104 protein-coding genes and 2 tRNA genes (2 of these 106 cut by a window edge) are annotated in these 114541 nt (G+C 71.1%); 70 read left to right on the top strand and 36 right to left on the bottom strand.

Annotated features, from left to right (window positions below):
• Window positions 1-169 carry the 5' portion of an ABC transporter substrate-binding protein gene (locus tag ABD932_RS26440; RefSeq protein WP_345016002.1) on the bottom strand. It extends 1652 nt beyond the left edge of the window, so only the first 169 of its 1821 coding nucleotides appear in the window; the start codon lies at window positions 167-169; the stop codon falls past the left edge of the window.
• A 357-nt stretch (window positions 170-526) separates the two neighbouring features.
• Between ABD932_RS26440 and ABD932_RS26445 the strand changes: the two genes are divergently transcribed.
• The 6 genes from ABD932_RS26445 to ABD932_RS26470 all read left to right on the top strand — a co-directional run bounded on the left by ABD932_RS26445 (window position 527) and on the right by ABD932_RS26470 (window position 6805).
• Entirely contained in the window at window positions 527-2152 is a 1626-nt protein-coding gene (locus ABD932_RS26445) for a peptide ABC transporter substrate-binding protein (RefSeq protein ID WP_345016003.1), read from the top strand.
• A 7-nt stretch (window positions 2153-2159) separates the two neighbouring features.
• On the top strand, window positions 2160-3083 hold the full coding sequence (locus ABD932_RS26450; RefSeq protein ID WP_345016004.1) for an ABC transporter permease: 924 nt from the start codon (window positions 2160-2162) through the stop codon (window positions 3081-3083).
• Window positions 3076-4095, top strand: coding sequence for an ABC transporter permease (locus ABD932_RS26455; protein WP_345016005.1), 1020 nt, complete (start codon window positions 3076-3078; stop codon window positions 4093-4095). The genes ABD932_RS26450 and ABD932_RS26455 overlap by 8 nt, the downstream gene beginning before the upstream one ends.
• A gap of 167 nt (window positions 4096-4262) precedes the next feature.
• On the top strand, window positions 4263-5237 hold the full coding sequence (locus ABD932_RS26460) for an ABC transporter ATP-binding protein (protein WP_345016006.1): 975 nt from the start codon (window positions 4263-4265) through the stop codon (window positions 5235-5237).
• Window positions 5230-6300 (top strand): ABC transporter ATP-binding protein, encoded by a 1071-nt coding sequence (locus tag ABD932_RS26465; protein ID WP_345016007.1) that lies wholly within the window; start codon window positions 5230-5232, stop codon window positions 6298-6300. The genes ABD932_RS26460 and ABD932_RS26465 overlap by 8 nt, the downstream gene beginning before the upstream one ends.
• A 154-nt stretch (window positions 6301-6454) precedes the next feature.
• On the top strand, window positions 6455-6805 hold the full coding sequence (locus tag ABD932_RS26470; RefSeq protein ID WP_345016008.1) for a hypothetical protein: 351 nt from the start codon (window positions 6455-6457) through the stop codon (window positions 6803-6805).
• 13 nt (window positions 6806-6818) lie between these two features.
• Here ABD932_RS26470 and ABD932_RS26475 read toward each other — a convergent pair whose 3' ends face one another.
• Window positions 6819-8936, bottom strand: a complete 2118-nt coding sequence (locus ABD932_RS26475; RefSeq protein WP_345016009.1) for a S9 family peptidase — start codon at window positions 8934-8936, stop codon at window positions 6819-6821.
• Window positions 8937-9113: 177 nt separating this feature from the next.
• On the opposite strand from ABD932_RS26475, the gene ABD932_RS26480 reads away from it, so the two are divergent.
• From ABD932_RS26480 to ABD932_RS26515, 8 genes are all read left to right on the top strand, one after another.
• A complete protein-coding gene (locus tag ABD932_RS26480; RefSeq protein ID WP_030048865.1) occupies window positions 9114-9308 on the top strand; it encodes a hypothetical protein in 195 nt (64 codons plus the stop codon).
• A gap of 51 nt (window positions 9309-9359) precedes the next feature.
• Window positions 9360-10268, top strand: coding sequence for an N-acetyl-1-D-myo-inositol-2-amino-2-deoxy-alpha-D-glucopyranoside deacetylase (gene mshB / locus ABD932_RS26485; RefSeq protein WP_345016010.1), 909 nt, complete (start codon window positions 9360-9362; stop codon window positions 10266-10268).
• Window positions 10265-10672, top strand: a complete 408-nt coding sequence (locus tag ABD932_RS26490; RefSeq protein ID WP_345016011.1) for a DUF6113 family protein — start codon at window positions 10265-10267, stop codon at window positions 10670-10672. The genes mshB and ABD932_RS26490 overlap by 4 nt, the downstream gene beginning before the upstream one ends.
• Window positions 10673-10828: 156 nt before the next feature.
• Window positions 10829-13342, top strand: a complete 2514-nt coding sequence (locus tag ABD932_RS26495; protein WP_425587515.1) for a hypothetical protein — start codon at window positions 10829-10831, stop codon at window positions 13340-13342.
• Between the two features lie 133 nt (window positions 13343-13475).
• Window positions 13476-14387, top strand: a complete 912-nt coding sequence (locus ABD932_RS26500) for an ABC transporter ATP-binding protein (RefSeq protein ID WP_345016013.1) — start codon at window positions 13476-13478, stop codon at window positions 14385-14387.
• Window positions 14384-15124, top strand: a complete 741-nt coding sequence (locus ABD932_RS26505; RefSeq protein WP_345016014.1) for an ABC transporter permease — start codon at window positions 14384-14386, stop codon at window positions 15122-15124. The genes ABD932_RS26500 and ABD932_RS26505 overlap by 4 nt, the downstream gene beginning before the upstream one ends.
• On the top strand, window positions 15121-16284 hold the full coding sequence (locus ABD932_RS26510; RefSeq protein ID WP_345016015.1) for a sensor histidine kinase: 1164 nt from the start codon (window positions 15121-15123) through the stop codon (window positions 16282-16284). Before ABD932_RS26505 ends, ABD932_RS26510 begins: the two co-directional genes overlap by 4 nt.
• A complete protein-coding gene (locus ABD932_RS26515) occupies window positions 16281-16895 on the top strand; it encodes a response regulator transcription factor (RefSeq protein WP_345016016.1) in 615 nt (204 codons plus the stop codon). The genes ABD932_RS26510 and ABD932_RS26515 overlap by 4 nt, the downstream gene beginning before the upstream one ends.
• Before the next feature lie 115 nt (window positions 16896-17010).
• Here ABD932_RS26515 and ABD932_RS26520 read toward each other — a convergent pair whose 3' ends face one another.
• Together ABD932_RS26520 and ABD932_RS26525 are read right to left on the bottom strand one after the other, a co-directional pair.
• Complete coding sequence (locus tag ABD932_RS26520; protein WP_345016017.1) at window positions 17011-17862, bottom strand: transglutaminase family protein; 852 nt, start codon at window positions 17860-17862, stop codon at window positions 17011-17013.
• A gap of 32 nt (window positions 17863-17894) precedes the next feature.
• Window positions 17895-18917 carry a GNAT family N-acetyltransferase gene (locus ABD932_RS26525; protein ID WP_345016018.1) on the bottom strand — a complete coding sequence of 341 codons (1023 nt, stop codon included), beginning with the start codon at window positions 18915-18917 and terminating at the stop codon, window positions 17895-17897.
• A gap of 140 nt (window positions 18918-19057) precedes the next feature.
• Between ABD932_RS26525 and fdxA the strand changes: the two genes are divergently transcribed.
• Both fdxA and ABD932_RS26535 read left to right on the top strand, forming a co-directional pair.
• Entirely contained in the window at window positions 19058-19378 is a 321-nt protein-coding gene (gene fdxA, locus ABD932_RS26530) for a ferredoxin (protein WP_093831697.1), read from the top strand.
• Between the two features lie 148 nt (window positions 19379-19526).
• Window positions 19527-20621, top strand: coding sequence for a bifunctional succinyldiaminopimelate transaminase/glutamate-prephenate aminotransferase (locus ABD932_RS26535; RefSeq protein WP_345016019.1), 1095 nt, complete (start codon window positions 19527-19529; stop codon window positions 20619-20621).
• A gap of 833 nt (window positions 20622-21454) precedes the next feature.
• On the opposite strand, the gene ABD932_RS26540 is transcribed toward ABD932_RS26535, so the two are convergent.
• Window positions 21455-21931, bottom strand: a complete 477-nt coding sequence (locus ABD932_RS26540; RefSeq protein ID WP_345016020.1) for an ATP-binding protein — start codon at window positions 21929-21931, stop codon at window positions 21455-21457.
• A 346-nt stretch (window positions 21932-22277) separates the two neighbouring features.
• A complete protein-coding gene (locus ABD932_RS26545) occupies window positions 22278-23255 on the bottom strand; it encodes a VldE C-terminal domain-containing protein (protein WP_345016021.1) in 978 nt (325 codons plus the stop codon).
• Between the two features lie 104 nt (window positions 23256-23359).
• Here ABD932_RS26545 and dapE point away from each other — a divergent pair, with 104 nt between their 5' ends.
• Both dapE and ABD932_RS26555 read left to right on the top strand, forming a co-directional pair.
• Complete coding sequence (dapE, locus tag ABD932_RS26550; protein ID WP_345016022.1) at window positions 23360-24439, top strand: succinyl-diaminopimelate desuccinylase; 1080 nt, start codon at window positions 23360-23362, stop codon at window positions 24437-24439.
• A gap of 138 nt (window positions 24440-24577) precedes the next feature.
• Window positions 24578-25336, top strand: coding sequence for an LOG family protein (locus ABD932_RS26555; protein WP_345016023.1), 759 nt, complete (start codon window positions 24578-24580; stop codon window positions 25334-25336).
• Window positions 25337-25495: 159 nt separating this feature from the next.
• On the opposite strand, the gene folP is transcribed toward ABD932_RS26555, so the two are convergent.
• A complete protein-coding gene (gene folP / locus ABD932_RS26560) occupies window positions 25496-26356 on the bottom strand; it encodes a dihydropteroate synthase (protein WP_345016024.1) in 861 nt (286 codons plus the stop codon).
• Window positions 26357-26501: 145 nt separating this feature from the next.
• Between folP and ABD932_RS26565 the strand changes: the two genes are divergently transcribed.
• The gene (locus tag ABD932_RS26565; protein WP_345016025.1) at window positions 26502-26855 is read left to right on the top strand and encodes a DivIVA domain-containing protein; all 354 of its coding nucleotides are present in this window, start codon (window positions 26502-26504) and stop codon (window positions 26853-26855) included.
• Window positions 26852-27439, top strand: a complete 588-nt coding sequence (locus ABD932_RS26570; RefSeq protein WP_345016026.1) for a DNA-3-methyladenine glycosylase I — start codon at window positions 26852-26854, stop codon at window positions 27437-27439. The genes ABD932_RS26565 and ABD932_RS26570 overlap by 4 nt, the downstream gene beginning before the upstream one ends.
• 21 nt (window positions 27440-27460) lie before the next feature.
• On the opposite strand, the gene chcB is transcribed toward ABD932_RS26570, so the two are convergent.
• Window positions 27461-28264, bottom strand: a complete 804-nt coding sequence (gene chcB / locus ABD932_RS26575; RefSeq protein ID WP_345016027.1) for a 2-cyclohexenylcarbonyl CoA isomerase — start codon at window positions 28262-28264, stop codon at window positions 27461-27463.
• A 66-nt stretch (window positions 28265-28330) separates the two neighbouring features.
• On the opposite strand from chcB, the gene ABD932_RS26580 reads away from it, so the two are divergent.
• Together ABD932_RS26580 and ABD932_RS26585 are read left to right on the top strand one after the other, a co-directional pair.
• The gene (locus ABD932_RS26580; protein ID WP_345016028.1) at window positions 28331-28495 is read left to right on the top strand and encodes a hypothetical protein; all 165 of its coding nucleotides are present in this window, start codon (window positions 28331-28333) and stop codon (window positions 28493-28495) included.
• 146 nt (window positions 28496-28641) lie between these two features.
• Window positions 28642-28809 carry a DUF3117 domain-containing protein gene (locus ABD932_RS26585; protein WP_003966491.1) on the top strand — a complete coding sequence of 56 codons (168 nt, stop codon included), beginning with the start codon at window positions 28642-28644 and terminating at the stop codon, window positions 28807-28809.
• Between the two features lie 81 nt (window positions 28810-28890).
• On the opposite strand, the gene ABD932_RS26590 is transcribed toward ABD932_RS26585, so the two are convergent.
• Window positions 28891-29589 (bottom strand): O-methyltransferase, encoded by a 699-nt coding sequence (locus ABD932_RS26590; RefSeq protein ID WP_308400797.1) that lies wholly within the window; start codon window positions 29587-29589, stop codon window positions 28891-28893.
• 235 nt (window positions 29590-29824) lie between these two features.
• Between ABD932_RS26590 and sigE the strand changes: the two genes are divergently transcribed.
• The 5 genes from sigE (at window position 29825) to ABD932_RS26615 (ending at window position 35733) form a co-directional block, all read left to right on the top strand.
• Window positions 29825-30523 carry an RNA polymerase sigma factor SigE gene (gene sigE / locus ABD932_RS26595; RefSeq protein WP_093906778.1) on the top strand — a complete coding sequence of 233 codons (699 nt, stop codon included), beginning with the start codon at window positions 29825-29827 and terminating at the stop codon, window positions 30521-30523.
• Window positions 30520-31500, top strand: coding sequence for an anti-sigma factor family protein (locus ABD932_RS26600; protein ID WP_345016029.1), 981 nt, complete (start codon window positions 30520-30522; stop codon window positions 31498-31500). Before sigE ends, ABD932_RS26600 begins: the two co-directional genes overlap by 4 nt.
• A 370-nt stretch (window positions 31501-31870) precedes the next feature.
• A complete protein-coding gene (locus tag ABD932_RS26605; RefSeq protein ID WP_345016030.1) occupies window positions 31871-34105 on the top strand; it encodes a S1C family serine protease in 2235 nt (744 codons plus the stop codon).
• A 273-nt stretch (window positions 34106-34378) separates the two neighbouring features.
• Window positions 34379-34813 (top strand): sec-independent translocase, encoded by a 435-nt coding sequence (locus tag ABD932_RS26610; protein ID WP_345016031.1) that lies wholly within the window; start codon window positions 34379-34381, stop codon window positions 34811-34813.
• 251 nt (window positions 34814-35064) lie between these two features.
• Window positions 35065-35733 (top strand): hypothetical protein, encoded by a 669-nt coding sequence (locus ABD932_RS26615; RefSeq protein ID WP_250088801.1) that lies wholly within the window; start codon window positions 35065-35067, stop codon window positions 35731-35733.
• A gap of 78 nt (window positions 35734-35811) precedes the next feature.
• Here ABD932_RS26615 and ABD932_RS26620 read toward each other — a convergent pair whose 3' ends face one another.
• From ABD932_RS26620 to ABD932_RS26630, 3 genes are read right to left on the bottom strand one after another with little or no spacing between them, the layout of a single operon-like run.
• Window positions 35812-36945: an Mrp/NBP35 family ATP-binding protein gene (locus ABD932_RS26620; protein WP_345016032.1), complete on the bottom strand. Its 1134-nt coding sequence runs from the start codon at window positions 36943-36945 to the stop codon at window positions 35812-35814.
• Window positions 36946-36988: 43 nt separating this feature from the next.
• Window positions 36989-37585 (bottom strand): DUF1003 domain-containing protein, encoded by a 597-nt coding sequence (locus ABD932_RS26625; RefSeq protein ID WP_345016033.1) that lies wholly within the window; start codon window positions 37583-37585, stop codon window positions 36989-36991.
• Window positions 37575-38867: a magnesium transporter MgtE N-terminal domain-containing protein gene (locus ABD932_RS26630; protein WP_345016034.1), complete on the bottom strand. Its 1293-nt coding sequence runs from the start codon at window positions 38865-38867 to the stop codon at window positions 37575-37577. Before ABD932_RS26630 ends, ABD932_RS26625 begins: the two co-directional genes overlap by 11 nt.
• Window positions 38868-39088: 221 nt before the next feature.
• Between ABD932_RS26630 and ABD932_RS26635 the strand changes: the two genes are divergently transcribed.
• On the top strand, window positions 39089-39841 hold the full coding sequence (locus ABD932_RS26635) for a hypothetical protein (protein WP_345016035.1): 753 nt from the start codon (window positions 39089-39091) through the stop codon (window positions 39839-39841).
• A gap of 19 nt (window positions 39842-39860) precedes the next feature.
• On the opposite strand, the gene ABD932_RS26640 is transcribed toward ABD932_RS26635, so the two are convergent.
• Together ABD932_RS26640 and ABD932_RS26645 are read right to left on the bottom strand one after the other, a co-directional pair.
• Window positions 39861-40373: a hypothetical protein gene (locus ABD932_RS26640; RefSeq protein WP_345016036.1), complete on the bottom strand. Its 513-nt coding sequence runs from the start codon at window positions 40371-40373 to the stop codon at window positions 39861-39863.
• Between the two features lie 23 nt (window positions 40374-40396).
• Window positions 40397-41512 (bottom strand): magnesium and cobalt transport protein CorA, encoded by a 1116-nt coding sequence (locus ABD932_RS26645; protein WP_126394887.1) that lies wholly within the window; start codon window positions 41510-41512, stop codon window positions 40397-40399.
• Between the two features lie 507 nt (window positions 41513-42019).
• Between ABD932_RS26645 and ABD932_RS26650 the strand changes: the two genes are divergently transcribed.
• Complete coding sequence (locus ABD932_RS26650; RefSeq protein WP_345016037.1) at window positions 42020-42604, top strand: suppressor of fused domain protein; 585 nt, start codon at window positions 42020-42022, stop codon at window positions 42602-42604.
• 30 nt (window positions 42605-42634) lie between these two features.
• Here ABD932_RS26650 and ABD932_RS26655 read toward each other — a convergent pair whose 3' ends face one another.
• On the bottom strand, window positions 42635-43861 hold the full coding sequence (locus ABD932_RS26655) for an MFS transporter (RefSeq protein ID WP_345016038.1): 1227 nt from the start codon (window positions 43859-43861) through the stop codon (window positions 42635-42637).
• Between the two features lie 160 nt (window positions 43862-44021).
• Here ABD932_RS26655 and ABD932_RS26660 point away from each other — a divergent pair, with 160 nt between their 5' ends.
• The 3 genes from ABD932_RS26660 (at window position 44022) to ABD932_RS26670 (ending at window position 46409) form a co-directional block, all read left to right on the top strand.
• Window positions 44022-44663: a DUF6758 family protein gene (locus tag ABD932_RS26660; RefSeq protein WP_126394893.1), complete on the top strand. Its 642-nt coding sequence runs from the start codon at window positions 44022-44024 to the stop codon at window positions 44661-44663.
• A 119-nt stretch (window positions 44664-44782) separates the two neighbouring features.
• A complete protein-coding gene (locus ABD932_RS26665; protein WP_345016039.1) occupies window positions 44783-45640 on the top strand; it encodes a PHP domain-containing protein in 858 nt (285 codons plus the stop codon).
• A gap of 163 nt (window positions 45641-45803) precedes the next feature.
• Window positions 45804-46409, top strand: a complete 606-nt coding sequence (locus ABD932_RS26670) for a MarC family protein (RefSeq protein WP_345016040.1) — start codon at window positions 45804-45806, stop codon at window positions 46407-46409.
• A gap of 76 nt (window positions 46410-46485) precedes the next feature.
• Here the strand turns inward: ABD932_RS26670 and ABD932_RS26675 are convergent, their stop codons facing one another.
• Entirely contained in the window at window positions 46486-46638 is a 153-nt protein-coding gene (locus tag ABD932_RS26675; RefSeq protein WP_107049884.1) for a hypothetical protein, read from the bottom strand.
• Between the two features lie 219 nt (window positions 46639-46857).
• On the opposite strand from ABD932_RS26675, the gene ABD932_RS26680 reads away from it, so the two are divergent.
• Window positions 46858-47754: an NYN domain-containing protein gene (locus ABD932_RS26680; protein ID WP_345016041.1), complete on the top strand. Its 897-nt coding sequence runs from the start codon at window positions 46858-46860 to the stop codon at window positions 47752-47754.
• Here the strand turns inward: ABD932_RS26680 and ABD932_RS26685 are convergent.
• Together ABD932_RS26685 and ABD932_RS26690 are read right to left on the bottom strand one after the other, a co-directional pair.
• Window positions 47751-48656, bottom strand: a complete 906-nt coding sequence (locus ABD932_RS26685) for an alpha/beta fold hydrolase (RefSeq protein WP_345016042.1) — start codon at window positions 48654-48656, stop codon at window positions 47751-47753. The two genes, ABD932_RS26680 and ABD932_RS26685, sit on opposite strands and share 4 nt — an antisense overlap.
• A 112-nt stretch (window positions 48657-48768) precedes the next feature.
• The gene (locus ABD932_RS26690) at window positions 48769-51312 is read right to left on the bottom strand and encodes a DEAD/DEAH box helicase (RefSeq protein WP_345016043.1); all 2544 of its coding nucleotides are present in this window, start codon (window positions 51310-51312) and stop codon (window positions 48769-48771) included.
• Between the two features lie 484 nt (window positions 51313-51796).
• On the opposite strand from ABD932_RS26690, the gene ABD932_RS26695 reads away from it, so the two are divergent.
• Entirely contained in the window at window positions 51797-52552 is a 756-nt protein-coding gene (locus ABD932_RS26695; RefSeq protein ID WP_284059689.1) for a ferritin-like fold-containing protein, read from the top strand.
• Window positions 52553-52704: 152 nt separating this feature from the next.
• Here the strand turns inward: ABD932_RS26695 and ABD932_RS26700 are convergent, their stop codons facing one another.
• From ABD932_RS26700 to ABD932_RS26715, 4 genes are all read right to left on the bottom strand, one after another.
• A complete protein-coding gene (locus ABD932_RS26700; RefSeq protein ID WP_345016045.1) occupies window positions 52705-52974 on the bottom strand; it encodes a hypothetical protein in 270 nt (89 codons plus the stop codon).
• A 208-nt stretch (window positions 52975-53182) separates the two neighbouring features.
• The gene (locus ABD932_RS26705) at window positions 53183-53410 is read right to left on the bottom strand and encodes a DUF3107 domain-containing protein (protein WP_062711803.1); all 228 of its coding nucleotides are present in this window, start codon (window positions 53408-53410) and stop codon (window positions 53183-53185) included.
• A 166-nt stretch (window positions 53411-53576) separates the two neighbouring features.
• Window positions 53577-54218, bottom strand: a complete 642-nt coding sequence (locus ABD932_RS26710; protein ID WP_126394903.1) for a TetR/AcrR family transcriptional regulator — start codon at window positions 54216-54218, stop codon at window positions 53577-53579.
• 199 nt (window positions 54219-54417) lie between these two features.
• Window positions 54418-54642, bottom strand: coding sequence for a hypothetical protein (locus ABD932_RS26715; protein WP_345016046.1), 225 nt, complete (start codon window positions 54640-54642; stop codon window positions 54418-54420).
• A 239-nt stretch (window positions 54643-54881) separates the two neighbouring features.
• On the opposite strand from ABD932_RS26715, the gene ABD932_RS26720 reads away from it, so the two are divergent.
• The 12 genes from ABD932_RS26720 (at window position 54882) to moeZ (ending at window position 70048) form a co-directional block, all read left to right on the top strand.
• Entirely contained in the window at window positions 54882-55922 is a 1041-nt protein-coding gene (locus ABD932_RS26720; protein WP_345016047.1) for an alpha/beta fold hydrolase, read from the top strand.
• Between the two features lie 8 nt (window positions 55923-55930).
• Window positions 55931-57685, top strand: a complete 1755-nt coding sequence (locus ABD932_RS26725; protein WP_345016048.1) for a DUF3152 domain-containing protein — start codon at window positions 55931-55933, stop codon at window positions 57683-57685.
• Between the two features lie 56 nt (window positions 57686-57741).
• Window positions 57742-57834 carry an Ms4533A family Cys-rich leader peptide gene (locus ABD932_RS26730; protein ID WP_345016049.1) on the top strand — a complete coding sequence of 31 codons (93 nt, stop codon included), beginning with the start codon at window positions 57742-57744 and terminating at the stop codon, window positions 57832-57834.
• A 194-nt stretch (window positions 57835-58028) separates the two neighbouring features.
• Window positions 58029-59747: an ABC transporter substrate-binding protein gene (locus ABD932_RS26735; protein ID WP_345016050.1), complete on the top strand. Its 1719-nt coding sequence runs from the start codon at window positions 58029-58031 to the stop codon at window positions 59745-59747.
• A gap of 4 nt (window positions 59748-59751) precedes the next feature.
• Window positions 59752-60738, top strand: coding sequence for an ABC transporter permease (locus ABD932_RS26740; RefSeq protein WP_345016051.1), 987 nt, complete (start codon window positions 59752-59754; stop codon window positions 60736-60738).
• On the top strand, window positions 60735-61733 hold the full coding sequence (locus tag ABD932_RS26745) for an ABC transporter permease (RefSeq protein ID WP_345016052.1): 999 nt from the start codon (window positions 60735-60737) through the stop codon (window positions 61731-61733). Before ABD932_RS26740 ends, ABD932_RS26745 begins: the two co-directional genes overlap by 4 nt.
• A complete protein-coding gene (locus tag ABD932_RS26750; protein WP_345016053.1) occupies window positions 61730-63331 on the top strand; it encodes a dipeptide ABC transporter ATP-binding protein in 1602 nt (533 codons plus the stop codon). Before ABD932_RS26745 ends, ABD932_RS26750 begins: the two co-directional genes overlap by 4 nt.
• A 212-nt stretch (window positions 63332-63543) precedes the next feature.
• A complete protein-coding gene (locus ABD932_RS26755; protein ID WP_345016054.1) occupies window positions 63544-65262 on the top strand; it encodes a DUF3492 domain-containing protein in 1719 nt (572 codons plus the stop codon).
• 497 nt (window positions 65263-65759) lie between these two features.
• Window positions 65760-66809 (top strand): hypothetical protein, encoded by a 1050-nt coding sequence (locus tag ABD932_RS26760; protein ID WP_425587516.1) that lies wholly within the window; start codon window positions 65760-65762, stop codon window positions 66807-66809.
• Window positions 66810-67037: 228 nt separating this feature from the next.
• Window positions 67038-68033 (top strand): NAD-dependent epimerase/dehydratase family protein, encoded by a 996-nt coding sequence (locus ABD932_RS26765; protein WP_345016056.1) that lies wholly within the window; start codon window positions 67038-67040, stop codon window positions 68031-68033.
• Window positions 68021-68806 (top strand): spherulation-specific family 4 protein, encoded by a 786-nt coding sequence (locus tag ABD932_RS26770; RefSeq protein ID WP_345016057.1) that lies wholly within the window; start codon window positions 68021-68023, stop codon window positions 68804-68806. The genes ABD932_RS26765 and ABD932_RS26770 overlap by 13 nt, the downstream gene beginning before the upstream one ends.
• A gap of 63 nt (window positions 68807-68869) precedes the next feature.
• Window positions 68870-70048 carry an adenylyltransferase/sulfurtransferase MoeZ gene (gene moeZ, locus ABD932_RS26775; protein ID WP_345016058.1) on the top strand — a complete coding sequence of 393 codons (1179 nt, stop codon included), beginning with the start codon at window positions 68870-68872 and terminating at the stop codon, window positions 70046-70048.
• An 86-nt stretch (window positions 70049-70134) separates the two neighbouring features.
• On the opposite strand, the gene ABD932_RS26780 is transcribed toward moeZ, so the two are convergent.
• From ABD932_RS26780 to ABD932_RS26790, 3 genes are all read right to left on the bottom strand, one after another.
• The gene (locus ABD932_RS26780) at window positions 70135-71682 is read right to left on the bottom strand and encodes an alpha/beta hydrolase (protein ID WP_345016059.1); all 1548 of its coding nucleotides are present in this window, start codon (window positions 71680-71682) and stop codon (window positions 70135-70137) included.
• 135 nt (window positions 71683-71817) lie between these two features.
• The gene (locus tag ABD932_RS26785) at window positions 71818-73365 is read right to left on the bottom strand and encodes an alpha/beta hydrolase (RefSeq protein WP_345016060.1); all 1548 of its coding nucleotides are present in this window, start codon (window positions 73363-73365) and stop codon (window positions 71818-71820) included.
• Window positions 73366-73537: 172 nt separating this feature from the next.
• Entirely contained in the window at window positions 73538-76366 is a 2829-nt protein-coding gene (locus ABD932_RS26790; protein ID WP_345016061.1) for a lysylphosphatidylglycerol synthase domain-containing protein, read from the bottom strand.
• Between the two features lie 186 nt (window positions 76367-76552).
• Between ABD932_RS26790 and ABD932_RS26795 the strand changes: the two genes are divergently transcribed.
• The 7 genes from ABD932_RS26795 to ABD932_RS26825 all read left to right on the top strand — a co-directional run bounded on the left by ABD932_RS26795 (window position 76553) and on the right by ABD932_RS26825 (window position 87632).
• Window positions 76553-76960, top strand: coding sequence for an MGMT family protein (locus ABD932_RS26795; protein ID WP_345016062.1), 408 nt, complete (start codon window positions 76553-76555; stop codon window positions 76958-76960).
• A gap of 311 nt (window positions 76961-77271) precedes the next feature.
• Entirely contained in the window at window positions 77272-80736 is a 3465-nt protein-coding gene (locus tag ABD932_RS26800) for an ATP-dependent helicase (protein WP_345016064.1), read from the top strand.
• Between the two features lie 162 nt (window positions 80737-80898).
• The gene (locus ABD932_RS26805; protein WP_345016066.1) at window positions 80899-84474 is read left to right on the top strand and encodes an ATP-dependent helicase; all 3576 of its coding nucleotides are present in this window, start codon (window positions 80899-80901) and stop codon (window positions 84472-84474) included.
• 10 nt (window positions 84475-84484) lie between these two features.
• The gene (locus ABD932_RS26810) at window positions 84485-85888 is read left to right on the top strand and encodes a dipeptidase (protein ID WP_345016068.1); all 1404 of its coding nucleotides are present in this window, start codon (window positions 84485-84487) and stop codon (window positions 85886-85888) included.
• Between the two features lie 156 nt (window positions 85889-86044).
• Window positions 86045-86986, top strand: a complete 942-nt coding sequence (gene nudC, locus ABD932_RS26815) for an NAD(+) diphosphatase (RefSeq protein ID WP_345016070.1) — start codon at window positions 86045-86047, stop codon at window positions 86984-86986.
• A gap of 10 nt (window positions 86987-86996) precedes the next feature.
• The gene (locus ABD932_RS26820; RefSeq protein ID WP_345016072.1) at window positions 86997-87302 is read left to right on the top strand and encodes a class I SAM-dependent methyltransferase; all 306 of its coding nucleotides are present in this window, start codon (window positions 86997-86999) and stop codon (window positions 87300-87302) included.
• Between the two features lie 18 nt (window positions 87303-87320).
• Window positions 87321-87632: a hypothetical protein gene (locus ABD932_RS26825; RefSeq protein WP_345016074.1), complete on the top strand. Its 312-nt coding sequence runs from the start codon at window positions 87321-87323 to the stop codon at window positions 87630-87632.
• A 39-nt stretch (window positions 87633-87671) separates the two neighbouring features.
• On the opposite strand, the gene ABD932_RS26830 is transcribed toward ABD932_RS26825, so the two are convergent.
• Window positions 87672-87914 carry a mycoredoxin gene (locus ABD932_RS26830; RefSeq protein WP_053851715.1) on the bottom strand — a complete coding sequence of 81 codons (243 nt, stop codon included), beginning with the start codon at window positions 87912-87914 and terminating at the stop codon, window positions 87672-87674.
• 184 nt (window positions 87915-88098) lie between these two features.
• On the opposite strand from ABD932_RS26830, the gene ABD932_RS26835 reads away from it, so the two are divergent.
• The 5 genes from ABD932_RS26835 (at window position 88099) to ABD932_RS26855 (ending at window position 91991) form a co-directional block, all read left to right on the top strand.
• Complete coding sequence (locus tag ABD932_RS26835) at window positions 88099-90297, top strand: ATP-dependent DNA helicase UvrD2 (RefSeq protein ID WP_345016077.1); 2199 nt, start codon at window positions 88099-88101, stop codon at window positions 90295-90297.
• Between the two features lie 165 nt (window positions 90298-90462).
• Complete coding sequence (locus ABD932_RS26840; RefSeq protein WP_175647588.1) at window positions 90463-90783, top strand: hypothetical protein; 321 nt, start codon at window positions 90463-90465, stop codon at window positions 90781-90783.
• 174 nt (window positions 90784-90957) lie between these two features.
• Complete coding sequence (locus tag ABD932_RS26845) at window positions 90958-91326, top strand: WhiB family transcriptional regulator (protein WP_126394927.1); 369 nt, start codon at window positions 90958-90960, stop codon at window positions 91324-91326.
• Complete coding sequence (locus ABD932_RS26850; RefSeq protein WP_250088758.1) at window positions 91323-91646, top strand: hypothetical protein; 324 nt, start codon at window positions 91323-91325, stop codon at window positions 91644-91646. The genes ABD932_RS26845 and ABD932_RS26850 overlap by 4 nt, the downstream gene beginning before the upstream one ends.
• A gap of 135 nt (window positions 91647-91781) precedes the next feature.
• Window positions 91782-91991, top strand: a complete 210-nt coding sequence (locus ABD932_RS26855; protein ID WP_345016081.1) for a hypothetical protein — start codon at window positions 91782-91784, stop codon at window positions 91989-91991.
• A 6-nt stretch (window positions 91992-91997) separates the two neighbouring features.
• Here the strand turns inward: ABD932_RS26855 and ABD932_RS26860 are convergent, their stop codons facing one another.
• Both ABD932_RS26860 and ABD932_RS26865 read right to left on the bottom strand, forming a co-directional pair.
• Window positions 91998-93368 carry an ABC1 kinase family protein gene (locus ABD932_RS26860; protein WP_345016083.1) on the bottom strand — a complete coding sequence of 457 codons (1371 nt, stop codon included), beginning with the start codon at window positions 93366-93368 and terminating at the stop codon, window positions 91998-92000.
• Entirely contained in the window at window positions 93361-94581 is a 1221-nt protein-coding gene (locus ABD932_RS26865; RefSeq protein WP_345016425.1) for a TOMM precursor leader peptide-binding protein, read from the bottom strand. Before ABD932_RS26865 ends, ABD932_RS26860 begins: the two co-directional genes overlap by 8 nt.
• Before the next feature lie 351 nt (window positions 94582-94932).
• Between ABD932_RS26865 and ABD932_RS26870 the strand changes: the two genes are divergently transcribed.
• The 4 genes from ABD932_RS26870 (at window position 94933) to ABD932_RS26885 (ending at window position 98923) form a co-directional block, all read left to right on the top strand.
• Window positions 94933-95529: a M48 metallopeptidase family protein gene (locus ABD932_RS26870; RefSeq protein ID WP_345016085.1), complete on the top strand. Its 597-nt coding sequence runs from the start codon at window positions 94933-94935 to the stop codon at window positions 95527-95529.
• A 186-nt stretch (window positions 95530-95715) separates the two neighbouring features.
• Entirely contained in the window at window positions 95716-97455 is a 1740-nt protein-coding gene (locus ABD932_RS26875; protein ID WP_345016087.1) for a TerD family protein, read from the top strand.
• 13 nt (window positions 97456-97468) lie between these two features.
• On the top strand, window positions 97469-98149 hold the full coding sequence (locus ABD932_RS26880; RefSeq protein ID WP_345016089.1) for an AIM24 family protein: 681 nt from the start codon (window positions 97469-97471) through the stop codon (window positions 98147-98149).
• An 18-nt stretch (window positions 98150-98167) separates the two neighbouring features.
• Window positions 98168-98923: an AIM24 family protein gene (locus ABD932_RS26885; RefSeq protein WP_345016091.1), complete on the top strand. Its 756-nt coding sequence runs from the start codon at window positions 98168-98170 to the stop codon at window positions 98921-98923.
• 103 nt (window positions 98924-99026) lie between these two features.
• Here ABD932_RS26885 and ABD932_RS26890 read toward each other — a convergent pair whose 3' ends face one another.
• Both ABD932_RS26890 and ABD932_RS26895 read right to left on the bottom strand, forming a co-directional pair.
• Window positions 99027-99548, bottom strand: coding sequence for an NUDIX hydrolase (locus ABD932_RS26890; RefSeq protein ID WP_345016093.1), 522 nt, complete (start codon window positions 99546-99548; stop codon window positions 99027-99029).
• Window positions 99545-100993 carry a zinc-dependent metalloprotease gene (locus ABD932_RS26895; protein ID WP_345016095.1) on the bottom strand — a complete coding sequence of 483 codons (1449 nt, stop codon included), beginning with the start codon at window positions 100991-100993 and terminating at the stop codon, window positions 99545-99547. The genes ABD932_RS26890 and ABD932_RS26895 overlap by 4 nt, the downstream gene beginning before the upstream one ends.
• A gap of 192 nt (window positions 100994-101185) precedes the next feature.
• Here ABD932_RS26895 and ABD932_RS26900 point away from each other — a divergent pair, with 192 nt between their 5' ends.
• The 4 genes from ABD932_RS26900 to ABD932_RS26915 all read left to right on the top strand — a co-directional run bounded on the left by ABD932_RS26900 (window position 101186) and on the right by ABD932_RS26915 (window position 104468).
• On the top strand, window positions 101186-102298 hold the full coding sequence (locus ABD932_RS26900) for an SDR family oxidoreductase (RefSeq protein WP_345016097.1): 1113 nt from the start codon (window positions 101186-101188) through the stop codon (window positions 102296-102298).
• Window positions 102299-102451: 153 nt separating this feature from the next.
• Window positions 102452-102910: a molybdenum cofactor biosynthesis protein MoaE gene (locus ABD932_RS26905; RefSeq protein ID WP_345016099.1), complete on the top strand. Its 459-nt coding sequence runs from the start codon at window positions 102452-102454 to the stop codon at window positions 102908-102910.
• 185 nt (window positions 102911-103095) lie between these two features.
• On the top strand, window positions 103096-103263 hold the full coding sequence (locus ABD932_RS26910; protein WP_175647589.1) for a hypothetical protein: 168 nt from the start codon (window positions 103096-103098) through the stop codon (window positions 103261-103263).
• A 107-nt stretch (window positions 103264-103370) separates the two neighbouring features.
• On the top strand, window positions 103371-104468 hold the full coding sequence (locus ABD932_RS26915; RefSeq protein WP_345016101.1) for a YlbL family protein: 1098 nt from the start codon (window positions 103371-103373) through the stop codon (window positions 104466-104468).
• 92 nt (window positions 104469-104560) lie between these two features.
• On the opposite strand, the gene ABD932_RS26920 is transcribed toward ABD932_RS26915, so the two are convergent.
• Window positions 104561-105103, bottom strand: coding sequence for a PPA1309 family protein (locus ABD932_RS26920; protein ID WP_345016103.1), 543 nt, complete (start codon window positions 105101-105103; stop codon window positions 104561-104563).
• Between the two features lie 164 nt (window positions 105104-105267).
• On the opposite strand from ABD932_RS26920, the gene ABD932_RS26925 reads away from it, so the two are divergent.
• The 4 genes from ABD932_RS26925 to ABD932_RS26940 all read left to right on the top strand — a co-directional run bounded on the left by ABD932_RS26925 (window position 105268) and on the right by ABD932_RS26940 (window position 110653).
• A complete protein-coding gene (locus ABD932_RS26925; protein WP_345016427.1) occupies window positions 105268-108231 on the top strand; it encodes a UPF0182 family membrane protein in 2964 nt (987 codons plus the stop codon).
• Between the two features lie 57 nt (window positions 108232-108288).
• A tRNA-Met gene (locus ABD932_RS26930) sits at window positions 108289-108362 on the top strand.
• A 228-nt stretch (window positions 108363-108590) separates the two neighbouring features.
• A complete protein-coding gene (locus ABD932_RS26935; protein WP_345016105.1) occupies window positions 108591-110510 on the top strand; it encodes a tetratricopeptide repeat protein in 1920 nt (639 codons plus the stop codon).
• 69 nt (window positions 110511-110579) lie between these two features.
• Window positions 110580-110653 (top strand) — tRNA-Met (locus ABD932_RS26940).
• 91 nt (window positions 110654-110744) lie between these two features.
• On the opposite strand, the gene ABD932_RS26945 is transcribed toward ABD932_RS26940, so the two are convergent.
• From ABD932_RS26945 to ABD932_RS26965, 5 genes are all read right to left on the bottom strand, one after another.
• Complete coding sequence (locus ABD932_RS26945) at window positions 110745-111890, bottom strand: ABC transporter substrate-binding protein (RefSeq protein ID WP_345016107.1); 1146 nt, start codon at window positions 111888-111890, stop codon at window positions 110745-110747.
• A gap of 17 nt (window positions 111891-111907) precedes the next feature.
• Window positions 111908-112771, bottom strand: a complete 864-nt coding sequence (locus ABD932_RS26950; protein ID WP_345016109.1) for an ABC transporter permease — start codon at window positions 112769-112771, stop codon at window positions 111908-111910.
• Window positions 112768-113595 (bottom strand): ABC transporter ATP-binding protein, encoded by an 828-nt coding sequence (locus tag ABD932_RS26955; RefSeq protein WP_345016111.1) that lies wholly within the window; start codon window positions 113593-113595, stop codon window positions 112768-112770. Before ABD932_RS26955 ends, ABD932_RS26950 begins: the two co-directional genes overlap by 4 nt.
• Window positions 113596-113792: 197 nt before the next feature.
• Window positions 113793-114209, bottom strand: coding sequence for a Fur family transcriptional regulator (locus ABD932_RS26960; protein WP_126394944.1), 417 nt, complete (start codon window positions 114207-114209; stop codon window positions 113793-113795).
• Between the two features lie 172 nt (window positions 114210-114381).
• Window positions 114382-114541, bottom strand: partial view of a CBS domain-containing protein gene (locus tag ABD932_RS26965; protein WP_126394945.1) — the 3' portion only. Its footprint extends 233 nt past the window's final position; only the last 160 of its 393 coding nucleotides appear in the window; the start codon falls outside the window, past its right edge; the stop codon is at window positions 114382-114384.

A 114541-nucleotide genomic window follows, 5' to 3' on the forward strand; every position in this document is an offset into this window, starting at 1 on the left:
CCAGGAAGGGGCTCAGTGAGTCGACACTCTGTGCGACCGCGACGGTGAGGACCTTGTCGCCGTCCGCCGCCACGGCCTGCTGCGGCGCGAGTCCGGCCGACAGCGTCAGGATGGCGGCTCCGGCGGCGAGGAGGCGCCGCGCTCTGCTGTGCTGCTCTTGAGTGCTCATGATCGTGACCTCACGTCATCGCTTGCACAGGGAGGGCTGCTTGGACTGTCAGCGCTTTACTGCGCGCGCCGACGGCGCATGAAACCCCATGTGGCCTGCGGAAACAACGAAGTGATGAGATTGAGACAGCCATTGGTCCACACCGGTGAAGAGCACCAGGTCAGTCCCTGACGGCCCGGCGGGGCGAAGGCGATCGGTGCCGGATACCGTCGCGCCGACCGGGCGGCCGACACTTGCCGCCGAACGAGCTAACGGCACCTCGGATGGGTGCCGTGCACATGCACAGTCCTTCGCGGCTGCCGATATTTGCTGCCAGGGCGCGGCGACATCCAGGCGGCGCAGTCAGGAGGACGCACCATGCGCGGAGCCACGCACGCCGGACGGGCCGCATGCGCGGTGGTGGTCGCACTCGCGGCGACGGCCTGCGGAGGCGGGGGCGGCAGCGCCGCCGACGGCGCCGCGGTGTTCAGCTCCTCGTGGACCGATCCGCAGAACCCGCTGGAACCCGCCAACACCAACGAGGTGCAGGGCGGCAAGGTACTTTCCATGATCTTCCGGGGGCTGAAGCAGTACGACCCGAAGACCGGCGAGGCGAAGGACATGCTCGCCGAGCGGATCGAGACCCCGGACTCGCAGAACTACACGGTCACCCTCAAGGAGGGCTGGACCTTCAGCGACGGCGAGAAGGTCACCGCCAAGTCCTTCGTGGACGCCTGGAACTACGGGGCGAGCCTGAGGAACAACCAGAAGAACGCCTACTTCTTCAGCTACATCCAGGGCTACGACAAGGTCCACCCGGCGAAGGGCGAGCAGAGCGCCGAGACGATGTCCGGGCTGAAGGTGGTCGACGACCGGACCTTCACCGTCCGGCTCAGCCAGAAGTTCTCCAGCTTCCCCGACACCCTCGGCTACAACGCCTTCGTCCCCCTGCCCCGGGCCTTCTTCGACGACCACGCCGGCTGGCTGGCCAAGCCCGTCGGCAACGGCCCGTACGCCGTGGACGCGTACACCAAGGGCTCCGAGATGCGCCTGACGCGATGGGACGCCTACCCGGGCGAGGACGCGGCCCGCAACGGCGGCGTCACCCTCAAGGTCTACACGGACAACAACACGGCCTACACCGACCTGATGGCCGGCAACCTCGACCTCGTCGACGACGTCCCGGCCCAGCAGCTCGGGAACGTCCGCAGCGACCTCGGCGACCGCTACCTCAACACCCCGGCCGGCATCATCCAGACCCTGGCCTTCCCGCACTACGACAAGGACTGGAACAGGCCCGGCTCGGTCAAGGTCCGCAAGGGCCTGTCCCGGGCGATCGACCGCGAGCAGATCACCAAGACCATCTTCCAGGGGACCCGCACCCCCGCCACCGACTGGACCTCACCCGTCCTCGGCGCGGAGGGCGGCTACAAGAAGGGGCTGTGCGGTGAGTGGTGCGAGTACGACGCGGCCGCGGCGAAGAAGCTGATCAAGGAGGGGGGCGGGCTGCCCGGCGGGCAGGTGAAGATCACGTACAACGCGGACACCGGCTCCCACAAGCTGTGGGTGGACGCCGTCTGCAACTCCATCAACAACGCCCTGGACAACGACCGGGCCTGCGTCGGCAACCCGATCGGCACCTTCGCCGACTTCCGGAGCAAGAGCACGACCCAGAAGCTCTCCGGTCCCTTCCGGGCGGGCTGGCAGATGGACTACCCGCTGCCCCAGAACTTCCTCCAGCCGCTCTACTACACCAACGCCTCCTCCAACGACGGCAAGTGGTCCAACGAGGAGTTCGACAAGCTCGTCGACCGGGCGAACGCCGAGACGGACGTCGCCAAGGCGGTCGAGACCTTCCAGCGGGCCGAGGAGGTCGTCCGGGACAACATGGCGGCCATCCCGCTCTGGTACCAGAACGGCAGCGCCGGCTGGTCCGAGCGGCTGTCGAACGTGGCCCTCAACCCGTTCAGCGTCCCCGTCTACGACCAGATCAAGGTCGGCTGAGCCCGCCATGGGGCAGTACGTCGTCCGGCGGCTGCTGCAGATGGTCCCGGTGTTCATCGGGGCCACGCTGCTGATCTTCCTCATGGTGAACGTGATGGGCGACCCCGTCGCGGGTCTGTGCGGCGACCGGCAGTGCGACCCGGCGACGGCCGCCCAGCTGCGGAAGGAGTTCGGCCTCGACAAGCCCGTGTGGCAGCAGTACCTGACCTACATGGGGAACGTCTTCACCGGCGACTTCGGTACGGCGTTCAACGGCCAGGAAGTCACCGAGCTGATGTCGACGGCCTTCCCGGTCACCATCCGCCTGACCATCGTGGCGATCCTCATCCAGGTCGTCGTCGGGGTCACGCTCGGCGTCGTCACCGGCCTGCGCCGCGGCCACCCCGTCGACACGGGTGTCCTGCTCCTCACCCTCGTCGTCATCTCCGTCCCCACCTTCGTCACCGGCCTGCTGCTCCAGCTGCTGCTCGGCGTGGAATGGGGCTGGATCCGGCCCTCCGTCTCCTCGGCGGCCCCCTTCGGCGAGCTGATGATCCCGGGCCTGGTCCTGGCCTCGGTCTCCCTGGCTTACGTCACCCGCCTGACCCGGACCTCCATCGCGGAGAACCGACGCTCCGACTACGTCCGCACGGCCATCGCGAAGGGCCTGCCCAGACACCGAGTGGTGACCCGCCACCTGCTCCGCAACTCCCTCATCCCCGTCGTCACCTTCATCGGCGCCGACATCGGCTTCCTCATGGGCGGGGCGATCGTCACCGAGCGGATCTTCAACATCCACGGCGTCGGCTACCAGCTCTACCAGGGCATCCTGCGCCAGAACACCCAGACCGTCGTCGGCTTCGTGACGGTCCTCGTCCTCGTCTTCCTCCTCTGCAACCTGGTCGTCGACCTCCTGTACGCCGTACTCGACCCGAGGATCCGCTATGCCTGACCAGCCGTTCCCGTCCGAGGGCGCGATCGCCGGCAGCGGTGCGGGCGGCGCGATGGACCTGGCCGCGGGCGAGGCCGCGACCCTCGAACGGCCTCCCTCGGCCCTCTCCGGCGGACCGGAGAGCACCGGCCCGGCAGGGGCAACCCCCTCGGCGGCCTCCGCCGAACGGCCCCGCAGCCTCTGGTCCGACGCCTGGCGCGACCTGCGCCGCAACCCCGTCTTCGTCGTCTCGGCCCTGATCATCCTCTTCCTGCTCTTCATCTCCCTGTGGCCCTCGGCGATCGCCTCCGGCAGCCCCCTCAAGTGCGACCTCGCCAAGGCCCAGCAGGGCTCCGCGCCCGGCCATCCCTTCGGCTACGACGGACAGGGCTGCGACGTCTACACCCGTACGGTCTACGGCGCCCGTACGTCCGTCATGGTCGGCGTCTGCGCCACGCTCGGGGTGGCGGTCCTCGGCTCGGTGCTGGGCGCGCTCGCCGGCTTCTTCGGCGGGCTCTGGGACTCGTTCCTCTCCCGGATCACCGACATCTTCTTCGCCATCCCGGTCGTCCTCGGCGGCCTGGTCCTTCTCTCGGTGGTGACCGGCAACTCCGTCTGGCCGGTCATCGGTTTCATCGTGCTGCTCGGCTGGCCCCAGATCTCCCGCATCGCCCGCGGCGCGGTCATCACGGCCCAACAGAACGACTATGTCCAGGCCGCCCGCGCCCTGGGCGCCTCCAACTCCCGCGTCCTGCTCCGCCACATCGCGCCCAACGCCGTCGCCCCCGTGATCGTGGTCGCCACCATCGCGCTCGGCACGTACATCGCCCTGGAGGCGACCCTGTCCTACCTCGGCGTGGGCCTGAAACCCCCGAGCGTCTCCTGGGGCATCGACATCTCGGCAGCCTCCCCGTACATCCGCAACGCCCCCCACGCCCTGCTGTGGCCCTCCGGAGCCCTGGCCCTCACGGTCCTGGCTTTCATCATGCTCGGCGACGCGGTGCGCGACGCCCTGGATCCGAAGTTGAGGTGAGGGGTTGTGGGGTTTGCGGTGCGAGTGCGGGTGGGCGGGGGAGGGGGCGTCATGGGGAGGCAGTTCCGCCGTGTGCCCGCCGCCCTCGCGGTCGCCGTCTCGGCCTTCATCATCTCGGCGACGCCGTGTGCGACGCCCTCGAAGCGAAGGTGAGGTGAGGTCGCGTCATGTTGCTCGAAGTGCGTGATCTGTACGTGGAGTTCCGGACGCGGGACGGGGTCGCCAAGGCGGTCAACGGGGTCAGTTACGGCGTGGACGCGGGGGAGACGCTGGCGGTGCTCGGGGAGTCCGGGTCCGGGAAGTCGGTGACCGCGCAGGCGGTGATGGGGATTCTTGACGTGCCGCCGGGGCGGATCGCCGGAGGCGAGATCCTCTTCCAGGGGCGGGACCTGCTGAAGCTGAAGGAGGAGGAGCGGCGCAAGGTCCGCGGGGCCGAGATGGCGATGATCTTCCAGGACGCGCTGTCCTCCCTGAACCCGGTGCTGACCGTCGGCGACCAGCTCGGCGAGATGTTCGTCGTGCACCGGGGGATGTCGCGCAAGGACGCCCGCGCGAAGGCCGTCGAGCTGATGGACCGCGTCCGCATCCCGGCCGCCGAGGAGCGCGTCAAGCAGTACCCGCACCAGTTCTCCGGCGGCATGCGCCAACGCATCATGATCGCGATGGCCCTCGCCCTCGAACCGGCCCTCATCATCGCCGACGAGCCCACCACCGCCCTCGACGTCACCGTCCAGGCCCAGGTCATGGATCTGCTGGCGGAGTTGCAGCGCGAGTACGCCATGGGGCTGATCCTCATCACCCACGACCTCGGCGTGGTCGCGGACGTCGCCGACCGGATCGCCGTGATGTACGCGGGCCGCATCGTCGAGTCGGCGCCGGTCCACGACATCTACAAGGCGCCCGCCCACCCCTACACCCGCGGCCTGCTGGACTCCATCCCGCGCCTGGACCAGAAGGGGCAGGAGCTCTACGCCATCAAGGGCCTGCCCCCCAACCTCATGGACATCCCGCAGGGCTGCGCCTTCCACCCCCGCTGCCCGATGGCCCGGGACGTGTGCCGCACCGACGTGCCTCCCCTCAACGAGGTCGACGAAGTACGCGGCAGCGCCTGCCACTTCTGGAGGGAGTGCCTCGATGGCTGAGGAAGCGGAGGCGATCCTGGAGGTCGGCGGACTCGTCAAGCACTACCCGCTCACCCAGGGCGTCCTCTTCAGGAAGGAGGTCGGCTCGGTCAGGGCGGTCGACGGCGTCGACTTCACGCTCCACCGCGGCGAAACCCTCGGCATCGTCGGCGAGTCCGGCTGCGGCAAGTCCACGGTCGCCAGAATGCTGGTCAACCTGGAACGACCGACGGCCGGCGCCATCAAGTACAAGGGCGAGGACATCACCCGGCTGTCCGGCCGCGCCCTGAAGGCCGTACGGCGCAACATCCAGATGGTCTTCCAGGACCCGTACACCTCCCTCAACCCCCGTATGACGGTGGGCGACATCATCGGAGAGCCGTACGAGATCCACCCCGAGGCGGCCCCCAGGGGCGAGAGGCGCAAGAAGGTCCGGGAACTGCTGGACGTGGTCGGCCTCAACCCCGAGCACATCAACCGCTACCCGCACCAGTTCTCCGGCGGCCAGCGCCAACGCATCGGCATCGCAAGGGGGTTGGCCCTGCGCCCGGAGATCATCGTCGCCGACGAACCCGTCTCCGCGCTGGACGTCTCCGTCCAGTCCCAGGTCATCAACCTGATGGACCGCCTGCAGAACGAGTTCGACCTGTCCTACGTCTTCATCGCCCACGACCTGTCGATCGTCCGGCACATCTCCGACCGGGTCGGGGTGATGTACCTCGGACGGATCGTGGAGATCGGCACGGACGCCGAGATCTACGACCACCCCACGCACCCCTACACCCAGGCGCTGCTCTCCGCGGTCCCGGTCCCCGACCCGGAGGCCCGTGCACACCGCGAGCGCATCATCCTCACCGGCGACGTCCCGTCCCCGACGAACATCCCCTCCGGCTGCCGCTTCCGCACCCGCTGCTGGAAGGCCCAGGAACGCTGCGCCCAGGAGGTGCCGGCGCTCGCGGTGCCGCTCCACCTCGGCGATCCGACCGGGCCCGCGGCGCACGACTCGGCCTGCCATTTCGCCGAGGCCGTATCGATCAGGCGCTCCGCGCCGGGGCGGACCGTGCTGCCGGAGCCGACGCCATAGCCGTACAAACACACACGAACCGCGTTAACACGCAGGCAACTTCGCCGACCCGATCCCGATATACGGACGCGTCAGGCTGAACAGCGTACGGCCGTGCGGGTGCCGTAAACGGACCGGGGTGCGCCATGTCACCCCGGTCCGTTGCTGTGCGGCAATGAGTACGGGTACTCAGGACTTCGGCCCGTCCCTGCGTGAGGCTTGGGCCATGGAACGCCGGCCACGTGAACTCGACGGTGTGTTCGCCGTCCTCGTAGGACTCCTCGACGTCCTGCTCTTGATCGTCCTCGGCTACGGCATGATCGTGTCCGGCATCGGCGCGGGCTTCGACGAGTACGCCGACCGGCACGCGGCCGAGGGGCAGCACGACATCGCGGTCCTCACCGGGTGGCTGGCCGGCGGCGGCTTCGCCCTCGCCGCGGTGTCGCGCTACTGGAAGACCGGTGCCGTCCACCTCCTGCTCACCGGTCTCGCCTTCCTGCTCTTCCTCAGCTACCCGAGCAACTGACGGGCCCGTGGATTCAGTTCAGTCCCAGCGACCGCTTCAGGAAGTCCACCTGAAGCAGCAGCAGATTCTCCGCGACCTGCTCCTGCGGGGTCATGTGCGTCACCCCGGACAGCGGCAGCACCTCGTGCGGCCGGCCGGCGGCCAGGAGGGCCGAGGACAGGCGCAGGGCGTGGGCGACGACCACGTTGTCGTCGGCCAGACCGTGCACGATCATCAGCGGGCGGTGCGGCTCGGCGGGAGAGGACAGGCCGTCGTCGGTGACGAGCGAGCTGTTCGCGTACGTCTCCGGCTGCGCGGCCGGGTCGCCCAGGTACCGCTCCGTGTAGTGCGTGTCATACAGGCGCCAGTCCGTGACCGGCGCCCCGGCGATGCCCGCGCGGAAGACGTCCGGGCGGCGCAGTACCGCGAGCCCCGCCAGCCAGCCGCCGTACGACCAGCCGCGGATCGCCACCCGGGACAGGTCGAGGGGGTGGGACTTCGCGAGGTCCTGGAGCGCGTCGACCTGGTCGTCGAGGGACACCGTGAAGTCCCCGTGGACCGCCTTCTCCCAGGCGGGCGAGCGCCCCGGCGTACCGCGCCCGTCCGCGACGACCACGGCGAACCCCTGGTCGGCGAACCACTGCGAGGTCAGGTGGGCGTTGTGCGCGGCGACCACCCGGGCGCCGTGCGGTCCCCCGTAGGGATCCAGCAAAACCGGCAGCGGGGTGTCACCGGCGTAGTCCCGAGGCATAAGCACGGCGCACGGGATGCGGCGTGCGCCCCCTTCGGTGAGGGTCACGCGCGGGGTCAAACCGGGATCTTCGGCATCCGACCGGACCGCTGCGATCCTCTTTCCGTCGCGCAGAACCTGGACCTGAGACCCCGGTCGGCCGAGGGTGTGCGACGCCAGCACCGTCACGCCTCCGGCGCGCACCGCCGCGTGCACGCCGGGCTCCTGCGACACACGCTCCACGCCGAGCTCGTTCACCCGGTACACATGCACTTCGCCGATCTCGGGATCGGCCGCGCCCTCGCCCGCCGACGCCGAGATCAGCACGTCGTCGTCGGAGACGTCCAGCACCGCGCGGACGTGCAACTGCGGTCCCGTCAGCGGGCGTTCCCCCACCGTGAGCACCCGTGCGCCGCCCTCGTCGGCGATGCGCACCAGGTGCCCGGACGGGCTCCAGCAGGGCACGCCGGCGAACAGTTCCAGCCATTGTGGATCTTCGTCGGCGTGCACCATCCGCGTCGCCCCCGTCGCCGGGTCCACGGCCAGGAACAACTGGCTGCGCTGGTCCCGCGCCTGGACCAGGAGCAGCGGCGCACCCCCCGCTGACCAGTGCACTCGTGTCAGATAGGGGTAGCGCGCCCGGTCCCACCCGACCTCCGTGCGGACCCCGTCCAGACCGATCACGAACAGCCGTACGTCCGCGTTCCCGGTCCCCGCCGCCGGGTACGCCACGCGCTGCGGCTCGCTCTCCGGACGCGCCGGATCGGCGATCCACCACCGGCGCACCGGCGTGTCGTCCGCGCGCGCCACGAGCAGCCGGTCCGACTCCGGACCCCACCAGAAGCCCCGGTATCGCCCCATTTCCTCGGCCGCGATGAACTCGGCCAGTCCATAGGTGACCCCGTCCGACTCCGGCTCGGCGAGCGCACGGTCGCCCTCGCCCTCGGCGCCCACCACCCGCAGGGCACCCTGCGCGACGTACGCGATGTGCCGGCCGTCGGGGGAGGGGCGGGGGTCGATCACCGGCCCGGGGACCGGGAGTTCACGTGCCGTGCCGGCCCGCAGCTCCGCCGTGAAAAGCCGCCCTGACAAGGCAAAAGACGCCAACTCGACGGCGTTGTCGGTGGCGTGGGCGACGATGCCGGCGCCGGCCTCACGGCTGCGTTCGCGCCGGGCCCGCTCCTCGGGCGAGAGGTCCTCCGAGGCACCGCCCAGGAGGGCGCGCGGGTCGGCCGCCACGCGCTCCTCGCCGCCCGCCGTGTCGAGGACCCAGAGCGAACTCGCCGGGTCCGTACCGGAGGCGGAGCGCAGGAACGCGACCCGGCTGCCGTCGGGCGCCACCGTGAACGCGCGGGGCGCGCCGAGGGTGAAGCGCTGGGTGCGGGCGTGCCGGCGGGGGAAGGAGACAGGCTCGGTCGTCATGCCCCGACCATATTGGCCAGTGCGCCCCCTTGTGCGGCTGTGCGCCGATCGATGCGCACGCCCGGATAGTTATGATCACAACCGCATAGTGGGTATGAACCTGCTGGCTGCTGCATGGATTTATCTGCCCCCATAAGTCCGACCCCCCGCCCTTGGGATTCTTGGAGGTGAGCCGCCGTGGCACTCTCGATTTCGGCGGTGGTGCTGCTGGCGATCATCGTCTTCCTGCTGATCAAGAAATCAGGACTGAAGGCGGGTCACGCGGTCGTCTGCATGTTGCTCGGGTTCTACCTGGCGTCCTCGACCATCGCTCCCACCATCAGCGAGCTGACGACGAACATCGCGGGCATGATCGGCGGCATCAAGTTCTGATCCGAGCAGCGCCGCGCGCCGCTGTCGGTGCCGCCTCGTAGGGTGGGGTCCATGACGGAACCACCCTCCCCCAGCCTTCGGCCGGGGGGACCCCCATCTCGCTTCGCTCGGCGCCTGCTCCTGGTGCACGCGCACCCGGACGACGAGTCGATCAACAACGGCGCGACCATGGCCAAGTACGCGGCCGAGGGTGCCCGGGTGACCCTGGTCACCTGCACCCTCGGCGAGCACGGCGAGGTCATTCCCCCCGAGCTCCAGCACCTGACCGGCACCGAGCTGGGCGAACACCGTCTGGCCGAGCTCACCGCCGCGATGCGCGAGCTCGGCGTCGAGGACTTCCGTCTCCTCGGCGGCCAGGGCCGCTACGAGGACTCGGGAATGATGGGCATCGCCGACAACGACGACCCGGCCTGCCTCTGGCGGGCGGACGTCGACGACGCGGCCCGGGCCCTCGTCGAGGTGATCCTGGAGGTACGCCCCCAGGTCCTCGTCACCTACGACCCCGACGGCGGGTACGGCCACCCGGACCACATCCAGGCCCACCGCATCGCCACGCGCGCGGCCGAGCTGGCGGCGCAGGCGGGGTGGCAGATCCCCAGGATCTACTGGAACCGCGTCCCGCGCACGGTCGCCGAGGAGGCCTTCGCCCGGCTTCAGGCGGATCTGCCCGGACTGCCCTTCGGTAAGAGCGCCACCGTGGACGACGTACCGGGCGTCGTCGACGACGAGCGGATCACCACGGTGATCGACGGCACCGCGTACGCATCCGCCAAGGCCGCCGCGATGCGCGCGCACGCCACACAGATCGAGGTGGCGCCGGGCGAGCGGTACTTCGCGCTCTCCAACGAACTCGCACAACCCCTCTTCACCACCGAGTACTACGAGTTGGTGCGCGGGGAGAAGGCGGCACGGACGGAGTCCGATCTGTTCGCCGGTGTCGCCCTGGAGGAGGCGTCATGAGCTCGATGCTCGCCCAGCCGCTGAAGCTGAAGCGCCCCTCAGCTCTACGGGTCCTGGCCTACCTCGGGCTCTTCGTGCTCGGCGCAGTGGTCGGGGTGGCCGGGGCGCTCGTGCAGCCCGCCTGGTTCCCGGCCGGTCTGCTCCTCGCGCTCGCGGGCGAGGCCGGGCTCTGTCTCGGCGGCGGCCGTGCGACGGGCAGCCGGGCCGGAGCCGTCGCGCCCGCCGGCGGCTGGATGATCACCGTCATTCTGCTCACCGCCAGCCGCCCCGAAGGAGACTTCGTCTTCGGCACAGGCGCCGCCTCCTACCTCTTCCTGCTCGGAGGTATGGCTGTGGCTGTGATCTGCGCCACCCTTGCCCCGGTGCGGCAACCGGGCGGCGACGGCGTCCGACTTGCCAAGTGACGTACCACTTCTCCACCACGTACTCGTGCGAGTCCCGTGTGGGTTTCCCAGGCGGTCGTGGGATACGCGCCAGAGGTGGCCAGTATGGTGGTGCGCGCCGCCGAGCCGCCCGAAGCAGTGAGGTACGGGCGGCGGAGCCAACCGGGAGAACCTGCCTTGAGTCGTGAAACTGACACTCCGTCCTCCGGGCCCAACGGGCGCGGCGGAGCCGCATACCCCTCCGGCACGCCGCCGTACGGGACCCCCATGGCTTCCGACAACGGTGCTGACGCGGGTCGTTCGGCCACGCAGCCGGAGGAACGTAAGACCGAGACCACGCTGACGACCCGGATCCGGATCAACATCCCCGGATCACGGCCCATTCCGCCGGTCGTCGTGCGCAAGCCCGTGGCCGAGGCCGAGAGCGCCGGGGTCCCTGCCGACCCCGAGCCGCCGGAGCCGTCCGCGCCCACCTCCACGTCCACGGGCACCGTCGAGCCTCCGGCCGAGCCCACGGCACAGCCCGGGGAGAAGACGAGCGACTGGTTCGCGCCCCGCAAGTCCGGGCCGAGCAAGGGCGGTCAGGGCGGCGCGTCCACCAACGGGGCAGGTCTGCCCGGAGGTTCGGGCCCTGGGACCGGTGGCGGTCCCGGTGGCGCGGGTGCCGGGGCTTCCGGCGCCGGTGCGCCCGGTGGCACGCCTGGTGGCGCGCGTCCGGGTGCCGGTCGGCCCGGTGGTGTCGTCGGTTCGATGAGCGTGCCCGGCGGCTCCCGCCCCGGTGGCACGAAGGGCGCGGGTCTCCCCGGCGCGACCGGCGGGCCGGTGGCTCCCGGCCATGGCGGCGGCACCGGTTCCTTCGACGTGACCGAGGCGCTGGCGGCGGCCTCGCCGGGCAACGGCCCCGGCGCCGAGGCGCGCCGTGACGACCTGCCGTACTTCTCGGAGAACGGCGGCCAGAACGGTCAGGGCGGCCCCAAGGGCTCGAACGGCTTCGGCGCCCAGGGTGGCTCGCCCTTCGACTCTTCCGCCGACTTCAGCGCCCCGAACGGCTTCGGCGCCTCGAACGACTTCAACGCCCCGAACGGTTTCGGTGGCTCCGGCGACTTCGACGGGCCGGACTACGGCGGCCCGAACGGCCGCGGCGGCCAGGGCGGCCCGCAGGGTCCCGCGGGCCCGACGACCGGTCCGGTCACCGGCGACGGCCCGGCGGTGCCGCCGATCGCCGGCGGTGGTCCGGGCGGGCCCGGTGGTCCGGGTGGCCCCGGCGGCTCCGGTGCGCCCGGTCGCCCGGGCGGTCCGGGCACCTCCGGTGTCTTCACGGGTCCGGGCCGGTCCGGCGGCCCCGGCAGTGGCTTCGGCGGCGGCCCCGGCGGTCCGAGTGGTCCTGCCGGTCCCGGGGGCCCGGGTGGTCCGGGCGGCCTGGGCGCTTCGGGCATCTCCACCGGCCCCTCCGGTCCCGGCGCCTCTCCGCACGCTCCGGGCCTCGGCCCCGGCGGCGGCATGAGCGACGACACCGCGATCCTCACCCCGCAGAAACCGGCCCCCGAGCCCGGCACCCCGCATTACGGCGGCGTCGCCGACAACGTCTCCGGCCACACCGTCACCAGCGGCATCCCGATCGTCCCCCCGGGCGCCCAGAACGGCGGCCCCTTCGGCCCGGGTACCACCGACGCACCCGCGCCGCACACCCCCCCGAAGCTGCCCGAACCGGACACCTCGGACGCCCCGGCCTCCCGCGCGCCCAAGAAGAAGGGCCGCAACAAGCTGGCCCTCATCGGCGGCGGAGTGATCGTCCTCGCCGGTGGCGTCTACGGTGCCGGCCTGCTGATGGCCCACTCCGACGTGCCCAAGGGTACGACCGTGCTCGGCGTCGACATCGGCGGCGGCACCCGGGACGAAGCGGTCAAGAAGCTCAACGACGCCTTCGACGAGCAGGTCAACAAGCCGTTGAAGCTTTCGGTGGGTGGCAAGACGGTCGAGCTGGAGCCGGACAAGGCCGGGTTGCAGTTCGACATGCAGCAGACGGTCAGCAAGGCCGCGACCAGCGACTACAACCCGATCTCCGTCATCGGCGCGCTCTTCGGCAACCACCGGGTCGTCGACCCGGTCATGCCCACCGACGAGGAGAAGCTGCACGCCGCCCTGGAGGACGTCTCCGGCGGCTCCGGCTCGGTGACCGAGGGCACGGTCAGCTTCAAGTCCGGCAAGGCGGTCGCCGTGTACGGCAAGGCCGGCAAGGGCATCGACGTCGCCCAGTCGACCACGGCCGTCGAGGAGGCGTACCGCACCCAGGTGGAGACGGGCACGTCCGCCGCGGTGCAGGTCCCGACGACCACCCAGCAGCCGACGATCTCGAACGCCGAGGTCGACCGGTTCATGAAGGAGTTCGCCGAGCCGGCGATGGCCACCAAGGTCACGATCCAGACGGACGCCGCGCACAGCATCCCGTTCGGCGCCCTGTCCCTGCCGAAGATCCTCGGCGTCAAGGCCGTCAACGGCAAGCTCGTGGACACGTACGACCTCAAGGCGCTGAAGGAGGCGTACGGCGCCACCTTCGACGGCGTCAAGATCAACGGCGCGAGCGGCAAGCGTGACGTCATTCCGGAGGACGTCGCCTCCGCCCTGCGCGAGGCCCTGCGCGGCAAGACGGCGGCGCAGCGCACCGTCACGATCGACACCAACCCGAGCTAAGCCAGCCGCTCGGACCAGGGGGGCACCCGGCACGCGCCGGGTGCCCCCCTGGTCGTCGTATGACATCTGTCATCCGGCAGTCAGGACTGCCGACACTGCCGGGCCCGGGGTGCCGAGAGCCACTCTGGACCGCATGACAACGACAGCGACCGCGTTCGACCAGGTGAGCAAGGCGTACGGCGACGTCCGGGCCGTGGACGGCCTGAGCCTGACCCTGTACCCGGGGGAGACCGTCGCCCTGCTCGGCCCCAACGGCGCCGGCAAGTCGACCACGCTCGACCTGTTGCTCGGCCTCAAGCAGCCCGACAGCGGGACGGTCCGCGTCTTCGGGACCAGCCCGCGCGAGGCGATCGTCGCCGGGCACGTGGGAGCGATGCTGCAGAGCGGCGGGCTGATGGACGAGGTGACCGTCGGCGAACTGGTGCGGCTGGCCTGCGATCTGCATCCGCGGCCGTACGACGTGTCCGACGTCCTCTCCCGGGCCGGCATCGCGCAGATCGCCGACCGCAGGGTCGACAAGCTCTCCGGGGGCCAGGCGCAGCGCGTCCGCTTCGCCCTCGCGACCGCCGGGGACAGCGGTCTGATCGTCCTGGACGAGCCGACCACCGGTATGGACGTCACCAGCCGCCAGGCCTTCTGGGCCACCATGCGCGAACAGGCCGACCAGGGCCGTACGGTCCTCTTCGCCACGCACTACCTGGAGGAGGCCGACGCCATCGCCGACCGGGTGCTGGTGCTGCACCGGGGCAGGCTGCTGGCCGACGGCACGGCCGCCGAGATCAAGGCGAAGGCGGGGGCACGCAGGATCTCCTTCGACCTGGCCGCCGACGGCCCGATCGACGAGGCGGCGCTGCGAGAGCTGCCCTTCCTGACCTACCTCGACGTGGCAGGCCACACCGTGCGCATCCAGTCCTCCGACGCCGACGCCACCGTCCACGCCCTCTACGGCCTCGGCCTGTACCCCCGCAATCTCGAAGTCGCCGGGCTCGGCCTGGAGCAGGCATTCGTCGCCATCACCGCAGCCGAGGAGGCGCGCCGGTCATGAACGGTCTCATCAGGCTCGAACTCGCCCGCGCCCTGCGCAACCGCAAGTTCCTGTTCTTCTCGGTGGCCTACCCGTCCGTGCTGTTCCTGCTGATCGCGGGCAGCGCCGACGGCACGGCGAAGGTCGACGGCACGGGCCTGACCCTGCCGACCTACATGATGGTCTCGATGGCGTCCTTCGGCGCCCTGACGGCCGTCCTCATGGGCAACAGCGAGCGCATCGCCAAGGAACGGGAGAGCGGCTGGGTACGGCAGCTCAGGCTGACCCCGCTGCCGGGCCGCGGGTATGTGCTGGCCAAGACCGCGAGCGCCGCCGTGGTCAGCCTGCCGTCGATCGTGATCGTCTTCGTCGTCGCCGCGGCCGTGAAGGACGTACGCCTGGACGCCTGGCAGTGGCTCGCCCTCACCGGCGCGATCTGGGCCGGCAGCCTCGTCTTCGCCGCGCTCGGCGTAGCCCTCGGCTATCTCGCGAGCGGGGACGCGGTCCGTCCGATCACGATGATCATCTACTTCGGGCTGTCCATCCTCGGCGGCCTGTGGATGCCGACCACGTCCTTCCCGACCTGGCTGCGGGACATCGCCAAGTGGGTGCCCACGCACGCGTACGCTGCCCTGGGGCAGGCCATCGAGCAGAGCCGGGCCCCGCATGCCCAGGACATCGCCGTCCTCGCCGTCTCCTTCGCCCTGTTCACCGGCGGCGCGGCGTGGCTGTACCGGAAGGACACGCTGAAGGCGTGAGCAGCGTCGGCATCGGGCAGCGCCCGCAGAACCGCAGGCAGAAGGCCGTCAAGTTCCTCTGGGTCGGCATCTGGCTCGCCTACCTGAGCGCGCCGGTCAACGACCTGCTGCACGGCGGGCACAGCGACGGCGTCGTCGTCCTCGGCTGGATCGGCCTGGTCGTCTTCGTCGCCTGGTACCTCGCCCTGATCTTCCGCACCGGACGCGGCGAGACCAACGGCCTGGTGCTCGGCTCGCTGGCGGTCCTGGCCACCCAGTCGTCCGTCCTCGCCCTCACCCTGGGCCGCGAATGGCTGGTGCTGTTCGTGTACGTGGCGATCTCCTCCGGCGCGGCGCTGCCGTTCCGCCTCGCCCGCTGGACGATCCCGGCGGTGTCCGCCCTGCTGACCGGCTGTGCCCTCGCGGTCCCCGGCGGCGCGTCCTTCCTGGCCGGACTGCTCTTCCCGGCCCTCCTCGGCGGCTTCTCCATGACCGGCGTACGCGAACTGGTCCGTACGACCCTAGAGTTGCGCGAGGCTCGCGCCACGGTCGCCCAACTGGCCGCGAACGAGGAGCGGTTGCGCCTGGCCAGGGATCTGCACGACCTGCTCGGTCACTCCCTCTCCCTGATCACCATCAAGAGCGAACTCGCGGGCCGGATGCTGCCCGACCACCCGGACAAGGCGGCCCGGCAGGTCGCCGACATCGAGCAGGTGAGCCGGCAGGCCCTGGTCGACGTGCGCGAGGCGGTCGCAGGCTACCGGCGTCCGCGCCTGCCCGCGGAACTGGCGGGCGCCAGGGTCGCCCTCACGGCGGCCGGAGTGGTGGCCGACCTTCCCGCCGAGCCGGACCTCGCGGGCGTCCCCGAGGACAGCGAGACGGCCCTCGCCTGGGCGCTGCGCGAGGCGGTCACCAACGTCGTCCGCCACAGCGGCGCCCAGCGCTGCACGGTGGAACTGCTGCGCCGCCAGACCCTGGACGGCCCCGTCCTCGAACTCTCCGTCGAGGACAACGGCTCGGGCGACCAGGGCAGCGGCCCCGGCAACGGCCTGACCGGCTTGACGGAACGCCTGGCGACGGCGGGCGGCACCCTGGAGGCGGGCGGGACCCGGCACGGCTTTTGCCTGACCGCCCGCGTCCCGGCGGCCGCGACCTCGGCGGACGTAGGATCCCCGGCATGAGCACGACGATCAGGGTCCTTCTCGCCGAGGACCAGTCGATGGTCCGCGAGGCACTGGCCGCCCTGCTCGGCCTGGAGGACGACATCGAGGTCGTCGCCCAGGTGGCCCGCGGCGACGAGGTCCTGACGGCGGCCCGTGAGCACGCCGTGGACGTGGCGCTCCTCGACATCGAGATGCCGGGCGCGACGGGCATCGAGGCGGCGGCCCTCCTGCACGCGGAGCTGCCGGCCGTGAAGCTGGTCGTCCTCACGACCTTCGGCCGCCCCGGCTACCTCCGCAGCGCGATGGAGTCCGGCGCCGACGCCTTCCTGGTCAAGGACGCCCCGGCGGCCCAACTGGCCCAGGCGGTGCGGAAGGTACTGGCGGGCGAACGGGTCATCGACCCCACGCTCGCGGCAGCGGCTCTGGCGGAGGGCGCCAACCCGCTGACGGACCGCGAGCGAGAGGTACTGCGTGCGGCGGAGGATGGCTCGACCAACGCCGAGCTGGCGGCAGCCCTGCACCTGTCACAGGGAACGGTCCGCAACTACCTGTCGACGGCGATCCAGAAGCTGGCGGTCCGGAACAGGGCGGAGGCGGCACGGATGGCGAGGGAGAAGGGCTGGCTGTAATCGCCGGGCAGGGCAGCGCCCCGTAAGGGGCGCGGGGAACTGCGCGACAAGCCACGACGAACCGGCACTCGCGCAATTACCGAACCTCTTACGGCGATTGGGCGAACCGGCCTTCTCAGTTGAGCATCGCGCGAGCGGCCTGCGCCTGCTCCCGAACCCGCGCCGCGGCAGCCTCATCCACCGCACTGATCAACTCCGCGTACTCCTCCAACTCCACGGCGCCATCGACGAAGTCACCCCGCTGCACCAGCAACTGCGCCCGCTCGAACCGCAACCGAGCCGGATGCGACGGCAACAGCAGCGACAACTCCACCGCCCACAGCGCCACGTCCGTCCGCTCGGGCCGGGTCGCGGCCCACGCCCGGACGTTGTTCAGAATCCGCAGCACCACCTCCAGCGGATCGGCCGGCGTCAGCATCGACGGATGCAACGGCGCCCCCGTGGCCCCCGCCACCAGCAACTCCGCGTCGCCCCCCGTCAAGACCCGCCCCCCGTCGAACGGATCGGCGAGCACCTGATCGTCGGTCGGCCCGAACCCCACCACGAAGTGCCCGGGCAGCGCGACCCCGTACACCGGCGCCCCCGCCCGCCGAGCCACCTCCAGCCACACGACCGACAACAGGATCGGCAACCCACGCCGCCGCCGAAGCACCTCGTGCAGCAACGACGACTCCAGCCGCTGATAGTCCGCGGCGGACCCACGAAACCCGCACCGCTCCCCGAGCAGCTCCCGCAGCGCGAGCGCCCAGGACCGCGGCCCCCCGGGCCGGAACGGCAGCCGCCCGGCCAAGGCGTCCAGCTCCACCTGGGCGGAGTCCATCCCCGCCTCGTCCAGCGCCCCGTCCGCCTCGGCCCCCACCAGCAGACACAGCGTGGACAGATCGGGCCGCTCGGACCGGGCCTCTTCGGCGAACCGCCGCCGCACCTCGGCGGAGCGCTCGGGCGGTGGGGGGTAGGGGGGACGCATAGCTGGCTCGTGCCCTTTCGCGGCGATCGGTACTACCGTCCGGCGCCGGTCGTGTCCGGCGTCTCCGGTTCGCGATAGTGGTGGTACGCGTGATGCGCGGCGAACCCCATCCCGGCGTACAGCCCCCGCGCCCCCGCGTTCTCCGTCTCGACCTGCAGCCACGCCGCCGACGCCCCCTCGTCCAGGGCCTGCCCGGCCAGCGCCGCCATCACCCGGGTGGCCATCCCCTGCCGCCGCAGCGCCGGATCGACCTCCACGGCGGCGAACCCGGCCCACCGCCCGTCCACGACACACCGCCCGATGGCGGCAGGCGCATCGCCGCCCTCACCGGGAACCGTCGCGAACCACACCGACGGCCCGCTCCCCAGCACCTTCAGGGCCACCTCGCTCACCCCCTTGCGCTGATACCGCCCAAGCCAAGCCTCGTCCGCCTCCCGGGACAGCACCACCCCGGCGCCCTCGACCCGGTCGGCGATCGGCGCCAACGCCCCGATCCACATCTCCGCCGACACCTCCCGCACCCACCCGAGCCGCTCCAGCTCCGCGCACAGCAACTCCTGCGTGCCCTCGGCACCGGTCGCGGTCTGGACGTAGGCGGGGAGTCCCCGGTCGCCGTACCAGCGCCGTACGACGTCGAGCGCGTCCGGCAGCGGCAGCCCGGGGTCGCCCAGCGGCAGCGCCGAGTTGGCCCTGCGGGTGAACCCGGACGCGGCCCGCAGCTCCCACTCGCCGAGCCGCTCGCTCTCCACCGGCCGCCACGCGCGCGTGGCGACGTGCGCGAGCTCCTCGTACGAGGCGGCGGGCCCCCGGCGCCGGGCCGGTGCGGCGGGCACCACCTTGCCCGCGACCAGCGACGATTCCGGAATGCGGACGCTCTCGCCACTCTTCCGTGTGATCAGCAGCACACCGTCGTCCCATGATGCGAGAACACCCACCGTGTCGGTGAACTTCTCACCCGAAGCTCCAAGATCGCTCAAGCGCCGTACGGAGACTCGTTTACCCACGTCAGCAGCGGTGATTCGGACCTCGAGGCGCCCGTGTGCAGAGATTTCCACAGGTCAGTTCACCCCTCCTGTTCGGATCATGCCCAAGAACGGAGATACTAGGGGCGGGCATCGACGACGCCGCGCTCCCGCGCGCCAGGCGGCGGAGCCTGAGGAGGCTCGCCAGCGCCCTATCGAGGAGGAACGACAGCGTGACCTACGTCATCGCGCAGCCTTGTGTCGACGTCAAGGACAAGGCGTGCATCGAGGAGTGCCCGGTCGACTGCATCTACGAGGGCTCGCGGTCCTTGTACATCCACCCGGACGAATGCGTCGACTGTGGTGCCTGTGAGCCGGTCTGCCCGGTTGAGGCGATCTTCTACGAGGACGACGTGCCGGAGGAGTGGAAGGACTACTACAAGGCGAACGTCGAGTTCTTCGACGAGCTCGGCTCGCCCGGCGGCGCCAGCAAGCTGGGTCTGATCGAGCGCGACCACCCGTTCGTCGCCGGTCTGCCGCCGCAGGCCGAGTAATCCGCACCGGCGACCCGCACAGCGTGCCGCCTCGGTCCCGTACGGCCTGATCGCGATCCGATCGCCTTGATCGCCGTACGGGACCGAGGCGTTGCCGTATCCGGCACCACCGGCACCACCGGGCAGTACCAGAAAGTGAGCCAGATCCGTGTCCGCAGTCTCCGACCGCCTTCCGACCTTCCCCTGGGACAAGCTGGAGCCGTACAAGAAGACGGCCGCCGCGCACCCGGACGGCATCGTCGACCTCTCCGTCGGCACGCCGGTCGACCCGGTGCCCGAGCTGATCCAGAAGGCCCTGATCGACGCGGCGGACTCCCCGGGCTATCCGACGGTCTGGGGCACCCCGGCACTGCGCGACGCGATCACCGGCTGGGTGGAGCGCCGCCTGGGCGCCCGTGAGGTCACCCACCGCCACGTCCTGCCCATCGTCGGCTCCAAGGAACTGGTCGCCTGGCTCCCCACCCAGCTGGGCCTCGGCCCCGGCGACAAGGTGGCCTACCCGCGGCTGGCCTACCCGACGTACGAGGTGGGCGCGCGCCTGGCCCGCGCGGAGTACGAGGCGTACGACGACCCGACGCGGCTGGACCCGACGAACCTGAAGCTCCTCTGGCTGAACTCCCCGTCCAACCCCACGGGCAAGGTCCTCTCGAAGCAGGAACTGACCCGGACGGTCGCCTGGGCCCGCGAGCACGGCGTCCTGCTCTTCTCCGACGAGTGCTACCTGGAGCTGGGCTGGGAGGCCGACCCGGTCTCGGTCCTGCACCCGGACGTCAACGGTGGCTCGTACGAGGGCATCGTCGCGGTGCACTCCCTGTCGAAGCGCTCGAACCTGGCCGGCTACCGCGCCGCCTTCCTGGCCGGCGACCCGGCCGTCCTCGCTCCCCTCCTGGAGATTCGCAAGCACGGCGGCATGATGACGTCGGCCCCGACCCAGGCGGCGGTGATCGCGGCCCTCGGCGACGACGAACACGTCCGCGTCCAGCGCCACCGCTACGCCTCTCGCCGCAAGGCCCTCCGCGAGGCCCTGGAGCGCCACGGCTTCCGCATCGAACACAGCGAGGCCAGCCTCTACCTCTGGGCCACGAAGGGCGAGTCCTGCTGGACCACGGTCGCCCACCTCGCCGACCTCGGCATCCTGGTCGCCCCCGGCGACTTCTACGGCGAGGCAGGCGCCCAGCACGTACGCGTGGCGTTCACAGCGACGGACGAGAGGGTGGCTGCCGCGGTACGGCGCCTGGCGTAACGCCGACCGCGCGGGGGCGGCGCCCACCCGACAACGACGGCCACCGCCACCGCCGGTGGCCGCGCCGTGGGCCGCCGACGAAGACCGTCGACCGCTGCGGGTGGGCGACCGCGACCGCCACCCGCCACAGGCCACCGGGAGCGGCGGCCACCTGTTGCTGCCGCGGGCTGCTGACCAAGGCTGCCGCCGCAGGCCGCTACCGCTGCCGCCGGTGGCCGTCGACGAAGGCCGCAGGCCCCTGCGGGTGGGCGACCGCGACCGCCACCCGCCGCAGGCCGCCGACCGCGACCGCCGCCGCGGGGCGCCGGGGAAGGGCTGCTACCCGCTGCTGCTGCGGGTTGCCGACCAGGGCTGCCGCCGCAGGTCGCTACTGCTACCGGCCGTTGGCCGTCGACGAAGGCCGCAGGCCCCTGCGGGTGGGCGACCGCGACCGCCACCCGCCGCAGGCCGCCGACCGCGACCGTCGGCCGCCGCCGCGGGGCGCCGGGAAGGGCTGCCACCCGTTACTGCCGCGGGCTGCCGACCAAGGTTGCCGCCGCAGGCCGCCACCGCTACCGGCCGTCACCATCACCGTCACCGCCACTGTCATCGCGGCCGTCAGCCCCACCGGCCCCCGCCACCGCAGGCCCGTCGGCCAGGGCCGCCCACCCCCACCGCTCCCGCTGTGGGCAGTCGTTCCGCAGGGCGGAACGGGTGGGCACAGCCTGCAGCGTCGGGTGCCGTTCGGACACGCCCCGGCCCCTGCCGACGTAGCGACGCGGGCACACAAGAGCCGACGGGGCCCAGGGAACTCCCTGGACCCCGTCGGCGGCTCAAGCCACGCGCAGCGACCGTCAGCCGAGCGGCAGCGCCTCCACCGGCAGCGACCCGGTCTTCGGCACGCCACCCACCGTGGCAGCCCCCGCCGTGTCACCGAGAACGGTCCCGACCGACCCGGCCACGCCACCCGCGGTCTCCTGCGCCGCGGGCGTCGCCTTCTTCGCAACCTTGCTGCCGGCCTTGGTAGCGGTCGGCACGGCCTTCTTCGCGGCCTTGCCGCCGGTCTTGGCCACCTTGCCACTGGCCTTCGTGGCGGTCGGCAGCGCATTGTCGACGGCCGTGTCGACGGCGCCGCCCGCGAGCCCTGTGGCGTTCTGAGCCGCACCGTCGACGACGCTCGTGCTGTCGACAGCGCTCAGCCCGCCGACCTTCGTGGCGTCGGGCAGTTCGGGGGCCGCACTGGCGGAGCCGGCCGCACCGACCCCGGCAGCCGCTCCCGCAGCGACGAGCAGCGCGGCACGGGCGATCCGGCGGGTCAGGGGGAGGGACATGATGCTCCTTCGACGGGTAAGTCGGATGAGAACGATGAAGTGTCCTACTACGCCCGGCAGTTGACCGACTGGCTGTTGATCTCCGGGCTCGGACGCAGTGACTACCGCTCGAAGCCCCCGAAGGTTGCGGCGCCGCAACGTAAAGAGTTGGCAATGCGTCGCATTATCGGCTGCGGATAAAAACGGTCAAAACGCGTACCGCGGGAAAGCCTGCCGAATCCTTACAGCCCTTTGTTCTCAAGGCCTTTGACGGATACGAGGGTGACCGCGCGAAATCCTGCGCACGCCGTCGCCGACCGGCGCCCCGGGTAACCCGTGAGGGTGGGTCCCCGAACGGCTGCGCGTGCTAGTGAGTCGTGACGATCCGGACCGCGTCCAGCCCGCTGCCCGCCCCCGAGGCGCCCCGCCCGGCGATCGCACGCCACTGGCTGTCGGTGTTCCCGGCGGTCCACTCCCGCCCGGCGTACGACACCCGCTGGATGTGCAGATCGGAGGCGTTGGCCACGGCCCAGTGGGCCAGCTGCCACCCGCGCTCGCGGACACCGCGCCCGGCCCCGGAACCCTTGTCGCCGGTCACGGGCAGCAGCACGGTCCGCCCGTCGCTCTCGATCACGGACGGAGTCGGCGTGGGCGTGGCCTTCGCCGCGCCCACCTCCGCGGCGGCCGACTCGAGCGCGTCCTGCCCGAAGTCCCGTACGAGCGCGGCCCGTACGGAGTCCGTACCGTCGGCCGGCGTGCCCCCGGGGAGCCCCTCGCAGGTCAGCGTCGCGGCCGAACGCCCGGTGAGGGCGGCGGCGAGCAGCGTCGCGTCCGGCTCGTGCTTGGCGTACGCCTCCGGAAAGCCGCTGCGCTGGACGCGCTGCGCGGCGACGGTGAGCGGCAGCTCCGTGTAGCCGCGGACCTTGACCAGGTGCTCGTAGAAGATGCCCGCCGAGTAGATCGGGTCCAGGATCTCCCGCTCCGTGCCCCAGCCCTGCGAGGGCCGCTGCTGGAACAGGCCCAGCGAGTCACGGTCGCCGTGGGTGATGTTGCGCAGGCCGGACTCCTGCAGGGCGGTGGCGAGCGCGATCGTCACGGCCCGCTCCGGCAGGCCGCGCCCGGTGCCGACGGCGGCGATGGTCGCGGCGTTCACCGCCTGCTCCGGCGTGAACTCGTACCGCGCGCCGTCGCTCTTGTCCGACACGACCGTGCAGCCCGGCGCTCCCGGGCCTCCGGTGACGTACTGCACCGCGAGATATCCCGCGACGGCGAGCAGGACCACGAAGGCCGCCCCGCGACGCAGGAGGCGGCCACGACGTTTCGGAGAGGCGGACGACTTCGGCACGCCCTACAAGGTAGCCGAGGTTACTGAGGGGTATGGGCCGAGTGGGAAATGAGTGCGGAAAGTGGGCCGACAGCCCCTGGGCGCGGCGGGTTAGGGTCGGCACCATGGCCGACACCTCTCTTGACCTCACGCTGGACGCCGCGCGGCTCACCGCGCAGCTCGTCGACTTCCCCTCCGTCAGCGGCACGGAGAAGCCCCTCGCGGACGCCATCGAGACCGCCCTGAGCGCGCTGCCGCATCTGACGGTCGAGCGGTACGGCAACAACGTCGTGGCGCGGACGAACCTGGGGCGTCCGGAGCGCGTGATCCTCGCCGGCCACATCGACACGGTGCCGATCGCGGACAACGTCCCGTCGAGGCTGGACGAGGACGGCGTCCTGTGGGGCTGCGGCACCTGCGACATGAAGTCGGGCGTGGCGGTCCAGCTCCGCCTCGCGGCGACGGTCCCGGCCCCTAACCGCGACCTGACCTTCGTCTTCTACGACAACGAAGAGGTGACCGCCGACCTCAACGGCCTCAAGCACGTCGCGGAGAACCGTCCGGAGTGGCTGGAGGGCGACTTCGCGGTGCTGCTCGAGCCGTCCGACGGCGAGGTCGAGGGTGGCTGCCAGGGCACGCTGCGGGTCCTCCTCAAGACCACGGGCGAGCGCGCCCACTCCGCGCGCGGCTGGATGGGCTCGAACGCGATCCACGCGGCCGCCCCGATCCTGGCCCGGCTGGCCTCGTACGAACCGCGCTACCCGGTGATCGACGGCCTGGAGTACCGGGAGGGCCTGAACGCGGTCGGTGTCTCGGGTGGCGTGGCCGGCAACGTCATCCCCGACGAGTGCGTCGTGACGGTCAACTTCCGCTACGCCCCGGACCGCACCGAGGAGGAGGCCGTCGCGCACGTCCGCGAGGTCTTCGCCGACTGCGGAGTGGAGGAGTTCGTGGTGGACGACCACAGCGGCGGGGCGCTCCCGGGCCTCTCGCACCCGGCGGCAGCGGCGTTCATGGAGGCCGTCGGCGGCACCCCGCGCCCGAAGTACGGCTGGACGGACGTCTCCCGCTTCTCGTCCCTGGGCATCCCCGCGGTCAACTACGGCCCCGGCAACCCGCACTTGGCGCACAAGCGGGACGAGCGGGTGGAGACGGCGAAGATCCTGGCGGGGGAGGAGCGGCTGCGGGCGTGGCTCACGGCGTAGTGGATGGCCGGCCGGGGGATCGCCGGGACGGCGCTTCACGGCGGTCATGCTCACGTCCCCCGTCCGTAACCCACGTGGATCTACGCTGAGGTGGAACGACCTGCAAGACCCGCAGGCCCCGAAGTGGAGGGAGCGTACATGGCTACCGGTAACCCCGAGGGGAAGAAGCAGCCACCGTCGGAGCAGCGTCTGGGACCGGTCCTGCGCAGGCGGGGCCAGGTGACGGCGAGTACCACCGACCAGCGGCTGCTGGACGCGGGCGGCCCGTCGGACTGGGTCCACACGGACCCCTGGCGAGTCCTGCGCATCCAGTCGGAGTTCATCGAGGGTTTCGGTACCCTCGCCGAACTCCCGGCGGCCATCAGCGTGTTCGGCTCGGCGCGCACACCGGTCGACTCTCCCGAGTACGACGCCGGAGTGCGCCTCGGCCGCGGCCTGGTCGAGGCCGGCTTCGCGGTGATCACCGGCGGTGGCCCCGGCGCCATGGAGGCGGCGAACAAGGGTGCGTGCGAGGCGAAGGGCATCTCGGTCGGCCTCGGCATCGAGCTGCCCTTCGAGCAGGGGCTCAACCCCTACGTCGACATCGGCCTGAACTTCCGGTACTTCTTCGTCCGCAAGATGATGTTCGTCAAGTACGCCCAGGGCTTCGTGGTCCTCCCCGGCGGCCTCGGCACCCTCGACGAACTCTTCGAGGCCCTCACCCTGGTCCAGACCCAGAAGGTCACCCGCTTCCCGATCGTCCTGTTCGGCAGCGAGTACTGGGGCGGCCTGGTCGACTGGCTCAAGAACACCCTGATCGCCCAGGGCAAGGCCTCGGAGAAGGACCTGCTCCTGTTCCACGTGACGGACGACGTGGACGAGGCGGTGGCGTTGGTGTCGAAGGAGGCGGGCCGCTAGCGCGCGGCTTGGTGCATCCAGCCCGTCCGGCGTTTGAGGACAAGGCCCCTTAAGGGCCGAAGCGGGGGTCTGGGGGCGGCAGCCCCCAGGGCAGGGCCGGGGTCGAACAGAGCCCCTGGGGACGGGACGGGTAGGGGCGGCGGGGGCGAGGAAAAGGCGTTACGCCAACCCCCGCCGCGCCACCGCCGGCGCCCGATGCCCAGCGATCGACGCCACCATGTCCAGCACCTGCCGCGTCTCCGCCACCTCGTGCACCCGATACACCTGCGCCCCCAACCACGCCGACACCGCGGTGGTGGCCAGCGTCCCCACCACCCGCTCCTTCACCGGCTTGTCCAGCGTCTCCCCGACAAAGTCCTTGTTCGACAGGGACACCAGCACCGGCCACCCCGTCGACACCATCTCCCCCAACCGCCGAGTCGCCTCAAGACTGTGCCGCGTGTTCTTCCCGAAGTCGTGCCCGGGATCGATCATGATCGACTCCCGGGGGACCCCCAGCGACAACGCCCGCTCGGCCAACCCCACCGTCACCCGCAGAATGTCGGCCATGACGTCGTCGTACGTCACCCGATGCGGCCGGGTCCGCGGCTCCGCACCCCCGGCGTGCGTACACACCAGCCCCACCCCGTACCGCGCGGCGACCTCGGCCAGCCCGGGATCCACCCCACCCCACGCGTCGTTCAGCAGATCCGCCCCGGCCTCGCACACCGCCGCCCCGACATCGGCCCGCCAGGTGTCCACGCTGATCACGACATCCGGAAACCGCCGCCGCACCTCGGCCACGAACCCGACGGTCCGCCGCGCCTCCTCCTCGGCGGTCACCTCGTCCCCCGGCCCGGCCTTGACCCCACCGATGTCGATGATGGCCGCCCCCTCCGCCACGGCCTGCTCCACGCGCGCGAGGGCCGGCTCGTCGCGGAACGTCGCCCCCTGGTCGTAGAAGGAGTCCGGGGTCCGGTTCACGATCGCCATGATCACCGGCTCGTGCGTGCCGAACTCACGCGTGCCCAGCCTGAGCATCCCCTGTGACCTCTCCTAGTACGTGCTGGCAAGTTGCCTGCATACGGCCGCCTGCGACCCTAACTGTCAGAGTCGCATGGCACGATCGGACACTGACACACTCGACCGCACGCATTAACGGACCGTGGGGGCCACAGCGATGGTTATGTTCCTGTTCCTGGTCGTCGCGCTGGCCGTCGTGGTCGCCGCGGTGACGCTCGCCGTGGTGGGCGGCGGCGAGGGCGACGGTCCGCTGCCGGACGCCGCGCCCGAGCGCCTCCAGGACCCGCTGCCGCCGGACCGCCCCGTCAACCGCGCGGACATCGAGAGCCTCCGCTTCCCGCTCGCCGCCCGCGGCTACCGCATGGCCGACGTCGACGACGCCCTCAGCCGCCTCGGCGCCGAGCTCGCCGAGCGCGACGCCCGCATCGCCGACCTGGAGTCCGCACTGGCCGGCGCCCAGGCGGGGCCCGGCGGCCGGGTGCCGATGGACAAGCCCGCCCCGGAGGACCAGCAGTGAGCGACGGCACGGCACTCGCCGGTCCGGACGGCGCCCTGCGGTGCCCCTGGGCCCTGTCCACCCCGGACTACGTGGCGTACCACGACGAGGAGTGGGGCCGCCCGGTCCACGGCGACGACGCGCTCTACGAACGCCTCAGCCTGGAGGCCTTCCAGTCGGGCCTGTCCTGGATCACGATCCTGCGCCGCCGCGAGGGCTTCCGCGCCGCCTTCGCGGGCTTCGAGATCGCCAAGGTCGCGACGTTCACGGACGCCGACAGGGACCGCCTCCTCGCCGACGAGGGCATCATCCGCAACCGCGCCAAGATCGACGCGACCCTGGCCAACGCGCGCGTACTGGCCGAGTGGGCCCCGGGCGACCTGGACGAACTGATCTGGTCCCACGCCCCCGACCCGGCCACCCGCCCGATACCGAAGACCCTGGCGGACGTCCCGGCCGTCACGCCGGAGTCGACGGCGCTGAGCAAGACCCTGAAGAAGAGGGGCCTGCGCTTCGTGGGCCCGACGACGGCGTACGCCCTGATGCAGGCGTGCGGCCTGGTGGACGATCACCTGGAGTCGTGCGTCGCCAGAAGCGCCCCGTGAGGGGCGCCGGGCGCCCCGAGCTCACCGGCCCAAGTACTTCGGCTTCTCCTTGTTGACGAAGGCCTGGACCGCGATCGCGTGATCCTCCGAGGACCCCGCCCGAATCTGCAGCTCGTCCTCCTTCTCCAGGGTCTCGTCCAGCGAGTGCGACAGCCCGAACGCCACCGCCTCCTTGATCGCCCCGTACGCCACCGTCGGCCCCTCGGCCAACGCCCGCGCCACCTTCTCGGCCTCGCTCCGCAGCTCCGCGGAAGGCACCAGCCGGTTGGCGATCCCCAGCTCGTACGCCTCCTGCGCCTTGATGTTCCGCGGGAAAAGCAGCAGGTCAGCGGCGCGCCCAGGCCCCACAACCCGCGGCAGCGTCCACGAGATCCCGGAGTCGGCGGTCAGCGCCACCCCCGCGAACGACGTATTGAAGGCAGCCGTGTCGGCCACGACCCGGTAGTCCGCGGCCAGCGCGAACCCGAAGCCCGCCCCCGCCGCGACCCCGTTCACCCCGGCCACCACCGGCTTCGCCATCCCGGCGAGCGCCCGCACGATCGGGTTGTAGTGCTCCCGCACCGTGCTCATGGTGTTCCGCGACCCGGTCTCCCGGTCCGCGACCAGCAGCCCGATGTGCTCCTTCAGGTCCTGCCCCACACAGAACGCCCGCTCCCCGGCCGCGGTCAGCAGCACGGCCCGTACGGCGTCGTCGCCCGCCGCGGCCTGGGCCGCGTCCCGCAGAGCGACCTTGGCCGCGATGTTCAGCGCGTTCATCGCCTCGGGGCGGTTCAGCGTGATCGTCGCGAGTCCGTCGCTCACCTCGTAGAGCACGGTGTCGACCATGGTGTATCCCCTCCGGCTTTCGCGGCTCGGGCGTACTCGTCAGTACGCACATGTCTGAAGGACAGCATGGCGGAGATCATCGACAACGGCCCTGACCGGACGTGTGACCTGCGTCAAAGAATTCACGACCGGTTCTGTTCGGTCCAGGCGTGTGCGGTGGCGCAGTATCGCAGTCACATCGCCGAATTGAGTGGTTTTGCTCGCGCGCGTTGCCCAAGCGATGCCGACTGATGTTGGTCATCGGGTCCTGAGATGCGGGATAATGGCTTGGAAGCAATGTGTTCGATGCCGGTGTCGCGTGTCTCATGCCAGGCGCGCGTGCCCTCCATGGGGCCGTCGGCTTTGACTATGAGCTGGTTTCAGGAAGGGGAACGAGCATGGCGGCCATGAAGCCGCGGACGGGCGATGGCCCGCTCGAGGTGACCAAGGAGGGGCGGGGCATCGTCATGCGCGTTCCGCTCGAAGGCGGCGGTCGGCTCGTCGTCGAGCTGACCCCTGACGAGGCCGACGCACTGGGCGACGCCCTCAAGAAGGTCGTCGGCTGACGCGGAAGCGACCCTACCCTTTCGGTGGCCCCGGCATCGCACATGGTGCCGGGGTCGCTGTTTGTCCCGGTAGGGTTGCGGTCACCGTTTGACGGCGCACAGCAGGCCGTCCCCGACCGGCAGCAGTGACGGCACCAGCTCCTGGCTCTCGCGCACCGCGCGCAGCAGCTCCCGGATGCGTATGACCTCCGTGGGCTGCGGGCCCGAGTCCACCGTGCGGCCGTTGGCGAAGACGCCCTCGAAGACGACGAGGCCACCCGGACGCAGCAGGCGCAACGATTCAGCGAGATAGTCGAGGAACTCCAGCCGGTCACCGTCACAGAAGACGAGGTCGTAGCCGGCGTCCGCGAGGCGGGGCAGGACGTCCAGGGCGCGGCCCGGGATGAAGCGGGCGCGGTTGCTGGCGAAGCCGGAGGCGCGGAAGGCCTGGCGGGCGAACTGCTGGTGCTCGGGTTCGGGGTCCACCGTGGTCAGCACGCCGTCGGGGCGCATGCCGTGCAGGAGATGGATGCCGGAGACGCCGGTACCGGTGCCGATCTCCGCCACCGCCTTCGCGTCCACCGAGGCGGCCAGCATCCGCAGCGCGGCGCCCGTGCCGGGCGACACCGAGCGCAGTCCCGCCTCACGGGCCCGGTCCCGGGCCCAGCGCAGGACTTCGTCCTCGGCGACGTAGGCGTCGGCGAACGCCCAGCTCGTCTGCCGGTTGCCGGTAATGACCCTCTCCTGTCCCCGTGGTTGCCTGGGCGTGACTGTATCCGTTACGGGCGGGAACCCGCAGATGGGACCGGGCGTTTAGAGGGGTGGGAAGACGAGCGGGGGGACACAGTTGGATCACGATGACGAGCGAGACCGCGAGCAAGTGCTGACGCAGGCCCACCAGCCCTATCAGCCCAGATCAAATTCTCGTAAAACCGCTTATCCGGAGCTAACGGGCGAGGTGGCTATGGTAGGGGCTCCACTGGACACCACCAGAGCCGACAGGGGAGGTGCGGCTGCGCCTGTGGATCGGAGAGGAGTGCTGCGGCGCTTCCTCGGATCGGCGGGCAGGCCGAAATCCGTGAACGACACCGCTGACCACAGCCACGCCGGCGACTTCGCCCAGACCGCGACCTTCTCCACCGACGCGGACGGGCAGGCGTGGACTCCGCCCACCTGGGAGGAGATCGTCAGCACGCACAGCGGACGGGTCTACCGGTTGGCGTACCGCCTCACCGGCAACCAGCACGACGCCGAGGACCTGACCCAAGAGGTCTTCGTCCGCGTCTTCCGCTCCCTGTCGACCTACACGCCGGGCACCTTCGAGGGCTGGCTGCACCGCATCACCACCAACCTCTTCCTGGACATGGTCCGCCGCAAGCAGCGCATCCGCTTCGACGCGCTGGGCGACGACGCGGCCGAGCGGCTGCCCAGCAAGGAGCCCACGCCCCAGCAGGTCTTCAACGACGCGCACTTCGACGCGGACGTCCAGCAGGCCCTCGACACCCTCGCGCCCGAGTTCCGCGCCGCGGTCGTCCTGTGCGACATCGAAGGGCTGTCGTACGAGGAGATCGCCGCGACCCTGGGCGTCAAGCTCGGCACCGTCCGGTCCCGTATCCACCGGGGCCGCTCGCAGCTGCGCAAGGCCCTCGCCCACCGCTCGCCGGAGGCGCGCGCCGAGCGCCGCTCCTTCGTGCCGCGTGTGGCCGCACTGGGGGGAGGGGGCGCGACCGCGTGAGTGGCTCCCGACCCAACCCCGCCGAACGGCTCCTGGCCGAGCAGCACCTTGGCGACCGACTCTCCGCCCTCGTCGACGGAGAGCTCGGTCATGACACGCGCGAGCGCGTCCTGGCCCACCTGGCGACATGCGCCAGGTGCAAGGCCGAGGTCGACGCCCAGCGCCGACTGAAGAACGTCTTCGCGGAGGCGGCCCCGCCGCCTCCCTCCGAGAGTTTCCTCGCCCGTCTTCAGGGTCTCCCCGGGGGAGGTGACCTGGACGGCGGCGGCTCGCCGCTCGGCGGGGGAGGGTTCGGCGGACTGTCCGGACGGCCCGGTCCCACCGGGGTGTTCGGCGTGAAGCGCAGCGACCGCTTCGAGTTCGGATACGTCCCCTCGCGTCCGCACGGCCCCGCGCTCCCCGACTCGTCGGACCGTGGCTTCCGCACCCATCCCGTGAGCCGTCAGGACGCCGACCGCTCCGGGTCCTCCCGGATGCGGTTCGCGTTGGTCGCGGCGGGCGCGGTGTCCCTGGCGGCGATCTCGCTGGGCGGCGTGACCACGAGCGCGCCGACCGACGCGGAGGCGCGCGGCGGCTCGGGCGGCAGCAATGCGACGCCTGCGCGGACGCAGGGCACCGGCGCCGCGACGGCACCCGAGAACCAGCGCCGCCGTGGAGTCGGCCCACTGCTCGCGCAGGGGCAGGGCCAGGGGACGCCGGACACCCCGGCGGCCCCGACCCAGGTGTCGGCCCCCCTCCTGCCTGGGATGCCGGCCCAGCACGCCGACCAGGAGATGCACACCCTGACGGCGCCCGTGGTGGCCGGCGCGGCCGCCATGTCCCCGCTGATACGCCCGCTCAGCGAGACCCCGCCGCTCACCCTGACCTCGTGGTCCAAGGTCTCCGAGATCACGGCGACCCCTGATCTGCTCGCCGCACCCGTCCCCGACGCGACGTCATCCCCCTCCACCTCCGCCTCTCCCGCCACCGGTCGCTGACCCGGCCTCTGCGCAGCGGCCCACGAACCTGATTGAATCCAGGGTGGGCCGCGCCCTGGCCCGAGGTCTGGGCGCGGAGTCGTCGAATCGCGGCCACCGTTGACGCCGCGTGCCGGATGGGGGAGGGAGCACGAGGGCGCCGGTTTCCTGAGGGAACTCGAGCGCGACAGCGCACAGTTGAGTAGGCATTCGGGCGCCGGGACCTTCCCGGTGGCGGCCTGCCGAGGAACCAGGGGTGGGACGCCGGCAGACCGGCGCGGTCGTTGTCGCGGTCCGCGGAGCGACGGCCCATCGGCCGGGTCCCTGCGGATACGGCGAAATGCGAAGCGTCCTACTCGAGCAACGGTCAGCAGCGAGCAGGAAGCAGAGCATGAACGAGGGGAAGCCCGCGAAGGCGAAGTGGTGGAACCGACCTCGGCCGCAGGAGTCGTCGGCCCAGGCGGAGGACACCGCACCGACGCCGGACGGGACGAGCGGGACGGCACCCGGGGGCACACCGGACGCGACCGAGCCCACGGCACCGGGGGGCAGCGGCGAGCGGGGCCTCAGTGGTGTCACGGACGGCGACTTCGAGCTCGCACGGCCCGCTGCACGTGCGGCCGACGACGCGGCTTCGACGGACGGGGACTTCGAGCTTCCCCGCCCTGGTGCCGGTGGCAGTGGTGGTGACGCGGCTTCCGCCGAGGGTGACTTCGAGCTTGCTCGGCCCGGTGCCGGTGGCAGTGGTGGTGACGCGGCTTCCGCCGAGGGTGACTTCGAGCTTGCTCGGCCCGGTGCGGGTGGCAGCGGTGGAGAGGCGGATTCGGCCGAGGGTGACTTCGAGCTGGCGGGGCCGGATGAGGTGTCCGCCGACGGTACGGCCAAGACTCCCGCAGAGCCCGCCGACGCACACCCCAAGCCCCTGCACGACCCCGACCCCTACAGCACCCCGCCCTACGGCGAGCCCGGCCCCTGGGCGCCCGCTCCGCCGGTACAGCACCCGGCGACCACACCCGCACACGGGACGGCCGTACCGATGCCGCCCCCGGCAGTGCACGGCACGCCGGTGCCGTCGGCGGCTCCGGTGCCTGCAGCCGGCGTAACGGTTCCGCCGCCGCACCCGGCCCCCAGCACTCCGCCCCCGCCCCCGGCAGCCGGCGCCCCTGCTCCGGTCCTGCCACCTCCAGCTCCTGGCATCGCGCCCGTCCCCGCACCGGCCCCCGGAATCCCCGCCCAGCCGGCGCCCCCGGCCGCCGACACCGTTGCCCAGCCGACTCCGGCCCAGGTCACTCCGCCGCAGCCGATCCCGCACCAGCCGCCCCCGCCCCAGGCCACCGCACCACAACCCACCCCACCTCCCAACACCCCCACCCAAGCCACCCCCGCACCCCCATACGCCGACCCACCACCCCCCACCACCCCCTGGCAGAACTACGACCCCTGGGCCGCCAACCTCCACCCGGCCGGCCCGCTCCAGCAGAACGGTGCCGCGGTCGCCACCGAGCAGCAGCGGCGTAAGCGGGCCAAGAAGGTGATCCTCGTCGGGATCCTGCTGGTCGCGCTCGTGTCCGGAGGGGTCGGTGGGGTCGTGGGGGCGTATCTCGAGCGCAGCGGTGGTGTGGGGGAGCTGGAGCTGCCGCAGGCCGGGGCCGAGGCCGAGGGGCGGGCGCCGGACAGTGTTGCCGGGATCGCCGCTCGTGCGCTGCCCAGCGTCGTGACGCTGCATGTGAGCGGGAGCGAGGAGCAGGGCACCGGGACCGGGTTCGTGCTCGACGGCCAGGGGCACATCCTCACCAACAACCACGTCGTCGAACCCGCCGGGGAAGACGGCGAGATATCGGTGACCTTCCACAGCGGTGACACCGCCAAGGCCACCGTCGTCGGACGGGACGGCGGCTACGACCTCGCCGTCGTGAAGGTCAGCGGGGTCAGCGGGCTCACCCCCCTGCCGCTCGGCAACTCCGACAACGTCCAGGTCGGCGACCCGGTCGTCGCCATCGGCGCACCGTTCGACCTGGCGGGCACCGTCACCTCCGGCATCATCAGCGCCAAGGAGCGGCCCATCACGGCCGGCGGGGAGAGCGGCGACGGAAGTGACGTGTCCTACGTGGACGCCTTGCAGACCGACGCGCCGATCAACCCCGGCAACTCCGGCGGCCCGCTCCTCGACGCCCGGGCCCGTGTCATCGGCATCAACTCCGCCATTCGTTCCGCCGACAGCGGCTCCGACCTCGACAGCGGCCAGTCCGGCTCCATCGGCCTGGGTTTCGCCATCCCGGTCAACCAGGCCAAGCGTGTCGCCGAGGAGCTGATCAACACCGGTAAGGCCACTCACCCGGTGATCGGCGTCACCCTCGACATGGACTACACGGGCGACGGTGCCCGCGTCGGGGCCAAGGGCAGCGACGGCGGTCCCGCGGTCACCACGGGCGGCGCCGGGGACAAGGCCGGCATCAAGCCGGGCGACGTCATCACCTCGGTCGACGGCCAGCGCGTCCACTCCGGCGAGGAACTGATCGTCAAGACCCGCGCCCACCGCCCCGGTGACCGGCTCGAACTGACCTTGGAGCGCGACGGCAAGGAGATCACGATCTCGCTCACGCTGGGCTCGTCGAGCGGGAACTGAGCGGAGACCGAGCAGGAACAGAGCGGGAACCAAGCAGGAACAGAGCCAGGGCCGAGACTCACAGAAACCTCACAGCGCTTCCCGCGTCACCGCCCCTCAAGGGGCCTGACAAGGCAAACAACCCGGAAAACCCCACGCCCACCCGCATTCGGAGGCCTCGGGACAGTACCGGTCGTAGCGGATCGCCGGGTACCGTGGATCCGGCCCGGACCACGGAAGACCCGCAATCGACCACCGAGGGCCGAGGACCGCGGACATCGCAAGGAGCTTCAGGTGTTCAATGACATAGGACCGCTCGAGCTGGTGACGCTCATCGTCCTCGCCGTGCTCGTCTTCGGTCCGGACAAGCTCCCCAAGCTCATCCAGGACGTCACGCGGACGATCCGCAAGATCCGCGAGTTCTCGGAGGGAGCCAAGCAGGACATCCGGCAGGAACTCGGCCCGGAGTTCAAGGACTTCGAGTTCGAGGACCTCAACCCCAAGACGTTCATCCGCAAGCAGCTGGACAACGACGACCTGGGGCTCAAGGAGATCCGCAACGGCTTCGACCTGAAGAAGGAAATGGCCGAGGTCACCGACTCCGTCCACGGTCGTGACTCGGAGTTGTCGGCGGCCTCCTCGGGCTCCTCCGGCGGCAGCATCGACATGACCAAGAAGCCCGAGAACCCCCGCGACGAGCGCCCGCCGTTCGACGCGGACGCCACCTGAGCCTGACGCACACGGCCGTACGAACACGGGGTCGGAACACCGCTCGTACGTGACGCTTCTCATACTCCGCGCGGGTCGCGCGCGGCCTGAACCCGCCCCCTGTGCGCCCCACGCGCCGGGCGCTTTCCCTGCTGCTCGAAGCGGTGTGGCTATGCTGCCGAGTTGTTGGGCGGGCTGTCCCTGAACGAGTGGCGCCGCCCGAAGGGGGGCGGGCCGGCCGGTCCGTCGAGAACGAGGAGGCGTCCGGGCACATGGAGACGACGAGTCAGACGACGAGTCGGGCAGTCGCGCAGGCACCGGCCGCGGAGAGCGGACAGCAGGTCCCCTCCGCCCGGCGCACGGTCGACGGCTACCTGCTGGCGCCCTTCCCGTGGTACGGCCTCGACGAGGCCTTCACGGGGCCACGCTGGCTGATGCAGGTCGGCACGGCGGCCGACGGGGCCGTGGAACACGGATCGATCGGGCACGGTGACGAGCCCTCCGTGCGGAACGAGGCGTCGGAGGACCGGGAGAGGTTCGCGGTCGTCGTGACCGTCGCGGCGAATCCGTCCCGCAGGAGCGCCGACGGTACGGGGCTGCTGGAGGCGACGTCGGTGTCGTCGGCGGCATGGCTCGCGGGGGTGGGGCTGCTGTCGTTCACGTGGCCGGGGCAGATGGATCACTCGCTGCGTGACGACTGGCTGGACCAGCAGACCGAGACGGCGTGGGCGCTCGCGGACGACCTGGCCGGTCCGGACTGGTCGACGCTCTCCCTGCCGGTGGACGGCGTACCGACGCCCTTCCACTACCGCGAGTCCGAGTTCGGCTGGGTACTGGCCGGCTCGACTCAGGAGGGAGTGCACGTGGGGGCGTACGGGAGAGGCATGAGCGCGTACGGGCTCGGGTTCGCGATGATCAAGGACATCGCGGCCTACGCCTAGTCATCGCCCTGGACCCGGACAGAGGTACGACGATGGGGGCGCCGTCCGTGAGACGGCGCCCCCATCGTCGTACGGGAATCAGAACTTGTTGCGCGGCGTGATGCCCAGCGACATGCCCGACAGGCCACGCTGGCGTCCGCCCAGCTTCCCGGCGATCGCCCGCAGCGCCGAGCCCGCCGGGGAGTCCGGGTCGGTCAGGACCACCGGCTTGCCCTCGTCGCCGCCCTCGCGCAGGCGGACGTCGATGGGGATGCTGCCGAGGACCGGGACGTTCGTGCCGGTCGTGCGGGTCAGGCCGTCGGCGACCACCTGGCCGCCGCCCGTGCCGAAGACGTCGACCATCTCGTCGCAGTGCGGGCAGGGCAGCCCGGACATGTTCTCGACCACGCCGACGATCTTCTGGTGGGTCTGTACGGCGATGGAGCCGGCGCGCTCGGCGACCTCGGCCGCGGCCTGCTGCGGGGTCGTGACGACCAGGATCTCGGCGTTCGGGACCAGCTGGGCGACGGAGATCGCGATGTCGCCGGTGCCGGGCGGGAGGTCCAGGAGGAGGACGTCGAGGTCGCCCCAGTAGACGTCCGCGAGGAACTGCTGGAGGGCGCGGTGGAGCATCGGGCCGCGCCAGACCACCGGGGCGTTGCCGGGCGTGAACATGCCGATGGAGATGACCTTCACGCCGTTCGCGGACGGCGGCATGATCATGTTCTCGACCTGGGTGGGACGCCCGTCCGCGCCCAGCATGCGCGGCACGCTGTGGCCGTAGATGTCGGCGTCGACCACGCCCACCTTGAGGCCGTCGGCCGCCATCGCCGCCGCCAGGTTGACCGTCACCGACGACTTGCCGACGCCGCCCTTGCCGGACGCGACCGCGTACACGCGGGTCAGCGAGCCGGGCTTGGCGAAGGGGACCTCGCGCTCGGCGGTGCCGCCGCGCAGGGCGTTCGCCAGCTCCTTGCGCTGCTCGTCGCTCATGACGTCGAGCGTGACGTCGACGCGGGTGACGCCGTCGACCCCGGAGACCGCGTCCGTCACGCGCTGCGTGATCGTCTCGCGCATGGGGCAGCCGGAGACCGTCAGGTACACGGTGACCGCGACCGCACCGTCCGCACCGATCTCCACCGACTTGACCATCCCGAGTTCCGTGATGGGTCGGTTGATCTCCGGGTCGTTCACCGTCGCCAGTGCTTCGCGCACCGCGTCTTCCGTAGCCATAAGGACGATGGTACGGCGCGGTAGCCATACCCCGGAAAGCCCGTCAGCGGTCGTCTACGTCACGTCCCGCCGACCGTTCTGCCGGGAATACCCCGTGCTCGCGGTGACCGTTCGGCCGTTCCTCCAGCTCCTTCATCAGGTCCTGCAGCTCCGAGCGCATCCAGTCGCGGGTGGCGACCTCGCCGAGCCCGATGCGCAGGGCGGCGATCTCGCGGGTCAGGTACTCGGTGTCCGCGATCGACCGCTCGTTCTGCTTGCGGTCCTGTTCGAGGTTGACCCGGTCGCGGTCGTCCTGCCGGTTCTGCGCGAGCAGGATCAGCGGGGCGGCGTAGGAGGCCTGCAGGGACAGGACCAGGGTGAGGAAGATGAACGGGTACTCGTCCCAGCGCAGGTAGCTCGGTGCGGCGATGTTCCACAGCACCCACACGACGATCACGACCGTCATCCAGACGAGGAACCGCCCGGTGCCGATGAAGCGGGCGACGCGCTCCGAGAGCCGTCCGAAGGCCTCCGGGTCCCATTCGGGCAGGATCCGGCGGCGCGGCGGACGGGGTTGGTCGAGGCGCGGGCGGGGCGTCCGGGTGGCCGCGGTGGCGCCCGACGGCATGCGCTCGCGCGTGCCCTCGCGCTCATGAGCCATGGGCGGCCACCTCCTCGCCGTCGTCCAGGTGGAACTCCGTCTCCCGCCAGTCCTCGGGCAGCATGTGGTCCAGCACGTCGTCCACGGTCACCGCGCCCAGCAGCGAACCGGACTCGTCGACGACGGGCGCCGCGACCATGTCGTACGTCGCGAAGAACCCGGCGACGACCGGCAGCGCGGCGTCCGGCTCCAGCGGTAGCAGGTCGTCCTCGGCGAGCAGTGAGCTGACCAGCGTGTAGGGCGGGTCGCGCAGCAGGCGCTGGAAGTGGACCGTGCCCAGGTACTTGCCGGTGGGGGTCTCGTCGGGCGGGCGGCAGACGTAGACCTGGGCGGCGAGGGCGGGGGTCAGGTCGGGGTTGCGGACGCGGGCGAGGGCGTCGGCGACGGTGGCGTCCGGGCGCAGGATGATCGGCTCGGTGGTCATCAGCCCGCCGGCCGTGTGCTCCTCGTACGCCATGAGACGGCGCATGTCGGCCGCGTCGGCGGGCTCCATCAGGCTCAGCAGCCGCTCCTGGTCGTCCTCCGGGAGCTCGCCGAGCAGGTCGGCCGCGTCGTCCGGGTCCATGGCCTCCAGGACGTCCGCGGCGCGCTCCTCCTTCAGCTTGCCGAGGATCTCGATCTGGTCGTCCTCGGGGAGCTCTTCGAGTACGTCGGCCAGGCGGTCGTCGTCGAGGGCGGCGGCGACCTCGGCGCGGCGCTTGGGGGAGAGGTGGTGCAGGACGTTGGCCAGGTCGGCGGGGCGCAGCTGTTCGAAGGTGGCGAGCAGGCTCTCGGCGCCCTGCCCCTTCTCCTCCAGGGAGAAGCCGGTGACGGCGGACCACTCGACGGTCAGCGACTCTCCCTTGGCGCGGCGCAGAGGGCCGCTCCTGCCGCCCTTGCGCACGAACACCCGGTCGATCTCCCAGTCCCGGCGGGCCGGCCGTTGTTTCACCGACAGATCGAGGACGGTGACCTCCTCGCCGGTCTCGACGAGCGTGACGCGCCGGTCGAGCAGCTCGCCGAAGACCAGGCGCTCGGTGGGGCGCTGCTCGAACCGGCGGACGTTGAGCACGCCGGTGGTGATGACCTGGCCGGACTCGATGCTGGTCACGCGGGTCATGGGGAAGAAGATGCGGCGCCGGGTGGACAGTTCGACGACGAGGCCGAGCAGCCGTGGAGGGCGTCGGGCGACGCGCAGTATGACGACCAGATCACGGACACGGCCCACCTGGTCGCCGTTCGGGTCGAAGGCGGCGATGCCGGCGAGGTGCGAGACGAAGATCCGGGGAGCGCCGGCTGCCATGGCTGAGGCTCCTTCGTGTGCGGGGTGTGCCGTGTTGCTGGTGCGGTTCCGTGGGCAGGCCGCATATCCGAATTGCCCGCTCGGGTGGGCTTCAGGCTAGCCCGTCCGGATCCGATATGCCCTGGTGAGCGGTACGGACGGACTGGCTCCGCTCGGGCTCCGAGGCCCCGGTACGCTGCCGTACGCCGCTCGGGTCCCACAACAGAAAGGCAGCCCCACCTGTGACTGCGATTCCCCAGGGTCGTGCGCGCCGGGCCGCGCTGGTGAGCGCCGTGTGTGCCCTGGTCGTGTCGGGAACGGGACTGACGGGATGCAGTGAGGACCCCGACGAGGGCACCAACGGGGTCGGCAAGCTGCCGCCCGCCGAGATCCAGCGCAAGACCCGCACGGCGGCGGACTCCGCCGAGGCGGTGCGCCTCTCGGGGAGCGTGGTGACCAGTGGGCGCACCTACAAGCTCGACATGCAGCTGAAGGCCGACGGGGCGACGGGGTCGGTGACGGCCCAGGGAGCGACGTTCCAACTGCTGCGGATCGGTCAGCGGCTGTATCTGAAGGCCGACGCCGGCTTCTGGAGCGACGCGGGCGCGGCGAGCGGCGACAAGGGGGACGCCGCGGCCGCGGGCAAGCTGGACGGCAAGTATGTGAAGGTGCCGCAGGGCGACCCGTCGTACAAGAAGTTCAGCGGCTTCACGGAGAAGGACGTACTCCTCGACGGCCTGCTGACCCTCCACGGCACGCTGGCCACTGACGGACACCACGAGCAGGCCGGCACCCGCATCATCCGTATCACCGGCGACAAGGGTTCCGGCGGCACCCTCGACGTCTCCCTGGAGGGCACCCCGTACCCCCTGCGCCTGGTCCGGGCGGGCGGCGCCGGCACCTTGACGTTCTCCTCCTGGGGCAAGGACTTCGCCCTGAAGGAGCCGGCCAAGGACGACACGGTGGACTACGGCAAGCAGCTGCCGACGTCCTAGGCGCCGAGCGGGCCGTCGGCTACTTCCGCTTGCGCCTCTTCATCAGCAGCTTCGGCAGCCCGGCCGGAATCGGCTGCCGGGTCGTCGCCGGCGTCGGCAAGGGCGCCTCGGCCAGATTGCCGTCGGGCAAGGGCGCGGTCGTGCCCGTCGGCTCCAGGCGGACGACCCGGCATTCGCGCGCCCAGCGCTGCGGCATCGCCTCGCCGTCGGGGGCGTTCAGGCGCTTGCCCTTGAGCTCGGCGACCGCGGCCTCCCACTGCTCGGAGCCCGACGGCAGTTCCACGACCTTCGCCGACCACGTGACCAGCCGGCCGCCCTTGTCCTTGCTGCGGACCGTCACCTCGGCCTCGGCCCCGTCGGCCAGCCCCGGCAGCGGCTGCTCGCCCGGACCGTCGCCGATGACACACGCCGCACCCTCGTGCCACACGTGCCACAGCGCGCGGGCCGGGTGACCGGGCCCCTTGACCCAGATGAGGCCGGACTTCTTCGTGGCCTCCTCGACGAGGGCCTGGTCGAGCAGCTCGCTTGTCATGCGCCCAGCCTATCCAGGCACCGTCACAGCCAGCCGTTGCGCTTCAGGGTGCGGTGGATGCCCAGGCAGATGACGCCCGTGATGGCCATGATCACCGGGTAGCCGAACTTCCAGTGCGTCTCCGGCATGTAGTCGAAGTTCATGCCGTACACCCCGCACACCATCGTCGGTACGGCGATGATCGCGGCCCAGGACGTGATCTTGCGCATGTCCTCGTTCTGCGCGACGGACGCCTGCGCGAGGTTGGCCTGGAGGATCGAGTTGAGCAGCTCGTCGAAGCCGATGACCTGCTCCTGGACGCGGGCGAGGTGGTCGGCGACGTCCCGGAAGTACTTCTGGATGTCCGGGTCGATCAGCCGCATCGGCCGCTCGCTGAGCAGCTGCATGGGACGCAGCAGCGGCGACACCGCCCGCTTGAACTCCAGCACCTCGCGCTTGAGTTGGTAGATCCGGCCGGCGTCCGTGCCGCGCGGCGAGCCCTTCCGCCCCGGCGAGAAGACCTCGGTCTCCACCTCGTCGATGTCGTCCTGCAGCGCGTCGGCGACCGCGATGTACCCGTCGACGACGTGGTCGGCGATCGCGTGCAGCACCGCCGAGGGACCCTTGGCGAGCAGCTCGGGGTCGTCCTGCAGCCGGTGCCGCAGCGCCCGCAGCGAGCCCTGGCCGCCGTGCCGGACGGTGATGAAGAAGTCCCGCCCGGTGAAGCACATGACCTCGCCGGTCTCGACGACCTCGCTGCTGGCGGTGAGCTCGTCGTGGTCGACGTAGTGGACGGTCTTGAAGACGGTGAAGAGGGAGTCGTCGTAGCGCTCCAGCTTGGGCCGCTGGTGTGCCTGGACCGCGTCCTCGACGGCCAGCGGGTGCAGCCCGAACTCGCTTGCGATACCGGCGAATTCGGCCTCGGTCGGCTCGTGCAGGCCGATCCAGACGAAGCCGCCGTCCCGGCGCACCTGGCGCATCGCCTCGTGCGGGGTGAGGGGCTTCGGGGTCTCGACCCGGGCGCCGTGCCGGTAGACGGCGCAGTCGACGACGGCCGAGGGCGTCGCGGGGTCGCGGGTGGTGTCGTACGTGCCGTTGTCCTTGCGCAGCGAGACGCGGGACGGGCGGACCACGGCACGCAGGTCGCGGATCATCGACATGAGCAGGCTCCTTCGCAACGGGCAACGAAGCGTGGAGGGCCGCAGCACGGGTGGAACTGCCCGGAATGGGGACGTCCTGACCTCAGGATGTTTGGCACGTCCACAAAGCGGGGAGCACCGCACCGTCGCGGTGATGGGCTTCGTTGCTGGTTCAGATCAGACCGATCAGGCAAAGCGAAACGAAGTGCTCTTCCGTGTGAGGACGCGAGCGTGAAAGGCGGCGGTCAGCCAGAGCCGGAACAGCCGAATCAGCTACATCAGCGGCGGGAAGAGCGAGTGGTACTACCAGGTCGACTTCGATCCATGACAGCCCCACCTCCTCCGGCCGGTCCCTCGTGAGGGACGTTCCATACCCCGTTCGGGGTTCCCCGTAGGGGAGTCAATCTCGGCGTCGGGACTCGATCGCGACGCTTCTGCGTGCTGCCCCGAACACCGGGCAAGAGTATCAGCCGACTGAAGTGTCAAGGCGCTGCTTTGCCCGGTACTGACGAGTTCTATGCTCGGCCCATGGCTGATGTTCTTCCTCTGGTCGAAGCCCGGTTGCGCACCGCGCTGGGCGAACCGGACGCTCGCGCGGCGGTCACCTTCCTCGGTACGGACCGCATCGAGGTGCTCCGTTTCCAGGAGGGCGACATCGTCCGCTACGCCACGCTCGGCATGTCCGCGCAGCCCATGAACGACCCCACCGCGATGGTCGCCGACCCGGTCAAGGGCGCCCGCGCGGAGCTGGTCCTCACGGTCCGCTCGGGTCTGGCCGACACCGACAAGGTGCTCCGCCCGCTCGCCGTACTCGCCGCGTCCCCGCAGGTCGAGGGCGTGATCGTGGCCCCGGGCGCGTCCCTGGACGTGGGCGAGCCGCTGTGGCCCGGCGCCCCGTTCACCTCGGTCCTGGTCGCCGAGCCGGGCGGTCTGGTCGAGGACCTGGAACTCGACGAGCCCCTCGACCCCGTGCACTTCCTGCCGCTGCTCCCCATGACCCCGAACGAGGCCGCCTGGAAGCGCGTGCACGGCGCCCAGGCTCTCCAGGAGCGCTGGCTGACGAACGGGACGGACCTGAGGGATCCCGCCCGCGCGTCCGTCCCGCTGGAGTGAGGAACCTCACCAACCGGTGGCTGAAAAGCGTCAGTTGGCGAACACGGTGACGCTGTCCTCGGTCGCGTGCCTCGTCTCCAGTTCCTCGGCCTCGTCGCTGAGTGCCTTCCGCCGTACGACGACCACGAGCGCGCCCGCCACCGCCGTGACCGCCGCCACCACGAACGGGATGCGCGGACTGCCGGTCCACTCCTGGATCCTCGGCGCGAAGAAGGGCGCGGCCGCCGCCGCGAACCAGCGCACGAAGTTGTAGCCCGCGCTCGCCACGGGGCGCGGCGCGTCCGAGACGCCGAGGGCCAGTTCGGTGTAGACGGTGTTGTTCACGCCGATGAACGCGCCGGACAGGATCGTGCAGACCACGGCGGTGGTGTGATCGCCGTAGCCGAGGACCAGCACGTCCACGGCGAGCAGCACCAGCGAGCCGCCGAGCACCGTCAGCGAACCGAACCGCTTCTGCAGGCGCGGCGCCACGATCACCGAGAACACGGCGAGCAGCACACCCCAGGCGAAGAACACCGCGCCGGACCGGTACGGGCTCATGTCCAGCACGAACGGGGTGAAGGCCAGCACGGTGAAGAACGTGTAGTTGTAGAAGAACGCCGAGACCGCCGCGGACGCGAGGCCGCCGTGGCCGAGCGCCCTGATCGGGTCGAGCAGCGAGGTCTTGCGGGCCGGCCTGGGCTGTTCCTTCAGGAACACCGCGATGCACAGGAAGCCGACGGCCATCAGGAAGGCCGTACCGAAGAACGGGTAGCGCCAGCTGGCGTCGCCGAGCAGCGCGCCCAGCAGCGGCCCGCACGCCATGCCGAGGCCGAGGGCGGACTCGTACAGCAGGATCGCCGCGGCGCTCCCGCCTGCCGCCGCGCCGACGATGACCGCGAGGGCCGTGGAGACGAAGAGCGCGTTGCCGAGCCCCCAGCCCGCCCGGAACCCGACCAGTTCACCGACCGATCCGGACGTGCCCGCGAGTCCGGCGAAGACGACCACGAGAGCGAGGCCGAGCAGCAGGGTCTTGCGGCCGCCGATCCGGCTGGAGACGAAGCCGGTGACCAGCATCGCCACGGCGGTGATGAGGAAGTACGAGGTGAAGAGGAGGGAGACCTGTCCGGCCGTGGCGTTCAGGCCGCTCGCGATGGACGGCAGGATCGGGTCGACGAGTCCGATGCCCATGAAGGCGACGACGGACGCGCCGGCGGTCGCCCACACGGCCTTCGGCTGCCGCAGGATGCCGCCCGCTCCCGCGCCTAGGGGGTCCATGCCGTACTCCGATCTCGAAGGTAGTGGTTGCCGGTTACACATAGTATGTTAGCTAGGCTAATTAATGCAAGCTACATCTATATGGGCTGTGGTGAACGGTTCCGCCCGGACGGGTGATCGTCCTTGACGTGGCGCACGAGGGGTAGGACCGTGGGGCCCTATGAGGGGCGAACCCAGTTGCCCGAAGTGTGGTGGCCGGGTCAGGGCTCCCGGACTCTTCGCCGACACCTGGCAATGCGATGTGCACGGCACCGTGCATCCGGTGCAGCCCGTGATCCCGCCCAGCGTCGAGGCCCTCGGCGTGGTCGTGCATCGCACGCAGGTGCCGGTGTGGATGCCGTGGCCGCTGCCGATCGGCTGGCTGTTCACGGGTGTCGCCAGCGCGGGCGACGACCGCAGCGGCGGGCGCGCGACCGCCGTGGCGTGCTCCGGGCCCGGACCGCTCGGCGGCATGGGCGAGATGATCCTGGTCGCCGAGGAGCTCGGCGTCGGCCTCGGTGCGCGTTACGCGGGCATCGACGGACCGGATCCGGGGCCGTACATGAACGTCGAGAAGCCGCCGCAGGCGAAGGTCCTGGCCGCCGGGCGTCCGACGCCGCTGTGGCACGTGTCGGGTGCGCCCGGCGATCGTGCCGTGTTCGCGGGTGAGGCGCTCGGGATGTGGTTCTGGGCGGTCGTGTGGCCCGAGCAGTCGGGGCTGTTGATGTACGACGAGCTGGTGCTGACGGATCTGCGGGATGCGGGAGCCGAGCTGGATCTGGTGCCCTGCGGGGCGCTTTCGCCGCGCCTGCTGGAACCCTAGGGGCGGGGAGCGCCCCCCGTGTAGGGGGTGCACAGCCGTTTAGGGTGTGACATGGACGTTGAAAATCCGGCTATCCTTGAGCGTCCCCACCCGTACCGTCCCCGACTGGAGTCCGCGTCGTGCGTATCGACCTGCACACCCACTCCACCGCTTCCGACGGCACGGACACCCCGGCCGAGCTGGTGCGCAACGCGGCGGCGGCCGGGCTGGACGTGGTGGCGCTCACCGACCACGACACGACCCGTGGGCACGCCGAGGCGATCGCGGCGCTGCCCGAGGGGCTCACCCTCGTCACCGGCGCCGAGCTGTCCTGTCGTATCGACGGCATCAGCATGCACATGCTGGCCTACCTCTTCGACCCGGAAGAGCCCGCGCTGCTCGCCGAGCGGGAGCTGGTGCGGGACGACCGGGTGCCGCGAGCGCAGGGCATGATCGCCAAGCTCAACGAGCTGGGCGTGCCGGTCACCTGGGAGCAGGTGCTGCGGATCGCCGGCGACGGCTCGGTCGGGCGGCCGCACGTCGCCTCCGCGCTGGTCGAGCTGGGTGTCGTACCGACCGTGGGTGACGCCTTCACCGAGGACTGGCTGGCCGACGGCGGCCGGGCCTACGTGGCGAAGCACGAGACCGACCCCTTCGAGGCGATCCGGCTGGTCAAGGCCGCGGGCGGGGTCACCGTCTTCGCGCATCCGGCCGCGAGCAAGCGGGGCCGTACGGTGCCGGAGTCCGCGATCGCGGAGCTGGCCTCCGCCGGGCTCGACGGCATCGAGGTCGACCACATGGACCACGACCCCGACACGCGTGCGCGGCTGCGCGGGCTCGCGAAGGAGCTCGGGCTGCTGGTCACCGGGTCCAGCGACTACCACGGCAGCCGCAAGACGTGCGTGCTCGGGGAGTACGCGACGGATCCCGAGGTGTACGGGGAGATCACGCGGCGGGCCACCGGGGCGTTTCCCGTCCCGGGGGCCGGCGGGGTCTGAGGTCTCTCGCCCTCACGTCTCTTCTCAGGCACCCGGCGCTGTCGGCTGTGCCCACCCGTTCCGCCCTGCGGAACGTTTGCCCCCAGCGGTAGCGGCACGGTACGGCGCAGCGTTGCCCGCCTGCCACCGCGCGTTCCACTCACTTCGCAAGGCTCCCTTCCTCATGTTCGATCTCGCCGTCTTCGGCTCCCTCTTCCTGACCCTGTTCGTCATCATGGATCCCCCCGGGATCACCCCGATCTTCCTCGCGCTCACCTCCGGCCGGCCGGTCAAGGTGCAGAAGCGGATGGCCTTCCAGGCCGTCTGTGTGGCGGGCGGTGTGATCACGGTCTTCGGGCTTCTCGGCCACCAGATCCTCGACTACCTGCACGTTTCCGTCCCCGCGCTGATGATCGCGGGCGGGCTGCTGCTCCTGCTGATCGCGCTCGACCTGCTCACCGGCAAGACGGACGAGCCGAAGCAGACCAAGGACGTGAACGTCGCCCTCGTACCGCTGGGCATGCCGCTGCTGGCCGGGCCGGGTGCGATCGTGTCCGTCATCCTCGCCGTGCAGAAGGCCGACAGCGTGACCACGCAGGTGTCGGTGTGGTCGGCGATCCTCGCCATCCATGTCGTGCTGTGGCTCGTGATGCGGTACTCGCTGCTGATCATCCGGGTCATCAAGGACGGCGGCGTGGTCCTGGTGACGCGGCTCGCGGGCATGATGCTGTCGGCGATCGCCGTGCAGCAGATCATCAACGGCGTCACGCAGGTCATTCAGGGGAGCTGAGCCCCCGGACGCTGCAAGGGCCCCGTACGGCGTCGTAGCCGTACGGGGCCCTGAAGCTTCTTCGCGGATCCGCGTGTTACGAGGCCGAGGCCTCAGCCGGGCGGATCCACAGCCGCTGACCGATCGAGGCGGCCTGCTGAACGATCCGGTTGACGGAGGCGGCGTCCACGACGGTGCTGTCCACGGGCGTGCCGTCGACCTCGTCGAGTCGCATGATCTCGAAGCGCATGGCTTCTCCCTTCGTCTGGTCATCCTCCCGATGAGCACTGCTGGGGAGAACTACTGGGTTACACAAGTAGTCAACGGGCTGCGTGTTACAAACATTCCCTACGCTAAGGAAATTTTTCGAACGGCTAACTACTGACCGGTAAGTGGTTGCTCGGGGATCAAGGGGGGACTGACCGGGACCGGTTGTGTTCGCAGCGTGACCGCCGGGACAATGGAGGTGATGAACGACGACCTCGCGGCCCTCGCCGCCCGCATCGACCGCACCAACGAGCTGCTGCAACGCATGCTCGCCGAGGTGGCGAAGACGCCCTCGACCCATGCGATCTTCGTCGACGCGGGTTATCTGTACGCCGCCGCGGGGCGGCTGGTCGCCGGGACGGAGGACCGCCGGGCCTTCGATCTGGACGCCGAGGGTCTGATCGAGGCGCTCATCGACCGGGCGCGCACGATCTTCGCGGACAGCAGGCTGCTGCGGGTCTACTGGTACGACGGTGCGCGGCGCCGTATCCACACGGCCGAGCAGCAGTCGATCGCCGAGCTTCCGGATGTGAAGGTGCGGCTGGGCAACCTCAACGCCAACAACCAGCAGAAGGGCGTCGACTCGCTGATCCGGACCGACCTGGAGTCACTGGCCAGGCATCGCGCCATCAGCGACGCGGCGCTGCTCGGCGGGGACGAGGACCTGGTCTCGGCGGTCGAGGCCGCGCAGGGGTACGGCGCGCGGGTGCACCTGTGGGGCATCGAGGCGCCGGAGGGCCGTAACCAGGCCGAGCCCCTGCTCTGGGAGGTCGACAGTCAGCGCACCCTCGACCTCGACTTCTTCAAGCCGTACGTCTCCCGGCGCACCGCCGCCGCGTACGAGGCGGCGGCCGGGGCTCGGCCGACGCGGGAGGACGTGCGGTTCGTCGGCGCGCAGATCGCGGCGAAGTGGCTCGCGGCGCGGGGACGGGAGTCGCTGGTCGAGCTGCTGCCCGGGCACCCGTACCTGCCCGGCTCGGTGGACCAGGACCTGCTGGTGGAGGCGGAGGGCCTGCTGCAGTACTCGCTGCGCGGGCAGGCCGATCTGCGGCGGGCGTTGCGGGACGGGTTCTGGGAGCACCTGCAGGCGCAGTACTAGGCGTTCGCCGGGGGTGTGCCCTCGGCGCCGTCCACGCTGCGCCAGAAGTCGGCGACGGCCTGGGACGTGCGCAGGGGCTGGTCGGCGTTGGGGGAGTGCTCGGCGCCGGGGATGACCGTCCGGCGGGCCTTCAGCCGGGCGGCCATGTCGTCGAGGACCGGCACCGGCCAGGTGTCGTCGCTGGCGCCCGACAGGACGTGGAACGGGAGCGGGAGGGCGGCGAGTTCGTCGACCCGGTCCGGCTCGGTGCACAACTGACGTCCCGTGGCGATGAGTTGCGCGGGCTTCGTGCCGAGCCACCGCCTGCGCAGCAGCTCGGGGCCGCCGATGCCGCGTGCCGGGCCGCCGACCTCCTCCGGCGGCCCCATGGCGCGGATCGCCTCCCAGGTCTCGGTCATGGTCATCACCGCGAGCGCGTCCCGCAGCAGCTTCACGCGCTGCTGCTGGGAGTCGGAGATCTGGGCGGGACCCGATGCCATGAGGGTGAGGGAGCGGAACGGCGCGTGGTCGAGGAGAACGGCCGCGCGGGCGATCTGGCCGCCCAGGGAGTGGCCGAGGAGGTGGAGGGGGGTGTCGTCCATGCCGAGGGCCGCCGCCTGGGCGAGGACGTCCTGGGCCAACTCGCTCCGCGTGTAAGCGGATTCGTCGTCCTGCGGTCCGTCCGACTCGTGCTGCCCGCGTCCGTCGACGGCGACGGTGCGGTAACCGCGCTCCGCTAGCGGCTCGTGCATCAGCGTGAAGTCCTCCTTGCTGCCGGTGAATCCGGGGAGCAGCAGGGCGACGCCTCGGGGTTCGACGCCGGGGGCGGCGGGGTGGTCCACGACGGCGAAGGAGCCGCGAGAGGTCTGCAGGAGGTAGGCGCGGGCGTTCGGGGGCGGCGTGGAGGCGGGTTGGGTGGTCACGGGGGGAGGGTAGCGGGTGGGGCGCGGCCGGGCGCGTGGTGGGCCGCTGCCGGGCCGGGAACGCCGACGGCCCGGCCCCCACGCGATGGGGACCGGGCCGTCGTACGGGAGATCAGCTCTCCGCGGGCTCCGTGGCGGCCGTCGCCTTGCGGGTACGGCGCACCTTGGGCTTCACCTCGGCCGCGCCGTCGGCGGCCTCCACGGTCGCCGCCACCTTGCGGGTACGGCGGCGCGGGGCGGGGGCCTCCGTGGCCGTCGGCTCCTGGGTGGCCTGGGCCGGGATGCCGGCGGCTTCGACGGACGCCGCGGTCTTGCGGGTGCGGCGTGCCTTGGGCTTGGCCTCGGCGGCCTCGGCCGTGTCGACGGCGGCCTCGGCGGCGGCCGTCGCCTTGCGGGTGCGCCGGGGCTTGGCCTCGGCGGCCTCCGGCTCCTGGGCGGTCGCGGCTGCCTTGCGCGTACGGCGCGGCTTCGCCTCCGTGCCCTCGGCCGTGTCCACGACGGCTTCGGCAGGGGCCGCGGCCTTGCGCGTACGGCGCACCTTGGGCGCCGTCTCCACGGCCTCGGCCGTGTCCACGGCAGCCTCCGCGGCGGCGGTCGCCTTGCGCGTGCGGCGTGCCTTCGGCTTGGCCTCGGCGGCCTCCGGCTCCTGTGCCGTCTGGGCCGGGATGTCGGCGGCTTCGACGGACGCCGCGGTCTTGCGGGTGCGGCGTGCCTTGGGCTTGGCCTCGGCGGCCTCGGCCGTGTCGACGGCGGTCTCCGCGGCGGCGGTCGCCTTGCGGGTACGGCGGCGCGGCTTGGACTCCGGCGCCTCCGCGGTCTCCGGAGCCGGCTGTACGGCCTCCGTGGTGCCCTCGGCCGTGGCGACCGCGGCCTCCGCCGTCGTCGTCGCGGCCGTCGCCTTGCGCGTGCGGCGGCGCGGCTTGGTGGCGGGAGCCTCGTCGGACTCCGTGGCCTGCGGGGCCGTGGCAACCTCGGACGCCTGGACGGCCTCCGAGACCTGCACGGACTCCGAGACCTTCGGGGCCTGAGGCTCCGGCGTCGCCGTGGCCTCCGCCGAAGTCGCCGTCGGCTCAGCCGACTTGCGCGTCCTGCGGCGGCGCGGCTTGGCCGCGGTCTCCTCGGGGGCGTCGAGGGACGGGCCCTCGGCCGTCGTGACGGCTGCCTCCGCGGCGTCCTCGGACGTGGCCGTCACGGCCGGGGTCGGCTCCGACGCCCCGCCACGCGTACGGCGACGGCGGCGCGGGGTGCGAGGCGCGGTGACGGACTCGGCCGTCACGGTCTCGGCGGTCTCCTCCGGAGTACCGGAACCGGTGGCGGCAGGCGCCTGCGTCCCGTCCAGCACGGCTCCGCCGCGCGTACGACGGCGGCGACGCGGCGTACGCGCCGGGCGCTCGCGGTCCGAGGAGGACGAACGGGACTCGTCCCGGCCGCCCCGGCCACCGCGACCGCGCGCACCGCGACCGCCGGTCTCGCCGAGGTCCTCCAGCTCCTCCGCCGCCAGCCCGGCGCGCTTACGCTCCGCGCGGGGCAGGACGCCCTTGGTGCCGGCGGGGATGTTCAGTTCCTCGAAGAGGTGCGGGGACGTGGAGTACGTCTCCGGCGGGTCGTTGAAGTTGAGCTCCAGTGCCTTGTTGATCAGCTGCCAGCGCGGGATGTCGTCCCAGTCGACGAGGGTGATCGCGATGCCCTTGGCGCCCGCGCGGCCCGTACGGCCGATGCGGTGCAGGTACGTCTTCTCCTCTTCCGGAGACTGGTAGTTGATGACGTGCGTCACGCCCTCGACGTCGATGCCGCGCGCGGCGACGTCGGTGCAGACGAGGACGTCCACCTTGCCGTTGCGGAAGGCGCGCAGTGCCTGCTCGCGGGCGCCCTGGCCGAGGTCGCCGTGGACCGCGCCGGCGGCGAAGCCGCGCTGCTGGAGCTGGTCGGCGAGGTCTGCCGCGGTGCGCTTCGTCCGGCAGAAGACCATGGCCAGTCCTCGGCCGTCGGCCTGCAGTATGCGCGCGACCATCTCGGGCTTGTCCATGTTGTGCGCGCGGTAGACGAACTGCGCGGTGTTCGCGACCGTCGCGCCCTCGTCGTCCGGCGCGGTGGCGCGGATGTGGGTGGGCTGCGACATGTAGCGGCGGGCGAGGCCGATGACCGCGCCCGGCATGGTCGCCGAGAACAGCATGGTCTGGCGCCGGGCCGGCAGCATGTTGATGATCTTCTCGACGTCGGGCAGGAAGCCCAGGTCGAGCATCTCGTCGGCCTCGTCGAGGACGAGCGCCTTGACGTGCTTGAGGTTGAGCTTCTTCTGGCCCGCGAGGTCCAGCAGTCGGCCCGGGGTGCCGACGATGACGTCGACGCCCTTCTTGAGGGCCTCGACCTGGGGCTCGTAGGCGCGGCCGCCGTAGATGGCGAGGACGCGGACGTTGCGCACCTTGCCCGCGGTCAGCAGGTCGTTGGTGACCTGCGTGCACAGCTCGCGCGTGGGGACGACGACGAGCGCCTGCGGGGCGTCGGTGAGGTCCTCGGGCTTGGCGCGTCCGGCCTCGACGTCGGCGGGGACGGTGACGCGCTCCAGGAGCGGGAGGCCGAAGCCCAGCGTCTTGCCGGTGCCGGTCTTGGCCTGGCCGATGACGTCCGTGCCGGAGAGGGCGACGGGGAGGGTCATCTCCTGGATGGGGAAGGGGTTGACGATGCCGACGGCCTCAAGGGCCTCGGCGGTCTCGGGAAGGATTCCGAGCTCTCGGAAAGTCGTAGTCAGGGTGCTGCCTCTTCTGTGTGCGCGGTGCGAGGCGAGCGCGGGGGTCTTTGACGGACCGTGCCGGGGGACGTCGGCTGCCGTACGGTCGGGCCGTAAGGCACGGGACCACTGCCGACGCTCTAGCGCTCGTACCGCTGAGGGTGTCCCCCTCCGGGCTCCGTACGCAGAGTGCCGTACGGACGGGGAGGGCTGTCGGGTCGGAGCCGATCGGGCCACCGACCGGGCATCCTCATAACGTGCGGCCCGTCGAATACGTCAGAGTACTCAGCGGGCGCATTACCACCATACCCCGGAAACGCGCACATGCGATGGCCGAATTGGTCACGTTGTCGGCGTCACAGTGATTGACCAGGGACTTCCGTGACACGGTGAGCGGGCTATTGTGCGCTTCATGACGACGCCTGACAACACCCCTGACGCCTCTGACACCGCAGACTCCACCGTCGAACACACCGGGGTCGCCGCCCAGGACTGGGCGCAGGCCTCCGCCGATCCGCAGTACCGGGCCGCTGTCGTGGACCTGCTGGGCGCACTGGCCTACGGGGAGCTGGCGGCGTTCGAGCGGCTGGCGGAGGACGCCAAGCTGGCGCCGACGCTGGCGGACAAGGCGGAGCTGGCGAAGATGGCGTCGGCCGAGTTCCACCACTACGAGAAGCTGCGGGACCGGCTGACCGAGATCGGGGCCGAGCCGACGGAGGCCATGGAGCCGTTCGTCGCCGCGCTGGACGGGTTCCACAAGCAGACGGCGCCTTCGGACTGGCTGGAAGGGCTCGTCAAGGCGTACGTCGGCGACTCGATCGCCAGTGACTTCTACCGGGAGGTCGCGGCTCGGCTGGATTCGGACAGCCGGGGTCTGGTGCTGGCCGTGCTCGACGACACCGGGCACGCGTCGTTCGCCGTGGAGAAGGTGCGGGCCGCCATCGATGCCGATCCGCGGGTGGGCGGGCGGCTCGCGCTGTGGGCCCGGCGGCTCATGGGCGAGGCGCTGTCGCAGTCGCAGCGGGTGGTCGCGGACCGGGATGCGCTGTCCACGATGCTCGTGGGCGGGGTCGCGGACGGGTTCGATCTCGCGGAGGTCGGGAAGATGTTCTCGCGGATCACCGAGGCGCACACCAAGCGGATGGCTGCGCTGGGGCTCGCGGCGTAGCGCCGCCGCCCCGCTCTGGGGGCCTGCGGCCCCCAGACCCCCGCCTTCGGCCCTGAACGGGCCTCGTCCTCAAACGCCGGACGGGCTGAGAGATACGCGCCCGGCGATCAGAAGTGACCGTCAGGATTCCGGCGGCCGGTCGTTGTCGGGGTCTACGCGGTCGCCGAGTGACGGCTCAGTCTTCCCGCGGGGCGTACCAGCAGGGAGAGCGAGGCGGCGGAGACGACTGCCGCGCCGATGAGGATCACGAAGAGGTTGCCGAAGTCGAGCGCGGTGTGCGTGATGAAGGCGCCGAAAAGGCCACCGGCGACGCCCGTCGGCAGGACGAGGGAGCGGGCGGGCAGGCGGTGCGGCATGCGGTGGGCGACAGCCCAGGCCAGGGCCAGTCCGAGGATGGCGGAACTGAGCGCTTCCAAGAGCATGTTGGGGTCCCTCCCACATGGCCGGCCTGCTCGAAACGGTCGTAGCCCGTCATACCCCTGACCTGCGGAATGCAATCCTCCTCTGTGATCGACTTGTGCTCCATCTGTGGAGAAGCCTCATCGGGGGAGGAAACAGCGGAGAAACGGGAGGGGCCCGGCGACTCAAGGTCGCCGGGCCCCTGCCGTCTCGGCTGTCTGCCGGTGCCTGCTACAGCGCGCCGAAGCCCACCTTGCGCGGGGCCGGCTCACCGAGCTCCACGTATGCGAGACGGTCGGCCGGGACCAGGACCTTGCGGCCGTGTTCGTCCACGAGGGTCAGCAGCTGAGACTTTCCGGCCAGCGCCTCGGACACGGCCCGCTCGACCTCCTCGGCACTCTGACCGCTCTCCAGAACGATCTCGCGGGGCGCGTGCTGCACGCCGATCTTGACCTCCACGGCTATGTCCCTCCGACGGTCAGTGAAGTGCGCGACCTTCCGCGCCGTACCCAGCACACATTAGCCCGGTGAGGGGACGTACACCCTCCGCCCAAGAACGCCAGGAGCGAACAGCGGACGGGAACAAACGCCCCGCACACGCGCGTACGTCAGTGATGCCCGGCGCTCAGTGGTGCTCGATGCCGTGCAGCGGGAAGCCCGCGATGCCGCGCCAGGCCAGGGACGTCAGTAGCTGTACCGCCTGATCGCGTGGAACGCTGCGGTCGCTGTGCAGCCAGGAGCGGGCCACGACCTGGGCGAGACCGCCGAGGCCGGAGGCGAGCAGCATCGACTCCGCGCGCGAGAGGCCGGTGTCCTCGGCGATGACCTCGCAGATCGCCTCGGCGCATTCGTTCGTGACCTTGTCGACGCGCTCGCGCACGGCGGGCTCGTTCGTCAGGTCCGACTCGAAGACCAGGCGGAAGGCTCCGCCGTCGTCCTCGACGTACGCGAAGTACGCGTCCATCGTGGCCCGTACGCGCTGCTTGTTGTCGGTCGTCGACGCGAGCGCGTGCCGTACGGCCTGGATCAGGGACTCGCAGTGCTGGTCAAGCAGCGCGAGATAGAGGTCGAGCTTGCCCGGGAAGTGCTGGTAGAGCACCGGCTTGCTGACGCCGGCGCGCTCGGCGATGTCGTCCATCGCGGCAGCGTGGTAGCCCTGCGCGACGAATACCTCCTGGGCGGCGCCCAGGAGCTGGTTCCGTCGGGCACGGCGCGGCAGGCGAGTGCCCCGCGGGCGTGCCGCCTCTGTCTGCTCGATGGCTGTCACGCCGCCTCCCAAAGTCGTCCACATGCGGTGTGCGCCGCGCGGCCATCGTACTTTTCGGTAACCCCGGTGTGCGCGGTGCGAGCGCAGAATTTCACGGACCGGACGGTGACGAAAGTCGCACAGAATGTTTTAAACCGGTGTGAAACGGGCAGCAAACGCTCTCTTTCTTGTTCAACGGGCCCACAAGTGTGCCCAAATGTCACCGGTAGTCGTCCTCATCGATCGAGACCACGCGAGCCTGTTCGATCAGATCGGCCTCGCTGGCCCGGTCCTGGTTCGCGCCGGTCGGCCGGTCGTCGCGGTCGGGCCTGACGTCGGCTTGCTGTTCGGCCGCGTCGGCCGGGGGGGCCTCGACGTCGAACTCCTGGGCTTCCTCGGTCTCGTCGTCCGTGAACGTCTCGGGGTCGCTGGGATCGACGGCCATGGCGGGCTCCCTTCCTAGAACATCCCCGTGGGGCACAACGTCCCTGGGTGAAGCAGGGGTCCACATACGGGTGCCCTGCGTACGAGCCTAGGAGACACCGGTTCCGGACGCTATGCGATCCGCGGGGTATCTGTGGGCGATTCGGGCGGGTGCCGCATGACCGAATGTTTGCCATGTACGTGTCGACTTGTGACGGCGAACACATGAACCATGACGTGATCGTCTCGTAACATTGCCGCATGTCTTCGACCGAGCTGCCGTCCGTGCCGGCCGCCAATGTGCTGCCCAAGGTGGCGACCGTCAGGGTCGCGGAGGGGGAGCGCCTGCGATCGGTCGGGCTGCCGGGGATCACGCTGACGGTGCGTTCGAGACCACCCGCGCGCGAGGGGCTGCCGCCCGCGCTGTACGTCCATGGACTCGGCGGTTCCTCGCAGAACTGGTCGGCCCTGATGGAGCAGCTCGAGGGGCAGGTCGACTGCGAGGCCGTCGACCTGCCGGGCTTCGGCGACTCGCCGCCACCGGACGACGGCGACTACTCGATCACCGCGCACGCACGCGCGGTGATCCGCTATCTGGACGCCTCCGACCGCGGTCCCGTCCACCTCTTCGGCAACTCGCTCGGCGGCGCCGTCACGACACGGGTCGCCGCGGTGCGCCCCGACCTCGTCCGTACGCTCACCCTCGTGTCGCCCGCGCTGCCGGAGATCCGCGTCCAGCGCACCGCCGTGCCCACGGCGCTGCTCGCGGTGCCCGGCGTGACGGCGCTCTTCACCCGCCTCACCCGGCAGTGGACGGCGGAGCAGCGGGTCCGCGGCGTACTGCACCTCTGCTACGGCGACCCCGCGCGGGTGACGTCCGAGGGGTTCCGCAACGCGGTCGAGGAGATGGAACGGCGGATGCAACTGCCGTACTTCTGGGACGCGATGACACGGTCCGCGCGCGGGCTGGTCAACTCCTACACACTGGGCGGCCAGCACGCGCTGTGGCGCCAGGCCGAGAGGGTGCTCGCGCCGACGCTGCTCATCTACGGCGGCCGGGACCAGCTCGTCGGCTACCGCATGTGCCAGAAGGCGGCGCGGACCTTCCGTGACGCCCGTCTGGTGAGCCTGCCGGAGGCCGGGCACGTGGCGATGATGGAGTACCCGGAGGTGGTCGCCCGGGCGTTCCGTGAACTCCTCGCGCGGTCGGGGGAGCCGGAGGCCGACGGGCAGGTCGCCGGTGGGCGCGCGACTCGGAATCCGGGCGAGGACGACGCCGTCACCGAGAGCGCGGGGAGCTGAGGCGCGACGTGGGACGCCACAGCCGCCGCGGCTCCGCCGCGAAACGCGACAGCGCGGACAAAACTGCACGACAGGGCTCTCGGGGAGCACAGCCGGAGGCCGGCGCGGACCGGCGCGGGCCGTCCGCGCCGGGTACAGGCGCTGGCAGGGTCCCGGCTTCCCGGCCGGGTACGGCGCCGGGGGCGGGTCAGGGCGCCGCTTGGCCGCAGCCCGGTGCGCCGGGTGGTCCTGGTGGCTCCGGCGGTTTTGGCGGTCCTGGCGGTCCTGGTGGTCCAGGCGGTCGCCGGGTGCCGGGTCAGGCGCCGGGCCGGCAGGGGATGCCGACGGGTGGGGCGCCGCCGTACGGAGGGCGCGGCTTCCAGGACGGCACGCCTGGGCAGGGGATCCCGAGGCTTCCTGACGGCACGCCTGCGCATGGCGTTCCGAGGTTGCCCGATGGCACGCCCGTGCATGGCATACCGCGGTTTCCTGACGGCACGCCTGCGCATGGCATACCGCAGTTTCGTGACGGTACGCCCGCGCATGGCATATCGAGGTTCCCCGACGGCACCCCCGCCCACGGCGTCCCCCGCCTCCAGGACGGGACTCCCGCCCACGGCACCCCCCTGATCCGCGGTGGCCACCCGGAGCAGCGTGAACCCGGTGGTGGCTGGGGTGAGTTGGGCGGACGGGCCGGGGTTGCCCAGGGCGGTCCCGCGCCGGCCGGTGCTCCGCCCGCGACCGGCGTTCCCCTGCCGAGGCCGCGGCGGGCCCCGGCGTCCGACGGGCCCCGGCAGGACTACCTCGACGCCTTCGGCGAGGACGCCGACCTCTTCGCGCCCCGTACGTCCGACTCCGCGCACGCCGCCGACCCGTACGGCTCCGTCACCGACTGGGACACCGGGACCGGCGTAGGCGTTCCGAACGACACCGACCACGACGACGCCCCGCCGACCGGCGAGCCCGTGCCGGCGAAGGGTGCCAAGGGCCGGGCCTTCACCGGCATCGCGGCCGCCGCCGTCGTCACCGTGCTGGCCGTCGTGGTCGCCGGGCAGGTCGCGCAGGGGCGGGACGACAGCGACGTACAGTCGCAGTCCGCCACGGATCAGGCGCGGGACGCCCGAGACGCGCCCTCGCGCGGGGACGGGCGGCCGACGCCGTCCGGTTCGCCGAGCGCGACGCCGCTGACGTACGAGCAGGCGATGGGCCAGAAGTACGAGCTCAACGCGACGCTCAAGGGCTCGGGGAAGTTCGACGCGGTCCCGGGGATCGCCAAGGCGCCCGGCACGGGAGACAAGTCCACCTATCGCGTGGACGTGGAACAGGGGCTCGGACTCGACGCCGAACTCTTCGCCGAGGCCGTGCAGAAGACCCTCAACGACGACCGGAGCTGGGCCCACAACGGCGCCCGCACGTTCGAGCGCATCTACTCCGGCGAGCCCGACTTCGTGATCACACTGGCCAGCCCGGGCACGACGGCCGACTGGTGCGCCAAGTCCGGACTCGACACCACCGAGGACAACGTGTCGTGCAACTCGGCCGCCACCGAGCGCGTGATGATCAACGCGTACAGGTGGGCGCAGGGGTCGGAGACATACGGTGATCGGATACACGCGTACCGGCAGATGCTGATCAACCACGAGGTCGGCCACCGGCTCGGCTTCCCCCATGTCACCTGCGACAAGGACGGCGATCTCGCACCGGTCATGCAGCAGCAGACCAAGTTCCTCGACCACAACGGGATCCACTGCCGGGCCAACCCCTGGGCTTACCCCGGGAGTTGACGGGTGACTCACACGTCACATTGACATGTGCAGCTTGTTCGTACATATTTCTGCACATGTCGACCCGTCACACCTCCGCTCGCGCCGCCATCGAGCTGGCGCTCATCGGTGTGACCGCTCTGTGCGTGGCCGACATTCACTGTCGCTGACGCTCGCCCCCTGGCGTTCGCGTCGCGACCTTCTTTCTTGCCACTCCTGTGAGTCGCCGACGGGCCTCTGATCCCGCGGCTCGTTCAGGGGTTTCGACGACCTGACGCCGGGGCGGACGTCTGCCCTTTTCTGTCTCACTCCTCGTCAATCCGTCTCGCCATTCGAGACTCATCATTCCGAGAGGTCGTCTCCGATGCGTCAACCGTCCGTCATAGCGCGCCGCCTGGCCGCGGCAACCGTCAGCCTGGTCGTGGCAGCGGGCGCCGTCGCCTGCGGGCCTGAGGACAACGATGCCAAGGGCGCCGGTGGCGACTCCACGCCCCACAAGGGCGGCACGCTCACGGTCCTGAACCGCAATCCGCAGCAGGATTTCGACCCCGCCCGCCTGTACACCTCGGGCGGTGGAAACGTTCCGTCCCTCGTGTTCCGCACCCTCACCACCCGCAACCGCGAGAACGGTGAGGCCGGCGCCGAGGTCGTCCCCGACCTCGCCACCGACACCGGGCGCCCCAACAAGGACGCCACCGTGTGGACGTACACCCTCAAGGAGGGTCTCAAGTACGAGGACGGCACCAAGATCACCTCGGCCGACATCAAGTACGGCATCGAGCGCAGCTTCGCGCCCGAACTGTCCGGTGGCGCCCCGTACTTGAGGGACTGGCTGGTCGGTGCGGCCGACTACCAGGGGCCGTACAAGGACAAGAAGGGCCTGTCGGCGATCGAGACGCCGGACGAGCGGACGATCGTCTTCCATCTCGACAAGCCCGAGGGCGAGTTCCCGTATCTCGCCACGCAGACGCAGTTCACGCCGGTGCCGAAGGACAAGGACACCGGCACGAAGTACGAGGAGCACCCGGTCTCGTCGGGGCCGTACAAGGTCGTCAAGAACGAGAACGATGGTGAGCATCTCGTCCTGGAGCGCAACACGCACTGGTCGGCCTCGACGGACGCCGAGCGCAAGGCGTACCCCGACAGGATCGACGTACGGTCCGGGCTCGACTCGTCCGTGATCAACCAGCGGCTGTCCTCGTCCCAGGGCGCGGACGCGGCCGCGGTCACCACGGACACCAACCTCGGGCCGGCCGAGCTGGCGAAGGTGACCGGTGACAAGGAGCTGGCCGCTCGCGTCGGTACCGGGCACTTCGGCTACACCAACTACATCGCGTTCAACCCGACGATCAAGCCGTTCGACGACGCCAAGGTGCGGCAGGCGATCTCCTACGCCATCGACCGGTCGTCCGTGGTCAACGCCGCGGGTGGCTCCGCGCTGGCCGAGCCCGCCACCACCTTCCTGCCGGACCAGAAGTCCTTCGGCTACACGCCGTACGACCACTTCCCGGCGGGCAAGGCCGGTGACCCGGCCAAGGCCAAGGAGCTGCTGAAGGAGGCCGGTTACGCGGACGGGCTGACCGTCACCCTGACCCACTCCAACGCCAAGGACTTCGAGACCAGCCCGGAGATCGCGACGGCGATCCAGGACGCGCTGAAGAAGGCCGGCATCACGGTCAAGCTGCAGGGCCTGGAGGAGAACGACTACTCCGACAAGATCCACAACGTGAAGACGGAGCCCGGCTTCTTCCTCGCCCACTGGGGTGCCGACTGGCCCTCCGGCGGTCCCTTCCTCGCCCCGATCTTCGACGGCCGGCAGATCGTCAAGGAGGGCGCGAACTTCAACACGGGCCTGCTGAACGACAAGTCGGTCAACGACGAGATCGACGCGATCAACAAGTTGACCGACCTTGACGCCGCCGCCGCGCGGTGGGGTGCGCTGGACAAGAAGATCGGCGAGCAGGCGCTGACCGTGCCGCTGTTCCACCCGGTCTACAAGCGGCTGGTCGGCAAGGACATCAAGAACGTCGTGATCAGTGACTGGACCGGCGTACTGGACATCTCCCAGGCCGCGGTGAAGTAGCGCCGTGAGTGAGGCAGTTCTCGCCGTCGAGGCTCCCGGGGTGTCCGCCCCGGGGGCTTCGGGGGCTCGTCAGTTCTGGCGGCGGCTGCGCACGCAGCGTGCCGCCCTCGTCGCGGCGGTCGTCGTCGCGCTGCTCGTCCTGGTCGCGCTCGGCGCGCCGCTGCTCACCGCGATCGAGGGCCAGGACCCGACCACGTACCACCCGTCCCTGGTGGACTCCGCGCGCGGGGGCGTATCCATCGGGTCGTTCGGCGGGGTGAGCGCCGACCACTGGCTCGGCGTCGAACCGCAGACCGGGCGGGACCTGTTCGCGCGGCTGGTGTACGGCGCCAGGGTCTCCCTGGGGGTCGCGCTCGCGGCGACCGTCGTCCAGGTCGTCATCGGTGTCGTCGTGGGCGTCGCGGCCGCGCTCGGGAACCGATGGGTTGATCAACTGTTGAGCCGGTTCACCGACATCATCGTGGCGATGCCGTTGATGATCATGTCGTTGGCGCTGCTCGCGATCGTGCCGGCGAGCTTCCCGCGGCCCGTGCTGGTCGCCCTCGTGATCGGTCTGATCGGGTGGGGCAGCATCGCGAAGATCGTGCGCGCCCAGACGCTCAGCCTGAAGCGGCTGGACTACGTCTCCGCCGCCCGGCTCAGCGGCTGGGGCCCATGGCGGATCGCCCGCCGTGAACTGCTGCCCGGTGTCGCCGCACCGGTCATCACGTACGCGGCGCTGCTCGTCCCGGTCAACATCACCGTCGAGGCCGCCCTGTCCTTCCTCGGCGTCGGCGTGAAGCCGCCGACGCCGTCCTGGGGACAGATGCTGACCGCGGCCGACGTCTGGTACCAGGCAGCCCCGCAGTACCTGCTGCTGCCCGCCGGAGCGCTCTTCGTGACCGTCCTCGCGCTGACCGTCCTCGGCGACGGCGTGCGCACCGCGCTCGACCCGCGTGCGGCCTCGCGGCTGCGCGTCGGCACGGGCCGCAAGAGGGAGGCCAAGGCATGAACGGCTTCGGAGGGTTCGCCCTGCGCCGCCTCGTCGGCGCCGTGGTCACCCTGTTCGCCATCTCGGTGATCGTCTACGTCGTCTTCTACGTCACCCCCGGCAACGTCGCCCAGATCACCTGCGGCCCGCGCTGCTCGCCCGCCCAGGTGCAGCAGGTCGCGGAGCAACTGCACCTCCACGACCCGCTGTACGTGCGCTACTGGCACTTCCTGGAGGGCCTCGTCGCCGGCCAGGACTACTCGACCGGCACCGCGGTGCAGCACTGCTCCGCGCCCTGCCTGGGGCTGTCGTACCAGAGCGACCAGCAGGTCACCCAGCTGATCCTGGCGAAGCTGCCGGTCAGCCTGTCGCTCGTGTTCGGTGCGATGGTGCTGTGGCTGGTGCTCGGTGTCGGCACCGGCGTCCTGTCCGCGTGGCGGCGGGGGCGCCTCACCGAGCGGCTGCTGACCGGCATCACGCTCGCGGGCGTGGCCACGCCGGTCTTCGTCATCGGCCTGGTCCTGATGATCGTCGTCTGCGGACAGCTGCAACTGCTGCCGTTCCCGCAGTACGTCGCCTTCACCGACGACCCGGAACAGTGGGCGTGGAACCTGCTGCTGCCCTGGCTCTCGCTCGCCCTGATCGAGGCCGCCGCGTTCGCCCGACTGACCCGGGCGGCGATGCTGGAGACGCTGGCCGAGGACCACATCCGGACCTTCCGTGCGTACGGCGTGAGCGAGCGGTCGGTCATCGGGCGGCACGCGCTGCGCGGGGCGTTCGCGCCGGTCATCGCGCTCAACGCCAACAACTTCGGCAGCGCGGTAGGGGGCGCGGTGCTCACCGAGACCCTCTTCGGCCTGCCCGGCATCGGCCGGGAGCTGGTCCACGCGGTCAATGTGGTCGACCTTCCGGTCGTGGTCGGCATGGTCCTGGTCATCGGTTTCTTCGTGGTCGTCGCCAACGTCGTCGCAGACGTCCTGTACACGGTGGCCGACCGACGGGTGGTGCTCACATGAGCCTGGTGAACGTCACGGACCTGACGGTCGAGTTCGGGTCCCTGCGCGCGGTCGACGGCCTCTCCTTCCGGCTGGAACAGGGCGCCGCCCTCGCCCTCGTCGGCGAGTCCGGCTCCGGCAAGTCCACCGTCGCCTCCGCTCTGCTGGGGCTGCACCGGGGCACGGGCGCGCGGGTCGGAGGTGCCGTCGAGGTCGCCGGGGTCGACGTGCGGGAGGCGTCGGACGAGGGACTGCGACGGCTGCGCGGCGGAAAGGCCGCAATGGTCTTCCAGGACCCGCTGTCCTCCCTCGACCCGTACTACGCGATCGGCGACCAGATCGCCGAGGTGCATCGCGCGCACACGCGCGTGTCGCGGCGAGCGGCACGCGCGCGTGCGGTGGAGGTGCTGGACCGGGTCGGCATTCCGGACGCGGTACGGCGATCCCGGTCCCGCCCGCACGAGTTCAGCGGCGGCATGCGGCAGCGCGCGCTCATCGCGATGGCGCTGGCCTGCGGACCCGATCTGCTGATCGCGGACGAGCCGACGACCGCGCTCGACGTGACCGTCCAGGCCCAGATCCTCGACCTCCTGCACACCCTCCGCGAGGAGACCGGCATGGGGCTCCTCCTCGTCACGCACGACGTAGGGGTCGCCGCCGAGAGCGTCGACGAGGTGCTCGTCATGCGGCACGGGCGCGCGGTCGAGCACGGGCCGGTCGCCGATGTACTGGGGGCGCCCGAGCAGCCGTACACCCGCGAACTGCTCGGCGCGGTCCCGCGGGTGGAGGTGCCGCGCGCCGTTTCCGGGACGGGGGAGGCGCCTTCCGAGGTCGTCCTGGAGGCGACGGGCCTGCGGCGGGAGTTCGGGCGGGGGAAGCGGGTGTTCGCGGCGGTGGACGACGTGTCGCTCACGATCCACCGCGGCGAGACCCTCGGGATCGTGGGGGAGAGCGGCAGCGGCAAGACGACGCTCGGTCGCATGCTGGTCGGCCTCCTGGAGCCGACGGCGGGGGAGGCCCGTCACGACGGGCACGCGCGCGTGGGCGTGAATCCCGCGGTGCAGATGGTCTTCCAGGACCCCGTCTCCTCCCTCAACCCCCGCCGCAGCGTGGGCGAGTCGATCGCCGACCCGCTCCGCGCGCGTGGTGAACGCGACGAGGAGCACATCCGGGAGCGCGTGCGGGAACTGCTGGAGCGCGTGGGGCTCGAAGCGGCGCACTACGACCGCTACCCGCACGAGTTCAGCGGAGGCCAGCGCCAGCGCGTGGGCATCGCGCGGGCGCTCGCGGCCGACCCTCGCCTCATCGTCTGCGACGAGCCGGTCTCCGCGCTCGACGTCACCACGCAGGCCCAGGTGGTGGCCCTGCTCGGCGAGTTGCAGCGGGAACTCGGACTCGCGCTCGTCTTCGTCGCGCACGACCTCGCCGTCGTACGGCAGGTCAGCGACCGGGTCGCGGTGATGCGGCGCGGGCGGATCGTCGAGGAGGGGCCCGCCGACGAGGTGTACGACAACCCGCAGGACCCGTACACCAAGCAGCTCTTGGCCGCCGCACCGGCACTCGACCCACGGATCGCGGTCCAGCGGCGGGCCGCGCGACGGGAGTTGACGGTGGTGTGACCGTCCGAGCCGTTCAGGTGTGACGATCCGTGCGCGTTTGATCTCCTAGCGCGACGAAACGCGACCCGCACGGGAAAGTTACGACCGTTCACCCCTTTTGGTGGCGCGATGGACAACCGTCCGTCGCGCCACCGCGTTGTCCGCATACCTTCGTCCCGCTGTGAGCCGCCGGGGGAACGGCGGCTCCCCTTATGGGAGATCGGGGTGTGCTCGTGCGCATCGGACTGATTGCGGAGGGTGGCTATCCGTATGTGAGCGGTGACGCCAGGCTCTGGTGCGACCGGCTCGTGCGCGGGCTCGGACAGCACGAGTTCGACATCTACGCGCTCAGCCGCAGCGAGCGCCAGGAGGCCGAGGGCTGGGTCCCGCTTCCACCGCAGGTCAGCAGGGTGCGTACGGCGCCTTTGTGGATGGCCGAGGACGACGGGGTGGTATACGGGCGGCGTGCGCGCCGGCGGTTCGCCGAGTCCTACGGCGAGTTGGTGGCCGTGCTCTGCGCGGGTGGTGCCATGGAAGGTCCCGGGGTTCCCGAGGGCGCGTCGGCCACTGAGGCGGACCGTTTCGGCAACGCGCTGTACGGGCTCGCCGAACTCGCCCGCGACGAGGGCGGACTGGTGGGAGCGCTCCGCTCCGAAGCCGCCGTGCGCGCCCTGGAGCGCGCCTGTCGAGCTCCCGGCGCGCAGAGTGCGGCGCGCGAGGCGCGCGTGCCCGATCTCCTCGCCGTCGCCGCGTACCTGGAACGCGCCCTGCGCCCCCTCTCGCTCGACTGGTACGAGGACGACGGCCTGGGCTCGGTCGATCTGTGCCACGCCGCGTCCGGTGGCACCGCGGCCCTGCCCGGCCTGCTCGCCCACCACTTCTGCGACGTACCGCTGCTGCTGACCGAGTACGGCGTCCGGCTGCGCACGCACTACCTGGCCGCCACCGAGTCCCCGCCCGCCGTCCGCGCCCTGCTCGCCGCCTTCCACGGCAGGCTCGCTGCCGAGACCTACGCCCGGGCCACCCTCATCACTCCCGGCAACTCCCACGCCCGCCGCTGGCAGGAGCGCTGCGGCGCCGACCGCGAGAAGCTCCGCACGGTCTACCCCGGCATGGACTCCGCCCGCTTCGCGGAGGTCGGCGAGGGCCCGGAGTGCGCGGACCCGGACACGCTCGTCTGGGTCGGCCGGGTCGAACCCGCCAAGGACCTGGTGTCGCTGCTGCACGCCTTCGCGGAGGTCCGCAAGGAGGAGCCGAAGACCCGCCTGCGCATCGTCGGCACCCCGGCCGGCCCCTCGGGTCCCGAGGGCGCCGCCTACCTCGGCCACTGCAAGGCGCTGGCCGCGCAGCTCTTCCCCGACGAGGCGGAGGGCCCGCACACGGCCGGCGACAACCCCGTCTCGTTCGAGGAGATCGGCGGCCCGGAGGTCCCCACCCTTGCCGATGCCTACGCCTCGGGCGCCGTCACCGTCCTGTCCAGCGTCGTCGAGGGCTTCCCGATCGGCCTCGTCGAGGCCATGCTCTGCGGTCGGGTGACGGTCTCCACGGACGTCGGCGCGGTGGTGGAGGTCATCGGCGGCACCGGTCTCGTCGTACCGCCGCGCAACCCGCGAGCGCTCGCGGAGGCCTGCGTGGCGCTGTTGCGGGACCCGGAGCGCCGTGAGCGCCTGGGCGCGGCGGCACGCGCGCGTGCGCTCGAACTGTTCACCGTCGAGCAGAACGTCGCGGCATTTCACGGCATTTACCTGGAGATCGTCTCGCGCACACCGGTCCGCCGAGTCGTCCTCGACGAGGCCGGAGAACCCCTGCCCTTCGCCGTCCCCGCCGAGGCCCACCTCCCCGGCCGCTGGACCGAGCGCACCGCCCGCCTGGTGGCCCGCGGCGGCCCGTCCCGTCCGACGGCAGCCCCCGTACGCGCCACCGCGCTGCCCGCGCCGGAGGGAGCACGATGAGCGGCCTCGGAGGACTGGACCGCGCAGGGGCCCCGACCAGCCCCGGAGCATGGGACGAACGGTCGGGCGAGTGGCTCGCGGCACAGCCGCACACACGCGAGCACGGAGCCGGTGGGTCCGCTGGCGCCGCCGGAGTCGAGGAGTCCTTCGCTGCGGCCAAGGAGTCGGCCGCCGGAGCCGACAGGTTTTTCGGCACTGCGGAGGAGCGATCTGCCGCCGGAGCTGGCGGGTCTTTCAGTGCTGCCGAGGCTCAATCTGCCGCTGGAGTCGGCGGGTCTTTGAGTGCTGCCGGGGCTCAATCTGCCGCTGAAGTCGGCAGGTCTTTCAGTGCTGGCGAGGCTCAATCCGTCGCCGGAGCCGACGGGTCATTCAGCACCGCCGAAGAGCCGACCGCCGCCGGAGCCGGCAAGACCTCCACCACAGCCAAGGAGCCAACCGCCGCCGGTTCTCGACCGGCCTCCGCTCGCCGTACCGGCGGCGACCCCGTGAAGGCGCTGATGCACCGCCACCGCGACCTGTGCGAACGCGCGGTGGACCCCCTGGAGATCGCCGCCGGCCTGGAAGCCCACGGCGTCACCGATCGCACCGCCGCACGCTTCCTGCACCGGGACGTCTTCTCCCTGGCGGAGGAGATGTACGCCCGTGTGCCCCGAGACGCGGAGACCCCGGCCGGCGCCCCGCCCCTGACCACTCCTCGCGCCCGCGCAGACTGGCTTCTCCTCACCCTCCTCCCCGGAGCCGTCTGCGCGGCGGCCGTGACCGCCCTGCACCTCACGCACGGCCAGTCCCGCCTGATCGCGGCCGCGGTAGGAGCACTCGCCGTGGCCCTCGCCCTGCGCGCGGCCCTGGCCCGAGGCCCGCTCGCCGCGACGGAACGCACGAACCCGACCGCCACCCGCACCTCCTGGCTCATCGCCTACGCCCTCCTCGGCGACGGACTCCTCCGTGCGGCCGCCACCGGAGGCCCCGACACCCTCCCCACCGGTACCGCCGACGGTCCCTGGCCCTTCACCACCGCCCCCGTCCTGGCCCTCGCCCTCTCCTGCGCCCCGGCAGCCTGGTGCGCCCACCTTCTCGCCGTACGGGCCCGCCGCAAACTGTCGGCCAGCCGAGGCCTGCACGAGTTCGCCACCTCCGTAAAGCCCTTGCTCCTGGGCACTTTCGCCCTCCACCTCGGCGCCCTGACGGCCCTGCTGACCCTGACCACCACCGCCCTGGACGAGCCGGCCGCCTACCCCCAGACCCTCACCCTGGGCGCCCTCCTGCTCCTCGCACGCCTCCTCACCACCCACGGCTTCACGCACGCCCCCGCACTCGTCCTCACGGCCACCGCCTCGGCCGAGGCAACGGCCGTGGCCACCCTCTTCGCAGCCCGCCTCCCCGGCTGCGCCTGGCTGGCAACCCCCGTACAGGCCCTGATCGACACCTGGGGCCCGGCAGCCATCCCCACCATCGCCTGCGGCGCGGGCGCGTTGACCCTGCTGCTCCACGCCACCCGCACCCTCACGAGGGCGTCGGCACACGCGACGCAGGACCAGCCGTGGTGACGCGACAGCAAGCGCCACCGGGCCGCGACCCCCTACGTGCCGTCAGGCGCCGCGCGCACCTGCGTTCGGCGGCACGGGCCGCCACCGCAGGCATACGCGCCCGCACACCCGCTGAAGCCGTCTTCCTGAGCCCTTTTTTCCTGAAGTTCCTCTCCCTGAAGCCTTTGAAGGAGACCCCCAAATGATCACCTCCCGACCCGACCACCCCTCGGCAACGGGAGCCGCGCGATGAGAGTCCTGCTGATCGGAGCCAACGGCTACCTCGGCCGCTTCGTGGCCGACCGTCTCCTCGCCGACCCCGCCGTCCAACTCACCGCGCTGGGCCGCGGCGACGACGCCGATGTCCGCTTCGACCTCGCGTCGGGCAGCCCAGGCGCCCTCACCCGCTTCCTCGACGCGGTTCACCCCGGTGTCGTCATCAACTGCGCCGGCGCCACCCGAGGCGGCGCCCGTGAACTCACCCGCCACAACACCGTCGCCGTCGCCACCGTCTGCGAGGCACTGCGCCGCAGCGGCTGCGGTGCCCGTCTCGTCCAGATCGGCTGCGGCGCCGAGTACGGCCCGAGCCAGCCAGGCTCATCCACGGCCGAGGATGCCGTCCCCCGCCCCGGCGGCCCGTACGGCGTCAGCAAACTCGCCGCCACCGAACTGGTCCTGGGCTCCGGCCTCGACGCCGTGGTCCTGAGGGTGTTCTCGCCCGCGGGCCCCGGCACTCCCGCCGGCTCCCCTCTCGGGCGCCTGGCCGAGGCCATGCGCCGCGCCATGCAGTCCGGAGACGGCGAGCTCAAACTCACCGGCCTCGGCGCCCAGCGCGACTTCATCGACGTCCGCGACGTGGCCCGTGCCGTCCACGCCGCCTCGCTCTCCGCGGCGCAGGGCGTCATCAACATCGGATCCGGCCGCGCCGTCCGCCTCCGTGACGCCGCCGCTGTCCTCGCCCGCGTGGCCGGATACGGCGGCGCCCTCCACGAACTCGACGGCCCGCCCGGCCCGTTGCGGCCCACCATCGGCCACCCCCGCGCCGACTCGGACCACATGTCCCATGGGGGGCACGCGGCCCATCCGGGACACGCGAGCCCGGCCGCGTACCCGTACCCGGACGGCTGCGGCAGCTGGCAGCAGGCCGACGTGCGAACCGCGCGCGACCGGCTCGGCTGGCGCCCCCGCATCAACCTCGAAGAGTCCCTGGGTGACATCTGGATGGAGGCGGCATGCCGTATCTGACCGGCACCACACCGACCCCACCGACCACATCGAGCACAGACCTCCGCACCGGCCTCGGTATCCCCGGCTACGCACACCCCCTTCTCGCCCCCACCGAGTGGGGCGAACTCACCCGTCCCGGCACCCCGGTGCACTGGGTCGCCCTGAACGTCGCCGACGGCCCCGGCGCCCGCCCCGATCCGCACTGCCTGCAGGCCGTGGAACGGCTCCGCGCCGCGGGCGTCCGCGTGCTCGGCCATCTCGGCACGGCCCGCCTCGGCACGGCGCATATCGGCACGGCCTCCGGCGCGCGTGCCTTCGGGGAGGTGATCTCCGAGGCACACCGGTACCTCGACTGGTACCGGGTCGACGGCTTCCTCCTGGACCGTTGCCCGACCGACGGCGCCGCGCTGCCCGAGATCCGCCGCGCGGCCACCTCGCTCCGCGCACTGCGTGACAAGGCCCACATCGTCCTCGGCCATGGCACCCACCCGCACCCCGGCTACGCCGAGTGCGCCGACCAGCTGGTCACTTTCCAGGGTTCGTGGAGCGACTACCGCTGGTCGCAGGTGGCGGAGTGGACGGCCGACTACCCACCCGACCGCTTCTGCCACTTCGTGCACGGTGTGCCCCTCGGCCACCTCGACGAAGCACTGCGCATCGCCCGCTGGCAGGGCGCCGCGACCCTCTGGTTCACCGACCGCACGGACCGCGGCTGCACCGACCCCTGGGAGACCATGCCCGGCTACTGGGACGAAATCGTCTCGCGGATCGGAACAGGTGTCTCGGAATGAAAAAGCCCATGGCAGTGTTACGGGGAGAACAATTGTAGTGATCGACCGACCAACGGAGTCCCCGTGTCGCTGCCACCCCTGGTCGAGCCCGCCCCCGAGCTCACCGTAGACGAGGTTCGCAGGTACTCCCGCCACCTGATCATCCCCGACGTGGGGATGGACGGGCAGAAGCGGCTGAAGAACGCCAAGGTGCTGGCCGTGGGCGCCGGTGGCCTGGGCTCGCCGGCGCTGATGTACCTCGCCGCCGCGGGCGTCGGCACGCTCGGCATCGTGGAGTTCGACGAGGTCGACGAGTCGAACCTGCAGCGCCAGATCATCCACAGCCAGGCCGACATCGGCCGCTCCAAGGCCGAGTCCGCGCGCGACTCCGTCCTCGGCATCAACCCGTACGTGAACGTGATCCTTCACGAGGAGCGGCTCGAGGCCGACAACGTGATGGACATCTTCAGCCAGTACGACCTGATCGTCGACGGCACGGACAACTTCGCGACCCGCTACCTGGTCAACGACGCCTGCGTGCTGCTCAACAAGCCGTACGTCTGGGGCTCGATCTACCGCTTCGACGGCCAGGCCTCGGTCTTCTGGTCCGAGCACGGCCCCTGCTACCGCTGCCTCTACCCCGAGCCCCCGCCGCCGGGCATGGTCCCCTCCTGTGCCGAGGGCGGCGTCCTGGGCGTGCTGTGCGCGTCCATCGGCTCCATCCAGGTCACCGAGGCCATCAAGGTCCTCACCGGCACCGGTGAGCCGCTGGTCGGCCGCCTGATGATCTACGACGCCCTGGAGATGCAGTACCGCCAGGTCAAGGTCCGTAAGGACCCCGACTGCGCGGTCTGCGGCGAGAACCCGACCGTCACGGAGCTCATCGACTACGAGGCCTTCTGCGGCGTCGTCTCCGAGGAGGCCCAGGAGGCGGCCGCCGGCTCCACGATCACTCCCAAGCAGCTCAAGGAGTGGATCGACGACGGCGAGAACATCGAGATCATCGACGTCCGCGAGATCAACGAGTACGAGATCGTCTCGATCCCCGGCGCCAAGCTGATCCCGAAGAACGAGTTCCTCATGGGCACCGCCCTGGAGGGTCTCCCGCAGGACAAGAAGATCGTCTTGCACTGCAAGACGGGTGTCCGCAGTGCGGAGGTCCTCGCGGTCCTGAAGTCCGCGGGCTTCTCCGACGCCGTGCACGTGGGCGGCGGCGTGATCGGGTGGGTCAACCAGATCGAGCCGCACAAGCCGATCTACTGAGCGGACAGCCTCGCCGGTAGACGGGCGGGCCTCGCTCCGACGGCGGGGGCTTCGCGCACCACGGGTGCCCGAGGCCCCCGCCGTCGTCATGAGCAGACCTTGCCGTCCTTCGGGACCGTCCCCTGCAGCAGATACGCGTTCACCGTGGAGTCGACGCAGTCGCTGCCCTTCCCGTAAGCGGAGTGGCCCTCGCCCTTCCACGTGATCATCACGCCGACACCCTTGCCCAGTTCGTCCGCCATCCTCCGGGTGCCCTCGTAGGGCGTCGCCGGGTCGCCGGTGTTGCCGACCAGCAGGATCGGTGCCGCACCCGGCGCGCTCACCTCCGGGGTGTCGTACTGACCGGCCACCGGCCAGTCGTGGCACCAGCCGGCCGTGTCCCAGCCCAGCATGGGGCCGAACACCGGTGAGACCTTCTCGAACCTCGGCAGCAGCTTCTTCATCTCCTCGACCGTCGGCCGCTGCTTGTCGTCCAGGCACGATATGACCCGTTGGGAGTGGGTCCCCGTGGCGTAGTTCCCCGAGGCGTCGCGGTCGTTGTAGTCGTCGGCGAGCGACAGGAGTCCCGAGCCGTCCTCCCGTTCGGCCGCCGCCAGGGCGCTCGTCAGAGTCGGCCAGCTCGCCTCGCTGTACAGCGGCCTGATGAGGCCGATGAGCGCGAGTGTCTCCGTGAGCTTCCGCCCGGAGGACGTCGGCATCGGGTTCGCGTCGATCCGCTTCAGCAGGTCCACGATCTTCTGCGTGCCCGCTTCGGCGTCCTGGCCGGTGGACTTGAGGTAGTTGTCGAGCGCGCGCTGGAAGCCCCGGGCCTGGTTCTCGGCGTGCCCCTCCGAGTCGGCGCTCGGGTCGGCGACCGCGTCCAGGATCAGGCGCCCCACGTTCTTCGGGAACAAGTGGGCATAGACGCCGCCGAGTTCGGTGCCGTAGGAGATGCCGAAGTAGTGCGTCTTCCTGTCGCCGAGGACCTGGCGCATCAGGTCCATGTCGCGGGCGGTGTCGGTGGTCGACACATGCGCCATCAGCCTGCCCGCGGACTTCTGGCAGCCCTGGCCGAAGGCGGCGGCGTCCCGGAAGTACGCGGTCTCCTCGGCGGGGGTGTCCGGCGTGATGTCGACGGACTCGGAGGCCTCGATCTCCTTGTCGCTGCGGCAGCGGACGCCTTCGCTCGCGCCCACCCCGCGTGGGTCCCAGCTCACCAGGTCGTACCGCTCGCCCAGGTCGGACGCGTTGGTGGCGTACCACGGCAGGGTGGAAACCCCTGAGCTGCCGGGGCCGCCGAAGTTGAACAGGAGCGAGCCGATGCGGTCGTCGCCGGTGGCCTTGGCCCGGATCAACGCGAGGTCGATCGTCCTGCCTTCCGGTTCCGCCCAGTCCAGCGGGGTCTTGAGCGTCGCGCACTGCCACTCGTCTCCCGGCGCGGGGGAGTCCCCGGTGGCCTTGCAGCGCCCCCAGTCGAGTTTCTGTGAGGTCAGCGAGGAGGGCAGCGGGGTCGCCGAGTCGGCGGACGTGGCCGGTGAACCCGACCCGCTCGTTTTCCCGTCGGCCTCGCCGCTGTCGGAAGAGCCGCCGCTGCAGCCCGTCACCAGCAGCGCGGCGGCGGCCGTCAGGGCCGTCCACCGTACAAAACGCGCCATGTCACTTCCCCCCTCGCAGGCCGTCCGCACCGTGCCACGGATGGCGGTCAGGCCATAGTAGGCGGATCACGAAAGGGCCGTTGCGGCCTGTGGATAACTCTTTGACCTGCGACTTTGCAGGATGCGAGCTCCGTCTCAGGAGCAGACGCTCCCTGCCGTCGGCACCTTCCCGTCCAGCAGGTAACCGTTCACCGCGTCCTGCACGCACTTGTTCTTGCTGTTGTACGCCCCGTGTCCCTGGCCCTTGTACGTCAACTCGACGCCCACCCCCTTGCCCAGCGCCTGGACCATGCTTCGCGCGCCCTCGTACGGCGTGGCCGGATCGCCCGTGTTGCCCACGACGAGGATCGGCGCCGAACCGGGCGCGCTGACGTCGGGATGGTCGGCGGCGCCCGCCACGGACCAGTCGGTGCAACCGACCATGGACCAGGCCATGTAGTCGCCGAAGAGGTTCGAGGCGGCCCGGAACGCGGGCAGCCTCCGCTCCACGTACCCGGCTGTGTAGCGGGGCTTCTGGTCGGCGCAGTTGATCGACACATTGGCCGGGATGAGATTGCTGTACTCGCCGTTCTCACGGCGTCCGTTGTTCGAGTCGGCCAGCAGCATCAGCGTGCTGCCGTCCCCGTCGTACGCCTGCACCAGGCCCTGGGTGAGGTACTCCCAGAAGTCCTTCGAGTACAGAGCTGCCAGGATGCCGGAGGTCGCGGCGGTCTGGGTCAGCTCGCGCGGGAAGATGCCTTGGATCGGTTTGCTGTCGAGATCCTTCAGCAGCTTGGCGATGCGGTCCTTGACGGCCTGTGGGGTGTCGCCGATCGGGCAGCCCTCGGCCTTGGAGGTGCAGTCCTCGGCGAAGTTGTCCAGCGCGAGCTGAAAACCCCCGGCCTGCGCGAGCGAGTTCTGCTCGGGGTTCTTCGTCGGATCGACGACTGCGTCGAAAACGGCGCGCCCCACGTTCTTCGGGAACAAGTGGGCGTAGACGCCGCCGAGTTCGGTGCCGTACGAGATGCCGAAGTAGTGCAGCTTGTCGTCGCCGAGGACCTGGCGCATCAGGTCCAGGTCACGCGCCGCGTCGGTGGTGCGCACATGCGCCAGCATCTCCTTGGAGTTCTTCTCGCACGCCGCGTTGAACTCCTTGGTGCCGTCCAGCAGCTCGGTCCGCTCGGCGGCGTCGTCCGGCGTCCCGTCCTGTTGGAGGGAGGCGTCGAGCTGCTGGTCGTTCTCGCACAGTACGGGCTCGCTGCGGCCGACCCCGCGCGGGTCGAAGCTCACCAGGTCGTAGCGGGTGCGCAGCTTCTCGTAGCCGTCGGCGGCGGAGGGCAGCGTGGTGACGCCCGAGGCGCCGGGTCCGCCGAAGTTGAAGATCAGCGAGCCGATGCGTCGGTTCGCGGCGCCGACTGCCTTCACCCGGATCAGTTCGATGCCGACCGTGTCGCCCTTGGGTTCGCCCCAGTCGCGGGGCGCCTTCATCGTGGCGCACTGCCAGGTGCCGTCGTCCGGCAGCGGCGAGGGGCTGCCCCCGCCGCCCTGCGCCTGGGAGGGAGCAGGGCAGTCCTTCCAGCTCAGCTCCTGGGCGGTCAGGTCCTCGTCCCCGGGGTCGTCCTCGCTGCAGCCGGCCAGCGCGGAGGTCAGCAGCAGGGCGGTGGCGGCCAGGGCAGCGGCACGCGTCCGGGGTGGGTTCGCCATGGTCCCATCCTGCGGTCGTCCGTGGTGGGGCGCTCGGGGCGCGGGCCGTCCGAGGTACCGCGGCGCCACACCTCTTCCGTGCCCTTGCACCGTACGGCGCCCTGCTCCTCGTACGACAAGACGCCTGGGTGTCCCGCAGGGACGCCTGGGCTCCCCGTGGCGCCCGCTCGCGCTACAGCGCGCCCTTGCGGGTCAGGTGGTTGAAGGCGAGCCAGCCCGGCAGCACCGGCAGCCACAGTGTCAGCAGTCGGAACAGCAGCACCGAGGGTGCGGCGACCTCGCTGGGCAGGCCCACGGCGATCAGACCGACGGTCAAGGTCACGTCCACGGCGCCCACGCCGCCCGGGGTCGGGGCCGCCGAGCCGAGCGCGTTGCCCGCGAGGAAGACGACGGCGACGCTGGCGATGCTGAGCGAGGTGCTCTCGCCGCCGAAGGCCCGGATCGAGGCGTCCAGGCACATCACGAAGCAGGCGGTCAGCAGCAGCATGCCGCCGATGCCGGTGACCAGCTTCTGCGGCCGCTGGAGCACGTCGAGCATGCGCGGCACGACACCCGCGAACAGCGACCTCACGCGCGTGACGACGAATTTCCGCAGGAACGGCACCGAGGTCACCACCAGCACGAGGACCGCCACCGTCAGCAGGCCCGCGATGACGGTCCGGGACGGCGACAGCGACGGCGTCTTCTCGGTCCCGGTGAGATAGCCGAAGGCCAGCAGCATCAGGATGTGGCAGCCGAGCCCGAACAGCTGCGACGCGCCGACGCTCGCCACCGCGAGCCCCGGCCGCACTCCCGCGCGCTGCAGGAAGCGCGTGTTCAGGGCGACGCCACCGACCGCGGCCGGCGCGACGATCTTCACGAACGACCCGGCGACCTGCGCCACCACGGTCCGCCGGAACGGCACCCGCTCGGGCACGAACCCCAGAAGCGCCATGGCGGCCGCGAGGTAGCTGCACGCCGAGAAGAGCACGGCCGCGGCCACCCACCCCCACTGGGCGTTGGCGACCAGCGGGCCGAACTCGATGTGCGTGAGCTGCGTCAGCAGGAAGTAGGCGGCGATGGCGCCGGCGATGAAGCTCATCAGGGTGCGCGGCCGCACCCGCTCCAGGCGGGCCGGTTCGACGGGCGCCTGCGGCCTGATCAGCAGCACCTCGTGGCGGATCTGCGTGAGCAGGTCCTCCTCGCGCGCTTCGTCCAGGGCCTCGTCGATGGCCCGCTTCTCGGCCCGCGCCTGTGCCCGTACGGTCTTCTTGTCTGGCTTGTCGAGTACGGTCCCGGCGTCGTCCGCGGCCTCCTCGCTGCGGGCTTGCCTGGCGTGGCGGGACGCCTCCAGCACCGCCTCGCGCTCGCGCTGGGCGCGTTCCCGGGCGAGTCGGCGCAGCGTCGCGCGCGTGGAGCGGCTCAGCGCGATGGGCTGCAGCATCGGCAGACAGTCGGCCACGGCGTCGGGTCCGAGCACGCTCACCGCCGAGGCCACCGCACGTTCGGCGCCGACCCGGAGGCCGAGCGTCACCAGCAGCTGCGAGATGTCCATCCGCAGCAGCAGATTGTTGGCCGCGATCTCGCCGATGCGCAGATCTGTGATGATCACTTTGCCGGAACGATCCACCAGAAGCGCGTCACCCACCAGCCTGCGGTGCGCGATGCGCCGGGACTGCAACGCCTTGACCTGGAGCCAGGTGCCGCGCAGCAGGTCGTCGGTGATCTCCTCGTCCGGCAGCGAGTCCAGGGTGTGGCCGCCGGTGTGCTCGTAGACGAGCATCACGGCGTCCGGGCCGAGCTCCGAGGTGGCGATCAGCTTGGGCGCGTTGGCGCCGGCCGCGATGGCCGCGTAGGCGAGGAGCGCCTCCTGCTCCAGGGCCTGGCGCAGCGACTGGAGGCTGCTGCGGGTGGCGAAGCCGCGCAGCGTCAGATTGCGCCACGCGCGGTAGAAGAAGCCCTGCGCCTGCTGCTCCCGGTCGACCACCGTCACGTCCAGCGGCGGACCGTCCTCGAGGGTGACGAAGTAGCGCCGGCCGCGGTCGCCGGTCTCCTGGGAGTCGGAGGCCTCCTCGCGGGCCGCGCTGACCGGGCGGAAGCCGACGTGCCTCAGGCCTGCCATCAGGGTGCGTCCGGTGGGCCGCACGTTGGGCGAGCCGACCGCGTACAGCGTGCCGTAGGCGACGGTCCAGCCGATCAGCAGCGTCAGGATGATCGAGAACGGCGTGGTGTAGCCGGTGACCAGCATGGAGAAGGCGTACAGGACCAGCACCGCCCACAGGACCGCACGCCAGCGGGGTCTGCGGGACATGCCGACGGCCGTCATGTACGCGATGACCGGCGCGAGATAGCCGTGCACCGGGTCGGTGAGGGAACCGACGTCACCGGGCGAGGGCTGGGTCAGCGCGTCCCGGATGGACTCCGGGGCGGCCCGCGCGACCCACAGGTCGGTGGCGAGCGTCACACCGTGCGCGAGGACGGCCGCGAGGACGCCGTCGGCGATGCGCAACCCGTCCCGCTTGATCAGCCGCTCGATCGCGAAGGCGACCGGCACCAGGAGGATCGCGATGCTGGACACCAGCCCGGCCATCTTGCTGAACACGTCGGGCGCCTGTCCGGTGCCCTTGTTGATGTCCTGCTCGAGACCCGAGGTGGTGCCGTGCGCGAACGCGGCGATCGCGAGCAGCAGGACGATCCCCAGTACACCCACCAGGAGCCGCATCAGGTCGGACGGACGGTGCACGCGCGCGGGGAGCAGCGGTTCGTCGCCCTCCACCTCGTCGACGTGCGTCTCCTCGGGGGCGTCCGCGGCCTTCTCCTCGACGGCCTTGGGGTCGGCGTCGCTCGGGCCGGTGCCCTTTCCCGCCTCGTGCTGCGTGTCGCCGCCGCTCTCGCCGCCGTCCTTCTTGGCGCCGTCCTCGCTCTCGCCGCTGTCCGTCGTCCCGGCGTTCGCGGTGCCCGGGCGCGACGAAGCGTCAGAGGTGCTCTCCGTGTCCTCCGGGTGCACACCCTGCTGCTTCATCGTCTCTTCTTGATCTCGTATCACCAGTCACCGCCCGCATGATGGTGGCATGCCCCACCGACACACGGGGGCATCAGGGTGCAAATGCGGGGGCGCACAGTCTGCCGGAAGCGTCGCCCCGGGGCGAGGGATACGCACAGTGGCGAACTCGTCACATTGTCGGTGGGGTGGGGCAGGATGGGGCGGATGAGTGAGGAGAGCCTCCCGTACGACGCCCGCCCGGCGTACGAGAACGCCCACGAGGAGCACCCGGGCGCGCTGCCCGAGTACGCCGAGCGCGTCCTCGAGGTCGCCGACCTGATCCCGCCGGGGCGCGTCATGACGTACGGGGACGTCGCGGAGTGGCTGGAGGGGGGCGGGCCCCGCCAGGTCGGCAGGGTGATGGCCCTCTACGGGGGAGCCGTGCCGTGGTGGCGGGTGGTCCGCGCGGACGGGGTCCTGCTGCCGGGCCACGAGCTGAGAGCGCTGGAGCACTACCGGGCGGAGGGCACGCCGCTGAAGGAGGCGAGCAGGGCTGCCGAGGGCCACCTGCCGCGCCTCGACATGAAGCGGGCGCGCTGGGACGGCGGCGAACGCGCACAGGGTCACATCTGACAGCTTCCGCCATCCGACGGTCCTCGGTGTGACCTGTGATCCGTACGGGGGAAACAAGGCACGTCCGTGGCATGACGTACGTTCGTGAGGCGAGGGGCGCACGTGGCACGAGTGCCCCGAGGGATGAATCGGAAGCCCTGCTTCCGCGCCACCCCTCGGCGTAGCGTCAACTGCGCGTGTCCCCCTCACCCCGCGGCCACCGCCCGCCACGCGCGAGGGGCGGCCCACCCGTCACCCGACCACCACTCCTCAACGACGGCGCTCCGCGCCGGCAGTGACCACTTGCACACCCACCAGGACCGGCGAACCACGTGAGCTCCTCTTCCTCCACCAGGCGCCTGTCGCACCCCCAGGTGCGTCAGGGGAGCCGTGGCGCTTACCGGCTGGTGCGTACCCCTGCGGTGCAAGTGGCTCCCCCTCGTCTGGACGCCGCACAGCGCGCGGTGGTTGACCACGGGGCCGGCCCGTTGCTCGTTCTCGCAGGTCCGGGCACCGGAAAGACCACCACCCTCGTTGAGTCCGTGGCGGCGCGCATCGCCCGCGGCGGCGACCCCGAGCGCATCCTGGTGCTGACCTTCAGCCGCAAGGCCGCCGTGGAGCTGCGCGACCGCATGGCACTGCGCATAGGGGCGGCACGCGCGCCCCAGGCGACCACGTTCCACTCCTTCTGCTACGCCCTGGTCCGGGCCCACCAGGACAGTGACCTGTTCGCGGAGCCACTGCGGCTGCTGTCCGGCCCGGAGCAGGACGTGACCGTGCGGGGCCTGCTCGCGGGCCAGCCCGACCTGGAGCGGCTCGGCCTCGCGCACGTGCGCTGGCCGGACGAGCTGCGTGCCTGCCTGACCACCCGCGGCTTCGCCGACGAGGTTCGCGCGGTCCTCGCCCGCAGCCGCGAGCTGGGCCTCGGCCCCGACGCCCTGGACGCCTTCGCCCGCCGCATCGGCCGCCCCGACTGGCGGGCCGCGGCCGCCTTCCTCGCCGAGTACCTCGACGTGCTCGACATGCAGGGCGTGCTCGACTACGCCGAACTGGTCCACCGCGCGGTGCTCCTCGCCCGCCGCCCCGAGACCGCTCACCGGCTCGCGGCGCAGTACGACGCCGTGTATGTCGACGAGTACCAGGACACCGATCCGGCCCAGGTACGGCTGCTGCGCGCCCTCGCCGGCGGAGGCCGCACCCTGGTCGCCTTCGGCGACCCCGACCAGTCGATCTACGCGTTCCGGGGCGCCGACGTGAACGGCATCCTGGAATTCCCGCAGATCTTCCCGCACGCGGACGGCCGCCCCGCGCCCGTCGAGGTCCTGCGCACCTCCCGCCGCTCCGGCGCCGCCCTGCTGTCCGCGACCCGGCTGCTGACCCAGCGCATGCCGCTGACCCGGCTCCCGGCGGAGAAGGTGCGTGCCCACCGCGAGCTCGCCCCGGTCCGGGAAGGCGGCCGCGTCGAGGTCTTCACCTACCCGACGCCCGGCACCGAGCTGGACAACATCGCCGACATCCTGCGCAGGGCCCATCTGGAGGACGGTGTGCCCTGGGGCGAGATGGCCGTCCTGGTGCGTGCGGGGTCGCGCACGATCCCGACGGTGCGCCGAGCGCTCACGGCCGCCGGGGTGCCGCTGGACATCGACGGCGACGACCTGCCCCTGCGGCACGAGCCGGCCGTGGCACCGCTGCTGACGGCGTTGCGGGCGGTGGCCATGGCGGAGGCTGCGGTGGCAACGGCGGAGGCTCCGGTGGCCGCGGCGGAGGCTTCGGTACGTCCCGAGGAGGAGGCTTCTGGCGAGGAGCCGGAGGAGCCGGAGGAGCGGGAGGGGCCGGAGGGGCTTGAGGAATCGGACGGGCCGGAGGAGCTTGAGGAACCGGACGGGCCGGAGGAGGCCGAGGAACCGGAGCCGTCCTGGCTCGACACCGAGACCGCGCTCACCCTGCTCGCCTCCCCCCTCGCCGGCATGGACGCCGCCGACCTGCGCCGCCTCGGGCGGGCCCTGCGCGACGAGGAGCGGGCCGGCGGCAACGCCTTGCCGCCGCCCTCGGACGAGCTGCTCGCGCGGGCGCTGGCCGAGCCGGAGCGGCTGGCGGTGCACGACCCCAAGTACGCGCGTGGCGCCCAGCGCCTCGGCGCGCTGCTCCGCAAGGCCCGTGAACGCCTCGCGGGCGGCGGTACGGCCGAGGAGGCGCTGTGGGACCTGTGGGAGGGCACGCCGTGGCCCACGCGCCTGGAGCGGACCGCCCGTCGCGGCGGCGCGGCCGGCCGCAACGCCGACCGCGACCTGGACGCCGTATGCGCGCTGTTCGCGACGGCGGCCCGCGCGGAGGAGCGCACCGGCGGCCGGGGCACCCTGAACTTCCTGGAGGAGATCGAGGCCGAGGACATCGCCGCCGACACCCTCACGCGCCGTGCCGTACGCCCCGACGCCGTGCGCCTGATGACCGCGCACCGCTCCAAGGGCCTCGAGTGGCGCCTGGTCGTCGTCGCGGGCGTCCAGGAGGGACTGTGGCCGGACCTGCGCCGCCGCGGCTCCCTCCTGGAGGCCGACCGCATCGGCCGCGACGGACTCGCCGAACCGCTCACCCCGGGGGCGCTGCTGGCGGAGGAGCGCCGCCTGTTCTACGTCGCGGCCACACGCGCGCGTGAACGCCTCGTCGTCACGGCGGTGAAGGCCCCGGCCGACGACGGCGACCAGCCCTCCCGCTTCCTCACCGAACTCGGCGTGGAGCCGAGGGACGTGACGGGCCGCCCGCGCCGCCCGCTCTCCGTCGCCGCGCTCGTCGCCGAGCTGCGGGCCACGACGGTCGACCCGCGCGTGTCTGACGCCCTCAGGGAGGCCGCCGCCCGCCGACTGGCCCGGCTCGCCGCGCTCGCCGACGAGGACGGCCGCCCGCTGGTCCCGTCCGCGCACCCCTACCGCTGGTGGGGCATGTTCGAGCCGACCGAGTCCAAGGTGCCGCTGCGCAACCGCGACCAGCCCGTCGTGCTCTCCGGAAGCGCCCTCGACCAGCTCGCCAACACCTGTGCCCTGCAATGGTTCCTGGGCCGCGAGGTGAAGGCGGACGCGCCCGCCACCGCCGCCCAGGGCTTCGGCAACGTGGTGCACGTCCTCGCCGACGAGGTCGCCTCCGGACACACCCCGGCCGACCTCGCCGTCCTCATGGAGCGCCTCGACTCCGTGTGGAACGCGCTCGCCTTCGACGCGCCGTGGAAGTCGGCGCAGGAGAAGGACCACGCGCGCGTGGCGCTCGAACGCTTCCTGAAGTGGCACGTCATGGACCGCGCGGGACGTACACCGGTGGCCAGTGAGCACGACTTCGACGTCACCCTCGAAGCGGGCGACTACGAGGTGCGCATCCGCGGCCAGATGGACCGCGTCGAGACCGACGGCGAGGGACGCGCCTACGTCGTCGACTTCAAGACCGGCAAGCAGGCCCCCAGCGCGGCCGAGGTGGCCCGGCACCCACAGCTCGCCGTCTACCAGCTCGCCGTCCACGAGGGCGCCGTCGACGAGGCCTTCGACGGCGTACGACCCGAGCCGGGCGGTGCCGAACTCGTCCAGCTGCGTCAGGGCGCCGCCAAACGGGACGGCGGCGAGACACTGCCCAAGGTGCAGGGGCAGGAGCCCCTTGAAGGCGCCGAGGGGGAGTGGGTCGGCGAGCTGCTGGCCACGGCGGCGGGCAAGGTCCTCGACGAACGGTTCGCGCCCACCGCGGGCCAGCACTGCACACACTGCGCGTTCCGGGCGTCGTGCAGTGCGCGGGCCGAGGGGCGGCATGTGGTCGAGTGACACATCGTCGCCGACCGGGTGATCGCTAACGGGGGTGAGCGCCGGCAAGGGGCGCGTGACAACCGGAGTGATCGATCGCACCTCCCCTGCTGACCTGCGCTTCTCCCGGCCCGAGGGCAGATCCGGCATCCACTGTCAGTGCCCGCCGCTAGCCTCTCTGAGGTGCCCGCCCGTATCACCGATCCCGAGCAGCTCAAGGAGCTCCTCGGTATCCCGTTCACTCCGGAGCAGACGGCCTGCATCATCGCGCCGCCCGCCCCGCAGGTGATCGTGGCCGGAGCCGGATCGGGCAAGACGACGGTGATGGCGGCCCGCGTGGTGTGGCTGGTCGGTACCGGACAGGTCGCCCCCGAACAGGTCCTCGGCCTGACCTTCACCAACAAGGCCGCCGGTGAACTCGCCGAGCGCGTCCGCAAGGCGCTCGTCAAGGCCGGCGTCACCGACCCCGACGTCATCGACCCGGACAACCCGCCGGGCGAGCCGGTGATCTCGACGTACCACGCCTTCGCGGGCCGCCTCCTGACCGACCACGGCCTGCGCATCGGCCTCGAACCGACCTCCCGGCTGCTCGCCGACGCCACCCGCTACCAGCTCGCCGCGCGCGTGCTGCGCGAGGCCCCCGGCCCGTATCCGGCCCTCACCCGCTCGTTCGCCGACCTGGTCAGCGATCTCCTCGCCCTCGACGCGGAACTCGCCGAGCACCTGGTGCGGCCGGAGGCCCTGCGCGCGTACGACGCCGAGCTGCTGCTCACTCTCCAGGGCACCAGGCTCAGCAACGCCGATCTGCGCAAGGTCCCCGAGACGGCCGCGGCGCGCCGCGAGCTCGCCGAACTGGTGGTCCGCTACCGGGCCGCCAAGCGCGAGCGCGACCTCCTCGACTTCGGCGACCAGATCGCGCTCTCGGCGCGGCTCGCCCGGATCTCCGAGGTGGGCCGCATCCTGCGCGACGAGTTCCGCGTGGTCCTCCTGGACGAGTACCAGGACACGTCCGTCGCCCAACGCGTCCTCCTGGCGGGCCTGTTCGGGGACGGCACCGGCCACCCCGTGACCGCCGTGGGCGACCCCTGCCAGGCGATCTACGGCTGGCGCGGCGCCTCCGTCGCCAACCTCGACGACTTCCCCGAACACTTTGCCCACGCCGACGGCCGCCCCGCCGCCCGTCAGGCGCTCAGCGAGAACCGCCGCAGCGGCGGCCGCCTCCTCGACCTCGCCAACGGCCTCGCGGAGCCCCTGCGCGCCATGCACGCGGGCGTGGAGGCCCTCCGCCCGGCCCCCGGAGCCGAGCGCGACGGCACGGTCCGCTGCGCGCTGCTGCCCACCCACGCCGAGGAGATGGACTGGATCGCCGACTCCATCGCCCACCTCGTGAACACCGGGAAGGCACCGGGCGAGATCGCCGTTCTCTGCCGTACGGCGACCGACTTCGCCGAGATCCAGGGCGCGCTCGTCACCCGGGACGTCCCCGTCGAGGTGGTCGGTCTGTCCGGGCTGCTCCATCTGCCCGAGGTCGCCGACCTGGTCGCGGTCTGCGAGGTGCTCCAGGATCCCGGCGCCAACGCCTCCCTGGTCCGCCTGCTGACCGGCCCGCGCTGGCGCATCGGCCCGCGCGACCTCGCCCTCCTGGGGCGCCGCGCACGACTGCTGGTGTCCCACGCGCGCGTGGAGGGCGACGACGACCCGGACCGTCGGCTCGCCGAGGCGGTCGAGGGCGTCGACCCGGCCGAGGTGATCTCGCTCGCGGACGCACTCGACACGTTCCTGGAGACGCCACTGGACGGCGACAGGGACGACGACGGCCTGCCCTTCTCGCCGGACGCGCGCGTGCGGTTCGCCCGCCTGGCCACCGAACTGCGCGACCTGCGCCGCTCCCTGTCCGACCCGCTGATGGACGTCCTGCACCGCGTCCTGGCCGTCACCGGCCTGGAAGTAGAGCTCTCGGCGTCCCCGCACGCCCTGGCCGCCCGCCGCCGCGAGACCCTGTCGAACTTCCTCGACATCGCCGCCTCGTTCGCGGCCGGCGACAACGAGGCGACCCTGCTCGCGTTCCTCGCCTTCCTGCGCACCGCCGCCCAGTACGAGAAGGGCCTCGACAACGCCCTCCCCGGCGGCGAGAACACCGTCAAGGTGCTCACCGCGCACAAGTCCAAGGGCCTGGAGTGGGACGTCGTTGCCGTCCCCGGCCTGGTCACCGGCACCTTCCCCAGCACCAAGGGGCGCGAGAAGTGGACCGCCCAGGGCAAGGTGCTGCCGCACGAGCTGCGCGGCGACGCCGACACGCTCCCCGACGTCACCTCCTGGGACTCCCGCGGTCTGAAGGCCTTCCAGGAGGACATGAAGGACCACCAGCACACCGAGGAACTCCGCCTCGGCTACGTCACCTTCACCCGCCCCCGCTCCCTGCTCCTCGGCTCCGGCCACTGGTGGGGCCCAAGCCAGAAGAAGCCCCGCGGACCCTCCGACTTCCTGCAGGCCCTGTACGACCACTGCGCGGCCGGCCACGGCGAGATCGAGGCCTGGGCCGACGAGCCCGCCGAGGACGAGGAGAACCCGGTCCTGCACCGGGAGACCGCCGATCAGGTGTGGCCCCTGCCTCTCGACGAGCCCGCCCTGGCCCGACGCCGCGCGGCCGCGGAGACCGTCCTGGCCCACCTGGAGAGCCTCACGACCTCCCAGGAGGACGGCCACCCCGCAGCGACGCACGACCCGGACACTTACGACGATCCGGACTGGCCTCCACCACCGGACGACGACGAAGCGCTCCACGAGGAGTACGAGGAGGCGGACCCCTTCTCCGGAGAGAACCCCGGCGACTGGGACTCCTGGACCACGGACCGCCCCACGAACCGTCCTTCGGTCCCACACCAGGCGACGTCTCCGGAATCCTCCGCCGAGCCCCCGAGGGCACGCCCCCACCCGCCGGAACGGGATGCCCTCATCCCGGAACACGACCGGCCAACCCGGGAACAGGACCCGCCGAACCCGGTCCAGAACCCGCTGACGCCGGAAGAGGCCCGAACCATCGCCTCCTGGGACCGCGACCTCGACGCCCTCACCGGGGAGCTCCTGCGCGCCCGCGCGAGCGTCACGGACGTACCCCTGCCCGCGTCGCTGACCGCGTCCCAGCTGCTGCGCCTGGCCGCCGACCCGGACGGATTCGCGCAGGAACTCGCGCGCCCCATGCCGCGCCCCCCACAACCCGCCGCACGCCAGGGCACCCGATTCCACGCCTGGGTCGAGGCCCGCTTCGAAGAGCTGACGCTGCCCATGCTGGAGCCGGAGGACCTGCCCGGCAGCGAGGCCGAGATCGCCGACGAACGCGACCTGGAAGCCCTCAAGGACGCCTTCGAGCGCACCGAGTACGCGCACCGCACGCCGTACCGGGTCGAGGCCCCCTTCCAGCTCGCGATCGCCGGCCGTGTCGTACGGGGCCGTATCGACGCCGTCTACAAGGAGGGCGACGGCGACGGGGCGACGTACGAGATCGTCGACTGGAAGACCAACCGCAACCGCACCGCCGACCCGCTCCAGCTCGGCCTGTACCGGCTCGCGTGGGCCGAGCAGCAGGGCGTGCCCCTGGAGTCGGTCGACGCTGTGTTCCTCTACGTCCGCAGCGGCGAGGTCGTGCGCCCGGCCGACCTGCCGGACCGGGCCGCACTGGAGCGGCTGTTGACTCAGGAGCCGGTCGCGGAGGCGGAGTGTGAGGAACCGCCCACTGAGGATGTCGGTGCGGGCCGATAGGCTCGTGACCATGAGCCAGACCCCGGACAGCGCCGTCCGTACGTACATCGAGCAGCACCGCGCCGCCTTCCTCGACGAGCTCGCCGAGTGGCTGCGCATCCCCTCCGTGTCGGCCCAGCCGGACCACGCTCCCGATGTACGCCGCAGCGCCGACTGGCTCGCCGCCAAGCTCAAGGAGACCGGCTTCCCGACCGCCGAGGTCTGGCCGACGCCGGGCGCGCCCGCCGTCTTCGCCGAGTGGCCCTCCGACGACCCCGAGGCGCCCACGGTGCTCGTCTACGGCCACCATGACGTGCAGCCCGCCGCCCGCGAGGACGGCTGGGACAGCGAGCCCTTCGACCCCGTCGTCCGCGAAGGACGCCTCTACGCGCGCGGGGCGGCCGACGACAAGGGCCAGGTGTTCTTCCACACACTCGGCGTCCGCGCCCACCTCGCCACCACCGGCCGCACCACCCCGGCCATCAACCTCAAGCTGCTGATCGAGGGCGAGGAGGAGTCCGGCTCGCCGCACTTCCGCACGCTCGTCGAGGAGCACGCCGAGCGGCTCGCGGCCGACGCCGTGATCGTGTCCGACACCGGCATGTGGTCCGAGGACACCCCCACCGTGTGCACCGGCATGCGCGGCCTCGCCGAGTGCGAGGTCCATCTGTACGGCCCCGACCAGGACGTCCACTCCGGCTCCTTCGGCGGCGCGGTCCCCAACCCGGCGACCGCCGCCGCCCGCCTGGTCGCCGCCCTGCACGACGAGCACGCGCGCGTGGCGATCCCCGGCTTCTACGACGGCGTCGTCGACCTGACCGACCGCGAGCGCGAGCTCTTCGCCGAGCTGCCCTTCGACGAGCAGCAGTGGCTGCGCACCGCGAAGTCGTACGCCACCCATGGCGAGGCCGGGCACACCACCCTGGAGCGCATCTGGGCCCGCCCCACCGCCGAGGTCAACGGCATCGGCGGCGGCTACCAGGGCCCCGGCAGCAAGACGATCATCCCGTCCTCCGCCATGGTGAAGCTCTCCTTCCGGCTGGTCGCGGGACAGGACCCCGACCACATCGAGAAGGCCGTCCGCGCGTGGGTGGCCGAGCAGGTTCCCGCCGGAATCCGCTGCGAGATCACCTTCAGCGGGGCCACGCGCCCGTGCCTGACGCCCCTGGACCACCCCGCCCTGCAGTCCGTCGTCCGCGCCATGGGCCGCGCCTTCGAGCGCCCCGTCCGCTTCACGCGCGAGGGCGGCTCGGGACCCGCGGCCGACCTTCAGGACGTCCTCGGCGCACCCGTGCTCTTCCTCGGCATCTCCGTCCCCTCCGACGGCTGGCACGCCCCGAACGAGAAGGTCGAGCTGGCCCTGCTCCTCAAGGGCGTCGAGACCACCGCCTACCTGTGGGGCGACCTCGCCGCGAGCTGGCGTCATGCGCCCTGAGTCACCGAGGCCGTCCGGAGCGGCGCCGCGTGCGGGGCACACTGAAAAAGCCGCCCCGCACCGGCGAGCCCTACCGCACCCGGTCGCCTCCCGTCCTACGTCCCGCCGATCCGCCCGCCGAAGTACACCGTTTCACTGGGGGAGTTGGAAGCACCCGTGACCACCTGGACCGACCACACCGCCGACCGCCCCATCTCGCTCACCGCCCCGAGCGGCATCGACCGCGCCGCACACCACCGGCTCGACGAGGCCTGGCTCGCGGCGGCGTGGAGCCACCCCACGACCCGCTGCTTCGTGGTCTCCGGCGGCCAGGTCCTCATCGACGAAACGGCTGACGGGCGCACCGAACTCGTCATGACCCCCTCCTTCGAGGCTCCTCTCACCGAGGCGCACCGCTACTTCCTCGGCATCGACGAGGACGGCGTCAGCTACTTCGCCCTGCAGAAGGACGCACTGCCCGGCCGTATCGACCAGTCCGCACGCGCGGCCGGCCTGCGCGAGGCGGGCCTGCTGCTGTCGCCGCGCGACGTGGGCCTGATGGTGCACGCCGTCGGCCTGGAGAACTGGCAGCGCACCCACCGCTTCTGCTCCCGCTGCGGTGAGCGCACCGTGATCGCCGCGGCCGGCCACATCCGTCGCTGCTCGGCCTGCGGCGCCGAGCACTACCCGCGCACCGACCCCGCTGTGATCATGGCCGTCACCGACGAGGACGACCGCATCCTCCTCGGCCGCCAGGTCCACTGGCCGGAGGGCCGCTTCTCGACGCTCGCCGGCTTCGTCGAGCCCGGCGAGTCCATCGAGCAGACGGTGCGCCGCGAGGTCCACGAGGAGGTCGGCGTCTCCGTCGGCCAGGTCGAGTACGTAGCCAGCCAGCCCTGGCCGTTCCCGTCCAGCCTCATGCTGGGTTTCATGGCCCGGGCCACCTCCACCGAGGTCGACGTCGACGGCGACGAGATCCACGAGGCCCGCTGGTTCTCCCGCGAGGAACTGCGCGCCGCCTTCGAATCCGGCGAGGTCCTGCCGCCGTACGGCATCTCGATCGCGGCCCGCCTGATCGAGCTCTGGTACGGCAAGCCGCTGCCGACGCGCAGCGTCTGAGGGGTCGGGCATGCCCGACCCGTACTGGAACCACAACGTCCACTACCACCGCGTGGTGCTCGCCGCCGTCCCGGACGGCTGCCGCGCGGCGCTGGACGTGGGGTGCGGGGACGGGCTGCTCGCCCGCAAGCTCGCGACGAAGGCCGTGTCCGTGACGGGCGTGGACCGCTCACCGGAGATGATCCGGCAGGCACGCGCGCAGACGCGCGGGAACATCACGTTCCTGGAAGGGGACCACCTCGACGGGGCGACCCTCCCCGAGGGCAAGTACGACTTCATCAGCGCGGTCGCCGTCGTGCACCACGCGCGGTTCTAGGACGCGGTCGGCGCGCTGGTGCGGCTGGTGGCCCCGGGCGGCCGACTGGTGATCGTCGGGATGGCGTACAACAAGACCGCCCTGGACTGGGTGATCAGTGGCTGCGGTGTGCCTCCGAGCCTGCTGATCAGATGGCTGCGGGGCGGCAAGAGGGGCCCGGCCGGAATGCCCGTCCAGGACTCGGCCATGCACTGGGGTGAGGCTCGCAGGGCCGCACGCGGCCTGCTGCCCGGCTGCCGCTTCCGGCGCCGGCTGCTGTGGAGGTACACGCCGGCGTGGGACGCCCCGGACGCCCCCACCCCGGACGTACGGCAGGAAGGCGGCCCCTGAAGCGCCTCAGGGACCGCCTTCCGATAACCGCGCCCGCGGTTACGCGCTGATCTTCTGCTTCACCTGCGCCAGCGACGGGTTCGTCAGCGTCGAACCGTCCGCGAAGAGCACCGTCGGGACCGTCTGGTTTCCGCCATTCGCCTTCTCGACGAACGCGGCGGACTCGGGGTCCTGCTCGATGTTGATCTCGGTGTACGCGATGCCCTCGCGGTCCAGCTGCTTCTTCAGCCGCTGGCAGTAACCGCACCACGTCGTGCTGTACATCGTCACAGTGCCCTGCATGTCTCGCGCGCTCCTCTGATGGCTCGGGGAACAGATCGTCCAGAGGGGGAACGTACGCGACCGGGGCGCCATTCCCACCTGGGGTATGCCCGGCCACGTGACGCCTGCCGCATTAGTACGACTATCAAGGCCTGCCTGTGGACAACCGGCACAGCCGTCTCCGGCGACCTGGCAGCATGGCCGTGTGACAGCAGCAACGCACTCCACCCTCTTCCCGCAGGCACCGGACTCTGCCGACGCGGTGCTCGAAGGGCTCGACCCCGAGCAGCGCGAGGTGGCCACCGCCCTGCACGGACCGGTGTGCGTGCTCGCGGGCGCCGGTACGGGCAAGACCCGGGCCATCACCCACCGCATCGCCTACGGGGTGCGCGCCGGAATCCTCCAGCCCTCCAGCGTGCTCGCCGTCACCTTCACCAACCGCGCCGCCGGAGAGATGCGCGGCCGGCTGCGCCAGCTCGGCGCCGCCGGGGTGCAGGCCCGCACCTTCCACTCGGCAGCCCTGCGCCAGCTCCAGTACTTCTGGCCGAAAGCGATCGGTGGCTCCATGCCCCGGCTCGTCGACCGCAAGATCCAGCTCGTCGCCGACGCGGCCGCCGCCTGCCGCATCCGCCTCGACCGCAACGAGCTGCGGGACGTCACCGCCGAGATCGAGTGGTCGAAGGTCACCCAGACCGTCCCCACCGACTACGCCCTCGCCGCCGCCAAGGCCGGCCGTGAAGCCCCCCGCGACCCGGCCGAGACCGCCCAGATCTACAACGTCTACGAGGACCTCAAGCGGGACCGCTCGGTCATCGACTTCGAGGACGTCCTGCTGCTCACCGTCGGCATCCTGCAGGACCGGCACGACATCGCCGACCAGGTCCGCTCCCAGTACCAACACTTCGTGGTCGACGAGTACCAGGACGTCAGCCCGCTCCAGCAGCGCCTGTTGGAGCTGTGGCTCGGTGAGCGGGACAACCTGTGCGTGGTCGGCGACGCCAGCCAGACGATCTACTCGTTCACAGGAGCAACACCCGACCACCTGCTCGACTTCCGCACCCGCCACCCCGGCGCCACCGTCGTCAAGCTGGTCCGCGACTACCGCTCCACGCCCCAGGTCGTCCACCTCGCCAACGGCCTGCTCGCCCAGGCCCGGGGCCGCGCGGCCGACCATCGCCTGGAGCTGATCTCCCAGCGCACCCCCGGCCCCGAACCCCTCTACTCCGAGTACACCGACGAGCCCGCCGAGGCGGAGGGCGCCGCCCGTCGCATTCGGGAACTCATGGGTTCCGGCGTTCCGGCCAGCGAGATCGCCATCCTGTTCCGCACGAACTCCCAGTCCGAGACCTACGAGCAGGCCCTCGCCGACGCGGGCATTCCCTACCAGCTCAGAGGCGCCGAGCGGTTCTTCGACCGACCCGAGGTGCGCAAGGCGGGCATCGCCCTGCGCGGCGCGGCCCGCTTCGGCGGCAACGACTCGCTCCTCGACGACGCCGTCGACCTGCCCTCGCAGGTACGTGCCGTGCTGTCGGGAGAGGGCTGGACCACCGAGCCCCCGGCCGGCTCCGGCGCCGTCAGAGAGCGCTGGGAGTCCCTGGCCGCGCTGGTGAACCTCGCCCAGGACTTCGCCGCCGCCAAACCCGGAGCCACCCTCGCCGACCTCGTCGCGGAACTCGACGAGCGGGCGAACGCCCAGCACGCACCGACGGTCCAGGGCGTCACCCTCGCCTCCCTGCACTCGGCCAAGGGCCTGGAGTGGGACGTCGTCTTCCTGGTCGGCGTCGCCGAGGGCATGATGCCGATCACCTACGCGAAGACCGACGAGCAGGTCGAGGAGGAACGCCGCCTCCTCTACGTCGGCGTCACACGGGCCCGGGAGCACCTCCATGTCTCCTGGGCGCTCACCCGCGCGCCCGGTGGCCGGGCCAACCGCCGCCCCAGCCGCTTCCTCGACGGCCTGCGCCCCGGCTCGACCGCCACCGCCTCCCGCACCGCCGCCGGCAACGCGGGAGGCGTCGAGCGCGGTGTCACGAGCAGACCGGACGCCGCCGCCCCGAGACGGACACAGCGCACGCCGGCCCGCTGCCGCGTCTGCGGACGCACCCTCACCGACGCCGGCGAGATGAAGCTGATGCGCTGCGAGGACTGCCCCTCCGACATGGACGAGGGTCTCTACGAACGCCTCCGTGAGTGGCGCGGGGTCCAGGCGCGGCTCAGCGGGCAACCGGACTTCTGTGTCTTCACGGACAGGACCCTGATGGCCATCGCCGAGGCGGAGCCCACGAGTCCGGTTGAACTTTCGCGCATCCCTGGTGTCCTCAGACGCAAGCTCGAGCGTTACGGAGCCGATGTGCTGGCCATCTGCGCAGGCCAGGAGCTTGAGGAGGGCATCGAGGGGGAATGATGCGAACTCGTCGAAAAAATAGTTTGCGCATGCCCCAGCAATCCCCATAGGTTCTTAGCCACGGGAACGGAGGCCTTCTCGGAGGCCCCAATTCCGTGTTCTACTTGCATACCCGTCGGACTGGTTCACCCCAGTCCCCAGAGACGCCGAGAGGAGGCGAGTCCAGTGATCAGCATCAACAGCAGCTCCATCAGCACCGTCAAAATGACCGATCGCTCGGTCGTCGCTTCCCTGTGCATGCTCGGCGCCTCGAACCAGGGCACCGGTCTGTCCGGCATCCGTGCCGTGCGTCCGGCGTCCTCCGTGTCTCTCGCGGGCCTTCCCGTTCGGGAGCGCAATGAGCGACCGACCAAGGCACTGGAAGCGGCAGTAACGGCAAAGGCGCAGGCCTATGCCTTTACGGCGACCGGTGCCGGAATCCGGACGACGCAGCACCACCAGATGTGGGCCTTCCGTGGGCCAGAACCCTGGAGTGATCCAGCCTGACAGTCGATCAGGCCGGCGCCTTCAGGGCCGCGGAACCCCATCCGGGATCCGCGGCCCTTCTGTTTGTCCCCCGACAGGGATGACGGAGCGAAGGGGCCTCGGGCAAGGAAAGACCCGGTACCAGCCGCCACCCGGCCCAACAGGGCCGGAACGAACAGACGAGGAAGACCAACCGTGCAACTCGAAGCGCACGCCCCGTCCGTACCGCCTTCAGATGTGATCCCCAAGCCCGGCCTCACGGAGGACTCCACCTTGACTCCGCTCACTGCGCTCACCGCGCTCGACGACGCCATCGAGAACCTCGGCGTACCCGTCCCCTGCCGTTCCTACGACCCGGAGGTCTTCTTCGCCGAGTCGCCGGCGGACGTCGAGTACGCCAAGTCCCTCTGCCGCACCTGCCCGCTGATCGAGGCCTGCCTCGCCGGCGCCAAGGAGCGGCGTGAGCCCTGGGGCGTCTGGGGTGGCGAGCTGTTCGTCCAGGGTGTTGTCGTCGCCCGGAAGCGGCCGCGTGGTCGCCCGCGCAAGAACCCGGTCACGGCATGAACACTGCAGGAACGATCGACCGTCCCCTCACGCACGACCCCCAGAAGCAGGCCCCGATGAAGCCGTCCACCCACGAACTCGCAGGCTCCGCGCCTGAAGACTTCACCACGAATGGCGCGAACGACTCGCGTCAGAACAGGAACCGAGAGATGCAACTCATCCAAGAAGCCCTGGCACGTGCGCATATGCACGAGCGACACCATGAGGCCGAGCAGGAACGCCGGGCCATGCGCCTGGCGACCGCTCGCCGCATGCAGCGCCGGGCGGAGCGTGCCTCGCTGCGCGCCCGCCGTGCGCTCGCCATGGCGGTCATGCAGTAACCGACCACACCGCCAGCGGTGGCCTCCCGAGCCGGGAGGCGGTAGCTCCCCGCGGGGGGCGGTCCGTGCGAACGGACCGGCCCCCGCGGTGCGTTGTGCCCGCAGATCCGGCGGTGGCGGCGCTATCGTCGCGGAGTGACGAGTCTTCCCGGAGGCAGTGACAACGGCGGCTCCGCCGCGGAGCCCGAGCCTCTCGTGTGCGCCCGCTGCGGCACCCGGGCCGAGGCACCGCAGCCCACCTGGACCTGCTCTGTGGAGAACGGCGTCCGCCACTACTTCTGCGACACCTGCTCCCGGGAGAACCTCAGAGCGATCGAGGGGCGACTGGACTCGGCCTGGTGGTAGCTCCGCTCACGCCTCCGCAGCCGACTCCTCCTCGTCCGTCAGTTCCTCCGGTGCGAACCCCGGCAGCCACTCCTCCAGCTCCTCGCGCAGCCGTACGGTCGCGCCCAGCTGGCACAGGACGCCGATGGTGCTCAACGTCACGCGGTGGATGAGGAGATAGGCCGGGGGCAGATTGAGCTGTTTGCCCAGTTGGTAGGCGGGGGAGCGGGGGTCGGCCACGCGGGCGGCCTGGCTGCGCATCCAGCCGCGGGTGAAGGTGAACTCGTCGACCTGGGCCGGTTCGATGATCGGCAGGAGGTAGTCGAGGACGGCGTCGGGGTCCAGGTCTATCGACTCCTTGACGAAGCCCTCGGCGCAGAGCAGTTCGTAGACGGTGTCCGCCTCGCCGTCCAGGGTCATCCGCAGGGAGTCGCCGATGGGGGTCGGCAGGCCGCCCGGGAGGCGGTCGACCGTGCCGAAGTCCAGGACGCCGAGCCGCCAGTCGTCCTCGCCGTCGGGGCCGCCCGGCAGGAGGCGGAAGTTGCCGGGGTGCGGGTCGGCGTGCAGGAGGCCGGTGCGGGCCGGGCCGGAGAAGAGGAAGCGGGCCAGGAGCTGACCGGCGCGATCACGCTGCTGCTGGGTGCCGTTCGAGATCACCTCCGAGAGCGGCACGCCGTCGATCCACTCCGTGACCAGGACCTGGTCGCAGTGGTGGACCACTGCCGGCACGACGACGTCCGGGTCGTCGGCGAACTCCTCCGCATGCGCCTGCTGGGCCTGTGCCTCCAGGCCGTAGTCCAGTTCCTCGGAGACCCGGTCCTTGAGCTCCGCGATCAGTGGCTTGATGTCCATGCCGGGGATCAGCGGACCCAACAGCCGGGCGAAACGGCTCAGTTGGTTCAGGTCGGAGAGCAGAGCCTCGCCGGCTCCCGGGTACTGCACCTTGACCGCCACCTCACGGCCGTCGTGCCACACCCCTCGGTGCACCTGGCCGATCGAGGCCGCCGCGGCGGGCTTGTCCTCGAACTCCAGGAACAGGTCGTGCCAGTCCTCGCCGAGCCGCTCCGCCAGCACCGTGTGCACGGTGCGTGTCGGCATCGGGGGCGCCGCCTCCTGCAGCTTCGTGAGCGCCGCGCGGTAGGGGCCGGCGATCTCCTCGGGCAGGGCCGACTCGAACACGGACAGGGCCTGGCCGAACTTCATCGCGCCGCCCTTGAGCTCGCCGAGCACCTTGAACATCTGCTCGGCGGTGCGCTGCTGCAGCTCGCGGCCGACGATCTCCGCGGACTCGCCGACGATCCGCTTGCCCAGTCCCCAGGTCGCCCGCCCGGCGAAGCCGAGCGGAAGCGCGGCGAGCTTGGCGGTACGCGTGACCGCCTTGCGGGGAAGATCAGACATGCGCCCTCCAGGTCCCAGCCGGCCGCTTCGCGTCCGCCTTACGGCTCAACTCATCCGACGGCCGTTGCTCCGCCATTGTCTCGTGCGACTCCTCGTCCTCGGAGGGGTGTTCTCCCTCACCTTTCTCCGCGGCGCCGCAGGGGCATGCCGCATGCGCCCACACCGGCCGGGCGTGCCAGCTCAAACCGGGCAGGGACACTTCCCAGCGTGCACCCGCGCTCGACGGAACGTGGCCGTCCAGGAAGGCTAGGGCGTGTGCGGCCGCCAGTCCGGCGACCGTGGTGGCCAGCGCGAGATCGCAGGGCGGCACGCGGCGTGCCCGGCCGGAGCCCGAGCGCCACTGGGCGATCAGGCGGGGCCAGGCCGGGTCCCGGTCGGTGCGCCCTTGGTCGAGGCAGCCGGCGCAGCCGGTCTCGCCGGGCAGGACGAGGGGGCCGACGATCCCGGTTCCCTCCACGACGCCGGCGTACAGATGGGGTGTGCCGGAAGTGATGAGGGGTTCGGCGGCGGACGGGGAGGGCGCGTGCACGGCGACGTCGTCACGCGGGGCGATGATCACCAGGGAGTGGCCGGTGCTGTCCTCCCCGGGGGAGGGGCGGGGTCCGCGGCGCGGTGGGCGGTCCGGTGCCGAGCGGCGTGCGGCCCGTCGTGCCGCCTCGTCCCTGCGGTCGCCGATCGCCTCGGCGGGCAGTCCTCCGGGACCCACGTCCCAGGGCTCGACACGGCCGACGTCACGTACGTCGACCTCGCCGACCCCCGCGCCCGACAGCAGCGAGGCCACCAGCGAACCCACTCGTCCGGCGCCCCTGATCTGCACGCGCAGTGAGCGGCGGGCGGCCAGGCGGCCGATCGCCTCGCCCGGCTCGGACGTGGTCAGGGACAGGGAGGCCAGGTCGGGGCGCAGCCGGTCCAGGACTCCCTCTTTGCGGCGCAGGGCGTCGGCGGCCGGGCCGCCGCCCTTTGCGTCGTCGAGCAGCCCGGCCCGCGCCAGTCGCCGCACCAGCCCGTCGACATGACCGTCCGGCAGATCCATCCGGCGGCCCTCTTCACGCAGCAGCTCCAGACCGCGGGTGCCGTTGAGCAGGTCGAGAAAACTGCCTGTCGCTGTGTCCATCGGGCCCACTGTCATCGCGTGTGCCGGAGTCATCCCGAACTGCACGGTGTTGAGATCGCGCCAGCCTCGCTTGAGGGCGGGCTTCACCAGCGGAGCCAGCGGGACCGTCGAATCACCTGAATGCGCGCAGTAGGTGGATGAATATGATTTACCTGCCGAATGTGTCGAATGCTCTGGACCTGCTGACCCTGCCGAAATTCCCGAACCTGCCGAAACTGTCGCATGCATGAACAGGCCCCCGTAGCCGTAGTGGAACGTCCCCGTGTGCCGGTGGAGCTCGGTCACAGCTCCGCCGACGACTGTCAGCATGCCCCGGCGCGGCGCCCGGCGTCGAAAGTTGTCCACAGGTGGTGGATATTCGTCGTACAAATCAAACGCATGGTGGGGGGATCGGCATCGAACCGTCCCGGAGGCGGGACTTCCCCCATGTGCAGCGGGTAACGTCGGGGCGTGTCCGCCGACCCACTGCACCGCGCCGGAACCCCACAGCGCAGTACCACGAGCCCGCCGCAGAGCGGCTCGAAGGCGAGCGCGATCGAGGTCCGCAGGAGCGCCCGGCGCCGCCGGACGGTCTCGGCATACCGCGAGGGCGATCGCACCGTCGTGCTCATCCCTGCCCGGATGTCCGAGGCCGAGGAGCAGCGCTGGGTGAACGTCATGCTCGACAAACTGGCCGCCCAGGAGAGCAAGCAGGTGCTGGGCGACGCCGAACTGGCCGAGCGCGCCGAGCAGTTGTCGGCGCAGTACCTCGACGCCCGCGCCCGGCCCAGCTCGGTGCGCTGGGTCACCAACCAGAACACCCGCTGGGGCTCGTGCACTCCGGCCGAGGGCAGCATCCGTCTCTCGCACCGTCTGCAGGGCATGCCCGAGTACGTCGTCGACTACGTCCTCCTCCACGAGCTCGCGCACCTCCTGGTGCCCGGTCACGGGCCCCGCTTCTGGCGGCTGCTGGAGCCGTATCCCCGCACCGAGCGGGCGAAGGGCTATCTGGAGGGAGTGGTCGCCGCCGAGCGGCTGCCCCACGTGCCGGGTGCGCGCGGCGAGTGACCGCGCCCTGAGGCAACCCGTGAGGCAACCCGTGAGGCACCCCCTGAGGCACCTCCGGAGGCAGTGCTTCCGGTCCGGCCGGGCGGGGGTTGTGTACCGGGTCTGTACCGGCTTCGTCCGATGTCCGAGTTTGCCGTTAGCCTGGCGCGACGCAATCGCACTCGGGATGGGGGACGGTCGTTACGCATGGCCAGGGAATTCCAACGCGGCCACAAGGCCAGGATCAGTGACCTCACCGCGGGCACGGATCTGTACGTAGGTGTGCAGATCTCGGCCCCGGGGCTGACCTTCGACATCAGCTGCTTCGGTCTCGACGCCGACGAACGGCTCTCGGACGACCGCTACTTCGTCTTCTTCAACCAGCCCAAGTCCCCCGAGGAGAGCATCCAGCTCCTCGGCACCCAGGCCGGTGACACGGAGTCCTTCCGGGTCACGCTCGACAAGATCCCCCCGCAGATCCACAAGCTGTCCTTCACGGCGACGATCGACGGCGCCGGACAGATGTCGCAGGTCGGCCCCGGATACATCCGTATCGTCGCCGGCGGCGAGGAGGTGGCCCGGTACGCCTTCAACGGCTCGGAGTTCTCCACCGAACGCGCCGTCATGCTGGGCGACTTCTATCTGAAGGACGTCTGGCGGTTCGCCGCGGTCGGACAGGGCTTCGACGGCGGCCTCGACGCGCTGCTGAGGAACTTCGGCGGCGAGGTCGCCGAGGAGGAGGCGCCCGCCGCCCCGCAGCAGCCGCAGACCGGGGCGGCTCCCGGCTTCGCCCCGCCGGCCCAGGCCGCCGCGCCGCCCGCGTTCGGTGCCCCCGCCGCACCGGCTCCGGCTCCCGCGCCCGCCCCGGCTCCTGCACCGGCGCCCGCGCCGACACCACAGCCCGCCGCACAGGGCTTCGCGCCCCCGCCGGGCGCCACCCCGCCGCCTCCGGCCCCGGCCCCCGCGCCGTCGGTGCACGCCCAGCCCACCATCGTCGCGCCGATGACGCCGCCCGGCGGCACCCCGCCACCCCCCGCCCCGGCGCCCGCGCCCTACGGCCAGCCGACCCCGCCTCCGGGCTACGGCCAGCCCGGTCAGCAGGCCCCGTACGGCCAGGCTCCCACCGCCCCGCCGCCTCCCGGCTACCCCCAGCCACAGGCCCCCCAGGCCCCGACCCCGCCGCCCGGTTACGGCCAGCCGACGCCGCCCCCGGGCTACGGCCAGGTCCCGGGCCAGCCGGCCCCCTACGGAGCCCCCCAGGGCGCCCCGCAAGGCGCACCTCAGGGCCCCGGTGTCGCCGCGGCGCTCCAGCAGTTCAAGGAGACGCCCACCGGCCAGCGCTGGACGCAGCAGAACAAGAAGCTGGTCCGCGTCGACCTCGGCATCGGCGGGCAGCCCGTGCTGGCCCGGCAGGGCAGCATGGTGCTCTACCAGGGCAAGGTCGACTTCAGCTACAAGGGCGCCGGGTTTGCCGGCCGGATCGTGGGCAACGCGACCGGCCAGGAGATGCAGCTGATGCGCTGTACCGGCCAGGGCCAGGTGTTCCTCGCCGAGAACTCCACGATGCTGCACCCCATCGAGCTCCAGGGCGACGGCATCTGCGTCTCCGCGGAGAACGTCCTCGCCTTCGACGAGAGCCTCCAGTACGAGGTCCGCCGCATCGAGGGCCACGGCATCCCCGGTGGCGCGCTGTTCACGATGCAGTTCACGGGCACCGGCACGATCGTCGTCAAGACCCACGGCACGCCCGTGGTGCTCCCGGTCACGCCCACGACGTTCGCCGACTGCAACGCCGTGGTCGCCTGGTCGGCCGCCTCCCAGGTGGTCGTCTCCAGCCAGGTCCGCATGCGCCGCAACGCCTACCCCGGCGACACCGGAGAGAGCGTCAACCTCCAGTTCCGCGGAGCGCCCGGCAACTTCATCGTCGTCCAGCCGTACGAGATCTGAGGGAGAGCCCGTCATGAACCAGCCGCTCGCGGGCTACGCTCCCGCACCCGTCACCGCCCGCATGGAGAACCACGGCAACCACATGCTGAAGGTCGCCATGCAGACCGGGAACGACCTCTTCGCGCGCGTGGGGTCGATGGCCGCCTACGAGGGCTTCGTCCAGTACGAGCCCAACCCGCCCGCCGTGCGCCAGATCGCCAAGGACTGGATGACCGGCGAGGGCGCCCCCCTGATGAAGTGCACCGGCGACGGACTGCTCTACCTCGCCGACTACGGCGCCAACGTCGTCGTGATCAACCTCAACGGCGACGGGATCTCCGTCAACGCCACCAACCTGCTTGCCTTCGACGCCCACCTGACGTGGGGCGTCGAGCGGGTGAAGGGCCTGGCGAAGTTCGCCGGACAGGGACTGTGGAACACCAAGATCTCCGGGCAGGGCTGGGTCGCGCTGACCTCCCGGGGCAAGCCGATCGTCGTCGACTGCGGCGGCGGCGAGGACGAGACGTACGTCGACCCGGACGCGCTCGTCGCCTGGTCCCCGAACCTCAAGGTGAAGGGCAAGCGCAGCTTCAAGGCGCAGTCGCTCATCGGCCGGGGCAGTGGCGAGGCCTACCAGATGGCCTTCTCCGGCCAGGGCATCGTCGTAGTCCAGCCCAGCGAGGACAGCACCGACCGTCTCCGGGTCCGGGGCTGAGGGGGAGCCAGAAACGCCATGCAGAGCCCGATTTTCGCCTACAACGAGCAGCAGACCCAGGACCGCTGGGGCCTGCAGAACAAGCAGATGCTCCGCGTCGCCCTGGAGGGCCACGACGACATCCTCGCCCGCAAGGGCACCATGGTCGCCTACCAGGGCCTCGTCGAGTTCGACGCCGAATACCAGAGCAACGAGCAGGGACGCGCGCGTGCGCACACCGGTGAGGGCCTGGACCTGATGCGCTGTCACGGACAGGGCACGGTCTACCTCGCCAACCTCAAGCAGCACGTTCACCTGGTGGACGTCGACCAGGACGGGCTGACCGTCGACAGCAGCTATGTGCTGGCGATGGACTCCTCGCTGCACCACGAGGTCATCGCCGTGGACAGCCTCTACGGCATCTCCGGCTCCGGTAAGTACCAGCTCAACATCACCGGCCGCGGCAAGGTCGCGCTCATGACCTCCGGCATGCCGCTGATGATGCAGGTGACGCCCGACAAGTACGTCAACTGCGACGCCGACGCGATCGTCGCCTGGTCGACCGGCCTGCGCGTCCAGATGCAGGCCCAGACGCACTCCTCCGGGGTGTGGCGGCGCCGCGGCAACACCGGTGAGGGCTGGGAGCTCAGCTTCATGGGCACCGGCTTCGCACTCGTCCAGCCCAGCGAGCTGCTGCCGCCGCAGAACGCCCAGATCGGCTCCGGCCTCGCCGCGCAGTACGGCGTGGGTCAGCAGGGGGCGCGGGGGCAGAACCAGGGCAACGTCTGGAGCTGAGCCGACGGACCGTCCGGAAAGCAGACGTAAGGGGCGACCCCCATTGCGGTCGCCCCTTACGCATGGTTCAGCGTTCACGCATGGACCAGCGCTCACTCGTGGTTCAGGCGGCGAGCCTCGCCCGCGCGGCCTCCAGCAGCCGTACGACCGACTCGTCCGCCACATCAGCCACCTCGTCGTAGGCGAACCAGCGCAGGTCGAGCGACTCGTCGCTGATCGCCTCCAGGGCGTCGGCCGGAGCCAGTGCCGCGTACTGGACGTCGAGGTGCCAGGCGCACGGCGTGTGGTGCCGGTCCAGTCGGACAGGGCCACCGGGCAGCAGGGTCAGTCCTGCGATGCCCGACTCCTCGGTGCCCTCGCGCAGGGCGGCGGCCGCCAGCGTCTCGTCGACCGGCTCGCAGTGGCCGCCCATCTGCAGCCACATGCGCAGCTTCTTGTGCAGGGTGAGCAGCACACGCCCGCGCGAGGGGTCGATCACCAGCGCGCTCGCGGTGATGTGCCCGTCCCCGCAGGCCTTCCACATGCCGTCCGGGTGGGCCTCCAGATGCTCCAGATAGGTCTGGCGCATCTCTTCCTGGCCCTCGTACCCCTTGAGCACGAGGACCGCGTCGTCGTACAGGCTCACTCGGTGTCGTCGCCCTTGCCGTCGTCGTCCTTCTTCAGGTTCGGCTTCTCGCCGGAGCCGCCCGCCGCCTCGCCGAGCATCTTGTCCAGCTCGGAGAAGTCGATCTGCTCGCGGTGCACGAAGCCGTCCGGGTCGTCCAGGTCGGTGGCCGTCGGCAGCATGTCCGGGTGGGCCCACAGGGCGTCACGGCCGTCGACACCGCGCGCGTCGGTGAGCGAGGCCCACAGACGGGAGGCGTCCCGCAGACGGCGCGGGCGCAGCTCCAGGCCGATCAGCGTGGCGAACGTCTGCTCCGCGGGGCCGCCCGAGGCGCGGCGGCGACGCAGGGTCTCGCGCAGCGCGTCGGCGGACGACAGCCGGGGCTTCGCGGCCGCGTGCACCACCGCGTCCACCCAGCCCTCGACGAGCGCCAGAGCGGTCTCCAGACGGGCCAGGGCGGCCTTCTGCTCCGGCGTGTCCTCCGGCTGGAACATGCCCTGCTGCAGGGCGTCCTGCAGCTGCTCGGGGTTCTGCGGGTCGAACTGGCCGACCACGTCCTCCAGCTTGGCGGTGTCGACCTTGATCCCGCGAGCGTAGCCGTCGACCGCGCCGAACAGGTGCGAGCGCAGCCACGGCACGTGCGCGAACAGGCGCTGGTGGGCGGCCTCGCGCAGGGCGAGATACAGCCGCACCTCCTCCTTCGGCACCCCCAGGTCCTTGCCGAACGTCTCGATGTTCACCGGCAGCAGCGCGGCCTTGCCGGCCGGGCCGAGCGGCAGGCCGATGTCGGTCGAGCCGACGACCTCGCCGGCGAGCACGCCGACGGCCTGCCCGATCTGCGTGCCGAACATGGCGCCGCCCATCGAGCGCATCATGCCGATCAGCGGGCCGGCCATGGCCTGCATCTCCTCCGGCAGGACATCGCCCATCGCGGTGCCGACCCGCTCGGCGACCGGGTCGACGAGCTCCTGCCACGCGGGCAGGGTCGCCTCGACCCACTCCGCGCGGGACCACGCGACGGCGGTGCCCGCGCCGGACGGCAGGGACGTGGCGTCGTCGAGCCACAGATCGGCCAGACGGACGGCCTCCTGGACGGCGGTGCGCTCGGCGGGGCCGACGCTCGAGTCCTTGGTGCCGTCCGCGGTGCCCTGGGAGACCGTCTGGCGGGCGATCTGCTTGGCCATGTCCCAGTTCACCGGGCCGCCCTCGTACGAGAGCATCTGGCCGAGCTGCTGGAACGCGGCGCCCAGGTCGGTGGGGTTCAGCGAACCGAACATGGCAGCGAACGGATTGTCGGCACCTGGACCGCCGGGGCCACCGAAGCCACCGGCTCCGGGCAGCCCGCCGAAACCGAACGGGTTGGCCGGGCCCTGACCACCGCCGCTCTGCTGGTCCTTCTTCTTGCCCTCGTCGCCGTCGTCCGGCTCCTCCGGCGGAAGGCCGAATCCGAATGGGGTGTCACTCACGGGATTCCTCGGCTGGTAAGGCCACCGGTTGGCACCGGCGGCGCGACTGCCCGATAACACCACCCAGCGTAGACACCGCGAGCCGTTCGGGCCTCGGTGCTTCGCCGACTCTTGGCCTGCGGCAGGATGGATGCCACCTGGTACGTACGCGTCACTCGCGTTCGTACTGAAGACAACCGCTGGAGACGCCCGGTGAGTTCCCCTGATCCGCAGGTTCGCGCAGCGCGAAACCGGTCAACCCCTCCCGCCGCGCGCGGGCCCGTCGTCGCGGTGACCGGTGCCGCGTCCGGCATCGGCGCGCTGCTCACCGAGCGACTCGTCGCATCGGACGAGGTCAAGCAGGTCGTCGCCATCGACGAGCGGCGCGGTGAGTGCGCGGCGGCGCAGTGGCACATCCTGGACGTGCGGGACCCGGCCATCGCGGACAAGCTGCGGGGCGCCGACGTGGTCGTGCACCTGGCGCTCGACCTCGATCTGGAGACGGATCCGGCCGCGAGGACGGCTTACAACGTCCGGGGGACGCAGACCGTGCTGACGGCCGCCGCGGCGGCCGGTGTCCACCGGGTCGTGCTGTGCACCTCGGCGATGGTGTACGGGGCGCTGCCGGACAACGAGCTGCCGCTGTCCGAGGACGCGGAGCTGCGGGCGACGGCGGAGGCCACCGGGGTCGGGGACCTGCTGGAGATCGAGCGTCTGGCGCGCAGGGCGCCCCGGGCCCACCCGGGACTCAACGTCACCGTCGTCCGGCCGGCCACGCTCGTGGGAGGCACCGACACCGCGCTGACCAGGTACTTCGAGTCGCCTCGGCTCCTTGTCGTCGCCGGATCGCGGCCCGCCTGGCAGTTCTGCCACGTCGAGGATCTGTGCAGCGCCCTGGAGTACGCCGTCCTGGAGAAGGTCGACGGGGAGCTCGCCGTCGGCTGCGACGGCTGGCTGGAACAGGAGGAGGTCGAGGAGCTCAGCGGGATCCGGCGCATGGAGCTGCCGTCCGCGGTGGCGCTGGGCGCGGCGGCCCGGCTGCACCGGATCGGCCTGACCCCCTCTCCGGCCGGGGACCTGGCGTACACGATGTACCCCTGGGTGGTCAGCGGGAGCCGGCTCCATGACGCGGGGTGGCGGCCGCAGTGGACCAACGAGGAAGTGCTCGCGGAGCTGCTGGAGGAGGTCTCCGGCAGGCACACGGTCGCCGGGCGGCGGCTCGGACGCAAGGACGCGACGGCGGCCGGGGCCGCGGGAGCGACGGTGGCCCTGCTGGGCGCGGCGGCGGTGGTGCGGCGGGCACGGAAGGCCCGGCGGCGGATCTGAGAGGCCCCTCCGAGAGGCCGATGCGAGAGACCGGGGCCGCGGCCCGATACGGTGCCGCCCCCGCTTGGCCTGTAGGAGGCTCCATGCCGCACGCGCGTGTGCCGGGCGATGACGCTATTCCCCCTCCTCGCGCGCGTGGGGCACGATGGGACCATGGCACCTACCAACGATCACCCTGGTGAGCAGGGCGCTCAGGATCCGATCAAGCTCATCGCCATTCGCGAGACAGCCCTCTCCCTGGACGAGGTCTTCCGGGCCGTCGGGGACGACGCCGCCGGTGGGACCGCGCTGTTCGTGGGGACCGTGCGCAACCACGACGGGGGCGCCGACGTCGACGAGCTCGGATACTCGTGCCATCCCAGCGCCGAGGCCGAGATGCGGCGCATCGCCGAGAAGGTCGTCGCCGAGTACCCGGTGCGGGCGCTCGCGGCGGTGCACCGGGTCGGGGACCTCGAGGTCGGGGATCTCGCCGTCGTCGTCGCCGTCTCCTGCCCCCACCGCGGCGAGGCCTTCGAGGCCTGCCGGAAGCTGATCGACGATCTCAAGCACGAGGTGCCCATCTGGAAGCACCAGAAGTTCTCGGACGGCACAAACGAATGGGTCGGCGCGTAGCGCCCTCGTCGAGGTGCGCTGGTCGGGCTACGGGAGGCCCGGTCGGCGCCCGCTGATTGGGCCGTACGAACCCGTCCACACCACCCCGGTTGCGTAACTGCACCCCTGGCGTGAGCGTTGTCAGTGCCAGTGGTTAATCTGCTGATCAGTCAGTTTGCGGTCACTCATGGGGATGGGAGGACGGCATGGCGGCGCTCGCCTGGTTGCTGATTCCGCTTGTGGCTGCGATCGGCGCCGGTCTGTGGGGCGGTTGGGCCAACCGGAACCGAAAGGCTCGTGGAGACGGGCCGGAACTCGACGGCTATGCCCGGTTCCGCGAGGCCATGGAGAAGAAGTCCTCGTCCCGCACATGATCGCGGGGCGGTTCGCGGCCCTGCCGGTCCACTGCCGACGGTCTTGACGGTTCCCTGTCAGACGGCCCTGACGGGGCGCTGACAGAAGGGTCACGTACTGTCGTGCCATGCCACGCCGCACCGCGACGATGCTCGCCTCCACCCTGATGCTGATCGCGCTCCTGTGCGCGGGAGTCTTCATCCCCGTGCCGTACTCGGAGATGTCCCCGGGGCCGACGGTGAACACCCTCGGCGAGCACGACGGCGAGCCGGTGCTGCAGATCTCCGGGCGCAAGACCTATGCGACGACCGGGCACCTCAACATGACCACCGTCCGGGTCACCAGCGCCGACTACAAGATGAACCTCGTGGAGGCCGTCTACGGGTGGCTCGCGCATGACAACAAGGTCGTGCCGCACGACACCCTCTACCCGGACGGCAAGACCGAGGAGCAGTCCACCCAGGAGAACGCCGAGGAGTTCAGCCAGTCCCAGGAGAGCGCCAAGGTCGCCGCCCTGAAGGCACTGGACATCCCGGTGCAGAGCTGGGTGATCGTCTCGACCGTGGTGAAGGGAACGCCGGCCGAGGGCAAGCTGCACGCCGGTGACGTCATCAAGGCCGTCGACGGGACGGCGGTGAAGGAACCCTCGGACGTCGCCGAGCTGGTGACCAAGCACAAGCCCGGCCAGGACGTCGTCTTCACGATCGTGCCGGCCAAGGAGCAGGCCGCCGCCGAGAAGGAGCGCAGGACGCCGACGAAGACCGAGAAGATCACGATCAGGACCGCCCAGTCCGACGACAGCAGCGAGAAGCGCGCCATCGTCGGGATCTCCGCCGGGACCGACCACACCTTCCCGTTCACCATCGACATCAAGCTCGCCGACGTCGGCGGCCCCAGCGCGGGCCTGATGTTCTCGCTCGGGCTCTACGACAAGCTCACCCCGGGCAGCCTCACCGGCGGCAAGTTCGTCGCCGGCACCGGCACCATCGACGACGACGGCAAGGTCGGACCCATCGGCGGCATCGAGATGAAGACCATCGCCGCGCGCGACAAGGGCGCCCAGTACTTCCTCACGCCCGCCGACAACTGCGCGACCGCCGCCCGGGACGTCCCCGAGGGGCTCACCCTCGTCAAGGTCGACACCATCGACGACGCGCTCGGTGCCCTGAAGGACATCCGCTCCGGTGCCACCGCCGACCTGCCGAAGTGCACCACCAAGAGCTGAGCGGCACGCCTTGAGTACGGCAGTGGGGGCGCCCCCCGAGGGGAGGGGCGCCCCCACTGCCGTACCGAAATGCTCGGCCGTACCGGAAGACCTCAGTCCTCGAACGTCGCCGCCAGCGCCTCCGCCAGCCCCGGGATCAGGTCCGGGCCGGTGAGGACCTCCGTCGGGGTGTCCTTCTCGCGCAGGCGTACGGCCGACTCTCGGGCGCCGTCACGCAGCACCGCGACCGTCATACGGACCTCCTGGCGGTCGGGGTGGTCCGCCACCCACTTCGCGAGCTTGCCGCCGGTCAGGCCCTGCGGGACCTGTGCCTCCGCGGACGGGGGCAGCATCAGGCGTTCGACGGTGAGCGCGCAGCCGACCACCGCGTCGGGCCAGGCGATCGTGCCCAGGAACTCGTCGAGCGCCTTGCCCGTTGGAAGTTCGTCCTGCTCGATCGGGGTCAGGCCGGTGGACTCCTGCTCGTCCCCCAGGCCGAGCTGGGCGGCGAGGCCGGGTTCCTGGGCCCGCAGCCGTGCGGTGTCTACGAGGGCGAAAAGGCGGGCGGGCTGGTCCCAGCCGAGGCCGGAGGCGTACTCGTCGATCTCGAGAACGGCCCGGGTGAGCGGGCTCGCCGCCATGGGAGTGTTGGACATGGTCACAATCCTCTCTCGTTCCTGGCCGGAATCGGGAACTGAGTAAACGGTGAGTAAGTTGCATAGGTGTGGGCCCACGATCACGGGGGGCCACGGAGGGTCCACGAAGACGCGGGCCTGACGGATCAACAGCGAACCTCGGGGTGCGAACCTTGGCTTTCCAGATGCCGGACCGCGGCGGAGGCCCGACCGGGCCACGGATCAGAGTGGGCCGCCCGTCCCGGCGTGTCCGGACGCTGCTCATGACACTGGGCGTCCTCGCCGTCCTCGGCATGGCCTTCACCATGTTCGCGGGCTTCTGGACGGACTGGCTCTGGTACCGGTCGGTGAACTACTCGTCGGTGTTCACGACCACGCTGTGGACGAAGATCGGACTCTTCTTCGTCTTCGGTCTGTTGATGGCCCTCTCGGTCGGCTTCAACATCTGGCTCGCGCACCGGCTGCGTCCGCCGCTGAGCGCCATGTCGATGGAGCAGCAGAGCCTCGACCGCTACCGCATGGGCATCGCGCCGTACAAGAAGTGGCTGCTGCTCGCGATCACCGCCCTGGTCGGCCTGATCGCCGGGGCCTCCGCCTCCAGCCAGTGGCGCACCTGGCTGATGTGGGTCAACGGCGTGCCCTTCGGTGAGAAGGACCCGCAGTTCCACCTCGACGTCGGCTTCTACGCCTTCGACCTGCCCTGGTACCGGTTCCTGCTCGGCTTCGGCTTCGCCGCCGCGATCCTCTCCGTGATCGCCGCCGCGCTCACCCACTACCTGTACGGCGGGCTGCGCATCACCAGCCCGGGCGCGCGCGCCACGGCCGCGGCCACCGGCCATCTGTCGGTCCTCATCGGCATCTTCGTCGCCCTGAAGGCCGTCGCGTACTGGCTCGACCGGTACGGACTCGCGGTGAAGTCCAGCGACTTCAAGGCGACCGACAACTGGACCGGCCTCAGGTACGTCGACGCCAACGCCTATCTGCCGGCCAAGACGATCCTGTTCTGCATCGCGGTCATCTGCGCCCTGCTGTTCTTCGCCACCCTGTGGCGGCGCACCTGGCAGCTGCCCGTCATCGGCTTCGGTCTGATGGTGCTCTCGGCGATCCTCATCGGCGGCCTGTACCCGGCGATCGTCCAGAAGTTCCAGGTCCAGCCCAACGAGCAGGCCAAGGAAGCGCCGTACGTCGACAAGAACCTCAAGGCGACGCGCGAGGCCTACGGCATCGATGGCACTCAGGTCACCGAGTACCCGGGCACGAGCAAGACCGAGGACAAGGCCAAGCTGCGCGACGACGTGGACGCCGCGGCGAGCATCCGGATCCTGGACCCGAACATCGTCTCGCCGACGTTCCAGCAGCTCCAGCAGATCAGGAACTACTACGCGTTCCCGACCAACCTGGACGTCGACCGGTACAGCAAGGACGGCAAGGACCAGGACACCGTCATCGGTCTGCGCGAGATCAACCTCAACGGCATTCCGAAGCGGAACTGGATCAACGACCACTTCCGTTACACCCACGGCTACGGCGTGGTCGCCGCCGATGGCACCAACGCCGACTCCCAGGGCCGGCCGGACTTCACCGAGTCCGACCTGCCGTCCAAGGGCGACCTCGGGACGTACGAGCAGCGGGTCTACTACGGCGAGAAGACCACCATGTACTCGATCGTCGGCGGTCCCCAGAAGGAGATCGACTACTCCGACGACAGCGGTGAGAAGACCTACAGCTACAAGGCCGACAGCGGGGTCAGTCTCTCCAACCCGGTCAACCGGGCCGCGTACGCGGTGGCGTTCGGCGAGCCGCAGATCCTGTACTCCGGTGCGATCGGCGACGGTTCGCGCATCCTGTACAACCGCACGCCCAAGGAGCGCGTCGAGGCGGTCGCCCCGTGGCTGACCATCGACGGTGACGCCTATCCGGCGGTCGTGGACGGCCGTATCCAGTGGATCGTCGACGCGTACACGACGACGAACGGCTACCCGTACTCCTCCCGCACGACCCTCGGTGACACGACGGCGGACTCGCTGACCGCGACCAACGACCAGCGGGCGGTCGTGGCCCAGCAGAACCAGGTCAACTACATCCGCAACTCGGTGAAGGCGACGGTCGACGCGTACACCGGCGAGGTCAAGCTCTTCCAGTGGGACACTCAGGACCCGGTCCTGAAGACCTGGATGAAGGCGTTCCCGGACACGGTGAAGCCGAAGACCGAGATCTCGAAGTCGCTGATGGCCCATCTGCGCTACCCGCAGGACCTGTTCAAGGTCCAGCGCGAGCTGCTCACCCGCTACCACGTGAAGGACGCGACGACGTTCCTCAGCGGCAGCGAGGTCTGGCAGGTGCCGGACGACCCGACCAACAAGTCGGGCAACGCGGTCCCGCCGTACTACCTGAGCATGAAGATGCCGGACCAGCAGGCGCAGGCGTTCTCGCTGACGACGACGTTCACGCCGAACGGGCGGGACAACCTCAGCGCCTTCATGGCCGTGGACGCCGAGGCGGGCACCAGTGACTACGGCAAGATCAGAATTCTGAAACTGCCGACCAACACCACGGTCAACGGGCCCAGTCAGGTCCAGAGTCAGTTCAACTCCGAGCAGGACATCGCCGAGACCATCAGGCTGCTGAAAGGTGGCGGCGACTCCGACATTGAGTACGGCAATCTGCTGACCGTGCCACTTGACGGAGGACTGCTGTACGTGGAGCCGGTCTACGTACGTGGTGGTGGACTCAAGTACCCGCTGCTGCGGAAGGTGCTGGTGACCTACGGAGGCGCCATCGCCTTCGAGGACACCCTCGACGAGGCCCTCAACAAGGTCTTCGGAGCGGAGGGTGCGCCGACCGAGCCACCGGACGAGGGCGACGAGGACGGCGGCGGTACGACGCCACCACCGACGTCCGACAACCCGACGGTCCAAGATGCGCTCGACGACGCCCAGAAGGCCTTCGAGGCCGGCCAGGAAGCCCTGAAGAACGGCGACTGGGAGGCATACGGCCGGGCGCAGGAGGACCTCGAGGATGCGCTGAAGCGGGCCGAGGACGCGCAGGCGCAGGCGGACAAGACCGGCGGCAGTGGCGGCGGCGACAGTGGCAGTAGCCCCAGCCCGAGTTCGAGTCCAAAGCCGACCAGCAGTCCTACCGGCACCTAGGGACGGCGCTTGATCGAATAGCCCACCCCGCGCCGTGATACGGTTGCCGAACAACGGCGCGGGGTGGAGCAGCTCGGTAGCTCGCTGGGCTCATAACCCAGAGGTCGCAGGTTCAAATCCTGTCCCCGCTACTGAAGTCGACGAATATTTCGTACGACAGCGAAGGCCCGGATCCTCCAGAGGATCCGGGCCTTCGTGGTGTGCGAACGCATGTGCCGGAGGGCGGGACGGCCACGCCGCCGTGGGGAGTTGAGGGAACTGTGTTTGACTTGTCTCTCTGTGGGCATGTCGACAAAACGCTGAAGTGACCTCACTGGCTGCGGTATACCAGGTGTACCCAGGTTGCAGGTGGTGCGACGATGGACGTTATGGGGGACAAGGCAACTCTGTTGGAGACAGGGCGGTTTGTGCAGCCTGCCGACTTTGTGCAGCCGACGGGCGATTTCGTGCAGCCGACAGGCGGTGCCTCGCGGCCGGTGAGTGATCTCGCGCAGCCGGAGGGCGACTTCGCCCTGGACCAGCCGGCGGACCAGGACGAGGCCGGCGAGGCGATCGAGGAGGCGCGGCAGCGGCTTGCCGCCGAGGCCGGGGACGTCGAGGCGATGAGCGTCCTCGGCGCCATGCTGCTGCGCCGCGGTGATCTCGACGGAGCCGAGCCTTCGCTGCGTGCCGCCACCGCCGCCGGGGACCGTGCCGCCGCCAACAACCTGGGAGTCCTGCTTCACCAGCGCGGGTACGCCGACGAGGCCGCCGGATGGTGGCGGATCGCCGCCGTCGCGGGATCGGCCGCGGCCGCGCACGCGCTGGGACGTCATCACCGCGAGCGGGGCGACGAGCCCGCCGCCGAGTACTGGCTGCGCCAGTCCGCCGAGCAGGGGCACGCGCTGGGCGCCTACGCGCTCGCCGATCTGCTGGAGCACCGCAGCGACGCCGGGGCCGAGCAGTGGATGCGGGCCGCGGCGGAGCGGGGGCACCGGGAGGCGGCGTACCGGCTGGCGCGCGCGCTCGACCGGCAGGGGACCCGTGCGGGCGAGGACGGAGCCGACAACGGTGTCGCCGGGAGCGAGCCGGTGCTGGAGGAGGCCGAGCAGTGGTACCGGCAGGCCGCCGCCCGCGGCCACCGCAGGGCCGCGCTGCACCTCGGCGCGATCCTCGAGAAGCGCGGGGAGCTCAAGGAGGCCGGGCGCTGGTATCTGACGTCCGCCAAGGACGGGGAGGCGCGCGCCGCCTGTGCGCTCGGTTTCCTGCTCAGGGACGCGGGGGACAGCGAGAGCGCCGCCGTGTGGTGGCTGCGGGCCGCCCAGGACGGCGACGGCAACGCCGCGAACGCGCTGGGCGCGCTGCACGCCGAGCGCGGGGAGACGCAGACCGCCGAGCGGTGGTACCGGGCCGCGATGGATGCCGGTGACGTGAACGGCGCGTACAACCTCGGGCTGCTCTGCGCCGAGCAGGCGCGCACCGCGCAGGCCGAGCAGTGGTACCGGCGCGCGGCGTACGCCGGGCACCGCGAGGCGGCGAACGCGCTGGCGATCCTGCTGCTCCAGGGCGGGGACGCGACGGGCGCCGAGCCGTGGTTCTCCAAGGCCGCCGAGGCGGGGAGCGTGGACGCCGCGTTCAACCTGGGGATCCTGTACGCCGGGCGGGGCGAGGAGCGGGCCGCGCTGCGCTGGTACGAGCGTGCCGCCGCCGCCGGCCACACGGAGGCGGCGCTGCAGGTCGGGATCGCCCGGCTGCGGGACGGGGACGAGCCCACGGCGGAGCGGCATCTGCGGTGCGCGGCCGGGGGCGGCAGCGCTGAGGCCGCGTATCGGCTGGCGACGCTGCTGGACGCCCGTCGGCCGCCGGAGCCCGCGCACGAGCTCGGGGAGACGGTGCACGAGAAGACCGAGTGCGAGGAGTGGTACGAGCGGGCGGCCTCCCAGGGCCACCGCCGGGCGCAGGTGCGGGTCGGGATGCTGGCCGCCGCCCGGGGCGACGTCGTGGAGGCGGCCCGGTGGTACCGGGAGGCCGCCGAGGCCGGGTCGCGGAACGGTGCCTTCAACCTGGGGCTGCTCCTCGCCCGGGAGGGCAGTGAGCCGGAGGCCGCGGTGTGGTGGACACGGGCGGCCGACGCCGGGCACGGGCGGTCGGCGCTGCGGCTGGCCCTGGTCTACGCGCGTCGCGGCGAGCTGGCCGAGGGGCAGCGGTGGGCTGATCGGGCGGTGACGCTGGGGCCGGCCGAGGTTGCGGAGCGGGCGGCGCGACTTCGGGACGCCCTGCGCGAGGAGCTCTCGGCGTGACGCCGCGTCGGCCGCACGACAACTGATTTGCCTCTGTCCTCGTCGTTGACGTAATGTTCAGTTCACCGACGCGGGGTGGAGCAGCTCGGTAGCTCGCTGGGCTCATAACCCAGAGGTCGCAGGTTCAAATCCTGTCCCCGCTACTGAAGGCCTAGGGCCGGGATCCGCAAGGATCCCGGCCCTAGGTGCTTTTCCGGATGAGTTCTGAATGTGTCCCGGAAGCTGAGGGGCTGGTCAGGGCTGGTGGCCCACCGCCTCCTCGTACAACCTGCGGTCGACCGTTCGCGACTCCGGCAGCGGGCTTCCCTCCGCCACGCCCTGGGCCTCGTAGGCCGCCTGGAGGCGTGTTGTCGTGCCGGCGCGGATTTCCCAGTCCATGCGGAGCGGCGGCGTGGATTCGAGGATGGACTCCTCTGCCTTGAGGAGTTCTGCCAGATATGTGACGAAGCTCGCATCCTGCTTGTAGTCCGACGTGAAGTACGAGTTCACCGTGCGGATGTAGGCCCGCAGCAGAGCCACGCCCGCGTCCACGTCGTCCTGCAGCAGTGTGTGGCCGTAGAGCATGCCGCCCAAGGGCTCGCCCCGCGGCTGGCCGCCCAGGAAGGCGTAGCCCCGCTTGCCGTCCACCTTGCGCCAGACCGGGTCCAGGAGCCACGCCGAGTCGACGCCGCCGTTCTGCAGGGCCGTGAGGACGTCGGCCGAGCCCAGTTGCTGGTACTGGATGTCGGCCAGGCCCCCGCCGTGTTTCTCCAGGGCCTGCTCCATGGGGTACGCGATCACCGAGCCCTTGCCGATCATCGTGCCCAGCTTGTGTCCCGCCATGGCGACCCGGTTCGCGCTCTCGCCGTCCTTCAGGCGCACCCACAGGCCGCTCTTCGACTTCGGGTCGGGTGAGAAGTTGCCCGCGACCCACTTGATGTCGAAGCCGCCCTTGACGCCGTTCATGACCGCGGCCTCCGGAGCCGCCCACAGGGCGTCGATGTCTCCCTTGGCCAGCAGCGGGAGCGCGTCCGGCGTCGGCAGCACCTTGAGCGTGACGTCCAGGCCCTCCTTCTTGAACTCGCCCTTGTCGAGGGCGACTTGCAGCGGAGCCACGTACTCGGCGCTCAGCGTTCCCGTCGCGATCGTCAGCTCGCGGGGCTCTGACAGCGGCCGTGGGGGAGGGGATCCGGGGAGACAGCGGGCCGGTGCGCGGTTCGGGGAGAGGTCCTGCGGGTTCGTCCAGGACTTCGCGCCGCAGCCCTCGACCGCGCGGATCGTACGGTCGCCTGCGGCTGCCGTCGAGGCGGAGCCCGACTCGGACGGGGAGGAGCAGGCGGCCGACGCCAGCAGCGCTGCCGCGGCGATGACGACGACGTATGCGCGGGTCCTCCTTCTCATGGTGGGTCCCTTCCTCCTCATGACTGGCCCCTTCCTCGGTCCCTCGGTGCCCATGGAGTGAGCAGGCGGCCCGCGAAGCGGATGAGTTCGGAGAAGAGGACTCCCAGGACCGCGACGCAGACGATGCCGACGAACATCACGTCGTTCTGGAACAGAGCGCGCGAGTCGAAGATCAGATGGCCCAGGCCGTTCGTCGCGGCGATCTGCTCCGACGCGACGATGACCAGGACCGCCACGCCCGCCGCGATGCGCGCGCCCACCAGGACGGAGGGGAGGGAGGCCGGAAGCAGGACGTGGCGGAACATCTGCCACCGGGAGGCGCCGAAGACCTGGCCCGCGTCACGGTGGCCGGACGGGATGGACATGACCGCGGACATGGTGGAGATCCAGACGAAGAAGAAGACCGTGGCCGCCACCAGCGCCACCTGCGGGCCCTCACCCAGGCCGAACATGTTCAGGAAGACGGGCAGGAGAGCCAGTTTCGGTACGACGTACAGCGCGTCCAGGAGTGGTTCCAGTGCGGCCCGTACCAGGGAGAGGGAGCCCATCAGGAGGCCGAGGGCGTAGCCCGCCGCCGTGCCGGCCGCGTATCCCGCGAGGACGCGCTTCAGCGTGGCCCACACGTCCGGCCACAGGTCGCCGGCCGCCGCCCGGTCCCAGCCGTCGGCGAGGATCGTGGACGGGGCCGGGTAGACGCGGTCGTCGATCCAGGCCTGGGCGGCCGCCAGTTGCCACAGCAGGAGGAGGAAGAGAGGGACGGCCAGGGCCAGGGAAACCTCCAGCGCGCGCCTGCGGCGGTGGGTGCGGGCCGGGTGCAGTTCGCGCGGGCCGGGGCGGCGGATCAGGACAGAGTCGGCGGGCGGCTTGGTGAGCGTCGTCATGCCGGGACCGCCTCCTTCCGCAGCAGGTCCCACAGTTCGCTTCGCAGGGCGGTGAACTCGGGGGTGGCGCGGATGTCGCCGGTGCGCGGGCGAGGGAAGGGCGGGCGGTGTTCGGCGATGATCCGGCCCGGGCGGGCGGACATCACGAGCACGCGGTCGCCGAGGACGATCGCCTCCTCCAGGCTGTGGGTGATGAAGAGCGTGGTGGTCCGCAGCGACTGGGTGATGTCCAGGAGCTCGTCCTGGAGGATGGTGCGGAGCTGGGCGTCGAGGGCCGCGAAGGGCTCGTCCATCAGCAGGAGTTCGGGTTCCACGGCCAGGGCGCGGGCGATGGCCACGCGCTGGCGCATACCGCCGGAGAGGGTGGCCGGGTAGGCGTCCGCGAAGTCCGACAGGTCCATGCGGGCCAGCCAGTCGTCGGCGCGGGCGTTCGCCTCGCGGCGCGGGACACGCTGGATGTCCAGGCCGAAGCGGACGTTCGCGCGGACGGTCTTCCAGTCGTAGATGCCGTAGTCCTGGAAGATCATGGCCGCCGGGCGACGGCTCGACGTGCGGATCTCCAGCGTGCCCGTGCTCGGGCGGAGCAGGCCCGCGGCGATGCGCAGCAGCGTGGACTTGCCGCAGCCGGAGGGGCCCACGACACAGACGAACTCGCCGGGTGCGACGGTCAGTTCGAGAGGGCCGAGGGCGTGGACCGGGCGGGGGGTTCGGCCGAACGTGCGGGTGAGGTCATGGGCCTTGAGTTTGGGATGCGGCGCATACGGCGGATGGTTCGGATGCGGCGGATACGGCTCTCCGGTGGGGGTCGGTGCTGGCTCTCCCACTTCGGTCTCCTCGCGGAGTGCGGAACGGACGTGTGGGTGACGTACTCGTGTGGGTGACTTACTCGTGTGAGCGATGTAGGCGTGGGTGCCGTTGACCATATGACGGCCCGTCAGATTCGGGAACCCCGTCCGCATCCGCACGCGGGCAGCACAAAGCCCCGGCACTCAACGGTGCCGGGGCTCAGGAGCCGGAAGGTTTACGCCTTCGCGCAGTTCGGGCAGACGCCGCGGTACGTCACCTCGACGTCCGAGACCGTGAAGCCGAAGCGCTCGGAGTCGGGGAGGTCGGCCATCGGGTTGCCCGTCGGGTGGACGTCCCGGATCGCGCCGCACTGGGCGCACACCAGGTGGTGGTGGGGCCGGTGGGCGTTCGGGTCGTACCGCTTCGCGCGCTTGTCGGTGGAGACCTCGAGCACCTCGCCGAGGGTGACCAGCTCGCCCAGCGTGTTGTAGACGGTCGCGCGGGAGATCTCGGGCAGCTTGGCGACGGCTCGCGCGTGCACCTCGTCGGCCGTCAGGTGGACGTGATCGCCGGCGAGGACCTCGGCCACGACGCGGCGCTGCGCGGTCATCCGCCATCCGCGTCCGCGCAGCCGTTCCAGAAGGTCGCTCATGGAGAACACCTTAACAGCAGGAGGACCAGGTTCCGAATGGATGTGACTTTAGAGTTCAACCTAGATTGGATGAAGTCCAGCATCGATCCAGAACTTCCCGCAGGGTTGCGGACGGGCCGGGTCCCTTCGGGTCCGGCCCGTTTCGCGTGGGCTGCACGCGTGCGTGCTCGGGTTATGCGGGCACGTGCTGCCGTACGGGTGCCCAGCAGCGGATGATGTCGCGGACCGAGACGATGCCCACGGGCTCCTCGTGGTCCAGGACGATCAGATGGCGGAAGCCGCCGTGTGCCATGGCGCGGGCCGCCTCCTCCAGGGTCCATGACGGGGCGGCG

It is taken from the genome of Streptomyces shaanxiensis (assembly GCF_039537145.1).
Taxonomy (GTDB): Bacteria; Actinomycetota; Actinomycetes; order Streptomycetales; family Streptomycetaceae; genus Streptomyces; species Streptomyces shaanxiensis.

Excerpts from the sequence above, each read along its gene's own strand:
- ABD932_RS26445 (WP_345016003.1), top strand. The coding sequence starts at position 527 with ATGCGCGGAGCCACGCACGCCGGACGGGCCGCATGCGCGGTGGTGGTC.
- ABD932_RS26450 (WP_345016004.1), top strand. The coding sequence starts at position 2,160 with ATGGGGCAGTACGTCGTCCGGCGGCTGCTGCAGATGGTCCCGGTGTTC.
- ABD932_RS26455 (WP_345016005.1), top strand. The coding sequence starts at position 3,076 with ATGCCTGACCAGCCGTTCCCGTCCGAGGGCGCGATCGCCGGCAGCGGT.
- ABD932_RS26460 (WP_345016006.1), top strand. The coding sequence starts at position 4,263 with ATGTTGCTCGAAGTGCGTGATCTGTACGTGGAGTTCCGGACGCGGGAC.
- ABD932_RS26465 (WP_345016007.1), top strand. The coding sequence starts at position 5,230 with ATGGCTGAGGAAGCGGAGGCGATCCTGGAGGTCGGCGGACTCGTCAAG.
- ABD932_RS26470 (WP_345016008.1), top strand. The coding sequence starts at position 6,455 with ATGAGTACGGGTACTCAGGACTTCGGCCCGTCCCTGCGTGAGGCTTGG.
- ABD932_RS26475 (WP_345016009.1), bottom strand. The coding sequence starts at position 8,936 with ATGACGACCGAGCCTGTCTCCTTCCCCCGCCGGCACGCCCGCACCCAG.
- mshB (WP_345016010.1), top strand. The coding sequence starts at position 9,360 with ATGACGGAACCACCCTCCCCCAGCCTTCGGCCGGGGGGACCCCCATCT.
- ABD932_RS26490 (WP_345016011.1), top strand. The coding sequence starts at position 10,265 with ATGAGCTCGATGCTCGCCCAGCCGCTGAAGCTGAAGCGCCCCTCAGCT.
- ABD932_RS26500 (WP_345016013.1), top strand. The coding sequence starts at position 13,476 with ATGACAACGACAGCGACCGCGTTCGACCAGGTGAGCAAGGCGTACGGC.
- ABD932_RS26505 (WP_345016014.1), top strand. The coding sequence starts at position 14,384 with ATGAACGGTCTCATCAGGCTCGAACTCGCCCGCGCCCTGCGCAACCGC.
- ABD932_RS26515 (WP_345016016.1), top strand. The coding sequence starts at position 16,281 with ATGAGCACGACGATCAGGGTCCTTCTCGCCGAGGACCAGTCGATGGTC.
- ABD932_RS26520 (WP_345016017.1), bottom strand. The coding sequence starts at position 17,862 with ATGCGTCCCCCCTACCCCCCACCGCCCGAGCGCTCCGCCGAGGTGCGG.
- ABD932_RS26540 (WP_345016020.1), bottom strand. The coding sequence starts at position 21,931 with ATGTCCCTCCCCCTGACCCGCCGGATCGCCCGTGCCGCGCTGCTCGTC.
- dapE (WP_345016022.1), top strand. The coding sequence starts at position 23,360 with ATGGCCGACACCTCTCTTGACCTCACGCTGGACGCCGCGCGGCTCACC.
- ABD932_RS26555 (WP_345016023.1), top strand. The coding sequence starts at position 24,578 with ATGGCTACCGGTAACCCCGAGGGGAAGAAGCAGCCACCGTCGGAGCAG.
- folP (WP_345016024.1), bottom strand. The coding sequence starts at position 26,356 with ATGCTCAGGCTGGGCACGCGTGAGTTCGGCACGCACGAGCCGGTGATC.
- ABD932_RS26565 (WP_345016025.1), top strand. The coding sequence starts at position 26,502 with ATGTTCCTGTTCCTGGTCGTCGCGCTGGCCGTCGTGGTCGCCGCGGTG.
- chcB (WP_345016027.1), bottom strand. The coding sequence starts at position 28,264 with ATGGTCGACACCGTGCTCTACGAGGTGAGCGACGGACTCGCGACGATC.
- ABD932_RS26580 (WP_345016028.1), top strand. The coding sequence starts at position 28,331 with ATGGCGGAGATCATCGACAACGGCCCTGACCGGACGTGTGACCTGCGT.
- ABD932_RS26585 (WP_003966491.1), top strand. The coding sequence starts at position 28,642 with ATGGCGGCCATGAAGCCGCGGACGGGCGATGGCCCGCTCGAGGTGACC.
- ABD932_RS26605 (WP_345016030.1), top strand. The coding sequence starts at position 31,871 with ATGAACGAGGGGAAGCCCGCGAAGGCGAAGTGGTGGAACCGACCTCGG.
- ABD932_RS26615 (WP_250088801.1), top strand. The coding sequence starts at position 35,065 with ATGGAGACGACGAGTCAGACGACGAGTCGGGCAGTCGCGCAGGCACCG.
- ABD932_RS26620 (WP_345016032.1), bottom strand. The coding sequence starts at position 36,945 with ATGGCTACGGAAGACGCGGTGCGCGAAGCACTGGCGACGGTGAACGAC.
- ABD932_RS26625 (WP_345016033.1), bottom strand. The coding sequence starts at position 37,585 with ATGGCTCATGAGCGCGAGGGCACGCGCGAGCGCATGCCGTCGGGCGCC.
- ABD932_RS26630 (WP_345016034.1), bottom strand. The coding sequence starts at position 38,867 with ATGGCAGCCGGCGCTCCCCGGATCTTCGTCTCGCACCTCGCCGGCATC.
- ABD932_RS26640 (WP_345016036.1), bottom strand. The coding sequence starts at position 40,373 with ATGACAAGCGAGCTGCTCGACCAGGCCCTCGTCGAGGAGGCCACGAAG.
- ABD932_RS26645 (WP_126394887.1), bottom strand. The coding sequence starts at position 41,512 with ATGTCGATGATCCGCGACCTGCGTGCCGTGGTCCGCCCGTCCCGCGTC.
- ABD932_RS26650 (WP_345016037.1), top strand. The coding sequence starts at position 42,020 with ATGGCTGATGTTCTTCCTCTGGTCGAAGCCCGGTTGCGCACCGCGCTG.
- ABD932_RS26655 (WP_345016038.1), bottom strand. The coding sequence starts at position 43,861 with ATGGACCCCCTAGGCGCGGGAGCGGGCGGCATCCTGCGGCAGCCGAAG.
- ABD932_RS26660 (WP_126394893.1), top strand. The coding sequence starts at position 44,022 with ATGAGGGGCGAACCCAGTTGCCCGAAGTGTGGTGGCCGGGTCAGGGCT.
- ABD932_RS26670 (WP_345016040.1), top strand. The coding sequence starts at position 45,804 with ATGTTCGATCTCGCCGTCTTCGGCTCCCTCTTCCTGACCCTGTTCGTC.
- ABD932_RS26675 (WP_107049884.1), bottom strand. The coding sequence starts at position 46,638 with ATGCGCTTCGAGATCATGCGACTCGACGAGGTCGACGGCACGCCCGTG.
- ABD932_RS26680 (WP_345016041.1), top strand. The coding sequence starts at position 46,858 with ATGAACGACGACCTCGCGGCCCTCGCCGCCCGCATCGACCGCACCAAC.
- ABD932_RS26690 (WP_345016043.1), bottom strand. The coding sequence starts at position 51,312 with ATGACCCTCCCCGTCGCCCTCTCCGGCACGGACGTCATCGGCCAGGCC.
- ABD932_RS26695 (WP_284059689.1), top strand. The coding sequence starts at position 51,797 with ATGACGACGCCTGACAACACCCCTGACGCCTCTGACACCGCAGACTCC.
- ABD932_RS26700 (WP_345016045.1), bottom strand. The coding sequence starts at position 52,974 with ATGCTCTTGGAAGCGCTCAGTTCCGCCATCCTCGGACTGGCCCTGGCC.
- ABD932_RS26715 (WP_345016046.1), bottom strand. The coding sequence starts at position 54,642 with ATGGCCGTCGATCCCAGCGACCCCGAGACGTTCACGGACGACGAGACC.
- ABD932_RS26720 (WP_345016047.1), top strand. The coding sequence starts at position 54,882 with ATGTCTTCGACCGAGCTGCCGTCCGTGCCGGCCGCCAATGTGCTGCCC.
- ABD932_RS26730 (WP_345016049.1), top strand. The coding sequence starts at position 57,742 with ATGTCGACCCGTCACACCTCCGCTCGCGCCGCCATCGAGCTGGCGCTC.
- ABD932_RS26735 (WP_345016050.1), top strand. The coding sequence starts at position 58,029 with ATGCGTCAACCGTCCGTCATAGCGCGCCGCCTGGCCGCGGCAACCGTC.
- ABD932_RS26745 (WP_345016052.1), top strand. The coding sequence starts at position 60,735 with ATGAACGGCTTCGGAGGGTTCGCCCTGCGCCGCCTCGTCGGCGCCGTG.
- ABD932_RS26750 (WP_345016053.1), top strand. The coding sequence starts at position 61,730 with ATGAGCCTGGTGAACGTCACGGACCTGACGGTCGAGTTCGGGTCCCTG.
- ABD932_RS26760 (WP_425587516.1), top strand. The coding sequence starts at position 65,760 with ATGCACCGCCACCGCGACCTGTGCGAACGCGCGGTGGACCCCCTGGAG.
- ABD932_RS26765 (WP_345016056.1), top strand. The coding sequence starts at position 67,038 with ATGAGAGTCCTGCTGATCGGAGCCAACGGCTACCTCGGCCGCTTCGTG.
- ABD932_RS26770 (WP_345016057.1), top strand. The coding sequence starts at position 68,021 with ATGCCGTATCTGACCGGCACCACACCGACCCCACCGACCACATCGAGC.
- ABD932_RS26780 (WP_345016059.1), bottom strand. The coding sequence starts at position 71,682 with ATGGCGCGTTTTGTACGGTGGACGGCCCTGACGGCCGCCGCCGCGCTG.
- ABD932_RS26785 (WP_345016060.1), bottom strand. The coding sequence starts at position 73,365 with ATGGCGAACCCACCCCGGACGCGTGCCGCTGCCCTGGCCGCCACCGCC.
- ABD932_RS26790 (WP_345016061.1), bottom strand. The coding sequence starts at position 76,366 with ATGAAGCAGCAGGGTGTGCACCCGGAGGACACGGAGAGCACCTCTGAC.
- ABD932_RS26795 (WP_345016062.1), top strand. The coding sequence starts at position 76,553 with ATGAGTGAGGAGAGCCTCCCGTACGACGCCCGCCCGGCGTACGAGAAC.
- ABD932_RS26810 (WP_345016068.1), top strand. The coding sequence starts at position 84,485 with ATGAGCCAGACCCCGGACAGCGCCGTCCGTACGTACATCGAGCAGCAC.
- ABD932_RS26820 (WP_345016072.1), top strand. The coding sequence starts at position 86,997 with ATGCCCGACCCGTACTGGAACCACAACGTCCACTACCACCGCGTGGTG.
- ABD932_RS26830 (WP_053851715.1), bottom strand. The coding sequence starts at position 87,914 with ATGCAGGGCACTGTGACGATGTACAGCACGACGTGGTGCGGTTACTGC.
- ABD932_RS26850 (WP_250088758.1), top strand. The coding sequence starts at position 91,323 with ATGAACACTGCAGGAACGATCGACCGTCCCCTCACGCACGACCCCCAG.
- ABD932_RS26860 (WP_345016083.1), bottom strand. The coding sequence starts at position 93,368 with ATGTCTGATCTTCCCCGCAAGGCGGTCACGCGTACCGCCAAGCTCGCC.
- ABD932_RS26875 (WP_345016087.1), top strand. The coding sequence starts at position 95,716 with ATGGCCAGGGAATTCCAACGCGGCCACAAGGCCAGGATCAGTGACCTC.
- ABD932_RS26880 (WP_345016089.1), top strand. The coding sequence starts at position 97,469 with ATGAACCAGCCGCTCGCGGGCTACGCTCCCGCACCCGTCACCGCCCGC.
- ABD932_RS26885 (WP_345016091.1), top strand. The coding sequence starts at position 98,168 with ATGCAGAGCCCGATTTTCGCCTACAACGAGCAGCAGACCCAGGACCGC.
- ABD932_RS26905 (WP_345016099.1), top strand. The coding sequence starts at position 102,452 with ATGGCACCTACCAACGATCACCCTGGTGAGCAGGGCGCTCAGGATCCG.
- ABD932_RS26910 (WP_175647589.1), top strand. The coding sequence starts at position 103,096 with ATGGCGGCGCTCGCCTGGTTGCTGATTCCGCTTGTGGCTGCGATCGGC.
- ABD932_RS26915 (WP_345016101.1), top strand. The coding sequence starts at position 103,371 with ATGCCACGCCGCACCGCGACGATGCTCGCCTCCACCCTGATGCTGATC.
- ABD932_RS26920 (WP_345016103.1), bottom strand. The coding sequence starts at position 105,103 with ATGTCCAACACTCCCATGGCGGCGAGCCCGCTCACCCGGGCCGTTCTC.
- ABD932_RS26925 (WP_345016427.1), top strand. The coding sequence starts at position 105,268 with ATGCCGGACCGCGGCGGAGGCCCGACCGGGCCACGGATCAGAGTGGGC.
- ABD932_RS26935 (WP_345016105.1), top strand. The coding sequence starts at position 108,591 with ATGGACGTTATGGGGGACAAGGCAACTCTGTTGGAGACAGGGCGGTTT.
- ABD932_RS26945 (WP_345016107.1), bottom strand. The coding sequence starts at position 111,890 with ATGAGAAGGAGGACCCGCGCATACGTCGTCGTCATCGCCGCGGCAGCG.
- ABD932_RS26950 (WP_345016109.1), bottom strand. The coding sequence starts at position 112,771 with ATGACGACGCTCACCAAGCCGCCCGCCGACTCTGTCCTGATCCGCCGC.
- ABD932_RS26960 (WP_126394944.1), bottom strand. The coding sequence starts at position 114,209 with ATGAGCGACCTTCTGGAACGGCTGCGCGGACGCGGATGGCGGATGACC.